Raw genomic sequence first — 88,503 nt, 5'->3', positions numbered from 1 at the left:
GTGGGTTCTCCAGCCGGGGTCGGCGGCCGCGGGCGTTTTGGGTTTGGGGCGGGCCCCGGGTGTCGTGGTTGGGGGTGGGGTGGCGTCCCCCCCCCCCCCCACCGCCGGGTCCTCAGTCGACCGGGTCGAGCCAGAGGTTGGTGATGTCGAAGAACTCGATCTGCGGCACGTGCACCGCGTTGCGGACCCGGCTGCCGTGGTAGCGCGACGTCATCGCGGCGAAGGACAGGATCGGCACGACCGGCAGGTCCTTCATCACCTCGACGTCGACCTGGTGCCACAGCTCTTCGGCGGCGGCCGGATCGGACGCCGCCAGCGCCCGGTCGATGAGGTCGTCGACGACGGGACTGCTGTACCCGCCGTAGTTCGTCGTCCCCGGAGCGTCGTTCGTCTGGAACAGCGGCTGCACGATGACCCGGCCGTTGTTGCCGAACCAGTCCGGGGTGAAGCCGGGTTCCGCGATGTCCCACGCGCCGGCCCGGCCCGCTTCGGGGTCCGACAGCGCGGACCCGTAGTACTCGGCCTGGCTGTAGGTGCGGTATTCGAGGGTGATGCCGATCTTCGCCAGGTTGGCCGCCACGACCTCCATCACCTTGAGGTGGATGCCGATCTTGCGGACCGCGGCGATCAGCGTCACCCCCTCGCCGTAGCCCGCTTCGACCAGGAGCGCGCGGGCCTTCTCCAGGTCGCCCCGGTCACCGGGGGTCGGGTAGGGGTTGAACTCGCGGTGCCCGATGCTCCCCACCGGGATCACCGAGTGCAGCGGCTGGTTCGGCGCGTCCAGCACGTCGAGGATCTCGCCGATCGCGACCTTGTCCACGGAGTAGGCGATGGCCTGCCGGACCGCGGGGACGCTCATCGCGCCGCCCTGGTTCGGGCTGCGGAGGTTGAACACCAGGTAGGGGTTGAGCGCGAAGCCCGGGTAGCTGCGCGGTGCGGCGTCCTGGCCGGTCTTGGGCCGGGCCCACGAGACCGCGGTGTAGGACCAGGCGAGATCGATCTCGCCCGCGTCCATCTTGGCCTGCGTCTCGGCGATCGGCTCGGCCGCGACCGTGATCTCGACGCGGTCGACGTACTGGTTGCGGATGAAGTCGGTTTCCTTGCGCCACACGGGGTTGCGTTCCATCGAGATGGCCGTGCCGCCGTCGGTGTAGCGGGTCAGCCGGTAGGGCGCGCAGGACAGCAAGTTCCGCCGGAACTCCATGCTGTCGGGGAGGTACGCGTCGTACTCGGCCGGCGCCGGGGCGGTGAACCCGGTGGCGAGGATGTTGAGGAAGTCGTTGGCCGGACGGCGAAGCGTGAACACCAGCGTGTGGTCGTCGGCCGCGCGGACCCCGGCGATCCCGTGGCCGTCCTGGAAAGCGGCGAGCGCGGCCGCGGTCGGCTCGACCTTCTCGAAGGCCGCGCGGTAGGCGTCGCAGTACTCCTGCATGCCCTCGATCGTGCTGGTGAAGTAGTGCAGCGCGCCGGCGCCGGACACCGGGTTCGGCAGCCGCTTCAGGCCGCGGACGACGTCGTGCGCGGTCACCTCTCGCGGGGGCGTGGAGTCCCAGAGCACGCCGTGGTGCAGCCGGATGGTGTAGGTGAGCCCGTCTTCGCTGATCCCCCCGTTTTCGCGGGTGGGCAGCTCGGCGGCGAGGTCGGGGGCGGGGGTGAAGGAGTCACCCGCGTCCGACAGGTCGTCGGTGGCCGGGTAGGCGAACAGGTGCCGGGACAGCGCCCGCAGGATCTGCGCCGACGTCGCGTAGTAGGCGCTCGCGGTGTCGATGTGGTCCACCCCGCCCGGCCCGGTCAGCCGCAGAGTGCCGCCGTACCGGGGTTCGCCGCGGGTGGCGGCGGCTCGGGGTGCCGTGACGGGACGAGGTGTGGTGCTGGTCATCGTTCAGCCACCTTCCGGGCGGACTAGTGCGGCTTCGCTGGTCTGGTCCGGCGCCAACTGTAGCGCCCTCGTCGCGGCAAGCGCTATATGATAGTGGAGTAAAATAAGAACAAGGGTTGCCAGTCTTGAAAGTTCTCGCCAGATACTTTTAAAACTTATAGTCACTGATACGATGTTCCGAGCGTGCCACGATCAGGGGGCGGGGATGGCCTGGGAAGAACGCGTGCGGGCGCCGGACTTCGCCAGGGTGGCCGAGCGCTACCGCGCGCTCCACCCGGGCGCGGACGGGCCGGCCGCGGTGCCCCCGGCCGCGTTCGGGGACATCGCGATCCGCTTCGACGAGGCGTACTGCCGGGAGGTCGCGGAGGTCTTCGAGCACGCGCCGCCGCGCGTCGACGACCCCGCGCTGGCCCGCTCCTACGACCGGCTGATCCGCGAGAGCAGGCAGCAGTACCTGGCGCTGCGGGACGCGGGCCTCGAGGTCCGGCCCTGGACCGGAGGCGGCCAGCCGTACCGCGACTCGGCCGAGCTGATCGCCGGGGTGCGCGGGACGGGGGTGCTGCACGTGTTCCTCACCCGGGACGGGCACGGCCCGGGCCCGGCGCGGGCCGGGCATCCGATGCTCGGTCGGTCGGGGGTCGTCGCGCACGGCGTCGACTTCACCCACAACGACGTCTTCCGCGTGGTCCACGACGTGTTCGGGCACGTCCTGCCGGGACACGGCTTCGGCCCGCGCGGCGAGTTCAAGGCGGCGTACTGCCACATGCAGGTCTTCTCCGCCGAGGCGCACCCCGCGCTGTTCACCGAGCAGATCGCCCAGGTCGCGTGGTTCTTCTTCGGGCCGCACCGCCGCGACGGCGACCGGCCGCGCCGGACCTGGCCGTACGCGGAGCAGAAGGTCTTCCTTTACGACGCCCGGTACCTGACCGAATTCCGGCGCATGTTCGCGGTGCGCCCGTCCTCCCAGGAGCGAACATGACCCGGACGACCTCACGGCCGCTCACCGCCGCGGTCAAGGCCGACTTCCCGATCTTCGGCCGGACCGGCGTCGCCTACCTCGACAACGCCGCGACGACGCAGAAGCCGCGGGTCGTCCTCGACGCCATGACCGCGTTCTATGGCACGGCGAACAGCAACGTGGGACGCGGCCACCACAGTCTCGCCATGGCCGCTTCCGCCTGCTACGACCAGGCGCGGTCGAAGGTCGCGGAGGTGATCGGCGCGGCGCACGACGACGAGGTGGTGTTCACCGCGGGCACCACGGCGTCGGTGAACCTGGTGGCGGACACGCTGGGCGCGCGGCTCGTGGGCGCGGGCGACCAGGTGGTCGTCACCGGCATGGAGCACAACTCGAACCTGCTGCCGTGGCGGCGTTTGTGTGAACGCGCCGGCGCCGACCTGGTCGTCGTCCCGGTCACCGCGGCCGGCTCGGTCGCCGCGGCGGACTGGTCCGCGGCGTTCGGGCCGCGCACCCGGCTCGCCGCCTGCACCGAAGTGTCCAATGTGCTCGGCACGGTCAACCCGGTGCGGGCGATGGCGGACGTGGCGCACCGCGCCGGCGTCCCGCTGGTCGTCGACGGCGCGCAGGCCGTGCCGCACCGCGCGGTCGACGTCCGCGCGCTCGGCGTGGACTTCTACTGCTTCTCCGCCCACAAGGTGTACGGGCCGATGGGGGTGGGCGTGCTCTACGGCACGCGCGAGTGGCTGCATGACCTGGCGCCGTACCAGGTCGGCGGGGGCACGGTGAAAGGTGTCCGGGCGGACGCCCCGGTGAGCTACGTGCCGGTGCCGGCCCGGCTGGAGGCCGGTACGCCGAACGTCGCGGGCGCGGTCGGGCTCGCCACGGCGCTGGACTACGTGGCCGAGCTCGGGTGGGACGCCGTCGAAGAGCACAACGCCGTGCTCGTCCGCGACGCCGTGCGGATGCTCGGCGGTTTCGACCGGGTCCGGGTCGTCGGCGACCCCGCCGCCGCGCCGAGCGGGATCGTCTCCTTCGCCGTCGACGGCATCCACCCCTACGACGTCGGCGGGCACCTGGACGCCCACGGCGTGGCCGTGCGCTGCGGGGTGCACTGCGCCAGTACTTTCCTCGACAGCATGGACCTGCTCGGCACGGTCCGGCTGTCCTTCGCCGTCTACAACACCGAAGCCGACCTCGAGCGGGTGGCGAAGGCCCTCGACACGCTGGTCCCCGGCGAGTGGACGGCCGAGCACCCGGGGGTGCGATTCCTGTGACCCGCGAGGTGATACCCGACCCGGTGGCCACGCGGAAGGCCCAGCGAGCGGTCTGGGACGCCGTCAGCCCCGGCTGGCAACGCTGGTCGGCGGCGTTCGAACGGGGGGCTGCGCCGGTCACCGCGCGGCTGCTGGAGCTCGCGGGGGTCCGGGCCGGGCAGAGCGTGCTCGACATCGGCACCGGCCTCGGCGAACCGGCGCTGACGGCGGCGGACCGGGTCGGCCTGGCGGGCTCGGTCCTCGGGATCGACCTCTCGCCAGTGATGGTCGCGGCGGCCCGTGCCCGGATCGCGCCCGGTGTCCCGGCCGACTTCGCGGTCGGTGACGTCGAGACGATGGCGTTGCCCCCGCGGTCCTTCGACGTCGTGGTGAGCCGGTGGGCGCTGGGCTTCGCGGCGGACCGGGTGGCGACCCTGCGCGCGGCGGCCCGGGTGCTGCGGCCGTCCGGGGTGCTCACCGCGGCGGTCTGGGCCCGGCCCGAGCTCGTCCCGCTGATTTCGCTCGCCTTCGCGGTCATCTCGGACCAGCTGGCCCTGGACCCGCCGCCACCGGGACCCGGTCCCTTCGCGATGGCCGATCCCGCGCGGACCGCGGCCGAGCTCGCCTCGGCGGGGTTCACCGACATCACGGTGGCCGAGCTCGAGGTGACGTTCCAGCTGGACTCCGTGCCGGCCTTCGCGGAGTTCGCCCGCGACGTCCTGCCCCCGGGCATGGTGCGGCTGCTCGCCGCGCGTCCGCCGGCCGCCCGGGACGCGGTGTGGGCGGCGTTCGCGGCGGCGGCGGACCGGTTCCGGACGCCGGACGGCCGGGCCGTGGTCCCCGCGACGACGTGGTGCGTGCGCGCGGTGGCGCCGTGAGGTTCGACACGCGCCTGGTGCACGTGGGCCAGGAACCGGAACCCGGTGTCGGCGGGGTGGTGCCGCCCCTGCACCTCGCGAGCACCTACGAGCGGGGTGTGCAGGACCCGTTGCGCTACTTCTATTCCCGGGGCGAGAACCCGACCCGGGAGAACCTCGAGCGGTGCCTGGCGTCGCTGGAGGACGCGCGGGCCGCGACCGTGTACGCCTCGGGGCAGGCCGCGGCCGCCGCCGCGCTGCTCGTCCTCGCGCCGGCCGGCCGGGTGCTCTGCTCCGACGACGTCTACGGCGGCACCCACGACCTGTTCGCCCAGCTGCGGGGGACCGGTGTCGACGTCGAGTACGCGGACCTCGCCGATCCCGACGTGCTCGCCGGACTCCGGTTCGAAGACTTTTCCCTGGTGTGGCTGGAAACGCCCAGCAACCCGCTGCTGAAGCTGGTCGACATCGAGGCCGTCGTCCGGCCTGCCCGCCGCGCCGGGGTCCCCGTCCTGGTCGACAACACCCTGGCGGGTCCGGTGCTCCAGCAGCCGCTGCGGCTCGGCGCGGACGTCACGCTCTACAGCACCACCAAGTCCGCGGCCGGGCACCTCGACGTCCTGGGCGGCGCGCTGGTGTACGACAGCGCCGAACTGCACGAGCGGTTCCTGGCCCACCGCGGCGCGACCGGTGCGGTGCCCGGCGTGTTCGACTGCTTCCTGGTGCACCGCGGGCTGAAGACGCTCGCGGTGCGCACCCGCCGTCAGGTCGAGACCGCCGCTTTCCTGGCCGAACTGCTGCGCGGGGAACCCACGGTGGGGGAGGTCCGGTACCCGGGCCTGCCCACGCATCCCGGCCACGAGCTGGCGGTGCGGCAGATGACGGCGCCGGGGTCGATGATCTCGTTCGACTACCTCGGCGACCCGGCCAAGCTCCTCGACCGGGTCGAGGTGTTCACCTGTGCGGTCAGCCTCGGCGGCGTGCGTTCGCTGATCGAGCTGCCGGCGTCGATGACCCACCGGCCGGTGCCGCCGGAGATCCGCGCGCGGCTCGGCATCACCGACGGGCTGGTCCGGTTGTCGATCGGGATCGAAGACCCGGCGGATCTGGCCGCCGACCTGACCGCGGCCCTCCGCGGCGAGTCCGGAAAGGACGGACGTTCATGACCGAACCGCCGACCACCACCCTGCTCGACGGCGGAGTCGCCACCGGGTTGCGGGCCGCCGGCCTCCCGCTGACCGCACCGTGGTGGACCACGCGCGCGGTGCTGAGCGAGGCGCGCCGGTCGGTGCTCCGGGACCTGCACGTCGAGTTCCTCGCCGCCGGCGCCGAAGTGCTGACCGCCAACACGTTCCGCTGCAACCTCCGCGCGTTGCGGGCGGCGGGGCTGGACGCGGCGGGGCTCGCCTGGATGGTGCACGCCGCGGTCGGCGTCGCGCTGGCCGCGCGCAAGGAGGTCGACGGCGCGGCCGGCCGGCTCGTCGCCGGGTCGATGGCGCCGGTCGAAGACTGCTACCGGCCGGACCTCGTGCCCGGCGATGACGAGCTGCGCGAAGAACACCGCTGGCTGGCCGTCGAGCTGCGGCGGGCCAGGGTTGAACTAGTGCTCGTCGAGACCATGAACACCGTCCGGGAAGCGGTGATCGCGCTCGAGGCGGTACGCGCCACGGGCGGGCGGGCCTGGGTCTCGTTCGTGTGCGAGGGAGACCGGCTGCTGTCCGGCGAAAGCCTCGCTTCGGCGGCCCGGGCGGCGGAGGACGCCGGCGCGGACGCCGTCCTGGTCAACTGCACGACGCCGGCCGCGACCGGGAGCTGCCTGGCCGTCCTGCGCGCGACGTGCCGGGGAAAGATCGGCGCGTACCCGAACCTGGAGGACCGGTCCGGGATCCCGCCCCGGACCCACGTCGACCGGTCGCTGCCCGCGGCCATGACCCCGCCCGAGTTCGGCGAGCTGGTGGCCAAGTGGCGGGCCGAACACCACCCGGACATCCTCGGCGGCTGCTGCGGGACCACCCCGGCGCACCTCGCGGCCGCCCGGGACGCGCTGGCCCAGCCGTGAACGGACCCATCGGCACGTCGAGCGCGGCCGGCGGCCGCGCGAGGAGGGAGTGAACGCCGTGGAGAGCACGGAATCGGCCGTCGTCACCTTGGCCAGGGAACGCACCGAAGCGGCGGCGCAGGGCGGCGGCGGTGGCGACCGCAGCCCCTCGGTCGCCATGCCCGTCGTGGACGTCCCCGGTGGCCCGCTGGAGGATCCGGCCACCTGGGCGAAGGTGCGCGAGCTGTTCACCATCGACCCGAAGATGGTCCACCTCAACGTCGGCACGGTCGGCTCGGTACCGCGGCCGGTGCTGGAGCTGCTGCGGACGACCGACTACGACTACGCCCGCCACCCGCGCGACCCGTACCCGCCGACCACCCAGCTGGCCGCCCGGTCCGTGCTCGCCCGCGCCTACGGCTGCGACCCGGATGAGCTGGCCATCGTGCAGGGCGCCACCGACGGGAACGCCCGCATCCTCAACGGGCTCGAACTGGGCGAGGGCGACGAAGTCGTCACCACCGACCACGAGTGCTACACGATGCAGGCCCCGCTCAACGCGTTGCACAACCGCCGCGGCGTCGAGATCACGAAGCTCACCCCGCGCCTGGGACCCGACCAGGACGCCGACGAGATCGTGGCGATGTTCGCGAACGCGATCACCAGCCGGACCAAGGTGCTGCAGTGGGCGGCGGTCTCCTTCACGGTCGGCACGACCTTCCCGACCCGGCGGCTGGCGGAGCTCGCCCAGCAGCACGGGCTGATCTCGGTGGTGGACGGCGCGCACCTGCCCGGGCAGTTCGACTTCGACCTGCACGAGCTGGGGGTCGACTTCCTCAGTGGGTCGGGCTCCAAGTACCAGTGCGGCCCGCTGGGCACGGGAATCCTCTACGCGCGCAACAAGGTTCTCCCGGAGTACAACCCGCGGCCGCTGCCGGCGTTCTGGCCGGTGATCTCGCTGTGGTACCCGATCGAGGGCGAGCTGCCGCCGCGTACGACCGACCGCGAACCCACCTACGACATCGGCACCTACGTGCAGAAGACCGGCTCGTCCGACCTCTCCCGCGGCCCCGCGCTGCAGGCGGTGTGCGAGATCTGGGACCGCATCGGGCGGGAGAACATCCAGCGGTACGTGTTCGGGTTGTGCCGGCACGCCAAGGAACGCGTCGCCGAGCACTGGGGCCGCGAGTCCCTGTTCAGCCCGCTCGACGACGAGCGCCTGCACTCGGGGATGGTGGCCTTCCAGCCGTTCCGCGACCCCGCCGACGCCGCCGACCTGACCAAGTTCGTCCGGCTGGAGGAGCGGATGGAGGAGGAGTACGGGGTCAACCTCCGGTTCACCTTCTTCCCGGAGCGCGACCACCCCGCGGAGCGGTTCGCCGTCCGGCTCGCCCCGCACCTCTACAACAGCCGGGACGAGGTCGACTACACGATCGACGCCCTGATCAAGATCACCGCGGAAGTGGCTTCCTGAGCCTCCTGAAGCCGTTGCCGGCTCAGGAAGCCGCTTCGGCGGCCAGCTGGGCCGGCAGCAACGGCTCCCGCAGCAAGCGGGCGAACCGGTCGGCGACGGTTTCGCCGGGGGCCCGCGCGGCCAGCCAGGCACCGACCAGCCGGGAGCCTTCGATGTAGGTCACGGTGTAGGCCCGCCACAGCGGGTCCTGCAGGAACCGCACCATGTGCCGGGCGCGGTCCTCGGTGACCAGCATCGTGCGGTGCAGGAACGCGACGACGTCGTCGGCGTCGGCGTGGCGGTCGTGCAGCAGGAGCGCCGCGTCCTGGCGGGCCGGCAGCAGCCGTGCGGTCACGGGCAGCAGCCGCTCGGCCAGGTCTCCGTCGAAGGCCTGTCCGAAGCGGTCCAGCACCCCGGCGACCGGCCGGCCCCAGCCGTCCGGGTAGGCCGCGGCCAGCGCCTGCTCGCCGGTGCCCTCGGCGACGAGGCACTGCGGCGTGTTGACCAGCGACAGGGTGTGCTCGGCTTCGCCGCGGTCGCGGACCAGCAGCTGCTCCTTGACGCAGTGGTCGGCGTGGTGGCCCGGGTAGGCCTCGTGGGTGACCAGGTGCGGCAGGGCCGACCGGCCGTGCCCGGCGTCCGCGTTGAGCGAGATCGTCGAGCGGAACCCGCCGTGGTACCGGTTGAACGCGTTCCACGGCCGGTCGGTGACCGTCTCGAAGTGGACTTCGTCGGTCCCGGGCAGGCCGAACCGGTCCCGGCAGGCGTCCCGCAGCTCGCCGGCCAGTGCCTCGGCGGCCGGTTCGAGGACGGCGGCCGGCATCCGGTCGCGCTCGTGGAACGCCGTCAGCCGCGCCGCGGGCCCGCCCGGTCCCGGCAGTACCCGCCGGATCTCTTCGTGCGCGGCCAGGTACCGGTCGGGGTCGGCGAGTTCGATCCGGACGCCGAAGTAGGCCTCGACTTCGGCCGGGAACGCCATGCGCTGTCCGGCCAGCCGGTCGGCGACGCAGGCGAGCGCCCGCAGCTGGGCGTCCAGGAACGCGGCGCGCTGTTCGCCGATTCCGCTGTCGGGCAGTCGCTCGCGGAGGGCTCTCGCGTCGGTGGCCAGTTCCGCGGGGACCGGCACGGGTTCGCCCGCGACCTGTTTGGCCAGCGCGGGGTCGCCGAACCAGCAGTCGACGAACCCGTCGGCCAAACGGCCCAGCCGCAGACCGAGCAGCAGGTAGTCGCGGACCACCGGGGTCACGGCGTGCGCACGCAGCGGAGCGCGAGCCACGGCACGCCGTCGTCGGTCCCCTCGACGGCCTCCGCCAGGTGGAAACCGCAGTAGCGCAGTTCGCGGACCCATGTCGGGAACCCGCGGTGGTGCGCGGTGCGACCGGCCCAGGTGCGGTGGTCCGGCCGCGGTCCTTCGGCGAAGTAGCCGGCGGCGCCGGCGGTGGCCACCGGGTGGTCGAGCGCGCACACCAGGCGGCCGGCCGGCGCGAGGTGGTGGTGGAAGGCTTCGAGCACTCTCGCGAGGTTGCCGAGGTGCCCCAGCACGCGTCCGGAGTAGAGCGTGTCGAAGGTGCCGAGGTCGTGCCCGGACCAGCCGTCGAGGTCGGCGGTGCGCACGTCGCCGGGGTGGCCGGCCAGCGCCGCGATCGTGGACGCGCGCGCCGGTTCGCCGGCGGCCAGGCCGATGTAGTGGCCGTGCCGGGCGAGGTGCGCGGCGACCGCCGGGTCGGCACAGCCGAAGTCGAGCACCGGCCGCCCGTCCGGGGTGCCGACGAGAGCCTTGAGCGCGGTGACCCGGTCCGGCGGGGGCGACGGAGCGGCGATCGCGACGGTGTCCGCGCCGGGACCGGTCAGTGTCATGGTTCTTCCCGTTCCTGCCGAGGCACAGCGGTGGGTAATTAGATATAGTTTAATGTACTGTTCTGGCTTCGTCGATCTCCCGCAGCAAAGCGTCACGGGTGGCCGGTGAGCAGAACGCGGCTCGCACACCGGACCGGGCGAGCGCGCGGAGATCCGCCTCCCCGAGCCCGAAACTGTCGTGGCACAACCGGTATTCGCCGTTGAGGCTGCAGCCGAAGAGCCCCGGGTCGTCGCTGCCGAGGGTGACCGGGACCCCGGCGGCCAGGAGCGCGGGCAGCGGGTGGACCGAGACGTCGGCGACGGCCCGCGTGCGCAGGTTCGACGTCGGGCAGATCTCGAGGGTGATCCCGTGGTCGGCGAGGTACGCGGTCAGCCGGGGATTGCTCACGCACCCGATGCCGTGCCCGATGCGGTCGGCACCCAGATCCACGATCGCCGAGCGGACTTCCGTGTGCCCCGTCGTCTCCCCGGCGTGGGGCACGCTGCGCAGGCCGGCCGCGCGCGCCCGGCGGAACACCTGCCGGAACAGCCGGCGGGGCACGCCGGACTCCGGGCCACCGAGGCCGAACCCGACCGTGCCGGGCGGCTGGTGCCGCAACACCCAGTCGAGGGTGGCTTCGGCGCCGTCCGGGCCGTCGTCGCCGGAAGCGTCGAAGATCCACGCGATCCCGATGCCGTGGCGGGCGGCCTCCGCGCGCCCTTCGGCGAGGGCCTCGGCGAGTTCGGCGGCCGCCAGACCGGCGTTCAGGTGCGACAACGGCGTCACGGTGACTTCGGCGTAGCGCACCAGGTTGCGGGCGAATTCCCGGCGGAGTCCGGTCATGAGTGTGAGGACGTCGGACCCCGTGGTCACCAGCCGGTTGATCGCGGTGTAGACGTCGAGGAAGTGGCCGAAGCCGGTGAACGCGCAGAAGCGTTTGAGCGCGGCGATGTCGTGGGGCACGCCGCGGCCGGGATGGCGTGCGGCGAGCTTGGCCACGGTCGCGAGGTCGGCCGAGCCGAGAAGGTGGACGTGCAGGTCCACCTTGGGCAGGGTGGCCACGAACGCCCCGGCGGTCATGAGCTGCTGGGCGAGGACACGCCGAAGTCGGCGATCCGCAAGGCCGGCATGGCGGTGCCGGCCCGGGCATCCGCCCACTCGCGGGGGAGGGTCCGCTCGGTGCGCCCGGTTTCGGCGACCCGGCCGAGCAGGGCGACGGGGCTTTCGTTGAACCGGAAGTCGGGTACCGCGCCCGTCACCTCACCGTTTTCGACCAGGTAGACGCCGTCGCGGGTGAGCCCGGTGAGCAGCAGCCCCTGGGGGTCGAGGTCGCGCAGGTACCACAGCGAAGTCAGCAGCAGACCGCGCCGGGTGCGGGCGACCAGTGAGTCGAGGTCCGCCCCGGAACCCCCGGTGAGCACCAGGTTGCCGACCTCGGGAGTCCGGCCGGGGTCGACGAGGGTCGTGAGCACGCCGCCGGTGATCCAGTCGGTCCGCGAGAGCGGGAAGCCGTTGTCGAACACCGACGCGGTCGCACCGGATGCCTTCGCCACCGCGAACGGCACGCACTCCAGGCCGGGTTCGGCCGGGTCGCTGTAGAGCGTCAGCGGTGCGTCGGTGAGCCGCTCGCCGACGCGGGTGCCGCCACCGGGCGCGCTGAACACCGACCCGCCGTCGACCGCGTCCTGGGCGGTCGCGGCCTCGTAGAGGTGCAACATCAGGTCGGCGGTCGCGGACGGGGGCAGCAGCACTTCGTACCGCCCGGCGTCCAGCTCGACCCGCCTGCGCGCCCAGGAGAGGCGTTCTCGCAGCTGCCGCACGACGGCTTCGGGGTCGGCGCCGGCGAAGTCGTCGACCGGAGCGCCGAACCACGAGGACGCGGCACGGTCGGCCGTTTTCGCGGTGAGGTCGAGCAGTCCGCTGGGCCGGCTGTGGCGGAGGCACAGCCCGGTCGAGGTGGCCAGGCTCGTGGTGCGGACCTGGTGCTCGGCGTAGCCGTACAGCAGGTGACCGGATCCGCTCGCGTCGTCGAATGCCCGTGCCAGGGCCCCGGCGAACGGGCCGAACCCCGGCTCCGCGTCGGCCGAAGGGCCGGAAGACCGTCCATTCCGGCCGGCCGGGGTGCGCAGTGGCCGGGGCTGCTCCGCGCGGACGGCGTGCGCCGTGGCCCGTTCGGCCGCGCGGACGAGCCGGGTGACCGTCGCGGAGTCCAGCCCGCCGTGGGCGGTGGCGGACCCGACGGCGCCGTCCGCGACGGCGATGACGGTGAGGCTTTCGGTGCGGGTGCGCCCGCTCGTCGTCGGGCGGTTGCCCGCCCAGCGCAGGTGCGTGGTGGAGGTGTCCTCCGCGATCGCCACGCAGCTGTCGGCGTCCCGCCGGGCCGACACGGCCAGCTCCGCCCAGTCCCCGGCGCTCATCGGCCCGCCGTGCTGAGCACGCGAATCCCGCGGAAGAGCGCGCTGGGGGAGCCGTGGCTGGTCGGGGCCGCCTGGACCGGCTGTCCCTTCCCGCACAGGTCCGCGCCGAAGACCCGGTAGGTACCCGGGCCGCCGAGCCCGGCGAGGGCCGCCCAGAACTCGGGGGTCCTGGCCTGGTAGGCGAGGTCGGCCAGCTGGCCGCACAGCCGCCCGCGGCGGATCCGGTAGGCGCGCTGGGCGGAGAACTGGAAGTTGTCCCGGCGCGAGTCGATCGAGAAGCTGTCCGAGCCGACCAGGTAGACGCCGTCGGCGACGTCCGAGATGAGGTCGTCGGTGCCGGTGTCGTCGCTGCCCGGCTGCAGGGAGACGTTCGGCATCCGTTGCAGCGGCAGGTCGGTGCCGGTGTCGGCGTACGCGCAGCCGTTGGACCGGGTGCCCAGCACGGCCGCGGTCCGCCGGTCGAGCTGGAAGCCTGCGAGGACGCCGTTTTCGACCAGGGGCCAGGACTGCGCGGCAACGCCCTCGTCGTCGAAGCCGACGGTCGCGAGCGCGTGCGGCGTGGTGCGGTCGGCGGTGACCCGCATGAGCGGTGAGCCGAACCGGAGCCGGCCGATGTCGCCCGGCTCGACGAAAGTCGTTCCCGCGTAAGGTGCCTCGTGACCGAGCGCCCGGTCCAGCTCGGTGGCGTGGCCGACGGACTCGTGGATGGTCAGCCACAGCTGGGACGGGTCGAGCACCAGGTCGACGCGGCCGGGACGGGTTGGCTCGGCGCGGCACTTCTCCGCCAGCTGCTCGGGTAGCCGGTCGAGCTCGCCGTCCCAGTCCCAGCCCTCACCGTCGAGGTACTCCCAGCCGCGGGCGGCCGGCGGCCCCAAGGTGCGCAGGGTGGCGAACCGGCCGGCGCCGGCCCCGCCGACGAGCAGCTGGGGGTGGATCCGCACGCGCTGCTGGGTGGTGACCGTGCCCGCCAGGTCGGCGTAGTACTTGTTCTCCCGGGTGAGGACGAGCTTCCCGAGAACTTGGCGGACCGCGGGGGCCGCGAGCAGCCGGCCGGACCAGTCGGCCAGCTTCGCGAAGCGTTCCGCCGCCGGGACTTCCAGCGGGTCGAGGCGGAACCCGGAGACCCAGGTCTCGCCGGGGTGGACCGGTTCCCCGGCCGGCTCACCGGGTTCGGGACCGAGCACGCGCACGGCGGCGGCGACGGCCATCGCGTCTTCGGCGGCGCCGGCGGCCGCGGCCCGGGTGAGGACGGAGGTCCCGGCGAACCCCCACACGCCGTCCCGGGCGACCCGGACCGACAGCCCGCTGGTGGTGACGTCGCGTTCGGCACGCGGTTTCCCGTTGTGGGTCAGGGAATGGACGGTGCGCGTCCGGCCGAACCGAAAGGCGGCATGGGTGGCCCCGAGCGCCCGCGCCCGGGCCAGGGCCGCGTCGGCGAGGTTCGCGAGGGGCAGCGCGGTGAAGGAGGCGTCGACGGTCCTGCCGGCACGGGTGGGCACCGCGAGCTCCCCTCGTTCGGTCTTGACCCCGGACCTACGGTAATTACTATCTTTTACTTAAGTCAAGTGGAGCTGTCTGGTGGAGAGGGGACGGCTGGTGGCTCGGCCCTTCCCCGGCGCCGCGGCGGTGGTCTGGTTCACCGGCCTGTCCGCGGCGGGCAAGACCACGACGGCTCGCCTGGTCCAGGCTCGCCTGATCGCACTCGGAAGCCACCCGTGTCTTCTGGACGGCGACGTGCTGCGCGCCGGGTCGTCTCCTGGGGCCCGATTCCCCGCGACGATTCAGGATCGAATCGGTTGCTGGCAGCCCGATCGCTGGTCAGGCGTAGCCGCGCTTGAGCATCATGCCCGCCGCCTTGTCGAACTCGGCGTCGGTCGGGATGGCGAAGTCCAGCGTGTTGGCGTAGCGGGTGACGATGTTGAAGACGGCCGCGACCGCGGTCGCGTCGTCGAGCTGCCCCCCCGCGGCCATCGCCGCCTGGACTTGCCCTCCTGCAGTTCGTTCGCGTGCAGGGTCATGGTTTCGAGAACGGCGAGCGTGGCGCGCAGGGGCTCCGAGAGAGGTGCGGTGTGGTAGTCGGCGAGGGCCGCGTCGGCCACCGCTTTGTCCATTCCGTGTACGGCGATGGCCCGGTGCGCCCCGACGCAGAAGGGACACGAGTTCCATTTCGCGACCATCGCGGCCATCAGTTCCCGCTCGGCGACGGACCATTCGCTCGGTCCGCGCATCGCGGCTTGCGTCCACGCGCCGAGCGCGGTGCCGACGAAAACCTTGTGGTAGAACGCCACCCGGGCCGCGTCCGGAAGGCGCGCGCCATCGCCAGGGAGATGACCCGGATCAGCAGCCTGCTGCGGAGACTGTCGCCGCGTTCGACTTCAGGCAGACGCATCGGTCGCCTCCGCGATCACCCGGGTGTCGGCGTCCCATCGGGCCAGGCCCGCCCCGACGCAGGCGGACATGACGATCTCGAACGCAGCCTTGTCACTGCCGTTCGCCGCCCGGACGGCGCCGACCTCGGCGCCGGTCACCCGGTAGGAGGTCTCACCGACCTGCCGGGCCAGGTCGTCGTACGGTTCGGCGATGGGTGGCCCGCCCGCCGCGCGGGCCGCGACCGCCGTCCGCAGCGCCGCATCGGTGATACCGGTGTCGCCGGCCACAGCCGCGCGCAACATATCCGCGCGATGGTGGTGCGGGTCGTCGGTCGGTGTGCTCATGTGCCCTCCGGGATCGGGTCCGAGGTCGACGGTATCCGCGGTATCCGCTTCAAGCGTCAGCAGCATCCCGTTGCGTCGCGGCGCGGAACCGGTCGAGATACAGCGGCCACCCCGAGCCCGCTCCCAGGCTGGTGAAGCTTTCCCAGCCTTCGCCGTGCCGGTCGAGATGCCGGTGATCGAGGGCGACCCGCGTGCGCCCGGCAGTCTCGGCGGTGAATCGGATCTCCACCTCGCTGGTGTGGCCGGGGTCGGTATCCAGCTGCCAGCGCGGGCTGATGTCCCAGCTGAGCACCAGCCGGTCCGACGGCTCGTAGGCGAGGACCCGGGCCCAGGTGCAGCGGCTGCCGTCGGTGCCGACGTCGTACACGGTGCCGCCGGTGCGGGGCTCCAGCACGGTCCGCTCGATCGGCACCGCGAGGAGGTTGTGCTCGCGCGGCTTGACCTCGTCGAACCGCTCGGTGAACACCCGGAAGGCCTGCTCGGGAGACACGTCGACGACGATGTCGACGTGCAGTGCGGTCGAGTCCTGCGAGGTAGTGCTCATCGGGGTCCTTTCAGCGAATCTTCGGTTGACTCACCAGAGGACGAACAGGCGCCCGGCTTCTCGACAGCTCACTTCATTGAATTTCCGGTTCCTCGAGCCCGCGGATGCGCCCGGCGAGAAAGCGCTGGTCAGCGGGATTGGTGGCCAGGTCGCGAGCGCGTCGGTACGCCGCGACCGCGTCGTCTGGGCGGCCGAGGCGGCGCAGAAGGTCGGCGCGAGCGGCGTGCAGCAGGTGGTAGCCGTCGAGACCCTCGATCCGGTCGATCAACGCCAGCCCCTCGCCCGGGGTGGTGGCCATGGCGACCGCTACGGCGTGGTTGAGCGCGACCACCGGCGACGGCGTCGCCGCGAGCAGCTGCTCGTACAGCGCGGCGATCGCGGGCCAGTTCGTCTGCTCGGCTGTCGGCGCCTGGGCGCGCAGGACCGCGATGGTCGCCTGCAACAGATACGGTCCCGACGTCCCGAGCCGCAGGGCTCGGTCCAGGAGCCGGACCGCTTCGGCGATCTCGGTGCGGTTCCAGCGGGTGCGGTCCTGGTCTTCGAGCAGGACGACGTCGCCGTGATCGTCATGGCGGGCGGCCGAGCGCGAGTGGTGGACCAGCAGCAGCGCGACCAGGGCGAGGGCCTCGGGTTCGTCGGGCATTAGGGTGGCGACGAGCTTGGCGAGGCGGATCGCCTCCTGCTGCAGCTCGTCGCAGTCGGGTTCGCCGGCGCTGGTGTGGCCGCAGGTGAAAATCAGGTAGATCACCGCGAGGACGCCGGAAAGCCGCTCGGGCAGTAGGTGGTCGGCGGGGACGGCGAGGCTGATCCGCGCGTCGCGGATCTTGCGTTTGGCCCGCACCAGTCGCTGGGCGAGCGTCGCCTCGCCGACGAGGAAGGTGCGGGCGATCTGCGCGGCGGTCAGCCCGGCGACGGCCTGCAGGGTGAGGGCGACGCGGGCTTCTTCGGCGAGGGCGGGGTGGCAGCAGGTGAAGATGAGGCTGAGGCGTTCGTCGCCGAGGCTGAGCAGGCTGTTTTCGCCGAGGTCCATGGTCGTCGCCTCCGGTGGGGTTCCGAGTTCGGCGAGCTTGTCCCGGCCGCGGCGGGCGCGGCGGATGCGGTCGATGGCGCTGTTGCGGGCCGCGGTCAGCAGCCACGCGACCGGGTCATGCGGTGTCGTACCGTCGTCCCATTTCGCGAGAGCGAGCGCGCACGCGTCCTGGAGGGCGTCTTCGGCGAGTTCGAAGGGACGAGCGCCGCGAGCATCCGGGTGCGGTGCTCGCGGTAGACGTCCGGCAGGACGGTCATCTGCCGGTGCTCGTCCGGTGGTCGAGGTCGGGCACGCCGGCGATCGGGCGGACTTCGATGGTGCCGACTTCGGCCATCGGGCACAGCTGCGCCAGCTCGAGGGCTTCGTCGAGGCTCGCGCAGTCCAGGATGTAAGCGCCGCCGAGGTGCTCGTGGGTCTCGAGAAACGGGCCGTCGGTGATCAGCGTCTTGCCGTCGCGGACGGCGACGGTCGTGGCGGTGTGCTCGCCCTGCAGTGGGTGTCCGGCGATGAACGCGCCGCGGCGGCGGCACTCGTCGGCGAACGCGTTGACCCTGGCCAGGGCTTCGGGGAAGGCGGGGTCGCCGGGTTCGGGGCGGTCGCAGTTGTAGATCAGCAGCATGTACTGCACGGGTCCTCCTGCTCAAGCGGTGGTGCCCTGTCGGAGAGGATGACGAACGGCTCGACCGTAACTCGACAGCCCGGTTCAAGCTTCTCGGCGATCACACGTTCCAGCTGAGCGTGACCAGCCGGACGAACCGAGATCCGGCGGCAGGTCCGGATCTACGCCGAGGTCGAGCAACGCGGCGGCGACGTCGGGCTCGGCGTCGGAAGGGAGGCAGAGGCGGAGGCGGGTGACCTCGACCAGCTCGGCGAACGTGGCGTACTCGGCCTCCGGGTTCAGCTCGGTTAGCGCGTGCGCGGTGAGCGCGTGCGTCCGGAAAGACCGGAATCGCGCCGTTGGCGGACTTCTACCGAGGCTTCGTCCTGCCGAACTGGGGCTTCTTCGGGGTCTTCCTGACGTCACCGAGCTGGCGGTCGGCCTGGGCTTGATTTTCGGCGTCGCGTCCCGGCTCGCAGCGGTGGGCGGGCTGCTGCTGATCGGCCCGATCTGGATCATGCTCTGGCACACCGGCGGCTACCTGTGGGAGTACCCGGCCGAGGACCTCTTCGGTTCTGATTCGTTCGACTCGCCAGCAGACCGAGCGTGGCTGGGCGGCGTCTACTGACAGATCGTCAACCCCGCGTCGGCATTGATGGTGATGTCGCGCTGCTACGGTCGGTGACACCAGGCGAGGTGAGCGGGAGGTTGGTGTCGGTGGCGGAGGCCGGATACCCGGTGTCGATCAAGGGCGTGCTGATCCGGGACGACCGGTACTGCTGGTGCACAACGAGCGCAACGAATGGGAGCTGCCGGGCGGCCGGATCGAACTCGGCGAAACGCCGGAGCAGACCGTGGCGCGAGAGATCACCGAAGAGTCCGGGCTGCCGGTCGAAGTGGCTGAGATCCTCGACGCCTGGATGTACCACATCTGCGTGGCCGACAAGGACGTGTTCATCGTGACGTACGGCTGCACCAACACATCCGACGCGGCGCCGGTCGTCAGCCACGAGCACAGCCGCATCGGCGAGTTCGCCGAGCACGAGGTTCCCGGGCTGCGTATGCCGGATGGGTACAAGCGCTCGATCACCGCCTGGTTCGACCGCCTCCGCACTCCGCATCCGGTCCGGTAGCGGGTCATGGCCGGGTGCGAGCGCTGAACGACGGCCTTGAGCCGCGTCACCCGCGCTTCGGTCTGCCCGGCTTGCCGCGCTGCGACGACTGGCCTGTCGCCACGCCCTCCGCGGCTGGCCCCCGCGGTGTGGATGTGGTCCGACCCCGCTGCTGCGGAGACTTTGGTCTGCGGAAGATCGCCATTTAGAACTGCATCAAGCTGCTCGTCGATGTCGTCGACCGGGCAGTAATCGACGATCAGTTGGCCAGGTGCGGCAAACTCGGTGCCACTTGGAAAGTGGTATCAGTATAGGGATGCTCGACATGTAAACCGGTGAAGGCGTCGCCGTTCTCGTAGATACGATAGTGGGCTTCGGTTTGCTAATTGACGAGGAGTTTACTGCCTTGTGACCAAAAAGGAAAGAAAACTTACCGCGCGAACAGTCGGATACTACTCAACAGTTACATGGTCGAGGAAATTCGACGCCGTCAGGACTTGTAACGTGCAGCTTTCGAGATTCGATTGTGTAGACGATAGGCGCGGTTAGGCGATTTGAGCAGGTGAGCCATGTTCGATATCCGGTTTATTGTCGACGGAAGCGCGATCGAACCTCCGTCACCGCTGACGATCGTCGGTTCGCACGGGCGGATAGCGGAGTTCCCGCGCGACACCGCTGTCGAGCGTGATGAATTGGATTCCCTGCTGGCGCTGGCGCGCCAGCTTTGGCCGGCGGACGAGGTGCAGGACGGCCTCCTAGCGCACGTAGTGCGTGAAGCCCGGGAGTCGGACCTGATCGCCGGCGCGACGCCCGAGACGTACAGCCCGCTGGGCGCAGTACGCCCGGACCGTCTCGGCCAGTGGGTCGCCGACGACCGGTTGGCAGACGCCCATCCGGAGGTCGATCCGCTCTCGGCTCACGTGACGAGTACACAGATCACTCGTACCGGATCTCCGGTGATCGAGTTCGTCGTCGGCGGGGAAGTGGTGTCCGCGCTCGCCTTCAGCCCGGACGTGGTTGTCGTCCCGCTACCGCGGAACGTTGATTCGGTAGAGCTGATCGACCAGCTGCCAGGTTTTGCCGATAACGTGGCAGAGCTCCTCGCCGCAGCCGTTCCCGACGCCGATGTCCACGAGCTCGTGTTGTGGCGCTTATACACAGGCGACAACTCGTGGGTCCGGGATTTCGTCAGGGAGGCCGACGCTGACCGTGTCCACCGGCTCGACGTGCGCGTGGTCAAGCGGATTGGTGTACTGGTGGGTCGAACTGTCAAGGTCGCTGCGCGCGTGCTCAACCGGGACTACGGTGATCCGTTCGCGGCGCGGCGGCTTCGGAGGGCCGAGGTTCGTCATCGCGATGTTGCGGACTCCTGTCCTCGGCTCGAGAAGGCTGTGCCCGGTAACGAAGCTGTGGTGGTCGTGCACGGCACAATGTCGACAGGGCTCGCCCTCGCTGCCGCGGTGAGCGCATGCCCCGGCCCGCTGCCCCTGATCACGCGCTTCGAGCACAACACCTGGCTGCCCGTCGAGGACAACGCGGAGGCCCTCGCGAGCCTGGTCGCGGAACGCGTCGGTGAACATGTGCTGTTCGTCGCACACTCCAGAGGAGGACTCGTCGCCCGCCATGCCGCGGATATCCTTCGCGCTCAGTACCCTTTGCGCGCGATCGAGACTCTGACGCTCGGCACGCCGTTCCTGGGTACCCCCGTCGCCGAGGCCGCCTCTGTGGGATTCCGTGGCGTGCAGGCCTTGATGGGTGGCTTGCGCTGGCCGGGCTTTTCCGTGGTGGAGCCCCTTACCCGGCTCGCCGGGCTGGCACTCCTGAGTGCTCCGCCCAAGGGGATCACCGACATGTCGCCCGGGCCGGGGTATCTGTCAGGATTCAAACTCCGTCCGCCAATCTCGACGACGACGTTCGCCGGTCAGGTGGACGAAGCCGGTCCGGACTCCTACGGCTTGTCGTTCCTGCGCGGTTTCGCTGGGCAGATCATGGACGACAGTGATCTTGTCGTGCCAGCGACGTCGGCCGCAGGCGGGGTCGGCGGCTCCACGACGCTCAAGTGCGACCATTTCTCCTACCTCGAACAGCCCGAGGTCAAAGATGTGATCAAAGAGTACGTGGGGCACCTTCCCCATCTCCATGCGCAGCGAGCGCAAGCTCGACTGAAGGACCAGAAGGCAACGCTTTCCTGGTGACTCATGGCCGGGCTGATCTCGAATTCCGTGGCAGCTAATCTCGGCCGGAAGCTGGTCTCTCGAGCCACCATGACAGCGCAGTGCGGACGCTGGACCGCGATCACTTGCGAGGCGGCCGTGAACTTCGGTCAGTCTGGCATGATCGGCTACGGGAGACGTTGATCGCACTCGCGAGCACATTTCGCACTCGATAGGGCGGGTCGGAAGCGAGTGAGCAGCAGTGCCTGTGCCGGTTCTGGCTGACGCACACACAACACTGCGCACGCTTGCCGGACGTTGATGGCTTTCGGAGCCAGCCCTTCATCTCGTCGGCGCTGTCGTGACGGACCCCCTTCGGGGCGATCATGGTTAGGCCGTGGGTTGCGCCGTGAGCGGTCGGCTCGACGGCCCTTCCCCGGCGGCGAACTCGGCCCCAGTGATCGATCGCACCACGCCGCCGCGACAGTGCTTACGTGTCGCGGCGGCGCAGTCCCGCCGGCTTAGCGCACTTCGACGTAGAAGCCGTCGGAGTCGAGGAGGTGATCACGGATCAGGAACTGCCCGTAGATCGCACCGGCACTCCTGTTGTGCGACGCGTTCAGCGCCCTCACCGCGAAACTCCACGGCGAGGTCTCGTCGACCTTCGCGGTGTTCTCATAGGTCGTCGCGAACGGATATTCATCGCAGTCGTATTTTGTGTTGTTCGGTCCCTTCGTGTAGCTGACACCGAAGAAGAACCGGCAGGTGCTGCGAACCTTCCGGCGTGACCCGGCGATCTTGTTCTCCTTGTCGTAGGCCTTCCAGAGGCGGTGCAGTGGCTCCTTTTTGTCCTTCCGGCCGGCGACCCTCTTGTCCGACACTCCCGGCTTGGTGAGCTTGAGGTCGTTCTGAGCGTCCCGGATGAACAGTGCCGAATCCCGGTACTGCGTGCTGGTCGCGTCCAGGATCAGCGACGAGACCACCCGGTTGAAGACGCAGTGACTGCCGCTGACGTAGCCCGTGTCCGTCACGGCATCGCAGCGGAACTGCTCGTCCGGCACCTGGCTCGACCTGCTCGTCCCCGACGGGCTCTTCGCCGTGAACTTCAGGTTGAACGCGAAGAAGCCCCGGTTCTCCGTCTTGTACTTGTCGGTGGCCGGCACGCCGGACGTCGTCGCGGTCGCGGTGAAGAAGACCGGGTTCGAGGAGCCCTCCTCTTCCCACTGCTGCACCGTCTTCTCCGCCGTGTTCGCGGGGAGGGCGCAGGTGCTCTGCCGTTCGGTATCGGCGTTTCCGCAGCCGAGCGTGATCTCCAGCCGGTTGGTGTCCTTGTGGGTCTCCGCGATGTCTTCGAGGTGGACGAGCCGCAAGCCGAACTGGACCTCGTTGAGCTGGTCGCGTCCGGTGGCGATGAAGTCGGCTCTGAAGATGCTCCGGCCGACTTCGATTTCGAAGCCACCGACGTTTTCGTAGTAGATGTACTCGATATTGCCGGAGAAACAAGCGTTGAACCGGTCCTTGAACCAGTACGGTTCCGCCGGCGTTGACGTGAAGTTCTTGCACTCGTCGAACGTGACGGGGGTGACTGCCGTGTCGACGTCTTCGGCGCGGGTTTCGGTCACGTAGTCTTCCTGTGACGGCTGGTAGGGCCGGCTGAGTACGACGGCGGTGGTCGGCCCGGGTGGTTCTTGGCCGGTGGCCACCGGGGTTTCGGCGACCAGGGACGTCATCAGCACCATGGCGACGACTGCGGAGTACACGGTTCTTCTCTTCACGAATATCACCTGTCCGGCTGAGGGGAATGGGGTTTCGCGAGCAGGCCGGTCACGTGATTAGATCCATGATCTGCCACCCGCTGCCGACCTGGACCGGAGTTCCGAAGGCCGGCGACTTTCCCCACCCGAGGAACGGGTATGCCATCAACTTGCCGTCCGGAAGGCGCTTCAGGAAGTCATCGGTGCCGTTGCCGTTGATGTCCATCAATGACAGCGATGTGGTCGTCTTCCAGTCGAAAACCGTGCCGGGCAGCACGACTTCGTCGGCAAAGGTGGAGGTCCCGTTGAACTTCTCGTTGTGGTGGCCGCCGAGCACTTCGCCGCTGCCGTTCACGGTGATGATCCGATCGGGGTTCTCCCGGAACCACGGCGTGGCCAGGACCCAGCCGATCCACTCCAGGCTGTCGTGCCCGACCTGCACGCGCGGGAGGTAGGTCTGCTTGCCGTTGAACGTGCCGCTGTGCGGGTAGACCCACCAGTTTCCGTTGCCGTCGAAGGACAGGATGTCGTCGAACCCGTCGGTGGTGACGTCCGCGATGATGATCTTAGTCTGGCTGTTCCACCCCGAACCGACCTGTACGGGCGTCCCGAACGTGACGACGCCGTTGACGACTCCCCGGTTGGGGTAGACCAGCAGGGCGCCGTCGGTCGCCCGTCTCGCGATGATGTCGGCAGGCGCTTCCGCGGCGTCCTCGGTCTCGTCGCCGGTGACTTCGGCGTCGGCGATCCAGTTGTAGACGTTCCAGCCGGTCCCGATCTTCGTCTTGGCCGAGAAAGTGGTCGTGCCTTGGAACTTGCCGGAATGTGTGTAGGCCCAGAGTGTCCCGTTGCCGACGCCGGGTTCCCGGGCGAGGATGTCCGGCCACCCGTCTCCGGTGAGGTCGTGAGAGCGGCCGCTGCTTCGTTGTACGCCGTCGTTGGCGGTGGCCGGTTGCGCCGGCGACGCGGCGGCGCCCGCGTTCCCGGCCGGCGCGGCGGACACCGCCGCCGCGGCAGGAGCGCTCAGCGTCGCACCGACCGTCAGCAAGACGGCGGCGAGAATATTCGATCGTCTGTGCATGCAACCCCCTCGTCCCGAGTGATCGGGCCGGACACTCCCGACTCCGGCTGGGGGTTGCGGCCAGTGGGCCGACGCCACCCGATTGGCGCAGCACGACGTCAAGGCATGCGCTGAAGGGTCCCTCGGTCGCATCTGATGGGAGGTTCCCTTCAGTGTGGTTTCTCGCGGTCGACGACATCGCTTGGGGCTGCCCCGGCCTTATGGGGTGAACGGCGACTGGAGACGGTCGTGCCGCCTACGGGATGAGTAGCCGCTGGACAGGCCAGGATGCGCGGGACTGGTCCGGGGAGTTGCGGCCGTCATGGCGTCATTTGAGGACCACGAGGTCTTCGATCTCCGCCGAGGCAGCGATCAACGGTGAGTGAGTTGTCACGATGACCTGGATGCGGCCCTCGTAGTCCGCGGAGGCCGGTGCGCTGGCCGATGGGGAAGCTGGAAAGGTCGGTAGTGGCGTTCGCGGCCTGCAACGGCCCGTGGACCGATCATGATCCCGCCAAGGCGGCGGACGGTGTCGGACGCTTTTCAGCCCTTGGCCAGACCCTCGAGCAGTGCCGCCGAGAACTCCTTCGGCTTCTCGATGTGCGGGCTGTGCCCGGTGTCGGCGATGACCACCTCGCGGTAGTCGCCGCCCGCCGCCGCGTAGCGGTCGAGGACCGCTCTGGTCTGGGTGACCATCGGCTGCGCGGGGTGGGTGGCCTCGCCCGGCCAGCCGGGCACCGCGCCGAGCCGGCCGAGGTGGGCGAGGTCGAACATGGAGGTGTCGGACACGATCTGGTCGTCCGCTCCCCGCACCCAGAGGATCGGGGGCTTGGGCTCGATCGCGTCGAGGTCGTCGAGGCGGAAATGGCCGGGCGCCATGGTGTTGAGCACGCCACGGGTGCCCGGCGCGACGCCCGGCCACGCGTCGGTCGTGGTGAAGTCGCCGGGGTAGTGCTCGTCGCCGACCCGGGTGGTGAGCATCGACTCGACGAGGTCGTCGAGGCGGGCGGGGTGGAACGGCGGGTTGACGTAGAAGGCCAGCAGCACCTGTCGCGGGGAGAACGGCGACTCGTCCGAGGTGTCGCCGTCCTTGAGCCGGGCGACGAAGTCCGGGTTGCCGCCACCGCCACCCGAGCCGGCGCCCGCCGCGTCGACCAGCTCGCCGTCCGCGCCCTTGGTGCCGCCGAAGCCGTAGGGCGAGACCGGGTTGACCAGCGTCACGGTGCGCGCGAGCGCGGGGTGCTCGCGCAGCAGCTGCAGCACCACGCCGCCGCCCATGCTCCAGCCGACCAGGTGCGCGGCGTCGATGCCCAGCGCGGCCAGCGTGGCGGCCACGTCGTCGGCGTAGTCGCGCACGCCCCGCGTCGCGTCGACCGGCAACGGGTCGGTGCCGCCGAATCCGCGCAGGTCCACCGCGATCGGGCGGTACCGCTCCGGCAGGTCGAGCATCGGCTCCTGCCAGAAGGCCGAGGACGAGACGTTGCCGTGGACGAACACGACCGGTTCCCCGCGCTCCCGGCCGGCCACTTCCAGCACGTGCGTGGTCAGCCGCTCGGTCGGTACCTTCGCCGAAGTGATTCCGTCGAGGAGTGTGGTCACTGTCGTCCCTTTCACGCCAGCCAGCTGGTCACCTGGGACATCGACGCCGACGCCCAGCCCAGCTGCAGATGGTTCACCGAACTGACCAGCGCGGTCGCGGCGAGGTGGCCGATGCCCGTGCTGTCCAACGCGCTGGTCACGAACACGATGCCGTCGCTCGGGCCCCGGTTCTCGTTGAACACGCCGACGATGCTCGGCGAGCCGCCGGCCAGCAGGTACACCGAGACGCTTGCCGGGGTGCCGGCGGACTGGATGGTGGAGATCATCGACCCGGCGTCGATCGCGGCCTGGATGCCCGTCCCGTCGGTGTAGAAACCCTGGCCGCCGTAGTAGGTCGTGTACCAGTCCTGCTGCGAGCCGTCCACGCCGAACGCGCTGTCGAAGCGGGCCAGCATCTGCCGCTGCCCGGGGTAGGTGTCCCAGCCGGCGGTGGGGGTGATCGACAGTTCCGGGTGGTAGGTGTACCTGCCGTAGCAGGTCATCCTGGTGTGCGGGCTCGGCGCGTTGATGGTGACGCCGCACTCCGGCCAGATCGACAGGTCGTGCGCGTAGCCGTGCGCGAACGGGTAGTCGTAGCCACCGTTCGGCCCGCCAAGAGTGATCAGCTTGCGCACGTCGCCGGCGTAGGCCCTTCCCCACGGGGGCTTCACCGAGGACACGTACATCCGGGTGGACAGCTCACCCTTGCTCCAGCCGACCAGATCGACCTGGCCCACACCCAGCCGCGACTTGATCAGCGCGATCGCGTCACCGACCTGCTGTGCCTGCTGGCGGTTCTCGCCCTGCTTGTGCGCGAAGCCGATGGCGAACACCCGGTACCCGCGCGAGCTGAGGTACTGCATCAGCCCGGTCGAAGGGCACGTCGCCGAGCCGCACCCGAAGCCGCCGGACTCGTTCGGATTGGCCCAGGCCCGGTCGGGATTGTCGTTGGCGCCGTGGACCAGCAGCACCGGCGTGGCCTTCGCGCCGGTCGACCAGCCGGGTGCGGAGTAGAGCAGGAACCGCGACGAGGACGGCTGCGCCACGCCGCCGAAGAAGGTCAGCCGCTGCCCGTCCTGGTTGCCCCGTCCGTCCGGCGGATACTGCTCGTCGGCGAAGCCCGCTGTGGTGTCGCGGTAGCGCTCCACCTTGTCCCACCCGTTGGCGACGGTGCCGAACGTCGCCTCCTTGGTCAGGTAGGCGGGATCGGCGGCGGCGACCGGCAAGGCCGGCGCGGCGACCTCCACACCGGCGACGATGGCCGCAGCGACCACCAGGCTGAGCAGGCGCACGACGGGCTCCTCACGACGCCGGGGGAACTCAGCAACTATCGGCCACCGGGCGAGCCGGGGCAATGTGCGCCGGCCACGTTCCGCGCGCCTCGGACATGGTCGCGGTCACCACATCGAGGGGTGCGGTCACGGGTCGTCGAAGCTGCTCGGTCCGGGGCACCTCGGGAGAGGGCGTCCGATGAGGACGCTGCCGAACCCACGGCGCCGGTAAGCCTGATCAACCCGAACCGGGTCCGATGTGCAGCCCGGCGGCTTCCTGGTGCGGACATGGGCCCGCCGGCGTGCGCGGCGCTCCGACCCGAGCCGAGAACGCCGCCGCGCCGGACTTGTCGGGCAGGTTGGCGCTCCAGCTGAACCGCCGCCAGCGGTCAGGACCGGAAGCCGGCTCCGGGCTCGACGGCCGCGAATCAGGCGTCGCGGTTTTTCGCCACGGTGATCGCGACTGCGAGCAGGCCGAAAGCGACCGCGGCGAAGTAGGCCAGCGCCCAGCCCTGATCCAGCGGCGCGGTGGACAACGACACCGGCCCCGCTCCATGGGCGCGCGCATTCGACCCTCCGGTGCCGGTGAGGAACTTCCGGGCCACGTTGAGCGGCAGCCACTGGTGGATGTTCTCACCCACACCGGGGACGATCCGGACCAGTTTTTCGGCGGCGAACGCGTAAACCAGCAGCAACGCGATCGTCCCGGCGCCGTGGCGGAGCAAGGTGGCCACCGCGACCGCGATGACGGCGGCCAGTGCGTACAGAACGCCGACACCGCTCACGGTGATCCAGTCCGCGCCGCTGTCCAGTGCGAGATCGGCCCGGGGTTGCAGCAACGTGGCCGCGAACCACGAGCCGAACGCGCTGACCTCGCCGATGGCCAGGGCGAGCAGGGCCACCACCGCGGTCTTGGCGAGCAGTGCCGGGGTGCGCCGCGGTACCGCCTGGAAGGTCGTACGCATCGTGCCGAAGCGGTATTCGGTGGTCACCGACAACGCGGCCAGCACCATGATCACGGCCACGCCGAAGTCGTAGCCGTACTGGGTCGAGGCCACGGTGGCGGTGAACTCGGCGTCTTCCCGGGTGCCGGCGATGAGGGCCGCGAAGCCGACGCTCACGACCGTGGCGGCCAGCGCACACCACCAGGGCGAACGCGTGGAGCGCAACTTGATGCGCTCGACGGCGAGCAGGGTCATGGGTTTCCTTGTCCGCAGAAGACTTCGTCGACGAGTTCGTGGTAGCCCTGCAGCGGTATCTGCCGGGTCGCGGTGGTCAAGGACAGCTGCAGGCGGGTTTTGCCATCAGGGGTGGTGGCCAGCAGGGTGTCGTAGCCGGGCACGTCGCCGGTGTGGCCCCACACCCGCAAGCCGCAGGGGAGCACGTTGGTGCTCAGGCCCAGGCCGTAGGCGCCGACCGGGGACACCGTGGTCATGTCGGTGAGCTGTGCGGGTGCGAGCAGCCGGCCGCCGAACAGGGCTTCGGTGAAGGTGTCCAGGTCGGCGGTGGTGGAGATGATTTCGCCGGCGGCCCAGCCGACGGACGGGTTCATCGCGGTGACGTCGACGAGTGCGCCGTCGCGGGGTGCGTAGCCGTGGGCGTGCGGGCCGGGGATGGTGGTGCGGTCGCCGGGCAGGGTGGTGTCGTGGAGGCCGAGCGGGCGGAGGACCCGGTCCCGGACGGCAGTCGCCCAGTGCCGGCCGGTGAGGTGTTCGACCAGCAGCCCGGCGACGATGTAGTCGGTGTTGGAGTACCTCGACGCGGTGCCGGGCGGGAAGTTCAGGGGATGAGCGGTGGCCATGGCCACCAGGTCGCGGGGGTCCCAGTGCCGCTGGAGCTCGGCCGGGTCGCCGGTGAGGTCGTCGGAGTAGTCGCGGAGGCCGCTGCTGTGCTGCAGCAGCATGCGGACGGTGATCCGGTCGCCGTCGGGCAGCAGGCCGGGCAGGTGCCGGGACACGGGGTCGTCGAGGGTGAGCCGTCGCTCGCCGGCGAGCTGGAGGATGACGGTGGCGGTGAAGGTCTTGGTGACGCTGGCGATCCGGAACCGCCCGTTCACGGGAACGCCCTCCGGCGACCCCAGCTGGGCGACGCCGCTGCGTGCGGTGAACTCCCGGCCGCCGGCGGCGATCCTGACCTGGGCGCCCGCGGCTCCCGTCGTGGTCATCAGATCCAGTGCCCGGACGATCCGGTGCCGGTCGGGACCGCCGCCCGCGACTGCGGTCCCGGTCATGGTGAGCGACAGACCTGTGATGCCGGCGAGAGCCAGCGCGCTGAACCTGATTCCTGGCTGTCTCAAGTGATTCGTCCTCGGGTCGGTGTGGCAACCAGTGTCTTGGCGGGACCCGGCCCGGGACATCCGGGATGATCCCTACCGGACCTCCCGGAGCCGGTCGGCTCCGGCACCGTCGGCACCGGCAGGTTCCACTTCACCGGGTCGGCGTGACAGATCCAGAGCGCGTAGCAGACCGCCGAGTTCGCCACCGACCCTCCGGCCCGGGGAGGGGCGAGCTGCTTGATGACGTCCAGCTCGGGTCGCCATGGGGGAAGACAGCGACAGAGCACTGAGCTTGGCCGTCGCATCGGACCCGAATCCACAGCGGACGGTCGAGGGGGCCTACGACTGACCCGGCCCGAAATCTCCGATGGACTGCACCCCCTTTGGTCGGCTGCCTGAGGTTTGCTCCGTTGCGTGGCCGGCTTCTTGACACTGAACGGCGGAACAGGCAGTCGGTTTCATGCGCGACGGCGGGCTCGCATGAAGGAAACTTGCGATATCCATGGTCGGTGGGAACGTCGCCGTAGCGTTCGGGATCATGAACTTGGACCGCACAGCGGCACTGAGGGTGCACAACGTCAGTCTCGTTGACGGTGTGGAGGACACCGCAGTGCCCGACGCCGTGCTGCAGGCCGATGAAGACGGACGGATCACCTATGCCGGCCCGGCGAGCGAGGCACCGCCGCCGCCACTGGGTGTTCCGGTCATCGACGGCCGGGGTGGCACGCTGTTGCCCGGGTTCTTCGATTGCCACGTCCACCTCGGAATGCCGTCGGAGCAGTCGGTGGTGGAACAGGCGCTCACGACGAACGACGTGATGCGGGTGCTCGGGACCGTGCGGCGGATGCGGCTGACGCTGGATGCGGGCATCACCTCGGCGCGTGACCTGGGAGCCTTGCCCGCGGCCTACCGCGACGCCGTCTCCGGCGGCGAACTGGCCGGGCCGCGGCTGCAGGTGTCGGTCGGCATCATCAGCCACACCGGTGGCCACGCGGACAGCACGCTGCCCAGCGGCCTGCATCTCGACTTCGACTTCTGCGTGCTGGCCGACGACGTGTCCGAGGTGCGGCTCGCGGCGCGTCGGATGCTGCGCGCCGGCGCCGACGTCGTCAAGATCTGCACCACCGGCGGCATCAGCAGCGCGACGGACGACCCCGACGACGAGGATCTTCTGGAGGAGGAAGTCGCCGCCGTCGTGGACGAAGCACGCCGGCACCGGGGCCGCGTGGTCGCGGCGCACGCGCAGGGGCGGGCCGGAGTTCTCGCCGCGATCCGCGGTGGTGTCCGCTCGGTCGAACACGGTTTCGGCATCGACGACCAGGGCTGTGACCTGCTGGGCGAGCGCGGGGCGTTCCTCGTCCCCACTCTGGAAACAGTCTTCCGGCCGCTGGAACGGGGCACGACTTCGCCGTGGCGCTACGAGAAGAAGCGGCGCTGGAACGAGATCGCCAAGGAAAACATTGCCGCTGCCATCGAACGGAAGGTGAACATCGCAGCGGGCACTGATGCGGGAATCGCCCCGCACGGGAACAACCTCGCCGAGCTGGCGCATCTGGTCGAGCTCGGCATGAGCCCGATGGACGCCGTCCGCGCCGCGACGGTGAACAGTGCCCGGCTGCTCGGGGTCGATGACCGGCTGGGCACTCTGCGCCCCGGCATGCTCGCCGATCTGGTGCTCTGCGCGGGCGACCCGCTGCGGGACATCACCGTGCTGTCGGTGCCGGAAAACATCGTCGTCGTCGCCCAGCAGGGAGTCGTACGCAAGAACCTTCTGTCGGTGCAGCCTCTCGCAGCTTCACCGCTTCTGGAAAGGACCTAATGACCGAGCACCCGAGCATCGACGTCATCGTCATCGGAGCCGGGCCCACCGGGCTCACCCTCACGTGCGACCTGACCCGCCGCGGCTTCGCGGTCCGGATCCTCGAGCAGGCCCAGGTGCCCAACCGCGCCAGCCGGGCCAAGACCATCCAGCCGCGCTCGCTGGAGGTGCTCGACGACCTGGGGGCGGTGGACCACGTCCTGCGCCACGGTGTCGCCAAGCTGCCGATGCGGTTCCACGAGCCCTCCGGCGCGGTCGTGGACAAGCCGCCGATCTCGGTCCCGGCGGACGACTCCGCGCACACTCCCTACCCGGATCCGTTGTGGATCGGGCAGTTCCACGTCGAGCACGCGCTGCGGCAGCGGCTCGAAGAGCTCGGCGGAGCCGTCGAGTTCGGGAGTGAGGTGACCGGGCTCGAGCAGGACGACGACGGGGTCACCGTCGCGCTGCACACCGGTGACGGCGCGCGGACCGCGCGAGCCCGCTACGTCGTGGGCGCCGACGGCGGCAAGAGCAGCACCCGCAAGTACGCCGGGCTTCCCCTGCTGGGCAAGACCTACGACGAACAGCGTTGGTACCTCGGCGATGTCACCGTGGGCTCGGACCTCGACCGAGGCCGCATGCACATCTGGCCCTCCGAGCGGGGGATGCTCGGCCTCACTCCGCTCGGCGACGATGTGTGGCAGTTCCAGAGCCCCATCCTGCCCGGGGATGTTCCCGGCGTGCCGTCGCTGGAGTTCTACCAGCAGCTGTTCGACGACCGGGCCGGAACGGGCACCGTCGTCCTCACCAGCGCCAGCTGGCTGTCGGTGTACCTGATCAACGTCCGCATGGTGCAGACCTACCGCAAGGGCCGCGTTCTGCTCGCCGGCGATGCCGCCCACGTGCATTCCGCCGCCGGCGGCCAGGGCATGAACACCGGCATCCAGGACGCCTACAACCTCGGCTTCAAAATGGACAGCATTCTCAACGGTGCGTTGTCGACGCTGCTGGACACCTACAGCGAAGAACGGGTCCCGGTTGCCCGCCGAGTGCTCGCCATGAGCACGGACAAGATGGCCAAGGCCATGGCGGCGGCCGGCGGCGGCGAGGAGGAACTCGGTTCCGCGCTCGCCGGCATCGGAGACGGGAAGATGAACACCGGCCTGGGCATCCACTACCGCGACAGCCGGATGACCTTTCGCGGCGGCAGCGAAGTCATCTCCGGCCCTCAGCCCGGCGACCGGGCGCCCAACGTGACGGGCCTGGAGGGCGGAGAGGGCCGTGGCGGTCTGTTCGACCTCCTGCGCGGCATGCACTACTCGCTGTTCGTGTGGGACCACACCGCACCGGTCATCTTCGACAACGCCAAACCGACCCACCTGCACGTGCACCGGATCGGCCCGGGCCCCGGCAGCCCGATCGTCGACGCCAAGGGGGAGTTCGAGTGCGTCTACCAGCCCTACGCCGGAGAGCTGATCCTCGTGCGGCCCGACGGCTATCTGCTGGCTCGTATTCCCGCGGACCGGGAAATGGACCTCATCAACCATCTGGCGCCGTTCCGCTCGATCGGCACCACCGTCCGGCCCGACTAGGAGCCCACCGTGGAAGAAACCAGTACCGCCACCGCGGCGCCGGGCAGCCGGCTGCACCTGCGATGGACCCGGTTGCTCGTCGGCCAGACGGCGGTCTTGCTGCTGGTGAACGTCATGGTGGACACCGTGATCACCGCGCCGATCGTCGTGCTGCCCCAGATGCTCGGCCATTTCGGGACCGACGAGCCGGCGTGGCTGAACTCGAGCGCGATGCTGGCGGGAGCGATGTGGTCACCGCTGCTGGGGAAGATCGCCGACCGCTCCGGCAAACGCCGGACCCTGGTCCTGACCTTGGTCGTCGCGGCGGTGGGTGCCCTCGTGTGCCTGCTCGCGCCGACCATCTGGGTGTTCGTCGTCGGGCGGATGATCCAGGGAGCCGCGGTCGCGTCGTTGTTCCTCACCGTCGGCATCGTCAAGGACATCTGCGCGCCGCGGCTCGGGATGGTCGTCACCGGAGTCGTGACGACCGGTAACGCGATCTTCAGCATCGGGACGACGTTCCTGTTCCACTACCTCGGCGACGAGTACGGCTACCAGGTGGTCTTCGTCGTGGCCGGGATCCTGGCCGTCGTCACGGCGGTTCTGGTCCGCTTCCTGCTCCCGGAGTCGCTGATCCGGACCCCGGGCCGGATCGACGTGCGCGGGGCGCTGCTGCTCGGCGGTGGCCTGGCGCTGACGGTCGCCTACATCAGCTTCGGGTCGGAGTACGGCTGGGTCGGCGCGCTGCCGCTCCTGCTGGCCGGACTCGCGGCGCTCGGCGTCTGGTACCCGCTGTCGCGGCGGGTGCCCGAGCCCGTGGTCGACGTCCACCACCTCGGTCGCCCGCTGATCCTCACGCTGCTGGTGGTCGTCCTCGGAACCGGCGCCTACCAAAGCATGCTGCAGCTGTTCAGCCTGCTCAGTGACGTGTCGCCGGACCAGGGACTCGGCTACGGGCTCGCCGGCGCCGGAGGCGCGGCGATCGGGCTGCTGCTCGGGCTGCCGTCGATCGGGATCGTGCTCGGGGGCACGCTGGCGGGAGCGATCTCGACCCGGACCGGCCCGGCGCCGGTACTGGCCGCGGGGGTGGCCCTCGGGACGGTCGCGACCCTGGGGTTGTTCGTCGGAGCGGACTCGCTGCCGCTCGCCGTCGTCTGCTCCTTCATGCTGAGCCTCACCGCGGGGACCCTTGTGACGTCGGGCTTCAACATGGCGGGCATCTTGGTGCCGGCCGATCGCCAGGCCACCGTGTCCAGCCAGGTCATGGTCATGGTCGCGCTCGGCTCGGTGTTCCTCAACTTCATCGGCGCGGCGGTCCTGAAGTCCCACCGGGTGACCGTCGGCGGGGTTTCGCTGAACTCGGCCACGGGCGTGTTCACCTACGTCGGGATCGGGCTGGCCGCGTTCGTGATCGCCGGGGTACCGGCCGTGCTGCTGGTGCGGACCCAACGGGGAACCGGGCGCCGTGACGTTCAGCTCCGGTAGGCGCGGAGGAAGGCGTCGACTCCATCGGCGATGATCGCCGGGATCTCCGCCTCCGCTTCCTCCGGGGTGTCCCGAAGTGCTTCCAGCGCCAGAAGAATCGTCAGGGCGGTGAAGTGCTTCGTGGCACGTCGCGGGTCGGGGACCCGGAGCGTGCCGGCGGCGGCGAGCTGGGCGAACCGCTCGGCCAGCAAGCGTTCGGGTTGCTCGTCCACGGCCTCGGGCAATCGCGGCGCCGACGGGCCTTGCGAGGTCAGTCGCCGGTGGGCGACGTAGCTCGAGGAGGGGAAAGCCCGCGTCACCACGCGCATCGCGAAAGCGGTCAGCGCCTCGTGCAGGTCTCGCCCGTCGGTGAGTTCCTGGTCGACAGCCTCGCGCACGGTCGCGGTGACGCTCTCGTGCACCCGCGCCAGGACGCTCTCGAACAGCGTCGACTTGTCGCCGAAATGGTCGTAGACGGTGCGTTTGGACACCTGGGCCCGTGCGGCGATGGCGTCGACACTGGTGGGTTCGTAGCCCTCGGCGACGAAGAGCCGCTCGGCGGCGTCGAGGATGGCGGCTTGCTTGCTTTCGGATCGCCGCCGTCGGCCCGGGGTCTGCTCGGTCGTCTTCATCGAGGTCATCTTCTCACCGTCTTCTCAGCCCATTGAAAACTACACCGTGTAGTGTGAATTTTGACGAAGGGAGCACTCGCATGGCTGAATCCACCAGGGTGCCGAGGGGTGGCGTCGCCATCCGGGCGAGCGGCCTGACCAAGCGGTACGGCAGCGCGACCGTGGTCGACGACCTGTCGTTCACCGCCGAACCGGGGGCCGTCACCGGCTTCCTCGGGCCGAACGGAGCGGGCAAGAGCACGACGATGCGGATGCTGCTGGGGCTGACCGAACCCACCGCGGGCACGATCACGGTCGGCGGCCGCCGGATCACCGAGCTCGACGACCCGCCGCGCACCATCGGTGCGCTGCTCGACGCGCGGGCCGTCCACCCCCAGCGCACCGCTTTCGACCACCTCCTCGCGTTCGCCCAGGCGGCGGGCCTCGGCCGGCCGCGAGTGGCCGAGGTGCTCGACCTCGTGGGGCTGACCGGCGCGGCCCAGCGCCGGGCGGGGGAGTTCTCGCTGGGAATGAACCAGCGTCTCGGCATCGCGACGGCCCTGCTCGGCGATCCGGCCGTCCTGGTCTTCGACGAGCCGCTCAACGGCTTGGACCCCGAAGGCGTCCGGTGGGCCCGCACCCTGCTGCGGAACCTGGCGGCGGAGGGCCGCACGATCCTCTTCTCCAGCCACCTGATGTCCGAAATGGAGCTGACCGCGGACAACCTCGTCGTGATCGGCCAGGGCAGGCTCGTCGCCGAGTCGACGCTCGACGACTTCGTCCTCGCGCACACGACGAGGACGGTCACGGTCTCCTCGCCCACGCTCGACGAGCTCGGGCGCGCACTGAACCGGGCGGAGATCGCGTTCGAGCGGACTGAGCGGGGAAACCTGCTCGTCGCCGGTGCTGACCCGGCCCTCGTCGGCAAGATCGCCGCGGCTGACGGGATCGCGCTCGACGAGCTGGCCTGGGTGCGCGAGTCCCTCGAGGACGTGTTCCTCCGGCTCACCCACGACGTCACCGAGTTCGAAAGCCAGGCCGCATGAAAACCATGACTCTCCGCCGGACGAAACCGAAAACCTCTCGAGGCACACGTATCAACTGGGGCTTCTGGCCCACCGCGAACATGATCCGCTCCGAATGGACCAAGCTTCGCAGCGTCCGCACCACGTGGATCATCGCGTTCAGCGCCATCGCCTCGGGGGTCGCACTCAGCACGCTCGGCGTTTCCGACCTCCTCGGGGGCGAACCGTCGGACCTGCCCGCCGGCTGGGATCCGACCGCGAGCAGCCTGAAGGGGTTCCTGTTCGCGCAGCTGCTCATCGGCATGCTCGGCGCGTTCAGCATCACGCCCGAACACAGCAGCGGAATGATCGGCAGCAGCATCGCCATGGTGCCGGCGCGGTCCCGTCTCCTCGCCGCGAAGACGTTCGTCGTGGCGGTAGCCGCGCTGGTCACCAGCCTGCTCACCACGCTGATCAGCTTCGGCGTGGTCCAGCTGATGCTGCACGGCGCCGGGCTGCCTGCCGCCGGACCCGGCGATCCGGGCGTGCTCGGCGCCCTCGGCGCGGCCACGCTCTACCTGACCGCGGTCGCCCTCGTCGGGGTGGCCGTCGGCGTGCTGACGCGGTCGAGTACGGGCAGCCTCGCCGTGCTCGTCGGCGCCCTCCTCCTCGTGCCCGCCCTCGCCCCCGGCATCCCGGGAGCCATCGGTGAGGCGTTCGGGCGGTTCTGGCCGTTCACCGCCGGACAGGCCGCCTACGCGGTGGTCCCGGCCGACGGTGCGGTCGCACCCGGCCTCGGGATCTCGATCCTGCTCGTGGCGACGGCGGCCGTCAGCGTCGCCGCCCACTGGGTGATCCGCACCCGGGATGTGTGATCGCCGTGCGGATGCCCCCGATCAAACCCGGTGACATGTCCGACGAGCAGCGTTCGCTGGATCAGCACGTGCGCGGGATGCTAGCGGGATTCCACCCGCCGTTCACCACGACGGATGACAGCGGCGCGCTGATCGGTCCCTTTCCCGTGATGCTTCGCTTTCCCGAGCTCGCCAAGCCGTTGCTGGAGTGGTTCACCTCGGTCACCGGCGGCAGTGTGCTGCCGGCGCGGGCGCGCGAGGTCGCCATCCTCGCCATCGGAGCTCGTTATGGTGCGGCGTACGAGGTCTATTCGCACAGCAGGATCGCGCTGGCGGTCGGGCTTTCCGGCAACGTTGTCGCCACCCTGGTCGCCGGACGACGTCCGACCGATCTGACGCCGGAGGAGACGGTGGCGCACGACGTGGCGGCTCACCTTCACTCCGGCGGCCCGATGCCGGAAGGGCTGTACCGAGCCGCCGTCGATTGCTTCGGTGAACTCGGCACCGCTGAACTCGTCTTCCTGGTCGCGCAGTATGCGAGCATTTCGATGGTTCTCAATGCCTACGACGTCCCGGTACCGATCGACGCCGAACGTGAATGGGAGTCCAGTGTCTGACTTCGTCGGAAGTGCCGCAGGTCGAATTCGCGACTTTCCGGTGAACCGAGGGTGTCCATTCACCGTGCCGCGGGAATACGAGGAGATCCGGGATGGTGAGCGGGTCTCGAAGGTCCGGTTACCTGATGGCGGGTGGGCGTGGGTGATCAGCCGGCACGAGGATGTCCGGTTGGTGCTGAACGATCGCCGGTTCAGTGCCGACCGGCAGCACCCGGACTTTCCGCAGCGGGTCAAAGGCGGAGGGGCGGTCCGGCAGCAGGGTGAGCGCACGATGGTCGCGATGGATGCGCCGGAGCATGGGGCGGCGCGCAGGGCCGTGCTCGGCGAGTTCACGGTGCGCCGGATGGAGGCGTTGCGGCCGCGGGTTCAGCGGATCGTCGACGACCGGATCGATGTGCTGCTGGCCGGGCCGAGGCCGGCTGATTTGGTGGAGACGCTGTCGCTGCCGGTGCCGTCGCTGGTGATTTGCGAGCTTCTCGGGTGCCTTATGCGGATCACGCTTTTTTCGAAGAGAACACCGCGAAGCTGATCAACCGCGATACCGCCGCGGCGGACCGACGGCTGGCGCTGGAGACCGTGCACGGCTATCTGATCGGTCTCATCGCTGAGAAGGAGAAGGATCCGCCGGACGACCTGCTCGGGCGGCAGATCGTCAAGCTCCGCGCGGACGGTGGCTACCGGCGAGCTTCGCTGGCGGCGACGGGCTTTCTGCTGCTCGCCGCCGGGCACGAGACGACCGCGAACATGATCTCGTTGTCAACACTGGCTTTTCTGCGGCACCCGGAGCAGCTCGCGGCGATCAGGGCCGAGCCGGGCCTGACGCTCGAGGCGGTGGAGGAGTTGCTGCGCTACTGGACGATCGGTGACAGCATGGCGCGGCTGTGTGTGGAGGACGTCGAGGTCGGCGGGCAGCGGATCCGGGCGGGGGAGGGGGTGCTGGCACTGGGTTTCTCGGCCAACCGCGACCCGCGGGCGTTCGACAACCCCGACGAGCTGGACGTTGCGCGCGGCGCGCGTCACCATGTCGCGTTCGGTTTCGGCCCGCACCAGTGCCTCGGCCAGAACCTCGCCCGGATGGAGCTGCAGATCGTGTTCGACACGCTGTTCCGGCGCGTGCCGACGCTGGCGCTGGCCGCGGAGGTGGAGGAGCTGCCGTTCAAGGACGATGCGAACATCTACGGCCTGTACCGGCTGCCGGTGACCTGGTGACGATGTCGATGAGGGTGTGACCGCCCCCTACTCGGCCGCCTCGGCCAGCAAGGGCACGGACCGGACCGACCTGCCGTCGGCATCCAGAACTCGGCCGAGGAGCTTGATCATGCGCAGGACCATCACCCGATCGTGGACACGTAACGCCGGCAGCGCCTGGCTCATCTGGCGCTCGAGGTCGTGAGCCTCGGAGATCGAGCGCAGCGACGCGTCGACGACCAGGTTGCACGGCCCGGAAACGACATTGCAGGATCGGACGCCCTGCAACTCCCGGATGCACTGCTCGGCCTCGGCGAGCTTGGTCACCCCGATCGAGCAGAAAAAGACGGTGTGCACCGTGCGCCCGGACAAGTGCGGGGAAATGTCGCACCGGTAGGTCACGAGCCCGGCGCCTTCCATGCGGGCCAGCCGTCGGCGGACGGCGACCGGGCCGATGCCCGCGTAGGTGGCCAGCTGTTCGAACGACGCGCGGCCGTCGAGGCTGAGCGCGCGCAGGATTCGGTGGTCGGTCGGATCGAGAGCCGGTCGCCGCCCCGTCCCGGTCGGCGGCGGCGAGTGCAGCTGCCGCCGCTGATCGAGGTCGAGTGCACCCTCCCGCCACTGGCTGGCGTCGACGGCAGAGTGCGTCACGATGTGGCTGCGTACGTCTCGCACCCCGGCAACGTGACTGACCCGGTCGAGCAGGTAGTCGGCAAGCGCGTCGAAATCCGGCGCCTGGGCCAGCACCACCAGGTCCCGGGACCCAGCCGTCAGCTTCACCGTCGCCGCCTCGGCGTCCTCGGCCAGTGCGGCCGCCACGTCGGTCGAATGCTGGGGGAGACAGCTGATCTCGACCGTCGCTACCGACGGCGTCAGGTGGCCGCCGAGGTGGGCGGTCACCCAGGCGACCCCGTCGGCCTGCATGCGCGACCACCGGCGGCTCACGGTCGCGGGGTCGACTCCGAGGACGGGCGCGAGGTCCCGCCAGCTCGCGCGGGGGGCGGTCCGCACGGCGTCCACAATGGCCAGATCCAGTTCGTCGTAGGCCGGCACCGACTGACACCTTTCATGTGCCATGAGTTTCAGGACGAAGGGAAATGAGAAGTCGCCGAACTGTGTGTCGCAGACCGTAGCGTACGACATCAAAAACGGAACACCCGCGGCGATCAGTTCGATGACAAGAGCAGATCTCCTTTCTTTGCCCTGTGCCCGTGATAAGAATCATGGGAATTCCTGGACTGACTTCGAGCAAACCCTCCAGGTCAATGGCCCTGATTTGCTGTGGCCCCGATCCCGGCGAGTACGACGTCGGTGAGGCGCTCCGCCTCGGCGTGACCGAACGGGACGTCGGTCCGGCTCGGAAAGGGGTGCATCGGGCCGGAAATCAGCTGGGCGAAGAAGAGCGGGTCGACCGGCGGTAGCTCGCCGCGTTCGGCAGCTCGTTCGAGCCGGACCCGCACCAGTTCCAGACGGCGTTCGTACACGCCGCGCACGGTCTGAGTCACCGCCTCGTGTTCGCGGCTCTGCGCCGCGATCGCCAGAGCTCGACCGAGGGGTGTGTCCAGTTCGGCCGCCAAGGTCACCAGGAACTGTATGAGGTCGGCGCGCAGGTCGCCCGTGTCGGCGAACGGAACCTGCTGGTCGGCGCGGTGGCTCAGCGCTTCGATGGCCAACTCGCTGCGCTGGGGCCAGTTGCGGTACACGCTCGCCTTGTTCACGCCGGCGCGATCGGCCACCTCTTCGTATCGAAACCCCATGACCCCGTCGCGTGCGATCAGCTCGACGGTCGCCTGGAGGACCTGTGCGCGCACGCGGGCGGTTCGCCCGCCGGGCCGCCGGGTGTCGGTCATGCGTGTCACCTTCCCGTGCGGTGTCCCTCCCAGCTGCTCACCGGTCAGCTACCCTATCACTAAAGCGACAGATAGTCGCTTTAGGCGGAGGGATCATCATGGACATCCTCATCCGTCGCGGAAAACACGGGCCTGCTGGCGAAGATTCGCGACCGGCGGCTGCGGATGACCGAGAACAGCGTCTTCGTCGACGCCGGTGGCACCGTTCTCGCCGCACTGCCGCTCGCGGAAACGAGCGACTCCGACGGCGACATCGAAATCGCACCCGAGGACCTGGCGACCGTGCCGTCCCGAGACCGACCGCATCCTGGAGAAGGAGCTCTCCAACGGCTCGACGGTGTACGGCTGGACGTCGACCCACTATGACAAGATCCAACGGTTCAGCGCGCCACTTCCCTGATTCGGGCTGGAACTGAGGAGTCGGCAGCGGTCGTGCGCGTCCAGCGGTGACGGGAAGGGGGAGTCAGGTGGAGTCCGTTGAGAGTGGTGCGCTGTACCGCCTGGTCGACGGGAGCGGGGGCAACCTGCTCGTCGGGGCCGAAGAGCTGGACGGTTTCTTCGTCTCTCCGGGCAACGACTCGTCGGAAGTCGCGTTCTTACGGGCGCGCCTCGGTGAGAGACCTCCGCGGCGCGTCGAGGACGCGGTCCTCGAGGTAGTGAACACACAGCGCGAGAGGATAGGTGAGTACCTCGTCGGAGGGGTGATTTTCGGTGACTCCGGTACGGCGGACGCGCGGGGCGAAGTTCCCCGCGTTTCGTTCCGGTACTTCGGCGACCGGTGTGAGTTTCCGGAAGCAGCCGGGATTTGGCTGCGGTGGGCGTCGGGACGGCCGCTGCGGACGGGCGAGTGGCTTCAACGCCCGGCCGGCCACCACCAGGCTTGGCTGCACGTCGTGCGGAACTCGTGGTTCGCCACCGGTCACGGTGCTGTCAGGTACGGGAACGCGGAGGTGCTGACCCTCGACGGTGCATCGACTGTGACGAAGGCCGGCTTTTACTGTGCGTTGGGCGAAGCTGCTAACGGTCCGGGCGGCTACTTCGGTTCGAATGTCGACGCCCTCGCCGATTGCCTCCGCTCGAGTCCGGTAGGGACGCGACCGGTCAGGCTCTTGTGGAAAGACTTCTCCTCCTCTGAAGAGGCGCTCGGGAAGCAGTTCGTGAGCGCGATCACGGCTGTCTTGGGTGAGTTCGGCGTGGTCGTCGAGGTTCGATGACTCCGGACGACGTGATCCCGGGCGACTTGCTCGCCTCGGAGGAGATCGCGCTGCTGGACCGGGCGCTGGTGGAGTGGGGTGGTCCCGCCCGATGTAGTGACGAGCTTGCGGTCGGCATGGGTTCGCGGGTCTCGATGACCTGGTCGTCCAGTGTGAACGGCTGCGAGCCGCGTTGAGGGCGGGGAGTCCGTTGGCCGCTGCATGAGGACTATGCCGAGTCGTCGGTGTCGTCGTACTTCGCGTTGTTCTCGACCATTCTCAACGGCGCGGTGCGTGCTCGGATGATCCCGGCCAACCCGTGCAACGGTGTCCGAGTGTCCAAAGGCGAGTACGACACCGAACGGCTGGTAGGCACTCCGGCGCAGGCGCTGCGGGCGGCGATGCGGCTCTACGAGCTTGGTCTGGGGATGTCGGAGTTCGTGCTGTGCCTGATGGATTTCTATACCGGCGCCCGATGGGGTGAGCTCGTCGGGTAGCAGCGGCACGAGTACGACTCCGAGCGACGTGGCATCGAGATCCGGACGCCGCTCAAGGAAGTTGGCGGGAAAGTCTACAAAGGAGGCCGGAAGAGTGATGATCATCACTCGGATGGCCGTCAGCGGCCGCCGACGAGGCGGGGGAACTCGCGGCCGAAGAAGGGGCGAACGAAAACCCCTGCGGGGACTCGGTTTGTGGCGTTGCCTCCGGGGATCGCGGTGCTCTACGAAGAGTTGATGGACAGCCATCGGGGTCGAATTTCCGGATCCGGTTTTGGCGGCCAGCCTGGGACGGCGTCGAACTTGACGATGCTGGGGCGGGGGAGCGGCGGCCACCGATCCTTCCGACGTTCACCTTCCACGAAGGGCGACACACCCACGCCACGTGGCTGACTGAGGACGGAATCTCGGAGGTCGCCCGACGGGCGCGTCTGGGCCAGAAGATGAAGGGAATCGCCCGGGTCTACGACCACGTGACGCGGGCGATGGTGAACCAGATTCTGGATGTCCTGGAAGTGCGGTGGCAGCGGTCTCTGGCCGCGCTGTACCCCGGGGGAGCGGGCCAAGCTCGTGTCGTGATTCCCGCACCTGCGGTCCCGGCGAGGTCTGGAGCCCGGCCCTGGACCCATCGCCATTTCATCGCCATCTGATGATTGAAGTCCTGCCCCTCCGGGGAGGGGCAGGGCTTCTGACCTGCGAAAACATGTGGTGCGCGATACTGGGATTGAACCAGTGACCTCTTCCGTGTCAGGGAAGCGCTCTCCCGCTGAGCTAATCGCGCGAGGTGGAGACGGGATTCGAACCCGTGTACACGGCTTTGCAGGCCGTTGCCTCGCCTCTCGGCCACTCCACCGTGCCAGGCTGCGAGAGCCTACCGAGCGGATGACGGGATTCGAACCCGCGACCCTCACCTTGGCAAGGTGATGCGCTACCAGCTGCGCTACATCCGCACTCCGCAGCTCCAGGGGGTCGAATCCCCGTCGCCGTGGTGTGAGAAAACCATATCGGACCCCGAAAACGGGTTCGACACCGGGGTGTCACTCCGCTGTTGCGAAGCCGTCATCAGGCCAGATCGTGGGGGATCAGGTGGGTGAGCGCGTCGTCCACGTCGACCCACAGGTGCTCGTTGCCCGGGAGCACCACGTCGTAGGTGCGGTCGAGGAAGTCGGCCAGCTCCTGGGCGGACGCCTCGAACATGGCGTGCCCGGACGGCGAGTTCAGCTCGATCAGCACGGATTCGGGGTCTTCGACGGAGGGGCGGATGCGGACGTCCCCGTCACCCGCGTCGGCCAGCAGGCCGTCCGCGAGGAGGTCGCGTGCGTACACCCATTCGACCCAGCCGGCGCGGCCCGTGCGGAACGCGGCGACGACCGCATACGGGTCGCGTGTGTCGTAGCGCAGCTCCACCTTGACCGGAACCGCGGGCGTCCGCGGCGCCAGCAGGTCGAAGACCGCCGTCGAGCGGAGCGTCACGTGATCGTTGCGCATCGTCCTACCCTTCGTCTCCCTTCCCGGCCCGGCCCGGCCGAGGGCGTCACCACTGGGACGCATCGGGAGGCCGATTCCGTCGCAGGTGAGCCGCATATCACCCGTACGGGCCCATCAGCCCCCGTTCGCGCCCGTGATCACCCCACGACGCGCGATCGACCGGCGCGCCCCGTGTGGGCCCACTCCTCCATACTGCGCGGTTTAGTCGCCGGGCGATAGCACCGTCGCACGGATGTCGAACGTGGCGTCGGGCGGCCCCCACCTGCCACGACCCCGGCTAGCTCGGGGTTGTTCGTTCCGTACTCGCCGGTAAGCGGAGTGTGGTCGCCGGAGACCACCCGTTTGCAGGCGCCCGGAAGTCGTGCGGTACAGTTCTCCCACCACCGCGAGCGGGCGATTAGCTCAGGGGGAGAGCGCTTCGTTCACACCGAAGAGGTCACTGGTTCGATCCCAGTATCGCCCACGAGATTCGCTGGAAGAGCCCTGTCTGCCGAATGCGCAGACGGGGCTCTTCTCGTTGTGTCCTGTGGGGGCCGAGCCCCCACGCCCCCGCCGGGGGCTCGCCCCCGGACCCCCGTGTCTGGTTGCGTTGTGATGTCGGCCACGGCTTAAGTGGAGTGAACGGTCCGTTCGGATCTTCCGTATCTGCTGATGAGCGTGGTTCCAGCCCCGTCGTGCGGGAAAATCGGGATCTGCCTCTGAGGCCTGTCGTTGCGGCGGTCTTCTGTCGAACCGGCCCCGCGGGAGGCGTGCGTGTGATCTTCGGTTTCCTTGGCCGGCCGCGGCGGGGCGACTTGTGACGGAAACCCGCCCGTGTGACGATGCGGCGACGAACGTCACGGAGTGATCGTCCGGTGCCCGCGCGGCGGTGCCCGCGGCCCCGGCTGGTCCACAGTGGACCGGCAGCCTGCCGCAGTGTCCACAGTAGAGCCCGAAGGCCGGTTCGGCCGTTCGGAAGAGCGCGGGTCCACCCGGGTGCGGGTATCGCTCCATTGGCTACATTCCGTAGTTTTTGTGGGGATACGCCCTATCACGCATCGTCATCGTCTTGTTATCTTGCGGCCATTTTCTGGCGGGAAAGACGCGCTGCATGTGGCTGGAAATCCTTGTAACGATGCTGAGAGGGTCGCCGATACCTTGCCGTGTGAAGCCCTCCGCGGGCACAGCGCGATGTTCCAGCCGTGGTGACTGTACGAAATCACCGCCGGTGACGCAGCGTGCTTGCGGACTCATTCGATCCCTGGTCCCGGGAGGACAGATGGAAGAGTCGGTGCGGCCGTCTTACACGGTGAGCCAGCCACCGCCGCACATCGACCTCCAGGCCATTCCCCGCCCCACCCCGCGGGACGGCAAGCCGGCGGAAACGGCCGGAACGCCGTCTCCCAAGGCATTGCCGGCGGCCTGGGAAGCGAGATACAGAGCCTGGGTCATCGGCAGCGACGTCTTCATCACGCTGCTGGTGATCGCGATCAGCGCGTTCGTCATCGATCGCGTTGCCCCGCACGACATGCACGCCTTCGGCACGATCCTCGCCGTCTTCGTCTCGCTGCCGGTCAGCCGGGCGTGGAGCTCGCGGGTGCTCGGCGAAGGCGCGGAGGAGTACCGCACGCTGGGCCGCGGCTTCATCACCGCGGCCGTCCTGGTCGCCCTGGGCGGCCTGCTGTTCGGTGCGCTCGAGGTCCAGGTCTGGGTCTTCGTCGTGGTCCCGGCGATCGCGCTCGTCGCGTTCCCGCAGCGGTACCTGCTGCGCCAGGTCCTGCATCGCAAGCGCGCCAAGGGACTCTGCCTGCTGCCGGTGATGGCCGCGGGCAGCCCGGAAACCGTCGCCGACCTGATCGCGCGCACCAAGTCCGAGGTCCACGTCGGCTGGCGCGTCGAGGCGGCGTGCACGTTCACGGGCCACGGCGCCGAGCGCGACAGCGGCGAGATCGACGGCGTCCCGGTGGTCGGGAGGCTGGAAGAACTTTCGCGGTACGTGCGGCGCGGCGGGTACCGGGTCGTGGCGATCACCGCCGACCAGTACTGGACGCCGAAGCGGCTGCAGCGGCTGGCCTGGGACATGGAGGGCACCGGCGCGGAGATGGTCGTGGCCCCCGTGCTGATGGAGGTCGCCGGGCCCCGGCTCAACGTCACCGGGGTGCTCGGGATGCCGCTCCTGCGGGTCACGGCGCCGATGTTCACCGGCGGCCGCCGCGTGGTGAAGGAGATCGTGGACCGGGCGGGCTCGGCGTTCCTGCTGACCATGCTTTCCCCGCTCCTGCTGGTGATCGCGCTGGCGATCAAGCTCAACGACCGCGGCCCGGTGATCTACCGCCAGCAGCGCGTCGGCCGCGACGGCGCGACGTTCACCATGCTGAAGTTCCGCACGATGGTCACCAACGCCGACGAAATCCGGAAGACCCTCGCCCAGGACAACGAAGGAGCGGGTCCGCTCTTCAAGATGAAGCGTGATCCGCGGATCACCCGCGTGGGTGGTTTCCTCCGCCGATATTCGCTCGACGAGGTGCCCCAGCTGTTCAACGTCGTGTCCGGGAAGATGTCGCTCGTCGGCCCGCGGCCCCCGCTGCCGGAGGAGACCGCGCAGTACGCGCCGGACGCCCGTCGCCGGCTGCTGGTGAAGCCGGGCCTCACCGGCCTCTGGCAGGTGAGCGGGCGCAGCGACCTCACGTGGGCGGAGAGCATCCGGCTCGACCTGCGCTACGTGGAGGACTGGTCGCTGGCCCTGGACCTGGTGATCCTCTGGAAGACGTTCCGCGCGGTGATGGGCGGTCAGGGCGCCTACTGACCCCGTCCGACGAGCCGCGCACGCGCACCACGGCCGCCGATCCCCGCCGAGGGGGTCGGCGGTCGTGTTCGTGTACCCGGTCGGGTGAGGGTCCGTCGCGACTCGTGTGCGGCGCTGTGATCCACACAACTGGTTGAACGCGAAATAGTTCAACGCTCAACCTCGTTGGAGCGGGTAACCGACCCAACGGAAGGAACCCAGCCCCATGACCACCTTTGCCGAGCAGACCGAGGCCCTCGAGCTTCCCGCGGACGTCCAGAACCTCCTCTTCCGCGAGGCGCGCACGGCCAACAGTTTCAGCTCCGAGCCGGTGACCGAGGAGCAGGTCCGCGCGATCTACGACCTCGTCAAGTGGGCCCCGACGTCGATGAACACCCAGCCGCTGCGTGCGCTGGTGCTGCGCACCGCCGAGGCGAAGGCCCGCCTGCTCCCGCACATGGCCCCGGGCAACCGGGACAAGACCGAAGCCGCTCCGCTGACCGTCGTGCTCGCCGCGGACGTCGACTTCCACGAAAACATCCCGCAGGTCTTCCCGCACGCCCCGCAGGTGAAGGACAACTTCTCCGACGAGCAGGGCCGCGTCGAGTTCTCGAAGCTCAACTCGCTGCTGCAGGTCGGCTACTTCATCATCGGCGTCCGCGCCGCCGGCCTGGCCGCCGGGCCGATGACCGGCTTCGACGCCGCCGGGGTGGACGACGAGTTCTTCGCGGACAAGAAGTGGCGCTCGCTGGTCGTCGTCAACGTCGGCAAGCCGGGCGAGAACCCCTGGTTCGACCGCCTGCCGCGGCTGGCCTTCGACCAGGTCGTCGAAACCCTCTGACCCCCTGGTCCCCCGATCGGGCAGGCCGCTTCCGACCCGGAGGCGGCCTGTCCGGCGTTCGCGGACGCGCGTGAGGCCCGCGCGGGCCGACGACTAGCATCGTCGGGGTCATCTCCGTCACCCCAGTCCGAGGAGCCATCGTGTCGCAGTCGCCCCCCGTTTCCCCCGTGGCCACCTCCCGCGTGGTGGTACCGGCGGGCACTACGGCGGGCGCGGCGGTCCGCGGGGCCGGCCTGCCGACCAAGGGCCCGGACACGGTCGTCGTCGTGCGCGACGCCGAGGGCAAGCTGCGCGACCTCGCGTGGGCGCCGGAATCCGACGCCGAGGTCGAGCCGGTCGCCGCGGACACCGAAGACGGCCGCAGCGTCATCCGCCATTCGGCGGCCCACGTGCTCGCCCAGGCCGTGCAGCAGCAGTTCCCGAATGCCAAGCTGGGTATCGGCCCGCCGGTGAAGGACGGCTTCTACTACGACTTCGCCGTCGACACTCCGTTCACCCCGGAGGACCTGCAGGCGCTCGAAAAGCGCATGAAGCAGATCGTCAAGGGCGCCCAGCAGTTCTCGCGGCGTGTTTTCGACTCCGTCGACGAGGCGAAGAAGGAACTGGCGGACGAGCCGTTCAAGCTCGAGCTCGTCGACCTCAAGTCCGAAGTGGACACCTCCGAGGTGATGGAGGTGGGCGAGGGCGAGCTCACCATCTACGACAATCTCGACCCGCGCACCAAGGAACGTGTCTGGAGTGACCTCTGCCGCGGTCCGCACGTGCCGACCACGAAGTTCATCCCCGCGTTCAAGCTGACCCGCGTCGCCGCCGCGTACTGGCGGGGGAGCGAGAAGAACCCGCAGCTGCAGCGGATCTACGGCACCGCGTGGGAGTCCGCCGAGGCGCAGGACGCCTACCTCGAGCGCATCGCCGAGGCCGAGCGCCGCGACCACCGCAAGCTCGGCGCCGAGCTGGACCTGTTCTCCTTCCCCGAGGAGATCGGCTCCGGCCTGCCGGTGTTCCACCCCAAGGGCGGCATCATCCGCCGGGAGCTGGAGAACTACTCGCGCCGCCGCCACGAAGAGGCCGGCTACGAGTTCGTGAACACCCCGCACATCAGCAAGGGCGAGCTGTTCCACACCTCCGGCCACCTGCCGTACTACGCGGACACCATGTTCCCGCCGGTGCAGTTCGACGAGGAGAACTACTACCTCAAGGCCATGAACTGCCCGATGCACAACCTGATCTTCCGCTCGCGCGGGCGGTCCTACCGCGAGCTGCCGCTGCGGCTGTTCGAGTTCGGCACGGTCTACCGCTACGAGAAGTCGGGCGTCGTGCACGGCCTCACCCGCGTGCGCGGCCTGACGATGGACGACTCGCACATCTACTGCACCAAGGAGCAGATGCCGGGCGAGCTCCGGTCGCTGCTGAAGTTCGTGCTCGACCTGCTGGCCGACTACGGCCTCTCCGACTTCTACCTCGAGCTGTCCACCCGCGGCGACTCCGAGAAGTTCATCGGCGAGGACTGGGAGTGGGAGGAGGCCACCGAGACGCTGCGGCAGGCCGCCGTCGACTCCGGCCTCGAGCTGGTCCCGGACCCGGGTGGCGCGGCCTTCTACGGCCCGAAGATCTCGGTGCAGGCCAAGGACGCCATCGGCCGCACCTGGCAGATGTCGACCATCCAGCTGGACTTCAACCAGAACAAGCGGTTCGAGCTCGAGTACACCGCGTCCGACGGTTCGCGCCAGACGCCGGTGATGATCCACCGCGCGCTGTTCGGGTCGATCGAGCGGTTCTTCGGCGTGCTGACCGAGCACTACGCGGGCGCGTTCCCGGCGTGGCTCGCGCCGGTGCAGGTGGTCGGCATCCCGATCACCGCCGACCAGGTCGAGTACCTGCAGGACATCGAAAAGGCGTTGCGCGCCAAGGGGATCCGCGCGGAGGTCGACGCGAGCGACGACCGCATGCAGAAGAAGATCCGCACGCACACCACGCAGAAGGTGCCCTTCATGCTGCTCGCCGGCGCGAAGGACGTCGAGGCGGGCGCGGTGTCGTTCCGCTTCCGCGACGGCGGCCAGATCAACGGCGTGCCGGTGGCCGACGCCGTCGCCGCGATCGCCGGCTGGATCGAGCGCCGTGAGAACGCGTCGCCGTCGGCCGAGGCGCTGGAGACGGTCGTTCGGTGAGTGACGGTCCCGAGCTCGTCGAGCAGCAGGGCGCCGGGGTCCAGGACGCGTTCCAGCGCCTCTGGACCCCGCACCGGATGGCCTACATCAAGGGCCAGGACAAGCCGGACGGCGACGAGGACACCGGCTGCCCGTTCTGCCGCATCCCGTCCCTGGACGACAAGACGGGGCTGATCGCCGCGCGCGGCGAAGCGGTGTACGCGGTGCTGAACCTGTACCCGTACAACCCGGGGCACCTGATGGTCGTGCCGTACCGGCACGTCGCGGACTACACCGAGCTGACGGTGGAGGAGACGCGCGAGGTCGCGGAGTTCACCCAGCACGCGATGAAGGTGATCCGCGCGGTGTCCGGTGCGCACGGGTTCAACATCGGCCTGAACCAGGGCGTGATCGCGGGTGCGGGGATCGCCGCGCACCTGCACCAGCACCTGGTGCCGCGCTGGGGTGGCGACGCGAACTTCATGCCGATCATCGGCCAGACGAAGGTGCTCCCGCAATTGCTCGGCGAAACGCGGGATCTGCTCGCCGACGCTTGGTGAAACGCTCGAATGCCGTAACCGGCAAAGCCTGATTGAGTGTTCAACCGAGGGTATGATGGGGGTATGTCCGAAACCCGATGGCTCAGCGACGACGAGCAGCGCGTCTGGCGTGAGTTCAACGCGGCCACCCGCATGCTCAGCGCGCACCTCGAAGGCCAGCTGCAGCACGACTCGGGCATGCCGCACACCTATTACGAAGTCCTCGTCGCGCTCTCGGAAGCACCCGGCCGCCGGCTGCGGATGAGCGAGCTCGCCGACGCGCGTCAGGCGTCGCGGAGCCGGCTCTCGCACGCGGTCGCGCGCCTGGAAGCCAACGGCTGGGTGCGCCGCGAGGCCTGCCCGACCGACAAGCGCGGCGCGTGGGCGGTGCTGACGGACGCCGGCTTCACCGCGCTCGAGGCGGCCGCGCCCGGGCACGTCGAGGCCGTCCGCGAGAGTCTCTTCGACCCGCTGACGCCCGAGCAGGTCGCCGCGCTCGGCGAGATCAGCGCCGCGATCCGGCAGCGCCTCTCGCCGAAGTGCGCCGCCGCGCAGGCCGCCGAAGAGGCGCGGGAGTACCCCGGCGAGGTCGTCCGGCTGCCGAAATCGGGCTGACCCGGGGCGGCGCGTCGGGTTCACCGGAGCGGGTCGATAGGCTGCCATCGCCCACCCGATCCTCGTAGCCAGGTGTCTCAGACGAACCGATGCTCAATATCTTCGCGCGTGCCTCCGTTTCCCGCGTCACCGATCCGATCGGCCAGGCGCTGGTCCGCGTCGGGCTGACCCCGAACGCGATGACCGTGATCGGCACCGCCGGCGCGGTCATCAGCGCTCTCGCCTTCTTCCCGAACGGCTACCTGCTCTGGGGCACCTTCACGGTGTGGGGCTTCGCCATGCTCGACCTCCTCGACGGCGCCATGGCCCGCGCCCGCGGCTACGGCACCCCGTTCGGCGCGGTGCTCGACGCCACCTGCGACAGGTTGGTCGACGGCGCCCTGTTCGCCGCGATCGCGTGGTGGTGCTTCGTCGTCGACGACAACCACCCGGCGGCCGCCGCGGCCCTGCTGTGCCTGGTGCTCGCCCAGGTCATCTCCTACGTCAAGGCCCGTGCCGACGCGTCCGGCCTGCCGGTGGACGGCGGGCTCGTCGAACGCGCCGAGCGGCTGATCATCGCCCTGGTCGGCACCGGCCTGCACGGCTTCGGCATCCCGTACACCGTGGACGTGACGCTCTGGCTGCTGGCCGTCCTGTCGGTCATCACCCTGCTGCAGCGCTTCGCCGGCGTCGCGAAGGCCGCGCGTGAGGCGGCCGCCGGGGAGCAACCCGCATGAGCGCGCTGTCGGAACGGCTGAGCGCCTTCGGCTACGCCGCCGGGTGGCGGCTGGCCGGCTGGCTGCCCGCCGGGTTCGGCAGCACGGTGTTCTCGCTCGGCGCGGACCTCGCCGTCCGCCGCGACGCCGGGGGCGTGCGGCAGCTGCGCACCAACCTCGCCCGCGTCGTCCCGCAGGCGGACGAGGTCGAGATGGACGAGCTGACCCGGCGGGCGATGCGCTCGTACGCCCGGTACTGGCACGAGACGTTCCGGCTGCCGTCGATGGACCAGAAGGAGGTCAGCGGCAAGGTCGCGGCCTCCATCACCGGCGTCGAGAACCTCGACGCGGCGCTCGCCGAGGGCAACGGCGCGGTGATGGCGCTGCCGCACAGCGGCAACTGGGACATCGCCGGCGTCTGGCTGGCCGACTACCTCGGCGGGTTCACCACCGTGGCCGAGCGGCTGAAGCCCGAGTCGCTCTACCGCCGGTTCGTCGAGTACCGCGAGTCGCTCGGCTTCGAGATCGTGCCGCTGACCGGCGACAGCTCCGCGATGCGCGTGCTGCTGAAGCGGCTGCGCGAGAACAAGGCCGTCTGCCTGGTCGGCGACCGCGACCTGACCACCAGCGGCATCCCGGTGAAGTTCTTCGGCGAGCAGGCCCGCTTCCCCGGCGGCCCGGCGCGGCTGGCCGCCACTACCGGCGCGGCGCTGATCCCGGCCGGCTGCTGGTTCACCGAGGACGGCTGGCAGATCCGCCTGCACCCGCGCATCCGCGTCACCGCGCGCGCCGAGGTCGCGGCGGCGACCCAGGCGCTGGCGGACATCTTCGCCGGCGACATCGCCGCGCACCCGGCCGACTGGCACATGGTGCAGAAGTTCTGGCCGGCCGACCTCGAGGCCGCCGAGCAGGCAAACCTCGAAGAAGTGAGCTGACCGCGTGACCGCGCGTCCGATGCGGGTCGGGATCGTCTGCCCCTACTCCTTCGACGTGCCCGGCGGGGTCCAGGGGCACGTGATCGACCTGACGAAGGCGCTGCTGTCGCGCGGGCACCAGGTCTCCGTGCTCGCACCCGCCGACGACGACGCGGACCTGCCGCCGTTCGTGCACCCGGCCGGCAAGGCGCTCGGCATCCGGTACAACGGCTCGGTCGCGCGGCTGCAGTTCGGCCCGGTGTCCTACGCCCGGGTGCGCCGCTGGATCCGCGACGGCGACTTCGACGTCCTGCACCTGCACGAACCGGCCGCGCCGAGCCTGTCGCTGCTGGCGCTGCTCATCGCGGACGGCCCGATCGTCGCGACGTTCCACACGGCGACCACGCGCTCGCGCACGCTGTCGGCGTTCCAGCCGGTGCTGCGGCCGCTGCTGGAGAAGATCACCGCGCGGATCGCGGTGTCCGCGCTGGCCCGCCGGGTGCAGGTGGAGCACGCGGGCGGCGACGCCGTGGAGATCCCCAACGGCGTCGACGTCGGCTTCTTCTCTTCAGCGACGCCGCTGCCGGGCTATCCGCGGGCCGGCGGCACGGTCGGGTTCGTCGGCCGCTTCGGCGAGCCGCGCAAGGGCATGGGCGTCCTCCTGGAGGCGCTGCGGCGGATCCTGCCGGAGTTCGAGGACCTGCGGCTGGTCGTCGTCGGCCGCGGCGACGAAGACCAGCTGCGCCGCGACGCCGGTCCCGAACTGGCGCCGCACCTGGAGCTGCTCGGGCAGGCCGACGACCACGTGAAGGCCCAGGCGCTGCGCAGCGTCGACGTCTACTGCGCGCCCAACACCGGCGGCGAGAGCTTCGGCATGATCCTCACCGAAGCGATGGCGGCCGGGACCCCCGTGCTGGCCAGTGGCCTCGACTCGTTCCGGCGGGTGCTCGACGACGGCCACGCCGGGATGCTCGTCGACACCGGCGACCCGGCGGCGCTCGCGGACGGGCTGCGCGAGCTGCTCGGCGACCCGGCGCGGCGGGCGTCGCTGGCCGCGGCGGCGGGGGAGCGGGTGACGATGTTCGACTGGTCGGTCGTCGCGACGCAGGTGCTGCGCGTCTACGAGACGGCCGTCGCCGCCGACCCCCGGCGCGTCGCGGCGCCGGAGCGGGAGCCGGCCCGGTGAGCGTGCTCGGCTGGCTGCTCCCGGTGCTGGCGCTGGTCGTCGTGCTGGGCGGGCTCTTCCTGGTGGCGACGGCGAACCGGCTCGACCGCCTGCACGTCCGGATGGACGCGGGCTGGGCGGCGCTCGACGCGGCGCTGGCGCGGCGCGCGGTGGTCGCCCGCGCGGTCGCGGTGGTGCTGGGCGACACGGGCCTGCGGACGCTGGCCGAGGAGGCCGAAGCGGCACCACGGGCGGATCGCGAAGGTTCCGAGAACGAGCTGACGCTGCAGCTGAGCCGCGTCGACCGGGCCGGCCTGCCGGCCGAGCTGGCCGAGGAGCTGACCGACGCGGAGCACCGCGTGGTGATCGCCCGCCGTGTCCACAACGACGCCGTCCGCGACACGCTGCGCCTGCGGCGGCGGCGGAAGGTGCGGTACTTCCGGCTCGCGGGCACGGCGCCGCTGCCGGAGTACTTCGAGTTCGCCGAGCCGGAGGTCTGACGTGTGGTGGGTGGTCGTCGAGGAGCAACGCGGCTCGGGTGACAGCCGCAGCTGGTCGCTGTCGGAGACGTTCTCCTTCGCCGACCAGGCGACCGCCGAAGCCGCGGCGGAGCAGCTCGCGCGGGAGTTCGAGCCCGCCCACCCGTGGTCGCCGAAGTCGCGGAAGGTGCTGCGCGGCCCCGGCGGCTTCCTGGTGATCGTGGAAGGCCAGATGTCGACGTTCCACTTCCGGCTCAGCGTGCTCGAAGAGCTCTGAAACCTTTTGCCCGCCACCCGCGTCGGATCGGGCATGAGTCCGACGTGGTGGGTGGTCATCGAAGAGCAGGGCGGCATGGGCGACGGCCGCGGCTGGGGCGTCGCGGAGGCGACGCCGTACCCGGACCGCCAGAGCGCGGACGACGACGCGTACCTGCTCGCCAAGCAGCACCGGCCGCCGCGGCCGTCGTCGCCGCAGAAACGGGTGGTGCTGCGCGTGACCGACGGGTACTTGGTGCTGGTGAAGGGCAAGACCGACCTGTGGCAGTTTCGCGTGACTGTCGGCGAGCAGGCCTGACAGACTGGGCGGCATGACGGAGCCCGATGCTTGCGAGGTCGCCCACGGCACGGTCGCGGCCGATCCGGCCGTGCGGACGCTGGTCGCCGTGTTCGCGTCGCCGGTGTCGCGGTACCTGCTGAAGTTCGCGAAGGACCTCGGCTACCACGTCGCGTTGTTCGAGCCGGACCCCGCGCGGGCCACCGACGGGCCGGACGGCGTCGACGCGGAGACGACGATGCCGCCGCTGGACGCGTCGGCGGACGTGGTCGTCACCGACCACCACCGGCTCGAGCTGGGCGTAGTGCTGAAGGCCGCGCTCGACCAGGCGCCCCGGTGGATCGGGGTGCTCGGCAACCCGCGGCACGCCGGTCCGCACGAGGCCGCGCTGCGCGGCCTCGGCGTGGCGGAGGCGGAGATCGCGAGGGTGCACCGGCCGGTGGGCCTGAACATCGGCTCCCGCACGCCGCCGGAGATCGCGATCGCGACTCTGGCCGGCCTGCTGGCCGACCGCAACGACCGCCCCGGCGGCTTCACCTTCTGACGTGGTCCGGTCTCGTGAGTGAGAAACAGGGTTAGAACACTGTTTCTCACTCACGACCGGCCGCGGCAGATCTTGCTAGTGGACCGCCATTCCTTCCGGCATCGGCTCGAACCTCGCGTGGCGGCGGGTGAACGTCGCCGTGCCGGAGCTCATCGAGCGCAGGTCGATCAGGTAGCGCAGGAGCTCCGTCGCCGGGACCTCCGCGCGGATCACCGTCCGTCCGCCGTCGCCGGCTTCGGTGCCCAGTACCCGGCCGCGGCGGGACGACAGGTCGCCGAGCACCGTGCCGAGGTGCTCGTCCGGGAGCCGGATCGCCACCTCCTCGAGGGGCTCCAGCATCGTGATGTGCCCGCTCGCCGCGGCCTCGCGCAACGCGAGCGCGCCCGCGGTCTGGAACGCCGCGTCCGACGAGTCCACGCTGTGCGCCTTGCCGTCGACCAGCGTGACCTTCACGTCCACGACCGGGTGCCCGTCGGACAGCCCGCGCGCCAGCTGGGCCCGCACGCCCTTCTCCACGCTCGGGATGAACTGGTGCGGCACCGACCCGCCGACGACCTTGTCCACGAACTGGAACCCGCCGCCGCGGGGGAGCGGCTCGACCTCGATGTCGCAGACGGCGAACTGGCCGTGGCCGCCGGACTGCTTCACGTGCCGCCCGTGTCCCTTGGCCGGCTTGCTGAAGGTCGCGCGCAGGCTGATCTTCACCGGTTCGGTGTCGACGTCCGCGCCGCCCGCCCGCAGCCGCGAGAGGACGACGTCCGCGTGCGCCTCGCCCATGCACCACAGCACCAGCTGGTTGGTCTCGGCGTTGCGGTCCAGCCGCAGCGTCGGGTCGCCGGCGACGAGGCGGGAAAGGTTGCGCGCCAACGTGTCCTCGTCGCTGCGGGTCTTCGCGACCACCGCCACCGGCAGCAGCGGCTCGGGCATCGCCCACGGCTCCATCAGCAACGGCTCTTCCGGCGAGGAGACGGTGTCACCGGTCTCGGCCGAGCCGACCTTCGTCAGCGCGCAGAGGTCGCCCGCGACGCAGTAGGGCACCTCGCGCAGGTTCGCGCCGAGCGGGGAGTAGAGGTGCGCGACGCGCTCGTCGGCGTCGTGGTCCTCGTGCCCGCGTTCGGCGAGGCCGTGCCCGGACACGTGCACCGGCCGCTCCGGCCGCAGCGTCCCGGAGAACACCCGGACGAGTGACACCCGGCCGACGTAGGAGTCGACGGCCGTCCGGACGACCTCCGCGGCGAGGGGGCCCTCGGGGTCGGCGGTGATGGCGGTGTGCGCCGCGCCGTCCGGCGTCGTGACGTCGGGTGGCTGGTGCTCGAGCGGGGAGGGGAACGCGCGGACGATCCCGTCCAGCACCTCGGCCAGGCCGATCCCGCTGGTCGCGCAGACCGGGATGACCGGGTGGAACGACCCGCGCGCGACGGCGGTTTCGAGGTCGGCGATCAGGACCTCCTCGGCGATCTCCTCGCCGCCGAGGTAGCGCTCCATCAGGGACTCGTCCTCGCTCTCGGCGATGATCCCTTCGATCAGCTCGTTGCGGGCCTCGGCCATCCGCTCCAGGTCGGCCGGGTCGGGCGCGCCGATCTTCGGCGGGTGCCCGGCGGAGTAGTCGAAGTACCGCTGGGTGATCAGCCCGACCAGGCCGTCGCCGGCGGGCAGGTACAGCGGCAGGACGCCGGCGCCGAACGCGGCCTGGCAGGCGGCGATCTCGGCCATCGCGTCGGCCCGGTGGTGGTCGAGCCGGGAGACGACGACCGCGCGCGGCATGCCGACGGCGGCGCACTCCTCCCACACCGCGACCGTCGCCGCGTCGACGCCCTCGGCGGCGCAGACGACGAACAGCGCCGCGTCGGCGGCGCGCAGCCCGGCCCGCAGCTCCCCGACGAAGTCGGCGTACCCGGGCGTGTCGATCAGGTTGATCTTGTGGCCCTGGTGCAGCACCGGCGCGACCGAAAGGCCGACCGAACGCTGCTGGCGGACCGCCGCGGGGTCGTGGTCGCACACCGTCGTCCCCTCGACCACCGAGCCCGCGCGCGGCACCGTGCCGGACGCCGCCAGGAGGGCCTCCGTGAGGGTCGTCTTCCCCGAGCCGGACGGGCCGACGAGCACGACGTTGCGGACCTTCGCGGGGTCGTCCACAGCGACGGCGGCCCCGGTGTCGGCGTTCTTGGCTTGTTTGTCGGCCATGACGACTCCTCGGCGAACGGCTGGTGTACGTGGTGTGTCCTCGATCACACACCCGCTACCCTGGTCACGGCAAGGCAGTGCCCTCGGGACCAGCCGAATGCCCGGGGGAGCGGCGGGGCAGGGGGAGCGTGTGGACAGGCGGACTTTCTTGCGGGTTTCCGGAGCGGTGCCGGTGGCGGGCCTGGCCGGGTGGCCGCCGCCGGACGACTGGGAACGGCTCCGGAAGCGGCTTTCCGGGCCGCTGTTCCGGCCGGGCGACCCGGGCTACCCGGAGGCCAAGCAGGCGTTCTTCACGATGTACGACGACCGGATGCCGGCGGCGGTCGTCGGCGCGGCGCGCGTCGAGGACGTCCAGGAGGCGATCGGGTTCGCGGCCCGGCACCGGCTGCCGGTGGCCGCCCGCAGTGGCGGGCACAGCTATCCCGGCTATTCCACTGTGGACGGCGGCATCGTGGTGGACCTGAGCCGGTTCCACGGCATCGAGGTGCGACCGGACGGCCGCGCGGTGATCGGCGCCGGCGCCAGGCTGGGCCCGATCGCGGCGACGCTCGCCGCCCACGGCCGGGTGCTGCCCGCCGGCACCTGCGAGACGGTCGGCATCGCCGGGCTCACCCTCGGCGGCGGGCTCGGCCTCGTCGACCGGAAGTACGGGCTCACCTGCGACCACCTGGAGGCGGCGCGGATCGTCACGGCCGACGGCCGGGTGCGCACGGTGTCGGCGACGGCGGAGCCGGACCTGTTCTGGGCGCTGCGCGGCGGGGGCGGCGGGAACTTCGGCATCGTCACGGGGTTCACGTTCCGGACGGTGCCGGCGGCGGACGTCGCGACCTTCGCGCTGGACTTCCCGGACGGGACGCAGGCCGCGCTGCTCGGCGCGTGGCAGGAGTGGGTGCCGGGCCTGCCGGACGAACTGTGGTCGGGGATGGGCCTCGCGGCCGGGCGCGCCGGGACCAGCGGGACGTTCCTCGGTCCCGAGAAGCGGTTGAACGAGCTGCTCGACGACCTCGTCCGCCGGGTGGGCACCCCGCCCGGTGGACGGCGAATCCGCGTCACCGACCACCTGAGCGCGATGCGGTCCTTCGACACCCGCGAGGCCACCGTCCGGGAGGCGTACGTCGGCACGTCGCGGATGCTGCGGCGGCCGTCCCCCGACCCGGCCGCGGTCGTCGAGGTGCTGACCCGGGATCCGCGCGTCGACATGCTCGTCGACTCGGCCGGCGGCGCGATCGCCCGCGTCGGCGTGGGGGAGACGGCGTTCCCGCACCGGACCGCGCTGGCGAGCTTCCAGTTCCTGCACGGCGCGACGCCCGCGGAGGGCGGCGAGGCCGGGGCGCGGCGTTCGCTCGCCGCCGTGCGCGACGGGCTCGGGCCGGAGTTCGGCACCACCGGCTACGTCAACTACCTCGACCCGGAGCTGCCGGACTGGGCCGAGGCGTACTACGGACCGAACCTGCCGCGGCTGCGCGGTGTCGCCCGAAAGTATGACGCACGAGGAATTTTCGCTTTCCCGCAAGGACTTTCGGCGCCCCGCTCGACTGTCCACTTGGGATAGACTTAGACTGCGCGGCACGTCGGCAGAGAGGCAGCGCGTGCTCGACCTGGCATTCTCCACAGAGGACCTGGCGCACACCCGGTTCGCGTTCTCCCCGGCGTGGGAGGTCGTGGCGAGCGTCCGCGTCCTGAATCGGCCGGGGGAGCACGCCCTGCACCTGCCGTGGGTCAAGCGCGCGACCGCGGCGATCGAGGAGGCCGGGCTCGACATCGGGCTGCTGCGCGAGCTCGTCCCGCTGCGGCACCTGCCAGGATTCCTGGCCGGCACGCCGTCGACCCCGCTGCCCGAGCTCGCCGACGAGCTCGCCGACCTGCGTGACGTGCCCGCCCGCGTCGTCCGGCGCGAGCTGGACGCGATGACCGGGCCGCGCACGCCCGCGCTGAACCGCTTCCACCGCGACCCCGAAGCCGGCCTCGACCGGCTGGCGGCGTTGATGGAGCGGTACTGGGACCTGGTGCTGGCCCCGGACTGGCCCCGGATCCGCGCGCTGCTCGAGGCCGACGTGCTGCACCGGTCGCGGCTGCTGGCCCAGGGCGGAGCCGCCGAGCTCTTCAACGACCTCACCCCGCTGGTCCGCTGGCAGGGCGGCACGCTCACGGTCGCGCACCGCCACCTGCACGCGGCCGTGCCGCTCGACGGGCGCGGCCTGGTGCTGGTGCCCTCGGCGTTCGTCTGGCCGCGGGTGTTCTCCAAGACCGACCCGCGGTGGCAGCCGGTGCTGCGCTACCCACCGCGCGGGATCGCGACGCTCTGGGAGACCGGCACCGCCGTCGCGCCCGGCGCGCTGGCCGCCGTGGTGGGCCGCGGCCGGGCCATGCTGCTGGCCGAGCTGACCGCGCCGGCGTCCACCGCCGAGCTCGCCCGCCGGACCGGGCTGAGCGCCGGGGCCGTGTCGCAGCACCTGGGCGTCCTGAAGGCCGCAGGCCTGGTCAGCGGGCACCGTGCCGGACGTCACGTGCTGTACGCGCGCACCCGGGCCGCGGAAGTCCTGGTCGCGGGCGTCCCCGAAGTGGACTCCTGAGATAGCCGCGTACTGGCCTGCTTGAAGGGTCCACCGCCGACCTACGCTCGAGCTCGTCACCCCCTGTTGTCTTTGTGGAAAGGCCCCGTCGTGTCCGAGCAGCAGACCACCCCCAGTGGCACCGTCCAGTCCGTCACCGGCACCGCCAAGGTGAAGCGCGGCATGGCCGAGATGCTCAAGGGCGGCGTGATCATGGACGTGGTCACCGCCGAGCAGGCCAAGATCGCCGAAGACGCCGGCGCGGTCGCGGTGATGGCGCTGGAGCGCGTGCCCGCCGACATCCGCGCGCAGGGCGGCGTCGCGCGGATGAGCGACCCCGACCTGATCGACGGCATCATCGAGGCCGTCTCGATCCCGGTGATGGCGAAGGCCCGCATCGGCCACTTCGTCGAGGCGCAGGTGCTGCAGTCCCTCGGGGTCGACTACGTGGACGAGTCCGAGGTGCTCACCCCGGCCGACTACGCCAACCACATCGACAAGTGGGCGTTCACGGTGCCCTTCGTCTGCGGCGCGACCAACCTCGGCGAGGCCCTGCGCCGGATCACCGAGGGCGCGGCGATGATCCGCTCCAAGGGCGAGGCCGGCACCGGCGACGTCTCCAACGCGACCACGCACATGCGCCAGATCCGCGGCGAGATCCGTCGTCTCACGTCGCTGCCGGAGGACGAGCTGTTCGTGGCGGCCAAGGAGCTGCAGGCGCCGTACGAGCTGGTCCGCGAGGTGGCGCGGGCCGGCAAGCTGCCGGTGGTGCTGTTCACCGCGGGCGGCATCGCCACCCCGGCCGACGCGGCGATGATGATGCAGCTCGGCGCGGAGGGCGTGTTCGTCGGATCGGGCATCTTCAAGTCCGGCAACCCGGCCCAGCGCGCGGCGGCGATCGTCAAGGCGACGACGTTCCACGACGACCCGGACGTCCTCGCGAAGATCTCGCGCGGCTTGGGCGAGGCGATGGTCGGCATCAACGTCGAGGAGCTCCCGGAGCCGCACCGCCTCGCCGAGCGCGGCTGGTGACTTCCTAGATGTATTCGGAGATCTCGACGCCGTAGGTACCTGGCTCGAGGGCTTCGAAGAGGTGCGGGACGTCGCCCGGGTAGGAGATGTAGTCGCCGGGGAGGAGTTCCTCCGGTGCGTCCAGCATGCCCACCCGGGCGCGTCCCGCGCACAGCACGATGTGCTCCATCACGCCCGTCATGTGCGGGTCGGACCGCCGCGGGGTGCCCGGCTCGCCGCGCACGACGTAGATGTCGCGGCGGGCTCCGGTCGGACAGGCCGACAGCAGCGTGCACGCGTAGTCGGCGTGCTCGGCGAAGACCGTCGGGCCCTTGCCGGCGCGGATGACGCGGACCTTGGGCCGCTCCGGCTCGACGAGCCGGGAGAACGGCACGTCGAGGGCGACGCCGAGGGCCCACAGCGTCTCGACGCTGGGGTTGCCCGTGCCGGACTCGAGCTGGGAGAGCGTCGACTTGGCCAGGCCGGCGCGCCGCGCGACCTCGGTCAGGGACAAGCCCGCGCGGGTGCGTTCCCGGCGCAGGGACGCCGCGATGATCTCCAGGGGCGCGCCGGTCGTTTCCTGCGGCATCTGCTGTTCGCTCCATCGGTCGTTCTGTTCGCCTTGACGAACACGGGGTCTTGTGTTCACCATAGAACACATGCGTTCGATATGGCGAACACTCGATCGGGGCCTCGCCCGTGACATCGGCCTGGTCTGCCTGGCCGATTGTCTCGTGGGGGTGTCCTACGGGGCCATCGCGGTGAGTTCGGGCTTCCCCTTCTGGCTGCCGATGCTGATGTCGCTGCTGGTCTTCGCCGGTGCGTCGCAGTTCATGTTCATCGGGATCGTGGCCGCGGGCGGCAACCCGTTCGCGGCGGTGCTGGCGGGGCTGCTGGCCAACGCGCGGCACCTGCCGTTCGGCTTCGCGATCGGCGACGTCCTGGGCAAGCGGTGGCCGGCCCGGCTGGCCGGCAGCCACCTGATGATCGACGAGTCGGTGGCGTTCGCGCTGGCCCAGCGCGAGGCGCACCGGCGGCGCGCGGCGTACTGGGCGTGCGGGATCGGCCTGTTCGCCTGCTGGAACCTCGGCGTGGTCGCCGGGGCGTTCGCGGGGTCGGTCATCAGCGACACCGACGTGTTCGGCCTCGACGCGGCGTTCCCGGCGGTGCTGCTGGCCCTGGTGCTCCCGTCCCTGCGCGACCGGGCGGCCCGGCTGCCGGTGCTGGTGGGCGTGGTGGTCGCACTGGCCGCGACGCCGTTCCTGCCCGCCGGGCTCCCGGTGCTGCTGGCGCTGGCCGGCGTCGTGGTGGGCGTGGTGGCGAAGGAACCGGAACCGCAGGAGGTGGGCTGATGGACGGGGTGGAGCTGCTGGTCGGCACGGTGGTGCTGGCGCTGGGGACGTTCGCGTTTCGCTTCGCCGGGCCGGTGCTGCGCAGCCGGGTGAAGCTGTCCCCGCGCGCGGAAAAGCTGATGGCGCTGGCGGCCGTGGTGCTGCTGGCGGCGCTGGTCGCGGTGAGCGCGTTGACGGAGGGCCACCGGTTCGCCGGTTTCGCCCGGCCGGCGGGGGTGCTGGTCGCCGGGGTGCTGGCGTGGCGGAAGGCGCCGTTCGTGCTGGTGGTGGTGGCGGCCGCGGCGACGGCGGCGTTGCTGAGGCTGGCCGGGGTGCCCTGACGGCTCGGCTCCGGACCGCGCCGACGTGCACAAGGAGGCATCACGCGTGACCCGGCGGGCATCACCTGTGATCGGACGGGCATCACTCGTGATCGAGGGGGCATCACCGCGATGCCCCCTCGATCACGCGTGATGCCTCTCGGCGCACGGGTGCTGACCGGGGCTGACCTGCCGGGACGGCGGCGCGGGAGTGCGTCTAGGCTGGTGGGAAGGTCTTTCGGGAGGTCGGGTGTCGTCGGAGCCGGTCATCGGTGTGCTCGCCATGCAGGGTGCCGTGCGGGAGCACGTCGCCATGCTGGCCGAAGCCGGCGCGCGGGCCGTGCCGGTGCGTCGCGCCGCCGAGCTGTCCGAAGTGGACGGTTTGGTGCTGCCCGGTGGCGAATCGACCGCGATGTCGAAGCTGCTCGAGACGTTCGAGCTGCTGGAACCGCTCAAAGCGCGGATCGCCGGTGGCATGCCCGCCTTCGGCTCGTGCGCCGGGATGATCCTGCTGGCCCGGCAGACCCTCGACGGGCGGCCGGACCAGCAGCAGCTCGGCGGGCTCGACGTCGTCGTCCGGCGCAACGCCTTCGGCAGGCAGGTCGACTCCTTCGAGGCCGACCTCGACTTCGCCGAGGTGGCCGGCGGGCCGGTGCACGCGGTGTTCATCCGCGCCCCGTGGGTCGAGAAGGCCGGTGACGGCGTCGAGGTGCTGGCCACGGTCAGCGGCGTGCCCGGCGTGGAAGACGACACCGCTAGGATCGTCGCGGTCCGGCAAGGGGCGGTGCTGGCGACCGCGTTCCACCCGGAGCTGACGCCCGACGTGCGGGTGCACCGGCTGTTCGTCGACCTCGTGCGGAAGGCAGCCTGAGACGCGGTGCCCGGCCGGGGTACGGAACAGATGGAGGAGAGATGAGCGGCCACTCCAAGTGGGCCACCACGAAGCACAAGAAGGCCAACCTCGACGCGAAGCGCGGCAAGCTCTTCGCGCGGTTGATCAAGAACATCGAGGTGGCGGCGCGGACCGGCACCGGTGGTGGCGACCCGGATGGCAACCCGACGCTCTACGACGCCATCCAGAAGGCGAAGAAGAACTCGGTCCCGCAGGACAACATCGAGCGCGCCCGCAAGCGCGGCGCCGGTGAAGAGGCCGGCGGCGCCGACTGGCAGAACATCACGTACGAGGGCTACGGCCCCAACGGCGTGGCGGTGCTGATCGAGTGCCTCACCGACAACAAGAACCGCGCCGCGATGGAGGTCCGCACCGCGCTCACGCGCAACGGCGGCTCCCTCGCCGACCCGGGCTCGGTCGCCTACATGTTCACCCGCAAGGGCGTCGTGATCATGCCGAAGGGCGACGCGTCCGAGGACGACGTCCTGATGGCGGTGCTCGACGCGGGCGCCGAAGAGGTCAACGACCTCGACGACACCTTCGAGATCGTCTCCGAGGGCGGCGACCTGGTCCCGGTGCGCAAGGCGCTGCAGGCGGCCGGCTTCGAGTACGAGTCGGCGGAGCTGACGTTCCTCCCGTCGGTCAGCGTCCCCTTGGAAGTCGACGGCGCGAAGAAGGTCTTCAAGCTGATCGACGCCCTCGAAGACTGCGACGACGTCCAGAACGTCTACGCGAACTTCGACGTCTCGGACGATGTCCTCGCCGAAGTCGACTGAGTTTTCCTCCGCACCGCAACGCTTTCGTGCCCGGGCCGGAAACTTTCCGGCCCGGGCACTGGGCTCTCGGGGACTCGTCAGGCAGAATGTGCGCCGTGACCTCGACGACCCCCGCCACCTCCGCCGACCTCGCCGCCGACATCACCGCCGAACTCTCCGCGGACGAACTGCGCCTGATCGAGTGGATCGAGACGCAGGCGAAGGAACGCGGCAACGCGGTCATCACGGTCGCCGGGGACGACGAGGGCGCCGGCTACTGCTTCACCGCCTGCGCGTGGGCGCTGCACCACGTGCCCGAGGCCGTCGTCGTCGGCCTGCCCGACCAGATGGGCCAGGTGCTGCTCGACGCCTACGTCGACCGCGCGGCCAACGGGGAGATCTTCGAGGTCGGCAAGCGCTACGACGACTTCTTCGAGGGCGTCCCGGTCGTCCTCGAGCGGGTCAACAAGGGGCACTACCCCGAGTACTTCGGCACGGCGTTCCTCATCTACCCCGACGGCGACTTCCCGGCGCTGCAGCTGATCGTCGCGACGCCGGAGGGCAAGTTCCCCTGGCACCCGGACGCGCCCGAGGGCTTCGCCCGGTGGCAGCTCGTGCTCACCGAGAGCGGTGACCCGGAAAGCTGGACCCCCGGCGTCGACGGCCCCTAGAACTTCGCCAGGTCGGCGGCCGCTTCCGGGTAGCGCACGGCCAGGTCCGCGGCGGGGGCGAACTCCACGCAACCGTCCGTGTAGGGCGGCACGACGACGGTGCCGAGCAGGCTCCACTCCCCGCGCGTGACCGTGGCCTGCCACGTCCCGGCGGGCACGACGACCTGCGGCCGCTCGCCGGCCGCGACGTCCGTCCCCAGCACCGGCCGCTCGACCGAGCCGTCCGGGTGCAGCAGCAGCATCGCGGCGGGCGCGCCCGCGTGGTGGGCGTAGACCTCGACGCGGTCCAGCCGGTGCGGCGCGGAGAACTCCGGCGCGACGAGCAGGTAGTAGATCGCGGACCCGGTCTCCGAGCGCCAGCTCTGCGCCCACCGCCCGCCTTCGACGGGCAGCGGCTCAAGACCCAGGTGAGTGACGAAATCCGACGGCTCCGGCATGTCTGCCATCCTGCCGCAGACGCGCCCAGTAGCCTGCTAGCTCGAACTGGTGTTCGCGGCGGGAAGGAAAACGGGTGCGGGTGCTCGGGGTCGACCCCGGTCTGACCAGGTGCGGCCTGGGGGTGGTCGACGGCGGTAAGGGCCGCGCCGTCCGCTGCGTCGCCGTCGACGTCGTGCGGACGCCGGCCGACGCCGATCTGGCGCACCGGCTGCTCGGCATCTCCGACGAGGTCGAGCGGTGGATGGACAAGTACAAGCCCGAGGCCGTGGCCGTCGAGCGCGTCTTCGCCCAGCACAACGTCCGGACCGCGATGGGCACCGCGCAGGCGGGCGGGGTGGTCGCCCTGGCCGCCGCGCGCCGGGGCCTGCCCGTCGTGTTCCACACGCCGAGCGAGGTGAAGGCCGCGGTCAGCGGCTCGGGCCGGGCGGACAAGGCGCAGGTCACCGCCATGGTGACGCGCCTGCTCAACCTCGAGGTCGCGCCGCACCCCGCCGACGCCGCGGACGCGCTGGCCCTGGCCATCTGCCACCTCTGGCGGGAGCCGATGCGCGCGCGGCTCGCCGAAGCCGAGGCCCGCGCGGCCGAGATGGCCCGCACCCACAAAGCCCGGCTCGCGGCCGCCGCGAAGCAAGCCACGATGAACAAGACGAAGAAGCCTGGAGCAGCACGATGATCTCGTCGGTACGCGGAGAAGTCCTTGCGGTCGCTTTGGACCACGTCGTGGTCGAGGTCGGCGGAGTGGGCTTCGCCGTGCAGGCCACCCCGGCGACGCTGGCCACGCTGCGCCGCGGTGAGGAGGTGCGGCTGCACACCGCGCTCGTCGTGCGGGAGGACTCGCTGACGTTGTTCGGCTTCGCCGACGCCGACGCGCGGGAGCTGTTCGGACTGCTGCAGACCGTGTCCGGGATCGGGCCGCGGCTCGCGCTGGCCACCCTCGCCGTGCTCGACCCCGACAAGCTGCGGGGCGCGCTGGTCGAAGGCAACATCACCGTGCTGACCTCGGTGCCCGGCATCGGCCGCAAGGGCGCCGAACGGCTCACCCTGGAGCTGCGCGACAAGGTCACCGCGCTCGGCTCCGGCGACGCTCCGGCCATCACGGCGCCCGGCGCGCTGCGGGCCGAGGTCGTCGAAGCGCTGGCCGGGCTCGGGTTCCCGGCCAAGCAGGCCGAGCAGGCGGTGGACAAGGTCCTCGCCGACGGCGACGGCCACACGACGGCCAGCGTGCTGCGTGCTTCGCTGGCCACCCTCGGCCGGAAGCGGTAGGGCGCGGCCGTGGAGTATGAAGCCGTGGAGGAAGACGAAGCCCTCTCGGCGTGGGCCCAGACCGGCGACAACGACGTCGAGGGGACGCTGCGGCCGCGCAAGCTCGACGAGTTCGTCGGTCAGCCGCGCGTGCGCGAGCAGCTGGAGCTGGTGCTGGAGAGCGCGCGCCGCCGCGGGGTGCCGCCCGACCACGTCCTGCTGTCCGGCCCGCCCGGGCTGGGCAAGACGTCGATGGCGATGATCGTGGCGGCCGAGCTGGGCGCGGCCATCCGGATCACCTCCGGCCCGGCGCTGGAACGCGCGGGCGACCTCGCCGCGATGCTGTCCAACCTGGCGCCCGGCGACGTCCTCTTCATCGACGAGATCCACCGGATCGCCCGCCCCGCCGAGGAGATGCTCTACCTCGCGATGGAGGACTTCCGGGTCGACGTCGTCGTCGGCAAGGGCCCCGGCGCCACCAGCATCCCGCTGGAGATCGCGCCGTTCACGCTGGTCGGGGCCACTACGCGTTCGGGTTCGCTGACCGGCCCGCTGCGCGACCGGTTCGGCTTCACCGGCCAGATGGAGTTCTACACCGACACCGAGCTGGAGCTGGTCGTCCGCCGCGCGGCGACCATCCTCGACATCCCGATCGACCGCGACGCCTGCCAGGAGATCGCCGGCCGCTCGCGGGGCACGCCCCGGATCGCGAACCGGCTGCTGCGACGCGTCCGCGACTACGCCGAGGTCCGCGCCGACGGCAAGGTGACCGTGGCGGTCGCCCGCGCGGCGCTGGCCGTCTACGACGTCGACGAGCTGGGCCTCGACCGGCTCGACCGCGCCGTGCTCACCGCGCTGACCAAGTCGTTCGGCGGGGGGCCGGTCGGCATTTCGACGCTGGCGGTCGCCGTGGGGGAGGAGTCGACCACCGTGGAAGAGGTGTGCGAGCCCTACCTGGTGCGCGCCGGTATGCTCGCCCGCACCCCGCGGGGCCGGGTCGCCACGGCGGCCGCCTGGGAGCACCTCGGCCTGGTGCCGCCCGCCGACCACCCGGGGCGCCCCGACCCGGGCGGGCTCTCGTCGTTCGAGCAGGACTGAGCGGCCGGAACCGGCGGGTGGGTGCTGGCGTCCACGCTGGTACCTGGCACACTTGACCGGAGCACATACCCAAAAACCGGACATTTCGGCTGGGCCCGGAGTCCGTCGAACGGAGAACCATGCAACAGCTATTGCTGCCCCTGCTGCTCGTGCTCGTCCTCGCCGTCCCGCTGGTGATGAGCACCCGCAAGCAGAAGAAGCAGCAGGCCGCGCAGCAGGACCTGCAGAGCAGCCTGTCCGCCGGTGACCGCGTGATGACCACCTCGGGTCTCTACGGCACCGTCGCCGACGCCTCCGGCGACAACACGATCGACATCGAGATCGCCCCCGGCGTCGTCACGACCTGGCTGCGGCTCGCCGTCCGCGAGAAGGTCGAGCCGGTCGTCGAGACCGACGAGGACAGCGCCGACGAGGTGTCGGACGCTCCCGCCGAGGAGTCGATCATCGAGTCGAGCTCCGGCATCAAGAACGACGACGAGCCGCAGACCACCGCTCAGGTGGCGCCGCCGCTGGAGCACGGCAAGAAGTAACCCCCGCGGCACCCTGGGGCGGGCCGCGAAAACCTCCGACGAAAGTCGGTGTGGCCTCGCACGCCGGGCTCACGCAGCACCGAGTACTGTCTCGGTGCTGCGTGCGTGTCCGCCGTCATACCCGTGCCCGGGAGTGAATCGCACACAGTCCCTCCCGGTAACCCTCCGGGCGGGCACCGCAACTTTGGGGTCCACCCCGTCCGAGGAGACCGAAGCACCGTGGCAGCTTCAGCCGGGCATCTCCGCCCGGGACGCTATCTCGCCCTGTTCGCCTTGATCGTGATCGTGCTGTACGCGCTGGTGTTCCTCACCGGCAACCACAAGCCGACCCCGAAGCTGGGCATCGACCTGCAGGGCGGCACCCGCGTCACGCTCACCGCCCGCACCCCCGACGGCGGTCAGCCGACCCGCGAGTCCCTGAACCAGGCCCGCCAGATCATCGAGCGGCGCGTCAACGGGATCGGCGTCAGCGGCACCGAGGTCCTCCTGGACGGCAACAACGTCGTCATCACGGTCCCCGGCGAGCAGGGTGACCAGGCGAAGAACCTGGGCAAGACCGCGAAGCTGGGCTTCCGGAAGGTCGTCGCGAACGCGACGCAGCCGGTCGTTCCGCCGCAGACCACGACGCCGCCGCCGGCCACCGGTACGCCGACCTCGGGGGCCCCGAGCAGCTCGGCCCCGCCGTCCAGCTCGGGCGCGCCGAAGGCCAGCTCCAGCGCTCCGCCGTCGAGCCCGGCCGCCGGTGGTGGCGGTGCCCCCGCCGCGGCGCCCGCGCAGCAGCAGAGCACCACGCCGGCCCCGCCGAGCAGCAGCACCACGCCGCCGCCCGCGTCGAGCCAGGCTCCGGCACCCACGGACGGCTCCGTGGACGCCGACACGGCGAAGGAGATCCAGGCCGCGAAGGCGATCCGGCAGAACAAGGACCTGATCGGCGCCGACGGCCAGCCGAACCAGGAGCTCGTCGCCCAGGCGATGGCGACGCTCACCTGCGCGCCCAACGCCAAGGACCCGCTCGAGGGCAACGACGACCCGAAGCTGCCGCTGGTCGCCTGCGGTGACCACGACACGTACAAGTACCTGCTGGAGCCGGAGTTCCTGCCGGGCACCGAGATCGCCGACGCGAACTCGACCTACAACACGCAGAACGGCCAGTGGGTGGTGAACCTCAGCTTCAAGAGCGAGGGCACCAAGATCTGGGCCGACTTCACGTCGAAGAACGTCAACCAGCAGGCCGCCTTCGTCCTCGACACGCAGGTCGTGTCCGCGCCGAACATCCAGGTCGCCATCCTCGACGGCAACACCCAGATCACCGGCAAGTTCACGCAGGCCGAGGCGAAGGACCTCTCGGACATCCTCAAGTACGGCTCGCTGCCGCTGTCGTTCTCGTCCTCGGACGCGACCACGGTGTCGGCGACCCTCGGCCTGGCTTCGCTGCAGGCCGGGCTCATCGCCGGTGGCATCGGCCTGCTGGTGGTGTTCATCTACTGCCTGTTCTACTACCGCCTGCTCGGCGTGCTCACCATCCTGTCGCTGGCCCTGTCCGGCGCGCTGGTGTTCGCCGTGCTGGTGCTGCTCGGCCGCTGGATCGGCTACACGCTGGACCTCGCGGGCATCGCCGGCCTGATCATCGCGATCGGCATCACGGCGGACTCGTTCGTCATCTACTTCGAACGGCTGAAAGACGAGATCCGGGAGGGCCGGACGTTCCGGTCCGCGGTGCCACGCGGCTGGGTCCGCGCCCGGCGCACCATCCTGGCCTCCGACGGCGTGAGCTTCCTGGCCGCGGCGATCCTGTACATCATCGCGGTCGGCGACGTGCAGGGCTTCGCGTTCACCCTCGGTATGTCCACGGTGCTCGACCTCGTGGTCGTGTACCTGGTGACGCACCCGCTGGTGGCCATCGTGTCCACGTCGAAGTCGTCGTTCCTGTCCAATCCGAGGAACCTGGGCCTCGGCGCCGTGCAGCAAGTGGGTTCGCAGCGTAGGAAGTCGACCACGGTCGGCCGCGCGAACGTGAAGGAGGCCTGACGTGGCGGTCGAGAATTCGGGCACGGACGCCGACGGCGACGTCAAGGTGGCGGCCAAGCCCGGCAAGAAGGAAAGCGTCTTCCACCGGCTCTACGTCGGCACCGGCGCGTTCGACGTCGTCGGCAAGCGCAAGCGCTGGTACCTGTTCTTCTCCGGCCTGGTGCTGGTCTGCCTCGCGTCGATGGTCTTCCGGGGCTTCAACCTCGGCATCGAGTTCGAGGGCGGCACGCAGATTCAGATGCCGGCCAACGGCATCCACGGCGTGATCACCGAGGAGCAGGCGAAGGAGTCGTTCCAGAAGGCGCTCGGCCGCCCGGCCGCGGAGGCGCAGAAGGTCGGCTCCGGTGCGGCGTCGACCATCCAGATCCGCACCGACACGCTGGACGCGGCCGACGTCGCGAAGGTCAAGCAGACCCTGTTCCAGGACCTGGGCCCGATCGGCAGCAACAAGCAGCCGAGTGTGCAGGCGATCAGTGACAGCGCGGTGAGCGCGTCCTGGGGCGGCGAGATCTCGCAGAAGGCGTTGCTGGCGCTTGCGGTGTTCCTCGTCGCGGTCGTCATCTTCCTGGCGATCTACTTCGACGCGCGGATGGCCGCGGCGGCGCTCATCTCGCTGCTGCACGACATCCTGGTCACGGCCGGCGTCTACTCGCTGGTCGGCTTCGAGGTCACGCCGGCGACGGTCATCGGCCTGCTGACGATCCTCGGGTTCTCGCTGTACGACACGGTGGTGGTGTTCGACAAGGTCCGCGAGAACACGCGCGGCCTGCTCGGCCTGACCCGCCGCACCTACGGCGAGGCCGCGAACCTGGCGCTGAACCAGACCCTGATGCGGTCGTTCAACACCGCGTTCATCGCGCTGCTGCCGATCCTGGGCCTGCTGATCGTCGGGTACGTCCTGCTCGGCTCGGGCACGCTGCAGGACCTGGCGCTGGTGCAGCTGACCGGTACCCTCGTCGGCGTCCTGTCGTCGGTGGCACTGGCGACGCCGCTGCTGGTCGACTTCAAGATGCGCGACCCGAAGTACCGGCAGCAGGCCGAGCGGGTCCAGCAGCGCCGGATCAGCCAGGAGCGCAAGGCGGCCGGCGCGGAGGACTTCGACGCGTCGGACGACGACTCCCTGGCGGCGGAGCTGCGCAAGGAGAAGGCGTACGCGGCCGCGGCCAGCGTCCCCGCCCGGATCCAGAAGCAGCGCCCGTCCGGCAAGCCCGCGGGCAAGCGGAAGCGCTGACGTGCGGCTGGACGACGCCCTCGGCCTGATCGCCGAGGTGCCGGACTTCCCGGAGCCCGGCGTGCTGTTCCGTGATCTGAGTCCGCTGTTCGCGGACGCGGGCGCGTTCAAAGCGGTGACCGACGCGCTGGCGGGCACCCTCGACGATGGCGTCGAGGCGCTCGCCGGCGTGGAGGCCCGCGGGTTCCTCCTCGCCGCGGCCGTCGGGTACGCCCGCGGCCTCGGCGTGGTGCTGGTCCGCAAGCCGGGCAAGCTCCCGCGGGTGGCGGGCCGGGTGGACTACGCGCTGGAGTACGGCACGGCGACGGTCGAGCTCCCGGCGGGCGTGGTCCGACCGGGCCAGCGCATCGCGATCCTCGACGACGTCCTGGCCACGGGCGGCACGGTCGCGGCGACGGGCAAGCTCCTGGAGGACGTGGGAGCCGTCGTCGACAGCATGTCGGTGGTGCTGGAGCTGGGTGCCCTGCGGGGCCGCGAGGTCCTCGGCGGCCGGAAGGTCCACGCCTTGCAGACCTGCTGAGAGGGTTGCCGGACAGCCGGCCCGCACGGGGCACCCCACCCAGGCCGCCCCCGCCACCCCGATCCGAAGCCAGAACACGGACGGTGGTGCCGGGTCAAGGCACGCTTTCCCGCCTTGACGCGGTACCACCGTCCGTAGTCACAATCGGGCGTCGGGGTGATGGGCCCACCCGCGAGGCGAATCCGCGGGGTGAAGCCCCTGGTCGCGGGCGTCACATCCCCCTGAACGGGCGCACCCGAGAGGGCCGCGAGGCGCAACGGCTACCCTGGTGGTTCGAAAGGCCGCACGAGCAGCAGGAGGTGCGGGTGAGCCAGGAGCTCGACGCCGCAGTGCCCTCGAAAGAGGGCGCCCAGCAGAACGGGCAGGCGGCGGCCCAGCCGCCGAAGCCGAACGGTGCGGCGCCGAACCCGTCCGCGACCCGGCGGGTCCGGGCGCGCCTGGCCCGGCGGATCACCGCGCAGCGCGCGGCCCCGGTCAAGCAGGTCCTCGAACCGCTGGCCGTCATCCACCGCGAGCTCCACCCCAACGCCGACCTCGGGCTGCTGCAGCGCGCCTACGACGTCGCCGAGGAACTGCACCGGAACCAGCGGCGCAAGTCCGGTGACCCGTACATCACCCACCCGCTCGCCGTCGCGACCATCCTCGCCGAGCTGGGCATGGACACCACGACCCTCGTCGCGGCGCTGCTGCACGACACCGTCGAGGACACCGGCTACGCCGTCGAGAGCCTGAAGGCCGACTTCGGCGAGAAGGTCGCCGAGCTCGTCGACGGCGTCACCAAGCTGGACAAGGTCAAGCTCGGCACCTCCGCCGAGGCCGAGACCATCCGCAAGATGGTCATCGCGATGGCCAAGGACCCGCGCGTCCTGGTCATCAAGCTCGCCGACCGGCTGCACAACATGCGCACCATGCGCTTCCTGCCGCCGGAGAAGCAGGCCCGCAAGGCCCGCGAAACGCTCGAAGTCCTCGCCCCGCTCGCGCACCGGCTCGGCATGGCCACGGTCAAGTGGGAGCTGGAAGACCTCGCGTTCGCCATCCTGCAGCCCAAGAAGTACGACGAGATCGTGCGCCTGGTCGCCGACCGCGCGCCCTCGCGCGACATCTACCTGCGGTCGGTCATCACCGACCTGACCAGCAACCTCGTGTCGTCGCGGATCACCGCGAAGGTCGAGGGCCGGCCGAAGCACTACTACTCGATCCACCAGAAGATGATCGTCCGCGGCCGCGACCTGGACGACATCCACGACCTCGTCGGCGTGCGGATCCTGGTCGAGGACGTCCGCGACTGCTACGCGGCGATGGGCGTCGTCCACGCGCTGTGGCAGCCCGTCCCCGGACGCTTCAAGGACTACATCGCCCAGCCGCGGTTCGGCGTCTACCAGTCGCTGCACACCACGGTGATCGGCCCGGACGGCAAGCCCCTCGAGGTGCAGATCCGCACCTACGAGATGCACCGCACCGCCGAGTACGGCATCGCCGCGCACTGGCGGTACAAGGAAACCAAGGGCACGCACAACGGCAACTCCGTGGACGTCGACGAGATGGCGTGGATGCGCCAGCTCCTCGACTGGCAGCGCGAGGCGGCGGACCCGGGCGACTTCCTCGAGTCGCTGCGCTACGAGCTGGCCTCGCGCGAGATCTTCGTGTTCACGCCGAAGGGCGACGTCATCACGTTGCCCGTCGAGTCGACGCCGGTCGACTTCGCCTACGCCGTGCACACCGAGGTCGGGCACCGCTGCATCGGCGCTCGCGTCAACGGCCGCCTGGTGGCGCTGGAACGCAAGCTGGAGAACGGCGAAGTCGTCGAGATCTTCACGTCGAAGGCGGAGAGCGCCGGCCCGAGCCGCGACTGGCTGCAGTTCGCCGGGTCGCCGAAGGCGCGCGCGAAGATCCGGCAGTGGTTCGCCAAGGAACGCCGCGACGAGGCGATCGAAGGCGGCAAGGAAGCCATCACCAAGGAGATCCGCAAGGTCGGCCTGCCGATCCAGCGGCTGGTCTCCGCGGAGTCGATGGGCGCGGTCGCCACCGAGCTGCGCCACGCCGACATCTCGTCGCTCTACGCGGCGGTCGGCGAGGGCCACACGAGCGCGAAGCACGTCGTGCAGCGGCTGGTCGCGCTGATCGGCGGGGTCGACGCGGCGGAGGAGGAGCTCGCCGAGCGCGCGACGCCCTCGACCGTCACCCGGCGCCGCGGCTCCAACGACGTCGGCGTGGTGGTCAAGGGCGCCAGCGACGTCTGGGCCAAGCTCGCCCGCTGCTGCACCCCGGTGCCGGGCGACGAGATCCTCGGCTTCGTGACCCGCGGCGGCGGCGTTTCGGTGCACCGCACCGACTGCACGAACGCCGGCGACCTGCAGTCCCAGCCCGAGCGGCTGGTCGAGGTCGAATGGGCGCCGTCGGCGTCCTCGGTGTTCCTGGTGGCGATCCAGGTCGAGGCGCTCGACCGCCACCGGCTCCTGTCGGACGTGACGAAGGTGCTGGCCGACGAGAAGGTCAACATCCTCTCGGCATCGGTGACGACGTCCCGCGACCGGGTCGCGGTCAGCCGGTTCTCGTTCGAGATGGGCGACCCGAAGCACCTCGGCCACGTCCTCAAGGTGGTCCGCGGCGTGGAAGGCGTCTACGACGTCTACCGCGTGACGTCGGCTTCCTAGAGCGTCCACGACCCGTCGACGGCGACGCCGGCGGCCGCGGCGATGCGCTCGCGTGACTCCAGGAGCCGCGCGCGCAAAGGCGGCAAGTCGACGTCGAGCAGGCGCCCGTGCCGTTTGACCGCCTTGCCGGCGACGTAGACGCTGTCCACCAGCCCGGGGTGACCGGCGCTGACGATGGTGCGGACCGGGTCGCCGACGGGGAAGACCGAGAGGTCCTCGGCGTCCAGCAGGACCAGGTCCGCGTCGCGGCCGACGGCGAGGCGGCCGCCGTTGCGCCCGCAGGCCCGGGCGCCGTCCACCGTGGCGAACTCGAGGACGTCGCGAGCCGTGACGCCGCCGCGCTCGGCGGCCAGTGCCGTGCGCATGGCGCCGAACAGGTCGCCGCCGGCGGACAGGCAGTCGTCGACCGACAGCGTCGGGCGGAGGCCGGCGGCGAGCGCCCGGCCGGTCACCGGCGGCGCGAAGCCCATCTTCAGCTCGACGTCCGGGCTGACCGACACCGAACACCCCGCCTCGGCCAGCATCACGAGCTGGTCGTCGGACAGGTCGTTGCCGTGCACGATGGTCGTGCGCTCGTCGAGCAGCCCGCGGTCCCGCATCCCGGCGATCGGCCGGTCGCCGTACGGCCAGCCGCCAGTGCCGTGGACGTGCATGCTGACCCGCAGCCCGAGTTCCCGTGCCAGCGCGACATCGGCGGCCGTTTCGTCCATTGTGGACACCACCGGGCCGCGCAGGCCGAGTGCCATGTCGTCGCCCGGCAGCAGGGCCCGCACCCACCGGATCTCCGGCGCGATGTCCGGCCCGTCGGCGCCGTAGCAGAAGATCGAGTGGCCGGGTGCGTCGTGCAGCCCGGCGATCGCGGCGTCGGCGTTCTCCGGGTGGAGGGCGCAGTGGAACCAGTCGAGCATGGTCGTGACGCCGGAGTTCAGCGCTTCGAGGCGGCCGAGGAGGTTGCCCAAGTAGACGTCGTCGGCCCGGTAGTGCGGTTTGAGCGTGCCGTGCGCGGCGACGCGGTACTGGTCGAACGTCCAGTCCGCGCCGAGGCCGCGGAACGCCGTCTGCCAGGTGTGCCGGTGCGTGTCGACGAACCCGGGCAGCACGATCTTCCCTGTCGCGTCGACGATCTCGGCGTCGGCGATCTCGGTGTCGGCGTCGAGCGTGGCGCCGATGGCGGCGATCCGGCCGTCCTCGATGAGCACGTCGCCACGGGGAAGGTCCCCGAGCGCCGGATCCATGCTGACCACCATGCCGCCGCGAAGCAGTGTCTTCATCGGTCTCCTCCAGGAGTTGACGCGTCAACTCTGTATGCTACTCCCATGCTGGAGCCGGCGGAGTGGGCGTTCTGGGACACCTGGATGCGCGCGCAGCGGCTGCTCGCCCGGGAGCTCGACCGCGGCCTGCAGCGCGACTGCGGCATTTCGAAGGCCGAGTTCAGCGTCCTGATGACGCTGCGGAAGCCGATGCGTGTCGGCGAGCTGGCCGACGCGCTCGACTGGGAGAAGAGCCGCGTCGCACACCTGCTGACGCGCATGGAGAACCGCGGCCTGGTGGCGCGGACCGAGGACGGCGCCACCGGCCGTCGCACCGGCGTCGAGCTGACGGCGGAAGGACGCCGGACGGCGGAGAGTGCCACCCGGGCCCACGGCGCCAACATCCGCCGGCTCGTCCTCGACCGCCTCGCGCCCGAGCAGGCCGCGGCCATCCGGGCCTGGAGCGAGCAGCTGATCGAGCCCGGCTAGAACAGCGCCGCGACCAGGGCGACGAGCGGCGGCACGGCCTGCGCGAGCGCGCCGCCGCGGCCACTGCCGCGGGGACGGCTGAGCGCCAGCAGGTCCGACACCCCGAGGGAGACGCCCGCCAGCGCCATGAACCCGCAGCAGTAGAGCACCAGCGCTTGCCCGGCGGCGGTGTTTCCCGTGTGCAGCAGGATCAGTCCGGTGATCGGGCCGGCGGCGAGGAACAGGTTGTAGAACCCGACGTTGAACGACCACAGCCGCGTGGCGGGCAGGTTCTCGGTCGGGATGCGGAAGATGTCCCGGTGCACGCCCGGCCGTTCGAACAGCACGACCTCCCAGGTGAACGCGAGCAGGTGCACCAGCGCCGCGATCCCGGCGAAGACCTGGACGACGGCGTTCACGGCCGGGCCATTTCGATGCCGTGCCGGCTCGCGATCTCCGGGATCCGCTCCGGTGGGGCCTGGTCGACGTCGCGGAAGAAGCGTCCCATCGCGGCGGTCAAGCCCACCGCGAGGAACTGCGCCGACGGCGTGTGCACGGTGAACGTGTTGACCGCGCCCGCCGGGATGCTGATCGACGCGCCGGGGCCGAGGTCGTGCAGCTCGCCGTCGACGTAGACCGTGATGCGCCCGTGCAGCACGTAGAAGCTCTTCGCCCACGGCTCGGCGTGCGGCGGGACCGACGGCCCGCGGGGCGCGTCGACCTCGAACAGCTCATAGGCGCCGCCGGTGTGCTCGGCGCCGACCTTGACGGTGATCCGCGCGTCCTTCGAATCGAGTTCCGGGCCTTCGCCCGGGGCGCTGAAATGGGTCATGCCGCCGAGTGTGGAAACCGGGGGAGCCGGCGGCCATCCCGGAATCGTGGGATACCCCGAGGCCACGGCGCGGCGCATACTGCGTCCATGTGGGAGGGACTCGCGCAGGGCGCGCGGCGTGACATCGCCGCGCTCGCGACGGCGGGCCTCGGGGTCGCCGAGCTGCACGCCGCCGCGATCGAGCTCGTCGAGCGCGTGGTGCCCGCGGAGCTCACGTGCTGGGCGTCGCTGGACCCGGACACGGCCGTGATCAGCTCGATGACCAGCGGGCGCGCCCGGATCCCGGGGGAGTACGAGCCGCTGCTGGCGACCTACGAGTACGACGGCGCCCAGCCCCACACGTTCGCCGAGCTGGCCGCCCGGCCGGTCCCGGTCGCCCGGCTTTCGGACCTGCCGCACCGGGATGTCGAGCGCAGCGGGCGGCTCAACGAGGTCTGGCGGCCGCTGGGCCTGCGTCACGAGCTGCGCGTGGTGTTCCGGGTCGACGGCACGTCGTGGGGCGCGGCCGGTCTGGTGCGCAGCGGCGAGTTCAACGACCGCGAAGTCGAGTTCCTGACGGCGATCGCGCCGGCGGTGGCGGCGGCGACGCGGGTGGCCGCGCGCACGCGGGACGCGGGGGAGCGGGCGGACCCGGCGATCGTCGTGGCCGGCCCGGACGGCCGGCAGCGGGCGGCCACCGCGGCGGCCGCGGGGTGGCGGTCCGAACTGGACGCGATCGCCCCCGGCCGGTTCGCGGTGCTGCTGCGCGCGGTGGTGACCGGCGCGCGGGCGGCGGCGACCGGAACCTTCCGCGCGCGGGTCCGCGACGCCCGCGGCGGCTGGATCGTGCTGCACGCGAGCCGGCTGGTCACCGGTTCCGACGACGAGACGGTGGTGACGGTCGGCCGCGCGTCGGGAGCCGAGCTGCTGAGCGTGCTGCTCGCCGCGTACGGCCTGACCGCGCGCGAACGCGACGTCTGCCGCGAGGTCTTGGCGGGGCGGTCCACTTCGGACATCGCCGGCCGGCTCGGCATCTCCGCGCACACCGTGGGGGACCACCTCAAGTCCGTGTTCGGGAAGGTGGACGTCCGCAGCCGCGGGGAACTGACCGCGAAACTGCTGGCGTAACCGGTGCCCGAAATGCCGTCCCGTGTCCGGGATGTGCATGCTACGGTCGGCAAATTGCAGGGTGGGTCTTTCCGGAATTTCCCCGAGGGAGCGCGCATGTCCCCTGGCACGGCCGACGACACCACGCGCTACCTCTGCGCGGCTTCCTACCTCGACCCCCGGTACAGCAAGCGGGCGATCACCGAGTTCCTCGTCGAGCCGACCCGGCCGGTGCCGCCGTCGCCGGGCCTCGACGCGGGCCGCGTGCTCACCGAGGCGGTGCGGGCGCGGGCGCGCCGGAAGAACTACGACGGCGTGCTGGTGCTGCTCATGGCCGTCGTCATCGGGCTGTCGTGGGACAACCCGTTGCTGTACGGGTGGATCGTGCTTTCGATCGTGCTGATGATCGCGCGGACGGGCCGGAACGCGCCGCAGACCGAACGGCAGCTCAACCCGAGGGTGCTCGCCCTGCTGGCCGTCGCCGTCGTGGTCGTCTGGCTGCTGCTCTCCTACTCGGACGAGATCTTCGGCTCCGGCAGCCGGTACTCCTCGTCGCGCTACTACGCCGACGTCGAGTACGGCGACACCTCGGGCGGCGACACCGCCCGGTTCGTCCTCGGGATCGTGCTCGCCGCGGTCGTGCTGATGGTCGTGACGTTCGAGCGCTGGTCGCTGTGGAACCTGCTCACGACGCGCTTCAAGCGCTTCGCGCCGCCCGCCCCCGACAGCGGCAGCCTCACCGGGCTGTTCACCGAAGACTTCCGCGCGCAGCTCGGCCGCTACCAGCGCGGCGACGAGTTCGCCGGGACGCCCGGCGCGCCCCTGGTCGTGTACCGCGGCTACAAACCCTTCGTGGGCGCGGGTTTCCGGCGCGGCGCCTGGTCCATGGCCATCCCGCTGGAGCGCGTCGACGACGACGGAACCGACCCGGAAGAGCGCCGCGAGCTCACCACCGAGACGTTGTACGAGGAGATCCGCGGGGCGATCGGCGACCTCCGCCGCTCGGCCGCGCTGTCCCCGGACCGCCGCCTCGGCGGGCTGACCGTGACCGAGGCGGTGTTCACCCCGGCCGCCGAGCTCGTCGACCACCTGGGGGAGAGCGAGACCGCGGCCTTCCTGCCGGACATCGAGTACCCGCCGCACACCCGGCTGAGCGAGGCCGACGTCGAACGGATCCGCCGGGAACCGAAGGAGTGGGCGCGCTACTACCTGTGCTTCCAGGTGGAGACCTGGGACCGGGACCTGGTGCTCACCACGTTCCTGCACCTGGCGGTGGACGACACGACGCTGTACGTCGAGTGGACGCCGTTCATGCTGCCGCCGATCCGGGCCGAGTACCGGGTGGTGGACAGGATGCGCCAGGAGTCCCTGCGCCCGTACGGCCAGGGGCTGCTCGCGTGGCTGGAGCTGCCGGCGAGCCTGCCCGGCCGGATCGGGAACCTGGCGTCGTGGATCCGGCAGCCCAAGCGCGAGGCCGGCGTCCTCGACCCGGAGCGCTACGGCGCCGCGAACACCCTGCGCGAGCTCGCGTCGGTGAACCTGTTCACCGACTACTTCCAGCTCGTCGACGTCGAACGGTACGAGAAGATCATCGAGAGCAGGCTCCTGCCGACGATCGGCGGGCTGCTCGGCGACGCCGGGTTCTTGACGGCGAAGTTCGACGAGCAGGCGGCGGTCGTCATCAACAACGACATCACCATCGGCGGCGACAACCGCGCCCCGATCACCCAGACCGGGCTGCGCGGCCCCCGCGCGCCCCGGACGACCGGCCGCCCGGCCGGAACGGAGGCCTGATGGCGCGGGGACACCGGATCACGAACAAGGTCAGCATCGGCGGCGACAACTCGGGCCGGATCACCCAGACCGGCATCGCGGGCGGCGACGCCGACGCCACGGTCTCCTCGCTGCTCGAACTGGTCGAGCGGCTGACGGCCGAGGTGCGCGGGAAGGACCTCGCGAAGCAGGAGGTGCTGGAGGACACGCTGACCGACCTGGCCGGCGACCTGCGGGCCGGCGACGCGGCGGAGCCCGCGCTGGTGCGCACCCGGTGGGAGAAGGTCAAGGGCCTGCTGGGCGGGGTGGTGCAGTTCTCCGAGCTGGTCGCGAAGATCTCCGACCAGGTGCAGAAGATCTTCAGCTGAGGACCTTCCGCAGCAAAGCGTTGACCTCGTCGGGCCGTTCCATCGAGGGAAGGTGACCGGTGTCGGGCAGCTCGACCAGTTCGGCGTTCGGCAATGACTCCGCGAGGTGATGGGAAAGCTCGATGAGCCCGAGCGCGTCCGCCGTCCCGATCACGACCAGGGCGGGGGTCGCGATCTCGCCGAGCCGGTGCCGCGTGTCGGGGATCCGCTCCGTCCACTGTGGAGCCGTCCAGTCGTGCCGGTAGACCTGCGCGCACATTTCCCTGACCAGTGCGAGCATGCCGGTCGGCAGCACGGAGACGTCCCGCCCCGGGCCGGCGACGAGGTAGCGGATGTTGGCCTCCGCCATGGCCCGCACGTCGGCCTCGTCGACGTCGATTTCGCGGGCGGCGTAACGGGCGAGGCGCCCGGCCGGGTCCACCTCCGCGGTCAGCTCCGCGATGTCCCGCTGCATGTGGTCCGGCCAGGCGTGCCCGGTCAGGCCCGAGCCGAGCAGCGCCAGCCGGGTGACCCGCTCCGGCGCGGCCAGGGCGGCGTCCAGCGCGCACGCCCCGCCCATCGACGCCCCGACCAGCGTGGCCTGCTCGATCCCCCGGGCATCGAGCAGGGCCAGCAGGTCCTCGTAGTGGGCGTACTCGCCGGGGCCGTCGGCGGTTTCGCCGAAGCCGCGGCGGTCGTAGCGGATCACCCGGTTCGTGGCGGCGAGCGAGGCGAACTGGGCGTCCCACATCCGGCGGTCGCCGATCGCGGCGTGCAGCAGCACGACCGCGGGCCCCTCACCCGCTTCGTCGTACCCGAACGCCGTCCCGCCCACCTCGATCATCGCCATGGCCCCAAGCTAGCGACACGACCGTGTCACACACCGCACTTTTCGCTCAGGGCGAGAAGCTAAGGTGCGGTTCATGACCGACGGATTCGACCTGACGCGCGACGGCGAAGTCGCCCGGCTGACGCTGACCCGCCCGGAGAAGATGAACGCGATCACCTACGGCATGTGGTCGGCGATCCCGGACGTGGTGGCCGAGGTGGAGGCCGACCCGGCGCTGAAGGTGCTCGTGATCGCGGGCGCGGGGAAGCACTTCTCGGCCGGCGCGGACATCAGCGAGTTCGGCGAGCTGCGCACCACGGCGGACGGCGCGGCGAGCTACGACAAGGCGGTCGAGGGCGCGGTCGCGGCGTTGACCGCGATGCGCAAGCCGTCGGTGGCGATGATCCAGGGCAACTGCATCGGCGGCGGCTGCCAGGTGTCGGTCGCGTGCGACTTCCGCTTCGCGGCCGAGGGGTCCCGGTTCGGCATCACCCCGGCGAAGCTCGGCATCGTCTACCACTTCGACTCGACGCGCCAGCTGGTGTCGCTGGTCGGCCCGGCGCACGCCAAGTACTTCCTCCTGTCGGGCGAGCTGATCACGGCGGACCGGGCCCGCGGGATCGGGCTGCTCAACGACGTCTTCCCGGCCGAAGACCTGGAGGCCTCGACGCTGGAGTTCGTCTCGACGCTCTGCTCGCGCTCGCAGGCCTCGATCCGCGGGATGAACCGGATCATCGAGAAAATCGTGGCGGGACAAGAGACTTCGGACGCGGAGGTCGAGGAGATCCGGTCCGAAGCGCTGCACGGCGTGGACTACGCGGAGGGCGTCGCCGCGTTCCTCGAGCGGCGTCCGCCGCGCTTCACCCATCGCTGACGCTTCGACTGTCCACATCGGACGCAGCGGCGTCAGACGTCGAGGTATGCGCGGAAATGCTCGGCGACCACGTCGGTGACGCCGGCCGGATCGAGCCGGCCGTCGATCTCGATGACGCGGATGCCGAGCTCCCGCGCCGACCGCACGGCCTGGGCGGCGAGCATCCGGTCGCGCGTGAGCCGGGTCCGCTGGCGCGGGATCGCCGGCGCGTCCGGCTGGTGCCGGAGCTGGTGCTGGCGGAACAGCTCGGTCGGCACCAGCACGACCATCCGGCTCGGCGAGTCCACCAGCGGGGCGACCAGCTCCGGGCGCAGCCCGCGGCCCTCGGCGACGATCGGCCGCGGCGACTCCCACGCGCGCAGCTCGTCCAGCGCGTACTCGAACCGCTGCCGGAACTCGGCCAGCACCGCGGTCAGCTGGTCGCCGGCCGGGCCGTCGTCGGCCGGGGTGGTGTCGGCCGGGGTGGTGGCGGGGCGGGTCCGATCGTCGTGGTGGTAGGCCGTCAGCCCGTGGCGCGCGGCCAGCAGCCGGGCGACGGTGGACTTGCCCGTCCACGGGGCCCCACCGATCCAGAGCGTCTTCCGCAGCGTCCCGAACGGATCCGAGGTCATCGTTCGACTATCGCGGCACCGGCGGGCCGATGGCCAGTGTTCCGGCGCCGGTTGAGCCGTTCAGCTCAGGGCTGGTCGTCTTCGCCGTCGACGACGAGCACGGTGGAGCTGTCGGCGAAGTCCGGTTTCCCGCCGATCCGGAAGTGGAACCGCGAGCCGGGCCGGACCGCGGCGACCACCTGTGTCTCGGCCGTGTCGAGCACGATGATCGAGAGCTCGGTGGTGATCGGTTCCGGGTACAGCACCTCGGGCGGCACGATCGGGATCGGCAGGGTGCCGCTGACCGAGCCGGCGCCGGTGTCGTCCTCGTCGTCGACGGTTTCGAACGGCGGCGGCGGAAGGATCCGCGGTCGGCGTCGCCACCAGAGCCCGGCGATCAGGCCGGTCAGCAGACCCCCGGTGCCGCTGACCGCCGAGGCGAGCCCGACGCCGAGACCGGAGGGCTCTTCGGCGGGTTTCGCCTGCGGAACGGCCGGGGGAGCGGTCGGCAGCGGGCCGAACTGCACGGCGGGGTCCTTGGCGTCGTCGGGCAGCTGCAGCACCTGGCCGGGTTCGATCGCGGTGGGATCGGTGAACGGCGTCCCGTCCGGGCGCGGCCGGCCCTGGTTGAGCCGGAAGATCTCGGGGAACCGGTTCCCATCGCCGAGGGCCCGCTCCGCGATCCTGAACAGCGTGATGTCGTCGGGGTTGTCGGCGTGCGGGACGATGTAGTACTTGACCGGGGGCGGCGGGGTGGCCTGCGCGAGCGCGGGCCCGCCGGCGAGCACGGCGAAGAGGACGCCGGCGGCTCCGGCCTGCCCGGCCCGTCCGAGAACGCGGCGCACCGCGGGAACCCGGTTTTCGGCCATGGTTCTCCCACCCTCTCCCCGGCGACCCCGGCGGGTCCCGGTGTTGCCCCTTAACACGGGGCCGGAGCGGGCGCGGTTCAGATCTTGCGGTGGGGAGGGGGCGAGCCGGGTCGAAGCCGCGGAGGTCGGCGGCCGAAGTGCTTCACCCGCGGCGGATCCGTTCGAGGTGGAGCGTGAGCTCGGTGGACCCGCCCGTCCCGGACCTGCGTCGCGGTGAAGTGACCGTAGGAGGTCATTCCCGCGACGAAGGCGTCCGGGCCGAGCGGATCCCCGTTCAGCTCGATGCGCCGCGTCGCTACGAGACGGTGACGCCCGTGAACTTGACCTGCTTGGTCGGGGCCCCGGTGCCGTCCTGCGGGTTCGGGTTCGCGATGCCCGCCTTGGCGACCGCGTCGAGCACCTTCAGGCCCTCGTCGCTGATGCTGCCGAACACCGAGTAGTCCGCCGGGAGGCCTTCGGCGCTGCCGTAGACCATGAAGAACTGGCTGCCGCCGGAGTTCGGGGCGGACGTCTTCGCCATCGCGAGGATGCCGCGGCCGTACTTGATCTCCGGGAACGCCTCGTCCGGCATCGTGTAGCCGGGGCCACCCTGGCCGTCCTGGGTCGGGTCGCCGGTCGCCGACGGGTCACCGCACTGCAGCATCTGCAGGCCCTCGGTGCCCAGCCGGTGGCACATGGTGTCGTTGTAGAAGTTCTGCTTCGCGAGGCTGATGAAGCTCTGCACCGCGCAGGGCGCGAGCGCCCGGTCGAGCGTCAGCGGGATGTCGCCCGCCGTGCTCTTCAGCGTCACGTTCACCGTGCCGGTCGACGCGACGTTCTTGCCGTCGGGCAGGTTCACCTTCTTCGGCGCCTTGCCCGTCGTGTCGGCCTTGAAGTCGCACGTCGTCGGGTTCGGCAGCGCGGTCGTCCGCTTCGGCAGCGCCGTGCGCTGCGTCGGGATCTGGAGGTCGGTCGGCGGCGGAGCGGCCGACGACGACGCCGCGGTGTCGGTGCTGTCACCGCCGTTGGCGCTCACGATCCACACCACCACGCCCGCGACGACGAGCACGGCCACGCCGACGACACCAGCGCCGATCCTCCTGCGTCGCTTCTGCTGCTCCAATCGGCGCTCGAGCTGCCTCTCGAGCTTGCGCTTCGCAGCTTCGCGGCGCTGCTGGTTGGTCGCCACCCCGTACCCTCCAGGTTTCCGCTTGTGTCACACGTCTGAGGTAGCGGCAGTGTATGGGCACAGCCTGTGAGGACCATGTACAGGGCCCGCTAGTCTCAACCCGATCGTGATCGGCGCCATCCGGCGCGGATGTCCGGGAGGCGTTCGGTGCTCGTCGTCGGGTTCGGCAGCGGCCCGCTGCAGGCCAACTGCTACCTGCTGGCGAAGGCCGCCGGCGGGCCGTGCGTGGTCGTGGATCCGGGGCAGGAGGTGGCCGCTCCGCTGGCCGACGCGCTCGCGGAACACCGGCTGGTCCCGGCGGCGCTCGTCGCCACCCACGGGCACCCCGACCACGTCGCTTCGGCCGCGTCGCTGTCGGCCGAGCACGGCGTCCCGCTGCACCTGCACCCCGCCGACGCCGCGCTGTACGACGGCGAGAGCGTGCCGCTCGGTTCCGGCACTTTCGCCGGTTTGGCCGTCGATGTCCGGCACCTGCCCGGGCACACGCCCGGCTCGGTGGTGCTGGGCCTGGAGACCTCGGAGGGCGGGCGGCTCGCGCTGACCGGCGACACGCTGTTCGCCGGGTCGGTCGGCCGCGGCGCCGACCCGGAGGCGGTGCTCGCACTGCTGGAGGGCCTGCCGGACGACACGGTGGTGCTGCCGGGCCACGGCCCGGCGACGACGATCGGCCGGGAACGCGCGGGCAACCCGTTCCTCGCCGGGACGGGGGCGTGAGCATGGCCGAGGAGCAGCCGGAACGGGTGGCGCTGTTCGAGGAGGACCCGCGCGGCCGCCGTCGCCGCGGGACCTCGGGCGTCATCGGCGTGGTGATCGTCGCCGCGGCGTTCGGCGGCGTCGCGGGCCTCATCGGCGGGACCCTGATCGGGTTGATCGTCGCGCTGGTGATCGCGCTGCCGCTGCTGTACGTGATGGCGGTCAGCATCCGGCGCCGCGTCTGGCTGGAGGGCTCCACGCTGCTCGTGCGCACCTGGGGGCTGCGCCGGGTCGACCTGGTCGCCGCGACGCGCCTCGACCTGGTGATCGGCGACGTCCGGGGCTCGCGCACGGTCAGCCTGCTGGTCAACGCCGGCCAGCGGGGCAAGGTGGGGAAGGTGGACCTCGCCGTGTTCTCCGGGACGGGCGGGCGCGAGCTGGGCATCCTGCAGCTGCGGAAGCTGGCGAACGCGCTGATGAACAACGTCGAGGCGAACGGCCTCGTGTTCGGCGAGCTGCTGGTCGCCGAGCTGAAGGCCGAAGCGCGCGGCTCCGGCGTGGCCGACCGCCCGCTCTACCGGCTGGCGTCGGTGGCGCCGTCGGGCAAGTACGTGCAGCGGTTCACGATGGAGGCCGTCAGCCGGTTCGTGGCGACTCTCGACTGAGCTCTTCGTCGGCCTCGCGGAGCTGTTCGAGCTGGTAGACGAGCTCCGGCACCTCCTGCGCGATGTACGCGGCCAGGCGCTCGACATGGTGCAGGGTGGCGCGGACGTCGTCGAGGGCGGCCGCGATCCGGGGCAGGGACTCGACGGCCTGGACGGTGGCCGTGACCACCCGCAGCGCGCCCCGCACGAGGCACCGCGGTCCGGCGAGCAGGAACATGGCGCCTCCCGGGTCGGCTGCCGCCTTCCTACCGCGTTCTCGCTGGTCGGCCGCGCTCGGGGTGCGCCGGTGTTACGGGTGGGACGGAACGGCCTTCTTGGTGCTGCTGAGGTACCCGGCGGGCTCGCGTGAGGCGATCAGCGCGGCCAGGACCGTCGTCACCGGGACGGCCGCCACGATGCCGACGCTGCCGGCGAGCGTCCGGATGATCTCCTGTGCGATCTCCTCGCTGCCGAGCAGCGCACCCAGCCCGACGCCGGAGATCGACGAGTACAGCAGCACCGGCAGCGCGGCCCCGGCGTAGGCCATGACGAGCGTGTTGACCGCCGAACCGACGTGGTCGCGGCCGATCCGCAGGCCCGAGCGGTACAGCTCCTGCCAGCTCAGGTCCGGGTTGGCGCGGCGCAGCTCCCAGACGGCGCTGGTCTGGGTGACGGTGACGTCGTCGAGCACGCCGAGCGCACCGATCACGACGCCGGCGAGCAGCAGGCCGCGCGAGTCGATGCCGTGGCCCAGTGAGCCGATCAGGGTCGACGTGCTGTCGTCGAGCCCGGTCAGCGACGCCGCGGCGGAGAAGATCGCCGACAGGACGCCGATGAGGGCGAGGCTGGCGAGCGTGCCGAGGACGGCCGCGGACGTCCTCGCCGTCAGGCCGTGGGTCAGGTAGAGCGCGATGAACATGATCGCGCCGGAGCCGGCGATGGCCACGACCAGCGGGTTCTCGCCGGCGAGGATGGCCGGGAGGATGAACAGCGCGATCACGAGGAAGGACAGGCCGAGCGCGACGAGCGCGGCGAGGCCCTGCCAGCGGCCGAGCACCAGCACCGCGACCGCGAAGAGCGCGGCGAGCAGGAGCAGCGGCGTGCCGCGCTGGAAGTCGACCAGCTGGAAGCTCGCCGGGTCGTTCGCGTTCCCGCCGTTGTAGGCGAGCACGACGGCGTCGCCCGCGCTGAACCGCGGGGTGCTCGGCTCGATCGGCACGGTCAGCTTGAGCTGCTTCCCGCTCGCCGGGCCGTCGGTCATGGTGAGGTCGGCGGTCAGGCAGGGTTTCGCGTTCGGGTCCGTCTGGTCGCCGACCTGCACCTGGCCCTGGGCGAGGCAGGGGCCCGTATTGGTGGCGGTGATGTTCGCGGCCACGGGCGTGCCCTGTGGGACGACGCTCGTCGGGTCCGGTTTGCCCCAGGGGTAGAGCACGATCATGCCGACGACGGTGGCCAGCGCGAGGGGCGCGAGCATCCAGATCAGCAGGAGCCGGACCCGTTTCGACGCCGGGGCGGCGGGTCCGTGGCCGTGCCCGTGGCCATGCCCGTGTCCGGTCTTGGGTTCGGGCTTTTTCGCCGGGCGCGGCTTGGCCGGCACCCGCTGGGGTCCGGTGTCGCCACGGCGCGCGGCGCGCTGGGGCCCGGTGTCGGTCCGCTTGTCGCCGGTGGGGACGCGCTGGGCGCCGGTGTTCGGGACCCGCTGCGGTCCGGTGTCGGTCCGGCGGCGCGCGCCCTCGGGCGGCGTCCGGCGGACGGGTTTCCGGGGCGTTCCGCCCGGCGAAGCGGACACGTCGTCCGTGATCCGGCGAATCGGGCCGGTTGCGTCGTCGTCCAGGTCGGGGCGGTCCACGCGCACATCCTGACAGCGGGATCCGCCGTCCCGCGCGAGGGGCCGCCGACGGCCCGGTTCGTCCGGATGCGCCGTGTCGTCCATCCGGATACGCGTGTCGTCCGTCCAGGTACGCGTGTCGTCCATCGCGGTCCGGGTACGGGAAGGGACGACACGCGTACTCAGCCGGACGACACGCGTACGCCGATGGACGACACGGCGTCAGCTGTGGGTCTGGCGGACGTGGACCCGGCGGTAGGCCGACGGCGGGGTGTCGAAGTGGTCGAGGAAGGCCTGCCGCAGGGTCTCCGTCGAGCCGAAGCCGCAGCGGCGGGCGATCGTCGCGAGCGGGAGGTCGCTGCCGGACAGGAGCCGGGCCGCGTGTTCGGTGCGGATCGTGCGGACGTACTTGCCCGGCGTCGTACCGAGGTGCGCGTCGAACAGGCGGGTCAGCTGGCGGGTGCTGATCCCCGCGCGGGCCGCCAGCGCCGGCGTGCCGAGGTCTTCGTCGAGGTGCTCGGCGATGTACGCGGTCAGGTCGCGGACCTCGCGGTGCTCCGGCGGCGGGCCCGCCAGGAACAGGCTGACCTGGGCCTGGTTCCCCGGCCGCTGCAGGTAGGTCACCAGCGAACGGGCGACCTCGCGAGCCAGCGTCGGCCCGTGGTCGGCCTCGACGAGCGCCATGGTCAGGTCGAGCCCGCTGGTGACCCCGGCGGCCGTGTAGACGTTGCCGTGCCGGATGTAGAGGGGCACCGGATCGACCGTCACCGCCGGGTAGGCCTCCGCCAGCTTCGCCGCCCAGCGCCAGTGGGTCGTCGCCCGGCGGCCGTTGAGCAGGCCCGCCGCGGCGAGCACCTCCGCGCCCGTGCAGACCGACGCCACCCGCCGGCTGCTCTGGGCGAGCCGTCGGATGTGGGCCAGCACGCGCTCGTCGGACGCGGCCGTCGTGCTGCCCCAGCCGCCCGCGACGACCAGGGTGTCGAGCTCGCCCGCCACCTGGTCGAGCCGCAGGTGGGGCTGCAGGATCAGGCCGGAGCAGGTGCGGATGGCCTGGCCGTCGATGGTGGCCAGCCGGATCTCGTACGGCGGGCGGGCGCCGTGGCGGTTGGCGGCGTCGAGGACGTCGGCCGGGCAGGCGACGTCCAGCAGCTCCACGTCGGGAAATCCGACGATCGTGACCCGTCTGGGTGAACCCGCCATGATCGCACGCTAGCAGCCGGACCGGCCTTCGGACGCGGTTCGCAGGATTCCGGACATCCACGCCCGCCGCGCCGGCGGCCCCCACCAGGGTGAGGGCCATGACCGCTGAGCAGAAAACCCTCGCCTTCGTCGTCTACCCGGGGCTGACACCGCTGGACCTGGTGGGCCCGCTCCAGGTGCTGAGTGCCCTGGCCCAGCTGGACGCGACCTACCGGACCGTCGTCGTGGGCGCCACGAAGGACACCGTCGGCACCGACACGCCGCTGAGCGTCGCGCCGAGCCACACCTTCGACGAGGTGCCGTCGCCGTACGCGGTGCTGGTGCCCGGCGGCACCGTGCCGACGCTTCAGGCGATGTCGGACGAGCGTCTCCTCGCCTGGCTGCGGACCGCGGCCGCCGGCGCCGAGCTGGTGACGT

Annotated in this window: 89 protein-coding genes, 4 tRNA genes and 2 pseudogenes (1 of these 95 running past the window's edge); 58 read left to right on the top strand and 37 right to left on the bottom strand. The window is 70.9% G+C overall.

Annotated features, from left to right (window positions below; genetic code table 11):
• Positions 1-112 precede the first annotated feature (112 nt).
• Positions 113-1,879 carry an ABC transporter substrate-binding protein gene (locus tag ACZ7PG_RS41640; protein WP_470244701.1) on the bottom strand — a complete coding sequence of 589 codons (1,767 nt, stop codon included), beginning with the start codon at positions 1,877-1,879 and terminating at the stop codon, positions 113-115.
• Positions 1,880-2,084: 205 nt separating this feature from the next.
• Here ACZ7PG_RS41640 and ACZ7PG_RS41635 point away from each other — a divergent pair, with 205 nt between their 5' ends.
• From ACZ7PG_RS41635 to ACZ7PG_RS41610, 6 genes are read left to right on the top strand one after another with little or no spacing between them, the layout of a single operon-like run.
• Complete coding sequence (locus ACZ7PG_RS41635; protein ID WP_470244700.1) at positions 2,085-2,858, top strand: crotonobetainyl-CoA--carnitine CoA-transferase; 774 nt, start codon at positions 2,085-2,087, stop codon at positions 2,856-2,858.
• On the top strand, positions 2,855-4,114 hold the full coding sequence (locus ACZ7PG_RS41630; RefSeq protein ID WP_470244699.1) for an aminotransferase class V-fold PLP-dependent enzyme: 1,260 nt from the start codon (positions 2,855-2,857) through the stop codon (positions 4,112-4,114). Before ACZ7PG_RS41635 ends, ACZ7PG_RS41630 begins: the two co-directional genes overlap by 4 nt.
• Entirely contained in the window at positions 4,111-4,971 is an 861-nt protein-coding gene (locus ACZ7PG_RS41625; RefSeq protein WP_470244698.1) for a class I SAM-dependent methyltransferase, read from the top strand. The genes ACZ7PG_RS41630 and ACZ7PG_RS41625 overlap by 4 nt, the downstream gene beginning before the upstream one ends.
• Positions 4,968-6,116, top strand: a complete 1,149-nt coding sequence (locus ACZ7PG_RS41620) for a trans-sulfuration enzyme family protein (protein WP_470244697.1) — start codon at positions 4,968-4,970, stop codon at positions 6,114-6,116. The genes ACZ7PG_RS41625 and ACZ7PG_RS41620 overlap by 4 nt, the downstream gene beginning before the upstream one ends.
• Positions 6,113-7,009: a homocysteine S-methyltransferase family protein gene (locus ACZ7PG_RS41615; protein WP_470244696.1), complete on the top strand. Its 897-nt coding sequence runs from the start codon at positions 6,113-6,115 to the stop codon at positions 7,007-7,009. Before ACZ7PG_RS41620 ends, ACZ7PG_RS41615 begins: the two co-directional genes overlap by 4 nt.
• A gap of 58 nt (positions 7,010-7,067) precedes the next feature.
• Positions 7,068-8,462: an aminotransferase class V-fold PLP-dependent enzyme gene (locus ACZ7PG_RS41610; protein WP_470244695.1), complete on the top strand. Its 1,395-nt coding sequence runs from the start codon at positions 7,068-7,070 to the stop codon at positions 8,460-8,462.
• Between the two features lie 22 nt (positions 8,463-8,484).
• Here ACZ7PG_RS41610 and ACZ7PG_RS41605 read toward each other — a convergent pair whose 3' ends face one another.
• Genes ACZ7PG_RS41605 through ACZ7PG_RS41585 form a run of 5 tightly spaced genes read right to left on the bottom strand, consistent with a single transcriptional unit; the run spans position 8,485 to position 14,194 of the window.
• On the bottom strand, positions 8,485-9,717 hold the full coding sequence (locus ACZ7PG_RS41605; RefSeq protein ID WP_470244694.1) for a DUF885 domain-containing protein: 1,233 nt from the start codon (positions 9,715-9,717) through the stop codon (positions 8,485-8,487).
• Positions 9,684-10,298 carry a class I SAM-dependent methyltransferase gene (locus ACZ7PG_RS41600; protein WP_470244693.1) on the bottom strand — a complete coding sequence of 205 codons (615 nt, stop codon included), beginning with the start codon at positions 10,296-10,298 and terminating at the stop codon, positions 9,684-9,686. The genes ACZ7PG_RS41605 and ACZ7PG_RS41600 overlap by 34 nt, the downstream gene beginning before the upstream one ends.
• 49 nt (positions 10,299-10,347) lie before the next feature.
• The gene (add, locus tag ACZ7PG_RS41595) at positions 10,348-11,358 is read right to left on the bottom strand and encodes an adenosine deaminase (protein WP_470244692.1); all 1,011 of its coding nucleotides are present in this window, start codon (positions 11,356-11,358) and stop codon (positions 10,348-10,350) included.
• Positions 11,355-12,695 carry a metallopeptidase TldD-related protein gene (locus ACZ7PG_RS41590; protein WP_470244691.1) on the bottom strand — a complete coding sequence of 447 codons (1,341 nt, stop codon included), beginning with the start codon at positions 12,693-12,695 and terminating at the stop codon, positions 11,355-11,357. The genes add and ACZ7PG_RS41590 overlap by 4 nt, the downstream gene beginning before the upstream one ends.
• Complete coding sequence (locus ACZ7PG_RS41585; RefSeq protein ID WP_470244690.1) at positions 12,692-14,194, bottom strand: TldD/PmbA family protein; 1,503 nt, start codon at positions 14,192-14,194, stop codon at positions 12,692-12,694. Before ACZ7PG_RS41585 ends, ACZ7PG_RS41590 begins: the two co-directional genes overlap by 4 nt.
• A 79-nt stretch (positions 14,195-14,273) precedes the next feature.
• Here ACZ7PG_RS41585 and ACZ7PG_RS41580 point away from each other — a divergent pair.
• Positions 14,274-14,450, top strand: a pseudogene (locus ACZ7PG_RS41580) (adenylyl-sulfate kinase); the annotation flags it as partial.
• Between the two features lie 63 nt (positions 14,451-14,513).
• On the opposite strand, the gene ACZ7PG_RS41575 reads toward ACZ7PG_RS41580, so the two are convergent.
• The 5 genes from ACZ7PG_RS41575 to ACZ7PG_RS41555 all read right to left on the bottom strand — a co-directional run bounded on the left by ACZ7PG_RS41575 (position 14,514) and on the right by ACZ7PG_RS41555 (position 17,611).
• Positions 14,514-14,666, bottom strand: a complete 153-nt coding sequence (locus tag ACZ7PG_RS41575) for a hypothetical protein (protein WP_470244729.1) — start codon at positions 14,664-14,666, stop codon at positions 14,514-14,516.
• Between the two features lie 404 nt (positions 14,667-15,070).
• A complete protein-coding gene (locus ACZ7PG_RS41570; protein ID WP_470244689.1) occupies positions 15,071-15,409 on the bottom strand; it encodes a hypothetical protein in 339 nt (112 codons plus the stop codon).
• A 49-nt stretch (positions 15,410-15,458) separates the two neighbouring features.
• Positions 15,459-15,953, bottom strand: a complete 495-nt coding sequence (locus ACZ7PG_RS41565; RefSeq protein ID WP_470244688.1) for an SRPBCC family protein — start codon at positions 15,951-15,953, stop codon at positions 15,459-15,461.
• A gap of 73 nt (positions 15,954-16,026) precedes the next feature.
• Complete coding sequence (locus ACZ7PG_RS41560; RefSeq protein WP_470244687.1) at positions 16,027-16,983, bottom strand: RNA polymerase sigma factor; 957 nt, start codon at positions 16,981-16,983, stop codon at positions 16,027-16,029.
• 253 nt (positions 16,984-17,236) lie between these two features.
• Positions 17,237-17,611, bottom strand: coding sequence for a YciI family protein (locus tag ACZ7PG_RS41555; RefSeq protein WP_470244686.1), 375 nt, complete (start codon positions 17,609-17,611; stop codon positions 17,237-17,239).
• A gap of 223 nt (positions 17,612-17,834) precedes the next feature.
• Here ACZ7PG_RS41555 and ACZ7PG_RS41550 point away from each other — a divergent pair, with 223 nt between their 5' ends.
• From ACZ7PG_RS41550 to ACZ7PG_RS41540, 3 genes are all read left to right on the top strand, one after another.
• Positions 17,835-18,209, top strand: a complete 375-nt coding sequence (locus ACZ7PG_RS41550; RefSeq protein ID WP_470244685.1) for a hypothetical protein — start codon at positions 17,835-17,837, stop codon at positions 18,207-18,209.
• Positions 18,210-18,363: 154 nt separating this feature from the next.
• Positions 18,364-18,714 (top strand): NUDIX domain-containing protein, encoded by a 351-nt coding sequence (locus tag ACZ7PG_RS41545; protein ID WP_470244684.1) that lies wholly within the window; start codon positions 18,364-18,366, stop codon positions 18,712-18,714.
• A 548-nt stretch (positions 18,715-19,262) separates the two neighbouring features.
• Entirely contained in the window at positions 19,263-20,888 is a 1,626-nt protein-coding gene (locus ACZ7PG_RS41540; protein WP_470244683.1) for an esterase/lipase family protein, read from the top strand.
• Between the two features lie 479 nt (positions 20,889-21,367).
• Here the strand turns inward: ACZ7PG_RS41540 and ACZ7PG_RS41535 are convergent, their stop codons facing one another.
• From ACZ7PG_RS41535 to ACZ7PG_RS41510, 6 genes are all read right to left on the bottom strand, one after another.
• A complete protein-coding gene (locus ACZ7PG_RS41535; protein WP_470244682.1) occupies positions 21,368-22,621 on the bottom strand; it encodes a NucA/NucB deoxyribonuclease domain-containing protein in 1,254 nt (417 codons plus the stop codon).
• A gap of 49 nt (positions 22,622-22,670) precedes the next feature.
• On the bottom strand, positions 22,671-23,681 hold the full coding sequence (locus ACZ7PG_RS41530) for a hypothetical protein (RefSeq protein WP_470244681.1): 1,011 nt from the start codon (positions 23,679-23,681) through the stop codon (positions 22,671-22,673).
• Between the two features lie 522 nt (positions 23,682-24,203).
• A complete protein-coding gene (locus tag ACZ7PG_RS41525) occupies positions 24,204-25,259 on the bottom strand; it encodes an alpha/beta fold hydrolase (protein ID WP_470244680.1) in 1,056 nt (351 codons plus the stop codon).
• Between the two features lie 11 nt (positions 25,260-25,270).
• Positions 25,271-26,530, bottom strand: a complete 1,260-nt coding sequence (locus ACZ7PG_RS41520; protein ID WP_470244679.1) for an esterase/lipase family protein — start codon at positions 26,528-26,530, stop codon at positions 25,271-25,273.
• Between the two features lie 407 nt (positions 26,531-26,937).
• Positions 26,938-27,708 (bottom strand): ABC transporter permease, encoded by a 771-nt coding sequence (locus ACZ7PG_RS41515; protein ID WP_470244678.1) that lies wholly within the window; start codon positions 27,706-27,708, stop codon positions 26,938-26,940.
• Positions 27,705-28,805, bottom strand: a complete 1,101-nt coding sequence (locus tag ACZ7PG_RS41510; RefSeq protein ID WP_470244677.1) for a serine hydrolase domain-containing protein — start codon at positions 28,803-28,805, stop codon at positions 27,705-27,707. Before ACZ7PG_RS41510 ends, ACZ7PG_RS41515 begins: the two co-directional genes overlap by 4 nt.
• A gap of 517 nt (positions 28,806-29,322) precedes the next feature.
• On the opposite strand from ACZ7PG_RS41510, the gene ACZ7PG_RS41505 reads away from it, so the two are divergent.
• Genes ACZ7PG_RS41505 through ACZ7PG_RS41495 form a run of 3 tightly spaced genes read left to right on the top strand, consistent with a single transcriptional unit; the run spans position 29,323 to position 33,641 of the window.
• Complete coding sequence (locus ACZ7PG_RS41505; protein ID WP_470244676.1) at positions 29,323-30,603, top strand: metal-dependent hydrolase family protein; 1,281 nt, start codon at positions 29,323-29,325, stop codon at positions 30,601-30,603.
• Positions 30,603-32,177, top strand: coding sequence for an FAD-dependent monooxygenase (locus ACZ7PG_RS41500; RefSeq protein WP_470244675.1), 1,575 nt, complete (start codon positions 30,603-30,605; stop codon positions 32,175-32,177). The genes ACZ7PG_RS41505 and ACZ7PG_RS41500 overlap by 1 nt, the downstream gene beginning before the upstream one ends.
• Positions 32,178-32,186: 9 nt before the next feature.
• Complete coding sequence (locus ACZ7PG_RS41495; RefSeq protein ID WP_470244674.1) at positions 32,187-33,641, top strand: MFS transporter; 1,455 nt, start codon at positions 32,187-32,189, stop codon at positions 33,639-33,641.
• Here the strand turns inward: ACZ7PG_RS41495 and ACZ7PG_RS41490 are convergent.
• Positions 33,629-34,261 (bottom strand): TetR/AcrR family transcriptional regulator, encoded by a 633-nt coding sequence (locus tag ACZ7PG_RS41490; RefSeq protein ID WP_470244673.1) that lies wholly within the window; start codon positions 34,259-34,261, stop codon positions 33,629-33,631. The two genes, ACZ7PG_RS41495 and ACZ7PG_RS41490, sit on opposite strands and share 13 nt — an antisense overlap.
• A gap of 71 nt (positions 34,262-34,332) precedes the next feature.
• On the opposite strand from ACZ7PG_RS41490, the gene ACZ7PG_RS41485 reads away from it, so the two are divergent.
• The 4 genes and pseudogenes from ACZ7PG_RS41485 (at position 34,333) to ACZ7PG_RS41470 (ending at position 37,915) form a co-directional block, all read left to right on the top strand.
• Positions 34,333-35,277, top strand: a complete 945-nt coding sequence (locus tag ACZ7PG_RS41485; protein ID WP_470244672.1) for an ATP-binding cassette domain-containing protein — start codon at positions 34,333-34,335, stop codon at positions 35,275-35,277.
• An 80-nt stretch (positions 35,278-35,357) separates the two neighbouring features.
• On the top strand, positions 35,358-36,110 hold the full coding sequence (locus ACZ7PG_RS41480; RefSeq protein WP_470244671.1) for an ABC transporter permease: 753 nt from the start codon (positions 35,358-35,360) through the stop codon (positions 36,108-36,110).
• 35 nt (positions 36,111-36,145) lie between these two features.
• Positions 36,146-36,706 carry a carboxymuconolactone decarboxylase family protein gene (locus ACZ7PG_RS41475; protein ID WP_470244670.1) on the top strand — a complete coding sequence of 187 codons (561 nt, stop codon included), beginning with the start codon at positions 36,146-36,148 and terminating at the stop codon, positions 36,704-36,706.
• A 25-nt stretch (positions 36,707-36,731) separates the two neighbouring features.
• Positions 36,732-37,915, top strand: a pseudogene (locus ACZ7PG_RS41470) (cytochrome P450).
• A gap of 27 nt (positions 37,916-37,942) precedes the next feature.
• On the opposite strand, the gene ACZ7PG_RS41465 reads toward ACZ7PG_RS41470, so the two are convergent.
• Together ACZ7PG_RS41465 and ACZ7PG_RS41460 are read right to left on the bottom strand one after the other, a co-directional pair.
• Positions 37,943-38,947 carry an Lrp/AsnC family transcriptional regulator gene (locus ACZ7PG_RS41465; RefSeq protein ID WP_470244669.1) on the bottom strand — a complete coding sequence of 335 codons (1,005 nt, stop codon included), beginning with the start codon at positions 38,945-38,947 and terminating at the stop codon, positions 37,943-37,945.
• Positions 38,948-39,156: 209 nt separating this feature from the next.
• Positions 39,157-39,744: a TetR/AcrR family transcriptional regulator gene (locus tag ACZ7PG_RS41460; RefSeq protein ID WP_470244668.1), complete on the bottom strand. Its 588-nt coding sequence runs from the start codon at positions 39,742-39,744 to the stop codon at positions 39,157-39,159.
• A 165-nt stretch (positions 39,745-39,909) separates the two neighbouring features.
• On the opposite strand from ACZ7PG_RS41460, the gene ACZ7PG_RS41455 reads away from it, so the two are divergent.
• The 4 genes from ACZ7PG_RS41455 (at position 39,910) to ACZ7PG_RS41440 (ending at position 41,434) form a co-directional block, all read left to right on the top strand.
• Entirely contained in the window at positions 39,910-40,110 is a 201-nt protein-coding gene (locus ACZ7PG_RS41455; protein WP_470244667.1) for a hypothetical protein, read from the top strand.
• A 101-nt stretch (positions 40,111-40,211) separates the two neighbouring features.
• The gene (locus ACZ7PG_RS41450) at positions 40,212-40,958 is read left to right on the top strand and encodes a barstar family protein (protein WP_470244666.1); all 747 of its coding nucleotides are present in this window, start codon (positions 40,212-40,214) and stop codon (positions 40,956-40,958) included.
• Entirely contained in the window at positions 40,955-41,134 is a 180-nt protein-coding gene (locus ACZ7PG_RS41445; RefSeq protein ID WP_470244665.1) for a hypothetical protein, read from the top strand. Before ACZ7PG_RS41450 ends, ACZ7PG_RS41445 begins: the two co-directional genes overlap by 4 nt.
• 48 nt (positions 41,135-41,182) lie before the next feature.
• Positions 41,183-41,434: a hypothetical protein gene (locus tag ACZ7PG_RS41440; RefSeq protein WP_470244664.1), complete on the top strand. Its 252-nt coding sequence runs from the start codon at positions 41,183-41,185 to the stop codon at positions 41,432-41,434.
• Between the two features lie 706 nt (positions 41,435-42,140).
• Here ACZ7PG_RS41440 and ACZ7PG_RS41435 read toward each other — a convergent pair.
• The 4 genes from ACZ7PG_RS41435 to ACZ7PG_RS41420 form a co-directional block, all read right to left on the bottom strand.
• A tRNA-Val gene (locus ACZ7PG_RS41435) sits at positions 42,141-42,215 on the bottom strand.
• Between the two features lies 1 nt (position 42,216).
• Positions 42,217-42,287, bottom strand: a tRNA-Cys gene (locus ACZ7PG_RS41430).
• Between the two features lie 24 nt (positions 42,288-42,311).
• Positions 42,312-42,384, bottom strand: a tRNA-Gly gene (locus tag ACZ7PG_RS41425).
• A 112-nt stretch (positions 42,385-42,496) separates the two neighbouring features.
• Positions 42,497-42,922 carry an SsgA family sporulation/cell division regulator gene (locus tag ACZ7PG_RS41420; RefSeq protein ID WP_033293569.1) on the bottom strand — a complete coding sequence of 142 codons (426 nt, stop codon included), beginning with the start codon at positions 42,920-42,922 and terminating at the stop codon, positions 42,497-42,499.
• A gap of 391 nt (positions 42,923-43,313) precedes the next feature.
• Here ACZ7PG_RS41420 and ACZ7PG_RS41415 point away from each other — a divergent pair.
• From ACZ7PG_RS41415 to ACZ7PG_RS41355, 13 genes are all read left to right on the top strand, one after another.
• Positions 43,314-43,385 (top strand) — tRNA-Val (locus ACZ7PG_RS41415).
• A 795-nt stretch (positions 43,386-44,180) separates the two neighbouring features.
• Positions 44,181-45,707 (top strand): sugar transferase, encoded by a 1,527-nt coding sequence (locus tag ACZ7PG_RS41410; protein ID WP_470244663.1) that lies wholly within the window; start codon positions 44,181-44,183, stop codon positions 45,705-45,707.
• A 205-nt stretch (positions 45,708-45,912) separates the two neighbouring features.
• Positions 45,913-46,527 (top strand): malonic semialdehyde reductase, encoded by a 615-nt coding sequence (locus ACZ7PG_RS41405; protein ID WP_470244662.1) that lies wholly within the window; start codon positions 45,913-45,915, stop codon positions 46,525-46,527.
• Positions 46,528-46,667: 140 nt separating this feature from the next.
• Positions 46,668-48,695 (top strand): threonine--tRNA ligase, encoded by a 2,028-nt coding sequence (thrS, locus tag ACZ7PG_RS41400; protein ID WP_470244661.1) that lies wholly within the window; start codon positions 46,668-46,670, stop codon positions 48,693-48,695.
• The gene (locus ACZ7PG_RS41395; protein WP_470244660.1) at positions 48,692-49,234 is read left to right on the top strand and encodes an HIT family protein; all 543 of its coding nucleotides are present in this window, start codon (positions 48,692-48,694) and stop codon (positions 49,232-49,234) included. The genes thrS and ACZ7PG_RS41395 overlap by 4 nt, the downstream gene beginning before the upstream one ends.
• Before the next feature lie 63 nt (positions 49,235-49,297).
• A complete protein-coding gene (locus tag ACZ7PG_RS41390) occupies positions 49,298-49,828 on the top strand; it encodes a MarR family winged helix-turn-helix transcriptional regulator (RefSeq protein WP_360476561.1) in 531 nt (176 codons plus the stop codon).
• An 89-nt stretch (positions 49,829-49,917) separates the two neighbouring features.
• Entirely contained in the window at positions 49,918-50,544 is a 627-nt protein-coding gene (gene pgsA, locus ACZ7PG_RS41385) for a phosphatidylinositol phosphate synthase (RefSeq protein ID WP_360476558.1), read from the top strand.
• The gene (locus tag ACZ7PG_RS41380) at positions 50,541-51,458 is read left to right on the top strand and encodes a phosphatidylinositol mannoside acyltransferase (RefSeq protein WP_470244659.1); all 918 of its coding nucleotides are present in this window, start codon (positions 50,541-50,543) and stop codon (positions 51,456-51,458) included. Before pgsA ends, ACZ7PG_RS41380 begins: the two co-directional genes overlap by 4 nt.
• A gap of 19 nt (positions 51,459-51,477) precedes the next feature.
• Positions 51,478-52,623: a glycosyltransferase family 4 protein gene (locus ACZ7PG_RS41375; protein WP_470244728.1), complete on the top strand. Its 1,146-nt coding sequence runs from the start codon at positions 51,478-51,480 to the stop codon at positions 52,621-52,623.
• Entirely contained in the window at positions 52,620-53,102 is a 483-nt protein-coding gene (locus ACZ7PG_RS41370; protein WP_470244658.1) for an NUDIX hydrolase, read from the top strand. Before ACZ7PG_RS41375 ends, ACZ7PG_RS41370 begins: the two co-directional genes overlap by 4 nt.
• Position 53,103: 1 nt before the next feature.
• Entirely contained in the window at positions 53,104-53,358 is a 255-nt protein-coding gene (locus tag ACZ7PG_RS41365; RefSeq protein WP_470244657.1) for a hypothetical protein, read from the top strand.
• A gap of 33 nt (positions 53,359-53,391) precedes the next feature.
• A complete protein-coding gene (locus ACZ7PG_RS41360; protein ID WP_470244656.1) occupies positions 53,392-53,655 on the top strand; it encodes a hypothetical protein in 264 nt (87 codons plus the stop codon).
• 13 nt (positions 53,656-53,668) lie between these two features.
• Positions 53,669-54,178, top strand: a complete 510-nt coding sequence (locus ACZ7PG_RS41355) for an XdhC family protein (RefSeq protein WP_470244655.1) — start codon at positions 53,669-53,671, stop codon at positions 54,176-54,178.
• Positions 54,179-54,253: 75 nt separating this feature from the next.
• Here ACZ7PG_RS41355 and ACZ7PG_RS41350 read toward each other — a convergent pair whose 3' ends face one another.
• Complete coding sequence (locus ACZ7PG_RS41350) at positions 54,254-56,362, bottom strand: elongation factor G-like protein EF-G2 (protein WP_470244654.1); 2,109 nt, start codon at positions 56,360-56,362, stop codon at positions 54,254-54,256.
• Positions 56,363-56,492: 130 nt separating this feature from the next.
• Here ACZ7PG_RS41350 and ACZ7PG_RS41345 point away from each other — a divergent pair, with 130 nt between their 5' ends.
• From ACZ7PG_RS41345 to pdxS, 3 genes are all read left to right on the top strand, one after another.
• A complete protein-coding gene (locus ACZ7PG_RS41345; RefSeq protein ID WP_470244653.1) occupies positions 56,493-57,914 on the top strand; it encodes an FAD-binding oxidoreductase in 1,422 nt (473 codons plus the stop codon).
• A 37-nt stretch (positions 57,915-57,951) separates the two neighbouring features.
• A complete protein-coding gene (locus ACZ7PG_RS41340; protein ID WP_470244652.1) occupies positions 57,952-58,935 on the top strand; it encodes a DUF5937 family protein in 984 nt (327 codons plus the stop codon).
• Between the two features lie 90 nt (positions 58,936-59,025).
• Positions 59,026-59,946 (top strand): pyridoxal 5'-phosphate synthase lyase subunit PdxS, encoded by a 921-nt coding sequence (gene pdxS / locus ACZ7PG_RS41335; protein ID WP_470244651.1) that lies wholly within the window; start codon positions 59,026-59,028, stop codon positions 59,944-59,946.
• 4 nt (positions 59,947-59,950) lie between these two features.
• Here pdxS and ACZ7PG_RS41330 read toward each other — a convergent pair whose 3' ends face one another.
• Positions 59,951-60,514, bottom strand: a complete 564-nt coding sequence (locus tag ACZ7PG_RS41330; RefSeq protein WP_470244650.1) for a helix-turn-helix domain-containing protein — start codon at positions 60,512-60,514, stop codon at positions 59,951-59,953.
• Positions 60,515-60,584: 70 nt separating this feature from the next.
• Between ACZ7PG_RS41330 and ACZ7PG_RS41325 the strand changes: the two genes are divergently transcribed.
• From ACZ7PG_RS41325 to ACZ7PG_RS41305, 5 genes are all read left to right on the top strand, one after another.
• Positions 60,585-61,277 (top strand): AzlC family ABC transporter permease, encoded by a 693-nt coding sequence (locus ACZ7PG_RS41325; RefSeq protein ID WP_470244649.1) that lies wholly within the window; start codon positions 60,585-60,587, stop codon positions 61,275-61,277.
• Positions 61,277-61,597, top strand: a complete 321-nt coding sequence (locus ACZ7PG_RS41320) for an AzlD domain-containing protein (protein ID WP_470244648.1) — start codon at positions 61,277-61,279, stop codon at positions 61,595-61,597. Before ACZ7PG_RS41325 ends, ACZ7PG_RS41320 begins: the two co-directional genes overlap by 1 nt.
• A 229-nt stretch (positions 61,598-61,826) precedes the next feature.
• Positions 61,827-62,447, top strand: a complete 621-nt coding sequence (gene pdxT, locus ACZ7PG_RS41315) for a pyridoxal 5'-phosphate synthase glutaminase subunit PdxT (protein WP_470244647.1) — start codon at positions 61,827-61,829, stop codon at positions 62,445-62,447.
• Positions 62,448-62,488: 41 nt separating this feature from the next.
• Positions 62,489-63,244 carry a YebC/PmpR family DNA-binding transcriptional regulator gene (locus ACZ7PG_RS41310; protein WP_470244646.1) on the top strand — a complete coding sequence of 252 codons (756 nt, stop codon included), beginning with the start codon at positions 62,489-62,491 and terminating at the stop codon, positions 63,242-63,244.
• Positions 63,245-63,330: 86 nt separating this feature from the next.
• The gene (locus ACZ7PG_RS41305) at positions 63,331-63,894 is read left to right on the top strand and encodes a DUF4262 domain-containing protein (protein WP_470244645.1); all 564 of its coding nucleotides are present in this window, start codon (positions 63,331-63,333) and stop codon (positions 63,892-63,894) included.
• Here ACZ7PG_RS41305 and ACZ7PG_RS41300 read toward each other — a convergent pair.
• Positions 63,891-64,331 (bottom strand): cupin domain-containing protein, encoded by a 441-nt coding sequence (locus ACZ7PG_RS41300; RefSeq protein ID WP_470244644.1) that lies wholly within the window; start codon positions 64,329-64,331, stop codon positions 63,891-63,893. The two genes, ACZ7PG_RS41305 and ACZ7PG_RS41300, sit on opposite strands and share 4 nt — an antisense overlap.
• Before the next feature lie 74 nt (positions 64,332-64,405).
• Here ACZ7PG_RS41300 and ruvC point away from each other — a divergent pair, with 74 nt between their 5' ends.
• The 8 genes from ruvC to ACZ7PG_RS41260 all read left to right on the top strand — a co-directional run bounded on the left by ruvC (position 64,406) and on the right by ACZ7PG_RS41260 (position 73,635).
• Entirely contained in the window at positions 64,406-65,005 is a 600-nt protein-coding gene (gene ruvC / locus ACZ7PG_RS41295; RefSeq protein ID WP_470244643.1) for a crossover junction endodeoxyribonuclease RuvC, read from the top strand.
• Positions 65,002-65,595, top strand: a complete 594-nt coding sequence (ruvA, locus tag ACZ7PG_RS41290; protein ID WP_470244642.1) for a Holliday junction branch migration protein RuvA — start codon at positions 65,002-65,004, stop codon at positions 65,593-65,595. The genes ruvC and ruvA overlap by 4 nt, the downstream gene beginning before the upstream one ends.
• A gap of 9 nt (positions 65,596-65,604) precedes the next feature.
• The gene (ruvB, locus tag ACZ7PG_RS41285; RefSeq protein WP_470244641.1) at positions 65,605-66,672 is read left to right on the top strand and encodes a Holliday junction branch migration DNA helicase RuvB; all 1,068 of its coding nucleotides are present in this window, start codon (positions 65,605-65,607) and stop codon (positions 66,670-66,672) included.
• A gap of 119 nt (positions 66,673-66,791) precedes the next feature.
• Entirely contained in the window at positions 66,792-67,202 is a 411-nt protein-coding gene (yajC, locus tag ACZ7PG_RS41280; RefSeq protein ID WP_470244640.1) for a preprotein translocase subunit YajC, read from the top strand.
• A gap of 219 nt (positions 67,203-67,421) precedes the next feature.
• Positions 67,422-69,230: a protein translocase subunit SecD gene (gene secD / locus ACZ7PG_RS41275; protein WP_470244639.1), complete on the top strand. Its 1,809-nt coding sequence runs from the start codon at positions 67,422-67,424 to the stop codon at positions 69,228-69,230.
• A gap of 1 nt (position 69,231) precedes the next feature.
• Positions 69,232-70,461, top strand: coding sequence for a protein translocase subunit SecF (gene secF / locus ACZ7PG_RS41270; RefSeq protein ID WP_470244638.1), 1,230 nt, complete (start codon positions 69,232-69,234; stop codon positions 70,459-70,461).
• Position 70,462: 1 nt separating this feature from the next.
• A complete protein-coding gene (locus ACZ7PG_RS41265; RefSeq protein ID WP_470244637.1) occupies positions 70,463-70,981 on the top strand; it encodes an adenine phosphoribosyltransferase in 519 nt (172 codons plus the stop codon).
• 305 nt (positions 70,982-71,286) lie between these two features.
• Entirely contained in the window at positions 71,287-73,635 is a 2,349-nt protein-coding gene (locus tag ACZ7PG_RS41260) for a RelA/SpoT family protein (RefSeq protein ID WP_470244636.1), read from the top strand.
• Here the strand turns inward: ACZ7PG_RS41260 and ACZ7PG_RS41255 are convergent.
• Entirely contained in the window at positions 73,632-74,906 is a 1,275-nt protein-coding gene (locus ACZ7PG_RS41255; protein WP_470244635.1) for an amidohydrolase family protein, read from the bottom strand. The genes ACZ7PG_RS41260 and ACZ7PG_RS41255 overlap by 4 nt on opposite strands.
• A 45-nt stretch (positions 74,907-74,951) precedes the next feature.
• On the opposite strand from ACZ7PG_RS41255, the gene ACZ7PG_RS41250 reads away from it, so the two are divergent.
• Complete coding sequence (locus tag ACZ7PG_RS41250) at positions 74,952-75,374, top strand: MarR family winged helix-turn-helix transcriptional regulator (RefSeq protein ID WP_155549622.1); 423 nt, start codon at positions 74,952-74,954, stop codon at positions 75,372-75,374.
• Here the strand turns inward: ACZ7PG_RS41250 and ACZ7PG_RS41245 are convergent.
• Together ACZ7PG_RS41245 and ACZ7PG_RS41240 are read right to left on the bottom strand one after the other, a co-directional pair.
• A complete protein-coding gene (locus ACZ7PG_RS41245) occupies positions 75,371-75,772 on the bottom strand; it encodes a DUF1304 domain-containing protein (protein WP_470244634.1) in 402 nt (133 codons plus the stop codon). The two genes, ACZ7PG_RS41250 and ACZ7PG_RS41245, sit on opposite strands and share 4 nt — an antisense overlap.
• Positions 75,769-76,185 (bottom strand): cupin domain-containing protein, encoded by a 417-nt coding sequence (locus ACZ7PG_RS41240; protein WP_470244633.1) that lies wholly within the window; start codon positions 76,183-76,185, stop codon positions 75,769-75,771. Before ACZ7PG_RS41240 ends, ACZ7PG_RS41245 begins: the two co-directional genes overlap by 4 nt.
• Before the next feature lie 87 nt (positions 76,186-76,272).
• On the opposite strand from ACZ7PG_RS41240, the gene ACZ7PG_RS41235 reads away from it, so the two are divergent.
• The 3 genes from ACZ7PG_RS41235 (at position 76,273) to ACZ7PG_RS41225 (ending at position 79,412) form a co-directional block, all read left to right on the top strand.
• Entirely contained in the window at positions 76,273-77,292 is a 1,020-nt protein-coding gene (locus tag ACZ7PG_RS41235; protein ID WP_470244632.1) for a helix-turn-helix transcriptional regulator, read from the top strand.
• 96 nt (positions 77,293-77,388) lie between these two features.
• Positions 77,389-79,065: a hypothetical protein gene (locus tag ACZ7PG_RS41230; RefSeq protein ID WP_470244631.1), complete on the top strand. Its 1,677-nt coding sequence runs from the start codon at positions 77,389-77,391 to the stop codon at positions 79,063-79,065.
• A complete protein-coding gene (locus tag ACZ7PG_RS41225) occupies positions 79,065-79,412 on the top strand; it encodes a hypothetical protein (RefSeq protein WP_470244630.1) in 348 nt (115 codons plus the stop codon). The genes ACZ7PG_RS41230 and ACZ7PG_RS41225 overlap by 1 nt, the downstream gene beginning before the upstream one ends.
• Here the strand turns inward: ACZ7PG_RS41225 and ACZ7PG_RS41220 are convergent.
• On the bottom strand, positions 79,405-80,241 hold the full coding sequence (locus ACZ7PG_RS41220; protein ID WP_470244629.1) for an alpha/beta fold hydrolase: 837 nt from the start codon (positions 80,239-80,241) through the stop codon (positions 79,405-79,407). The genes ACZ7PG_RS41225 and ACZ7PG_RS41220 overlap by 8 nt on opposite strands.
• Before the next feature lie 73 nt (positions 80,242-80,314).
• On the opposite strand from ACZ7PG_RS41220, the gene ACZ7PG_RS41215 reads away from it, so the two are divergent.
• Positions 80,315-81,094 carry an enoyl-CoA hydratase/isomerase family protein gene (locus ACZ7PG_RS41215; protein ID WP_470244628.1) on the top strand — a complete coding sequence of 260 codons (780 nt, stop codon included), beginning with the start codon at positions 80,315-80,317 and terminating at the stop codon, positions 81,092-81,094.
• Between the two features lie 32 nt (positions 81,095-81,126).
• On the opposite strand, the gene ACZ7PG_RS41210 is transcribed toward ACZ7PG_RS41215, so the two are convergent.
• The 3 genes from ACZ7PG_RS41210 to ACZ7PG_RS41200 all read right to left on the bottom strand — a co-directional run bounded on the left by ACZ7PG_RS41210 (position 81,127) and on the right by ACZ7PG_RS41200 (position 83,721).
• Entirely contained in the window at positions 81,127-81,705 is a 579-nt protein-coding gene (locus ACZ7PG_RS41210) for a hypothetical protein (RefSeq protein WP_470244627.1), read from the bottom strand.
• A 65-nt stretch (positions 81,706-81,770) separates the two neighbouring features.
• Positions 81,771-82,553, bottom strand: coding sequence for a LysM peptidoglycan-binding domain-containing protein (locus tag ACZ7PG_RS41205; protein ID WP_470244626.1), 783 nt, complete (start codon positions 82,551-82,553; stop codon positions 81,771-81,773).
• A gap of 295 nt (positions 82,554-82,848) precedes the next feature.
• Positions 82,849-83,721, bottom strand: coding sequence for a peptidylprolyl isomerase (locus tag ACZ7PG_RS41200; protein ID WP_470244625.1), 873 nt, complete (start codon positions 83,719-83,721; stop codon positions 82,849-82,851).
• Between the two features lie 147 nt (positions 83,722-83,868).
• Here ACZ7PG_RS41200 and ACZ7PG_RS41195 point away from each other — a divergent pair, with 147 nt between their 5' ends.
• Together ACZ7PG_RS41195 and ACZ7PG_RS41190 are read left to right on the top strand one after the other, a co-directional pair.
• Positions 83,869-84,435: an MBL fold metallo-hydrolase gene (locus ACZ7PG_RS41195; RefSeq protein WP_470244727.1), complete on the top strand. Its 567-nt coding sequence runs from the start codon at positions 83,869-83,871 to the stop codon at positions 84,433-84,435.
• A 2-nt stretch (positions 84,436-84,437) separates the two neighbouring features.
• Complete coding sequence (locus ACZ7PG_RS41190) at positions 84,438-85,079, top strand: hypothetical protein (RefSeq protein WP_470244726.1); 642 nt, start codon at positions 84,438-84,440, stop codon at positions 85,077-85,079.
• Here the strand turns inward: ACZ7PG_RS41190 and ACZ7PG_RS41185 are convergent.
• From ACZ7PG_RS41185 to ACZ7PG_RS41175, 3 genes are all read right to left on the bottom strand, one after another.
• Positions 85,051-85,296 carry a hypothetical protein gene (locus ACZ7PG_RS41185; protein ID WP_470244624.1) on the bottom strand — a complete coding sequence of 82 codons (246 nt, stop codon included), beginning with the start codon at positions 85,294-85,296 and terminating at the stop codon, positions 85,051-85,053. The two genes, ACZ7PG_RS41190 and ACZ7PG_RS41185, sit on opposite strands and share 29 nt — an antisense overlap.
• Before the next feature lie 72 nt (positions 85,297-85,368).
• Positions 85,369-86,907, bottom strand: a complete 1,539-nt coding sequence (locus ACZ7PG_RS41180; protein ID WP_470244623.1) for a YibE/F family protein — start codon at positions 86,905-86,907, stop codon at positions 85,369-85,371.
• Positions 86,908-87,108: 201 nt separating this feature from the next.
• The gene (locus ACZ7PG_RS41175; protein ID WP_470244622.1) at positions 87,109-88,086 is read right to left on the bottom strand and encodes a GlxA family transcriptional regulator; all 978 of its coding nucleotides are present in this window, start codon (positions 88,084-88,086) and stop codon (positions 87,109-87,111) included.
• Positions 88,087-88,184: 98 nt separating this feature from the next.
• On the opposite strand from ACZ7PG_RS41175, the gene ACZ7PG_RS41170 reads away from it, so the two are divergent.
• Positions 88,185-88,503: the beginning of a DJ-1/PfpI family protein gene (locus tag ACZ7PG_RS41170; protein WP_470244621.1), read on the top strand. 386 nt of this gene lie beyond the right edge of the window; 319 of the gene's 705 nt are visible here — the first part of the coding sequence; it begins with the start codon at positions 88,185-88,187; its stop codon lies beyond the right edge, outside the window.

This window comes from Amycolatopsis sp. NPDC114504 (assembly GCF_055633595.1).
The sequence above is the reverse complement of the archived record's forward strand: the minus strand, read 5'-3'. Positions and strand labels throughout refer to the sequence as shown.

Excerpts from the sequence above, each read along its gene's own strand:
- ACZ7PG_RS41640 (WP_470244701.1), bottom strand. The coding sequence starts at position 1,879 with ATGACCAGCACCACACCTCGTCCCGTCACGGCACCCCGAGCCGCCGCC.
- ACZ7PG_RS41635 (WP_470244700.1), top strand. The coding sequence starts at position 2,085 with ATGGCCTGGGAAGAACGCGTGCGGGCGCCGGACTTCGCCAGGGTGGCC.
- ACZ7PG_RS41630 (WP_470244699.1), top strand. The coding sequence starts at position 2,855 with ATGACCCGGACGACCTCACGGCCGCTCACCGCCGCGGTCAAGGCCGAC.
- ACZ7PG_RS41615 (WP_470244696.1), top strand. The coding sequence starts at position 6,113 with ATGACCGAACCGCCGACCACCACCCTGCTCGACGGCGGAGTCGCCACC.
- ACZ7PG_RS41600 (WP_470244693.1), bottom strand. The coding sequence starts at position 10,298 with ATGACACTGACCGGTCCCGGCGCGGACACCGTCGCGATCGCCGCTCCG.
- add (WP_470244692.1), bottom strand. The coding sequence starts at position 11,358 with ATGACCGCCGGGGCGTTCGTGGCCACCCTGCCCAAGGTGGACCTGCAC.
- ACZ7PG_RS41590 (WP_470244691.1), bottom strand. The coding sequence starts at position 12,695 with ATGAGCGCCGGGGACTGGGCGGAGCTGGCCGTGTCGGCCCGGCGGGAC.
- ACZ7PG_RS41575 (WP_470244729.1), bottom strand. The coding sequence starts at position 14,666 with ATGGCCGCGGGGGGGCAGCTCGACGACGCGACCGCGGTCGCGGCCGTC.
- ACZ7PG_RS41570 (WP_470244689.1), bottom strand. The coding sequence starts at position 15,409 with ATGAGCACACCGACCGACGACCCGCACCACCATCGCGCGGATATGTTG.
- ACZ7PG_RS41565 (WP_470244688.1), bottom strand. The coding sequence starts at position 15,953 with ATGAGCACTACCTCGCAGGACTCGACCGCACTGCACGTCGACATCGTC.
- ACZ7PG_RS41560 (WP_470244687.1), bottom strand. The coding sequence starts at position 16,983 with ATGGACCTCGGCGAAAACAGCCTGCTCAGCCTCGGCGACGAACGCCTC.
- ACZ7PG_RS41540 (WP_470244683.1), top strand. The coding sequence starts at position 19,263 with ATGTTCGATATCCGGTTTATTGTCGACGGAAGCGCGATCGAACCTCCG.
- ACZ7PG_RS41530 (WP_470244681.1), bottom strand. The coding sequence starts at position 23,681 with ATGCACAGACGATCGAATATTCTCGCCGCCGTCTTGCTGACGGTCGGT.
- ACZ7PG_RS41515 (WP_470244678.1), bottom strand. The coding sequence starts at position 27,708 with ATGACCCTGCTCGCCGTCGAGCGCATCAAGTTGCGCTCCACGCGTTCG.
- ACZ7PG_RS41505 (WP_470244676.1), top strand. The coding sequence starts at position 29,323 with ATGAACTTGGACCGCACAGCGGCACTGAGGGTGCACAACGTCAGTCTC.
- ACZ7PG_RS41500 (WP_470244675.1), top strand. The coding sequence starts at position 30,603 with ATGACCGAGCACCCGAGCATCGACGTCATCGTCATCGGAGCCGGGCCC.
- ACZ7PG_RS41490 (WP_470244673.1), bottom strand. The coding sequence starts at position 34,261 with ATGACCTCGATGAAGACGACCGAGCAGACCCCGGGCCGACGGCGGCGA.
- ACZ7PG_RS41485 (WP_470244672.1), top strand. The coding sequence starts at position 34,333 with ATGGCTGAATCCACCAGGGTGCCGAGGGGTGGCGTCGCCATCCGGGCG.
- ACZ7PG_RS41480 (WP_470244671.1), top strand. The coding sequence starts at position 35,358 with ATGATCCGCTCCGAATGGACCAAGCTTCGCAGCGTCCGCACCACGTGG.
- ACZ7PG_RS41475 (WP_470244670.1), top strand. The coding sequence starts at position 36,146 with ATGTCCGACGAGCAGCGTTCGCTGGATCAGCACGTGCGCGGGATGCTA.
- ACZ7PG_RS41460 (WP_470244668.1), bottom strand. The coding sequence starts at position 39,744 with ATGACCGACACCCGGCGGCCCGGCGGGCGAACCGCCCGCGTGCGCGCA.
- ACZ7PG_RS41455 (WP_470244667.1), top strand. The coding sequence starts at position 39,910 with ATGACCGAGAACAGCGTCTTCGTCGACGCCGGTGGCACCGTTCTCGCC.
- ACZ7PG_RS41445 (WP_470244665.1), top strand. The coding sequence starts at position 40,955 with ATGACTCCGGACGACGTGATCCCGGGCGACTTGCTCGCCTCGGAGGAG.
- ACZ7PG_RS41420 (WP_033293569.1), bottom strand. The coding sequence starts at position 42,922 with ATGCGCAACGATCACGTGACGCTCCGCTCGACGGCGGTCTTCGACCTG.
- ACZ7PG_RS41410 (WP_470244663.1), top strand. The coding sequence starts at position 44,181 with ATGGAAGAGTCGGTGCGGCCGTCTTACACGGTGAGCCAGCCACCGCCG.
- ACZ7PG_RS41405 (WP_470244662.1), top strand. The coding sequence starts at position 45,913 with ATGACCACCTTTGCCGAGCAGACCGAGGCCCTCGAGCTTCCCGCGGAC.
- ACZ7PG_RS41390 (WP_360476561.1), top strand. The coding sequence starts at position 49,298 with ATGTCCGAAACCCGATGGCTCAGCGACGACGAGCAGCGCGTCTGGCGT.
- pgsA (WP_360476558.1), top strand. The coding sequence starts at position 49,918 with ATGCTCAATATCTTCGCGCGTGCCTCCGTTTCCCGCGTCACCGATCCG.
- ACZ7PG_RS41380 (WP_470244659.1), top strand. The coding sequence starts at position 50,541 with ATGAGCGCGCTGTCGGAACGGCTGAGCGCCTTCGGCTACGCCGCCGGG.
- ACZ7PG_RS41375 (WP_470244728.1), top strand. The coding sequence starts at position 51,478 with ATGCGGGTCGGGATCGTCTGCCCCTACTCCTTCGACGTGCCCGGCGGG.
- ACZ7PG_RS41360 (WP_470244656.1), top strand. The coding sequence starts at position 53,392 with ATGAGTCCGACGTGGTGGGTGGTCATCGAAGAGCAGGGCGGCATGGGC.
- ACZ7PG_RS41355 (WP_470244655.1), top strand. The coding sequence starts at position 53,669 with ATGACGGAGCCCGATGCTTGCGAGGTCGCCCACGGCACGGTCGCGGCC.
- ACZ7PG_RS41350 (WP_470244654.1), bottom strand. The coding sequence starts at position 56,362 with ATGGCCGACAAACAAGCCAAGAACGCCGACACCGGGGCCGCCGTCGCT.
- ACZ7PG_RS41330 (WP_470244650.1), bottom strand. The coding sequence starts at position 60,514 with ATGCCGCAGGAAACGACCGGCGCGCCCCTGGAGATCATCGCGGCGTCC.
- ACZ7PG_RS41325 (WP_470244649.1), top strand. The coding sequence starts at position 60,585 with ATGCGTTCGATATGGCGAACACTCGATCGGGGCCTCGCCCGTGACATC.
- ACZ7PG_RS41320 (WP_470244648.1), top strand. The coding sequence starts at position 61,277 with ATGGACGGGGTGGAGCTGCTGGTCGGCACGGTGGTGCTGGCGCTGGGG.
- ACZ7PG_RS41310 (WP_470244646.1), top strand. The coding sequence starts at position 62,489 with ATGAGCGGCCACTCCAAGTGGGCCACCACGAAGCACAAGAAGGCCAAC.
- ACZ7PG_RS41305 (WP_470244645.1), top strand. The coding sequence starts at position 63,331 with ATGTGCGCCGTGACCTCGACGACCCCCGCCACCTCCGCCGACCTCGCC.
- ACZ7PG_RS41300 (WP_470244644.1), bottom strand. The coding sequence starts at position 64,331 with ATGCCGGAGCCGTCGGATTTCGTCACTCACCTGGGTCTTGAGCCGCTG.
- ruvA (WP_470244642.1), top strand. The coding sequence starts at position 65,002 with ATGATCTCGTCGGTACGCGGAGAAGTCCTTGCGGTCGCTTTGGACCAC.
- yajC (WP_470244640.1), top strand. The coding sequence starts at position 66,792 with ATGCAACAGCTATTGCTGCCCCTGCTGCTCGTGCTCGTCCTCGCCGTC.
- ACZ7PG_RS41255 (WP_470244635.1), bottom strand. The coding sequence starts at position 74,906 with ATGAAGACACTGCTTCGCGGCGGCATGGTGGTCAGCATGGATCCGGCG.
- ACZ7PG_RS41250 (WP_155549622.1), top strand. The coding sequence starts at position 74,952 with ATGCTGGAGCCGGCGGAGTGGGCGTTCTGGGACACCTGGATGCGCGCG.
- ACZ7PG_RS41240 (WP_470244633.1), bottom strand. The coding sequence starts at position 76,185 with ATGACCCATTTCAGCGCCCCGGGCGAAGGCCCGGAACTCGATTCGAAG.
- ACZ7PG_RS41235 (WP_470244632.1), top strand. The coding sequence starts at position 76,273 with ATGTGGGAGGGACTCGCGCAGGGCGCGCGGCGTGACATCGCCGCGCTC.
- ACZ7PG_RS41230 (WP_470244631.1), top strand. The coding sequence starts at position 77,389 with ATGTCCCCTGGCACGGCCGACGACACCACGCGCTACCTCTGCGCGGCT.
- ACZ7PG_RS41225 (WP_470244630.1), top strand. The coding sequence starts at position 79,065 with ATGGCGCGGGGACACCGGATCACGAACAAGGTCAGCATCGGCGGCGAC.
- ACZ7PG_RS41220 (WP_470244629.1), bottom strand. The coding sequence starts at position 80,241 with ATGGCGATGATCGAGGTGGGCGGGACGGCGTTCGGGTACGACGAAGCG.
- ACZ7PG_RS41215 (WP_470244628.1), top strand. The coding sequence starts at position 80,315 with ATGACCGACGGATTCGACCTGACGCGCGACGGCGAAGTCGCCCGGCTG.
- ACZ7PG_RS41210 (WP_470244627.1), bottom strand. The coding sequence starts at position 81,705 with ATGACCTCGGATCCGTTCGGGACGCTGCGGAAGACGCTCTGGATCGGT.
- ACZ7PG_RS41205 (WP_470244626.1), bottom strand. The coding sequence starts at position 82,553 with ATGGCCGAAAACCGGGTTCCCGCGGTGCGCCGCGTTCTCGGACGGGCC.
- ACZ7PG_RS41190 (WP_470244726.1), top strand. The coding sequence starts at position 84,438 with ATGGCCGAGGAGCAGCCGGAACGGGTGGCGCTGTTCGAGGAGGACCCG.
- ACZ7PG_RS41185 (WP_470244624.1), bottom strand. The coding sequence starts at position 85,296 with ATGTTCCTGCTCGCCGGACCGCGGTGCCTCGTGCGGGGCGCGCTGCGG.
- ACZ7PG_RS41175 (WP_470244622.1), bottom strand. The coding sequence starts at position 88,086 with ATGGCGGGTTCACCCAGACGGGTCACGATCGTCGGATTTCCCGACGTG.